The organism is Novosphingobium sp. AAP93 (genome assembly GCF_001296055.1).
GTDB lineage: Bacteria > Pseudomonadota > Alphaproteobacteria > Sphingomonadales > Sphingomonadaceae > Novosphingobium.
The window spans coordinates 1-110,574 of sequence record NZ_LJHZ01000003.1 but is presented as its reverse complement, the minus strand read 5'-3'; the positions used below and the strand labels follow the sequence as shown (position 1 = coordinate 110,574).

Annotated in this window: 116 protein-coding genes and 1 tRNA gene (1 of these 117 only partly in view); 71 read left to right on the top strand and 46 right to left on the bottom strand. The window is 66.1% G+C overall.

Translation table 11 applies throughout. From position 1 onward, the window contains the following. On the top strand, window positions 1–209 hold the final stretch of the coding sequence (locus IP83_RS01155) for an RNA methyltransferase (protein ID WP_054120367.1). 595 nt of this gene lie to the left of the window's left edge; 209 of the gene's 804 nt are visible here — the last part of the coding sequence; its start codon lies beyond the left edge, outside the window; its stop codon occupies window positions 207–209. 39 nt (window positions 210–248) lie between these two features. Here IP83_RS01155 and rmuC read toward each other — a convergent pair whose 3' ends face one another. From rmuC to recR, 3 genes are all read right to left on the bottom strand, one after another. Further along, window positions 249–1,772 (bottom strand): DNA recombination protein RmuC, encoded by a 1,524-nt coding sequence (gene rmuC / locus IP83_RS01150; RefSeq protein WP_054120366.1) that lies wholly within the window; start codon window positions 1,770–1,772, stop codon window positions 249–251. Window positions 1,773–1,840: 68 nt separating this feature from the next. Continuing rightward, the gene (gene def / locus IP83_RS01145; RefSeq protein ID WP_054120365.1) at window positions 1,841–2,407 is read right to left on the bottom strand and encodes a peptide deformylase; all 567 of its coding nucleotides are present in this window, start codon (window positions 2,405–2,407) and stop codon (window positions 1,841–1,843) included. Window positions 2,408–2,446: 39 nt separating this feature from the next. Next, window positions 2,447–3,043 carry a recombination mediator RecR gene (gene recR, locus IP83_RS01140; RefSeq protein WP_054120364.1) on the bottom strand — a complete coding sequence of 199 codons (597 nt, stop codon included), beginning with the start codon at window positions 3,041–3,043 and terminating at the stop codon, window positions 2,447–2,449. A gap of 51 nt (window positions 3,044–3,094) precedes the next feature. Between recR and fmt the strand changes: the two genes are divergently transcribed. From fmt to IP83_RS01120, 4 genes are all read left to right on the top strand, one after another. Continuing rightward, window positions 3,095–4,000: a methionyl-tRNA formyltransferase gene (gene fmt, locus IP83_RS01135; protein ID WP_054120363.1), complete on the top strand. Its 906-nt coding sequence runs from the start codon at window positions 3,095–3,097 to the stop codon at window positions 3,998–4,000. A gap of 102 nt (window positions 4,001–4,102) precedes the next feature. Beyond that, a complete protein-coding gene (truA, locus tag IP83_RS01130) occupies window positions 4,103–4,855 on the top strand; it encodes a tRNA pseudouridine(38-40) synthase TruA (RefSeq protein ID WP_054120362.1) in 753 nt (250 codons plus the stop codon). A gap of 67 nt (window positions 4,856–4,922) precedes the next feature. Further along, window positions 4,923–6,035 carry a zinc-binding dehydrogenase gene (locus tag IP83_RS01125; protein ID WP_054120361.1) on the top strand — a complete coding sequence of 371 codons (1,113 nt, stop codon included), beginning with the start codon at window positions 4,923–4,925 and terminating at the stop codon, window positions 6,033–6,035. Between the two features lie 144 nt (window positions 6,036–6,179). Next, window positions 6,180–8,519, top strand: a complete 2,340-nt coding sequence (locus IP83_RS01120) for a bifunctional diguanylate cyclase/phosphodiesterase (protein WP_054120360.1) — start codon at window positions 6,180–6,182, stop codon at window positions 8,517–8,519. A gap of 8 nt (window positions 8,520–8,527) precedes the next feature. On the opposite strand, the gene IP83_RS01115 is transcribed toward IP83_RS01120, so the two are convergent. Continuing rightward, window positions 8,528–9,520, bottom strand: coding sequence for an AAA family ATPase (locus tag IP83_RS01115; protein ID WP_054120359.1), 993 nt, complete (start codon window positions 9,518–9,520; stop codon window positions 8,528–8,530). A gap of 77 nt (window positions 9,521–9,597) precedes the next feature. Between IP83_RS01115 and IP83_RS01110 the strand changes: the two genes are divergently transcribed. The 4 genes from IP83_RS01110 to IP83_RS01095 are packed head-to-tail and all read left to right on the top strand — an operon-like array spanning window position 9,598 to window position 12,105. Then, window positions 9,598–10,257 (top strand): glutathione S-transferase family protein, encoded by a 660-nt coding sequence (locus IP83_RS01110; RefSeq protein WP_054120358.1) that lies wholly within the window; start codon window positions 9,598–9,600, stop codon window positions 10,255–10,257. Between the two features lie 30 nt (window positions 10,258–10,287). Further along, window positions 10,288–10,659 (top strand): DUF1428 domain-containing protein, encoded by a 372-nt coding sequence (locus IP83_RS01105; protein WP_054120357.1) that lies wholly within the window; start codon window positions 10,288–10,290, stop codon window positions 10,657–10,659. A 23-nt stretch (window positions 10,660–10,682) separates the two neighbouring features. Beyond that, complete coding sequence (locus IP83_RS01100; protein WP_054120356.1) at window positions 10,683–11,474, top strand: VOC family protein; 792 nt, start codon at window positions 10,683–10,685, stop codon at window positions 11,472–11,474. A 4-nt stretch (window positions 11,475–11,478) separates the two neighbouring features. Beyond that, window positions 11,479–12,105: a glutathione S-transferase family protein gene (locus tag IP83_RS01095; protein WP_054120355.1), complete on the top strand. Its 627-nt coding sequence runs from the start codon at window positions 11,479–11,481 to the stop codon at window positions 12,103–12,105. Here the strand turns inward: IP83_RS01095 and IP83_RS01090 are convergent. Beyond that, on the bottom strand, window positions 12,102–13,961 hold the full coding sequence (locus tag IP83_RS01090) for a DUF885 family protein (RefSeq protein ID WP_054120354.1): 1,860 nt from the start codon (window positions 13,959–13,961) through the stop codon (window positions 12,102–12,104). The two genes, IP83_RS01095 and IP83_RS01090, sit on opposite strands and share 4 nt — an antisense overlap. Before the next feature lie 148 nt (window positions 13,962–14,109). Between IP83_RS01090 and IP83_RS01085 the strand changes: the two genes are divergently transcribed. The 8 genes from IP83_RS01085 to IP83_RS01050 all read left to right on the top strand — a co-directional run bounded on the left by IP83_RS01085 (window position 14,110) and on the right by IP83_RS01050 (window position 22,027). Next, window positions 14,110–15,255, top strand: coding sequence for an acyltransferase (locus IP83_RS01085; protein WP_054120353.1), 1,146 nt, complete (start codon window positions 14,110–14,112; stop codon window positions 15,253–15,255). A gap of 228 nt (window positions 15,256–15,483) precedes the next feature. After that, on the top strand, window positions 15,484–16,080 hold the full coding sequence (locus tag IP83_RS01080) for a calcium-binding protein (protein WP_072381154.1): 597 nt from the start codon (window positions 15,484–15,486) through the stop codon (window positions 16,078–16,080). A gap of 167 nt (window positions 16,081–16,247) precedes the next feature. After that, complete coding sequence (locus IP83_RS01075) at window positions 16,248–16,607, top strand: hypothetical protein (RefSeq protein WP_054120351.1); 360 nt, start codon at window positions 16,248–16,250, stop codon at window positions 16,605–16,607. A gap of 13 nt (window positions 16,608–16,620) precedes the next feature. Next, entirely contained in the window at window positions 16,621–16,833 is a 213-nt protein-coding gene (locus tag IP83_RS01070) for a hypothetical protein (protein WP_054120350.1), read from the top strand. After that, window positions 16,830–17,666, top strand: coding sequence for an SDR family oxidoreductase (locus IP83_RS01065; RefSeq protein WP_054120349.1), 837 nt, complete (start codon window positions 16,830–16,832; stop codon window positions 17,664–17,666). Before IP83_RS01070 ends, IP83_RS01065 begins: the two co-directional genes overlap by 4 nt. Before the next feature lie 114 nt (window positions 17,667–17,780). Further along, window positions 17,781–20,126 carry a TonB-dependent receptor gene (locus IP83_RS01060; protein WP_082364394.1) on the top strand — a complete coding sequence of 782 codons (2,346 nt, stop codon included), beginning with the start codon at window positions 17,781–17,783 and terminating at the stop codon, window positions 20,124–20,126. Window positions 20,127–20,478: 352 nt separating this feature from the next. Then, window positions 20,479–21,135 (top strand): hypothetical protein, encoded by a 657-nt coding sequence (locus tag IP83_RS19780; RefSeq protein ID WP_156309521.1) that lies wholly within the window; start codon window positions 20,479–20,481, stop codon window positions 21,133–21,135. Between the two features lie 130 nt (window positions 21,136–21,265). Beyond that, entirely contained in the window at window positions 21,266–22,027 is a 762-nt protein-coding gene (locus IP83_RS01050; protein ID WP_054120346.1) for an SDR family NAD(P)-dependent oxidoreductase, read from the top strand. A gap of 40 nt (window positions 22,028–22,067) precedes the next feature. Here the strand turns inward: IP83_RS01050 and IP83_RS01045 are convergent, their stop codons facing one another. Further along, window positions 22,068–22,724, bottom strand: coding sequence for an alpha/beta hydrolase (locus tag IP83_RS01045; protein WP_054120345.1), 657 nt, complete (start codon window positions 22,722–22,724; stop codon window positions 22,068–22,070). A gap of 154 nt (window positions 22,725–22,878) precedes the next feature. On the opposite strand from IP83_RS01045, the gene IP83_RS01040 reads away from it, so the two are divergent. From IP83_RS01040 to IP83_RS01020, 5 genes are all read left to right on the top strand, one after another. Beyond that, window positions 22,879–23,928: a cysteine desulfurase family protein gene (locus IP83_RS01040; RefSeq protein WP_054120344.1), complete on the top strand. Its 1,050-nt coding sequence runs from the start codon at window positions 22,879–22,881 to the stop codon at window positions 23,926–23,928. Next, window positions 23,925–24,998 carry a cysteine desulfurase family protein gene (locus IP83_RS01035; RefSeq protein ID WP_054120343.1) on the top strand — a complete coding sequence of 358 codons (1,074 nt, stop codon included), beginning with the start codon at window positions 23,925–23,927 and terminating at the stop codon, window positions 24,996–24,998. Before IP83_RS01040 ends, IP83_RS01035 begins: the two co-directional genes overlap by 4 nt. A gap of 2 nt (window positions 24,999–25,000) precedes the next feature. Then, a complete protein-coding gene (locus IP83_RS01030; RefSeq protein ID WP_054120342.1) occupies window positions 25,001–25,333 on the top strand; it encodes a 2Fe-2S iron-sulfur cluster-binding protein in 333 nt (110 codons plus the stop codon). Window positions 25,334–25,846: 513 nt separating this feature from the next. Continuing rightward, window positions 25,847–27,034: a DUF11 domain-containing protein gene (locus IP83_RS01025; RefSeq protein WP_054120341.1), complete on the top strand. Its 1,188-nt coding sequence runs from the start codon at window positions 25,847–25,849 to the stop codon at window positions 27,032–27,034. A gap of 95 nt (window positions 27,035–27,129) precedes the next feature. After that, window positions 27,130–27,933 (top strand): enoyl-CoA hydratase/isomerase family protein, encoded by an 804-nt coding sequence (locus IP83_RS01020; RefSeq protein WP_197274236.1) that lies wholly within the window; start codon window positions 27,130–27,132, stop codon window positions 27,931–27,933. Between the two features lies 1 nt (window position 27,934). On the opposite strand, the gene IP83_RS01015 is transcribed toward IP83_RS01020, so the two are convergent. After that, on the bottom strand, window positions 27,935–29,113 hold the full coding sequence (locus IP83_RS01015; protein WP_054120340.1) for a dipeptidase: 1,179 nt from the start codon (window positions 29,111–29,113) through the stop codon (window positions 27,935–27,937). A gap of 93 nt (window positions 29,114–29,206) precedes the next feature. On the opposite strand from IP83_RS01015, the gene IP83_RS01010 reads away from it, so the two are divergent. The 3 genes from IP83_RS01010 to IP83_RS01000 all read left to right on the top strand — a co-directional run bounded on the left by IP83_RS01010 (window position 29,207) and on the right by IP83_RS01000 (window position 32,950). Beyond that, window positions 29,207–29,818, top strand: coding sequence for a TetR/AcrR family transcriptional regulator (locus IP83_RS01010; protein ID WP_054120339.1), 612 nt, complete (start codon window positions 29,207–29,209; stop codon window positions 29,816–29,818). A 76-nt stretch (window positions 29,819–29,894) separates the two neighbouring features. Continuing rightward, complete coding sequence (gene parC, locus IP83_RS01005; RefSeq protein WP_054120400.1) at window positions 29,895–32,186, top strand: DNA topoisomerase IV subunit A; 2,292 nt, start codon at window positions 29,895–29,897, stop codon at window positions 32,184–32,186. Beyond that, on the top strand, window positions 32,183–32,950 hold the full coding sequence (locus IP83_RS01000; protein ID WP_054120338.1) for an SDR family NAD(P)-dependent oxidoreductase: 768 nt from the start codon (window positions 32,183–32,185) through the stop codon (window positions 32,948–32,950). The genes parC and IP83_RS01000 overlap by 4 nt, the downstream gene beginning before the upstream one ends. A gap of 119 nt (window positions 32,951–33,069) precedes the next feature. On the opposite strand, the gene IP83_RS00995 is transcribed toward IP83_RS01000, so the two are convergent. Beyond that, on the bottom strand, window positions 33,070–35,142 hold the full coding sequence (locus IP83_RS00995) for a protein-disulfide reductase DsbD (RefSeq protein ID WP_054120337.1): 2,073 nt from the start codon (window positions 35,140–35,142) through the stop codon (window positions 33,070–33,072). A 172-nt stretch (window positions 35,143–35,314) separates the two neighbouring features. Here IP83_RS00995 and IP83_RS00990 point away from each other — a divergent pair, with 172 nt between their 5' ends. Together IP83_RS00990 and IP83_RS00985 are read left to right on the top strand one after the other, a co-directional pair. Continuing rightward, window positions 35,315–37,009, top strand: a complete 1,695-nt coding sequence (locus IP83_RS00990) for an alkaline phosphatase family protein (RefSeq protein ID WP_054120336.1) — start codon at window positions 35,315–35,317, stop codon at window positions 37,007–37,009. Beyond that, window positions 37,006–38,229, top strand: a complete 1,224-nt coding sequence (locus tag IP83_RS00985) for a UbiH/UbiF/VisC/COQ6 family ubiquinone biosynthesis hydroxylase (protein ID WP_054120335.1) — start codon at window positions 37,006–37,008, stop codon at window positions 38,227–38,229. The genes IP83_RS00990 and IP83_RS00985 overlap by 4 nt, the downstream gene beginning before the upstream one ends. Here IP83_RS00985 and IP83_RS00980 read toward each other — a convergent pair. Genes IP83_RS00980 through hemC form a run of 3 tightly spaced genes read right to left on the bottom strand, consistent with a single transcriptional unit; the run spans window position 38,226 to window position 40,787 of the window. After that, complete coding sequence (locus IP83_RS00980; RefSeq protein WP_231624854.1) at window positions 38,226–39,113, bottom strand: hypothetical protein; 888 nt, start codon at window positions 39,111–39,113, stop codon at window positions 38,226–38,228. The genes IP83_RS00985 and IP83_RS00980 overlap by 4 nt on opposite strands. A gap of 26 nt (window positions 39,114–39,139) precedes the next feature. Next, window positions 39,140–39,832 (bottom strand): uroporphyrinogen-III synthase, encoded by a 693-nt coding sequence (locus IP83_RS00975; RefSeq protein ID WP_054120333.1) that lies wholly within the window; start codon window positions 39,830–39,832, stop codon window positions 39,140–39,142. A 10-nt stretch (window positions 39,833–39,842) separates the two neighbouring features. Next, window positions 39,843–40,787: a hydroxymethylbilane synthase gene (hemC, locus tag IP83_RS00970; protein ID WP_054120332.1), complete on the bottom strand. Its 945-nt coding sequence runs from the start codon at window positions 40,785–40,787 to the stop codon at window positions 39,843–39,845. A gap of 45 nt (window positions 40,788–40,832) precedes the next feature. On the opposite strand from hemC, the gene tsaD reads away from it, so the two are divergent. The 5 genes from tsaD to IP83_RS00945 all read left to right on the top strand — a co-directional run bounded on the left by tsaD (window position 40,833) and on the right by IP83_RS00945 (window position 46,692). Beyond that, window positions 40,833–41,882, top strand: coding sequence for a tRNA (adenosine(37)-N6)-threonylcarbamoyltransferase complex transferase subunit TsaD (gene tsaD, locus IP83_RS00965; RefSeq protein ID WP_054120331.1), 1,050 nt, complete (start codon window positions 40,833–40,835; stop codon window positions 41,880–41,882). Continuing rightward, complete coding sequence (locus IP83_RS00960) at window positions 41,879–42,886, top strand: NAD(P)H-dependent glycerol-3-phosphate dehydrogenase (protein WP_054120330.1); 1,008 nt, start codon at window positions 41,879–41,881, stop codon at window positions 42,884–42,886. Before tsaD ends, IP83_RS00960 begins: the two co-directional genes overlap by 4 nt. After that, complete coding sequence (locus IP83_RS00955) at window positions 42,879–44,387, top strand: lipopolysaccharide biosynthesis protein (protein ID WP_054120399.1); 1,509 nt, start codon at window positions 42,879–42,881, stop codon at window positions 44,385–44,387. The genes IP83_RS00960 and IP83_RS00955 overlap by 8 nt, the downstream gene beginning before the upstream one ends. Before the next feature lie 102 nt (window positions 44,388–44,489). Then, window positions 44,490–46,142 (top strand): VWA domain-containing protein, encoded by a 1,653-nt coding sequence (locus IP83_RS00950; protein WP_054120329.1) that lies wholly within the window; start codon window positions 44,490–44,492, stop codon window positions 46,140–46,142. 70 nt (window positions 46,143–46,212) lie between these two features. Next, window positions 46,213–46,692, top strand: coding sequence for a hypothetical protein (locus tag IP83_RS00945; protein ID WP_054120328.1), 480 nt, complete (start codon window positions 46,213–46,215; stop codon window positions 46,690–46,692). Here IP83_RS00945 and IP83_RS00940 read toward each other — a convergent pair. The 4 genes from IP83_RS00940 to uvrB are packed head-to-tail and all read right to left on the bottom strand — an operon-like array spanning window position 46,689 to window position 50,119. Further along, complete coding sequence (locus tag IP83_RS00940; RefSeq protein WP_054120327.1) at window positions 46,689–47,213, bottom strand: hypothetical protein; 525 nt, start codon at window positions 47,211–47,213, stop codon at window positions 46,689–46,691. The two genes, IP83_RS00945 and IP83_RS00940, sit on opposite strands and share 4 nt — an antisense overlap. 2 nt (window positions 47,214–47,215) lie before the next feature. Next, complete coding sequence (locus IP83_RS00935) at window positions 47,216–47,635, bottom strand: type II toxin-antitoxin system VapC family toxin (protein WP_054120326.1); 420 nt, start codon at window positions 47,633–47,635, stop codon at window positions 47,216–47,218. After that, window positions 47,632–47,874: a ribbon-helix-helix protein, CopG family gene (locus tag IP83_RS00930; RefSeq protein ID WP_054120325.1), complete on the bottom strand. Its 243-nt coding sequence runs from the start codon at window positions 47,872–47,874 to the stop codon at window positions 47,632–47,634. Before IP83_RS00930 ends, IP83_RS00935 begins: the two co-directional genes overlap by 4 nt. 55 nt (window positions 47,875–47,929) lie before the next feature. Next, on the bottom strand, window positions 47,930–50,119 hold the full coding sequence (gene uvrB / locus IP83_RS00925) for an excinuclease ABC subunit UvrB (RefSeq protein WP_054120324.1): 2,190 nt from the start codon (window positions 50,117–50,119) through the stop codon (window positions 47,930–47,932). 119 nt (window positions 50,120–50,238) lie between these two features. Here uvrB and IP83_RS00920 point away from each other — a divergent pair, with 119 nt between their 5' ends. Together IP83_RS00920 and IP83_RS00915 are read left to right on the top strand one after the other, a co-directional pair. Further along, a complete protein-coding gene (locus tag IP83_RS00920) occupies window positions 50,239–51,231 on the top strand; it encodes a YdiY family protein (RefSeq protein WP_054120323.1) in 993 nt (330 codons plus the stop codon). Between the two features lie 77 nt (window positions 51,232–51,308). Next, entirely contained in the window at window positions 51,309–51,857 is a 549-nt protein-coding gene (locus IP83_RS00915) for a DUF3617 domain-containing protein (protein ID WP_054120322.1), read from the top strand. 158 nt (window positions 51,858–52,015) lie between these two features. Here IP83_RS00915 and IP83_RS00910 read toward each other — a convergent pair whose 3' ends face one another. After that, window positions 52,016–54,091, bottom strand: a complete 2,076-nt coding sequence (locus tag IP83_RS00910; protein WP_054120321.1) for a molybdopterin-dependent oxidoreductase — start codon at window positions 54,089–54,091, stop codon at window positions 52,016–52,018. Window positions 54,092–54,273: 182 nt separating this feature from the next. On the opposite strand from IP83_RS00910, the gene IP83_RS00905 reads away from it, so the two are divergent. The 5 genes from IP83_RS00905 to IP83_RS00885 all read left to right on the top strand — a co-directional run bounded on the left by IP83_RS00905 (window position 54,274) and on the right by IP83_RS00885 (window position 59,270). Next, window positions 54,274–55,707: a circularly permuted type 2 ATP-grasp protein gene (locus IP83_RS00905; RefSeq protein WP_054120320.1), complete on the top strand. Its 1,434-nt coding sequence runs from the start codon at window positions 54,274–54,276 to the stop codon at window positions 55,705–55,707. A 132-nt stretch (window positions 55,708–55,839) separates the two neighbouring features. Next, the gene (locus IP83_RS00900; protein ID WP_054120319.1) at window positions 55,840–56,787 is read left to right on the top strand and encodes an alpha-E domain-containing protein; all 948 of its coding nucleotides are present in this window, start codon (window positions 55,840–55,842) and stop codon (window positions 56,785–56,787) included. A gap of 13 nt (window positions 56,788–56,800) precedes the next feature. Next, on the top strand, window positions 56,801–57,613 hold the full coding sequence (locus tag IP83_RS00895; protein WP_054120318.1) for a transglutaminase family protein: 813 nt from the start codon (window positions 56,801–56,803) through the stop codon (window positions 57,611–57,613). A 35-nt stretch (window positions 57,614–57,648) separates the two neighbouring features. Further along, window positions 57,649–58,410 (top strand): proteasome-type protease, encoded by a 762-nt coding sequence (locus IP83_RS00890; RefSeq protein WP_054120317.1) that lies wholly within the window; start codon window positions 57,649–57,651, stop codon window positions 58,408–58,410. A 239-nt stretch (window positions 58,411–58,649) separates the two neighbouring features. Further along, window positions 58,650–59,270: a response regulator transcription factor gene (locus tag IP83_RS00885; protein ID WP_054120316.1), complete on the top strand. Its 621-nt coding sequence runs from the start codon at window positions 58,650–58,652 to the stop codon at window positions 59,268–59,270. Window positions 59,271–59,295: 25 nt separating this feature from the next. Here the strand turns inward: IP83_RS00885 and IP83_RS00880 are convergent, their stop codons facing one another. The 3 genes from IP83_RS00880 to IP83_RS00870 form a co-directional block, all read right to left on the bottom strand. Then, a complete protein-coding gene (locus tag IP83_RS00880) occupies window positions 59,296–60,111 on the bottom strand; it encodes a phosphate/phosphite/phosphonate ABC transporter substrate-binding protein (protein WP_054120315.1) in 816 nt (271 codons plus the stop codon). A 5-nt stretch (window positions 60,112–60,116) separates the two neighbouring features. Further along, complete coding sequence (locus IP83_RS00875; protein ID WP_054120314.1) at window positions 60,117–61,010, bottom strand: fatty acid desaturase; 894 nt, start codon at window positions 61,008–61,010, stop codon at window positions 60,117–60,119. A gap of 198 nt (window positions 61,011–61,208) precedes the next feature. Further along, entirely contained in the window at window positions 61,209–61,880 is a 672-nt protein-coding gene (locus IP83_RS00870) for an extensin family protein (RefSeq protein ID WP_054120313.1), read from the bottom strand. 159 nt (window positions 61,881–62,039) lie between these two features. Between IP83_RS00870 and IP83_RS00865 the strand changes: the two genes are divergently transcribed. Both IP83_RS00865 and serA read left to right on the top strand, forming a co-directional pair. Next, window positions 62,040–63,176 (top strand): phosphoserine transaminase, encoded by a 1,137-nt coding sequence (locus tag IP83_RS00865; protein ID WP_054120312.1) that lies wholly within the window; start codon window positions 62,040–62,042, stop codon window positions 63,174–63,176. Between the two features lie 68 nt (window positions 63,177–63,244). Beyond that, a complete protein-coding gene (gene serA / locus IP83_RS00860) occupies window positions 63,245–64,831 on the top strand; it encodes a phosphoglycerate dehydrogenase (RefSeq protein ID WP_054120311.1) in 1,587 nt (528 codons plus the stop codon). Between the two features lie 42 nt (window positions 64,832–64,873). On the opposite strand, the gene IP83_RS00855 is transcribed toward serA, so the two are convergent. Next, on the bottom strand, window positions 64,874–65,659 hold the full coding sequence (locus IP83_RS00855; RefSeq protein ID WP_054120310.1) for a hypothetical protein: 786 nt from the start codon (window positions 65,657–65,659) through the stop codon (window positions 64,874–64,876). Between the two features lie 148 nt (window positions 65,660–65,807). Here IP83_RS00855 and IP83_RS00850 point away from each other — a divergent pair, with 148 nt between their 5' ends. Together IP83_RS00850 and IP83_RS00845 are read left to right on the top strand one after the other, a co-directional pair. After that, window positions 65,808–66,224, top strand: a complete 417-nt coding sequence (locus IP83_RS00850; protein WP_054120309.1) for a nuclear transport factor 2 family protein — start codon at window positions 65,808–65,810, stop codon at window positions 66,222–66,224. A gap of 106 nt (window positions 66,225–66,330) precedes the next feature. Continuing rightward, window positions 66,331–67,641, top strand: coding sequence for an FAD-binding oxidoreductase (locus IP83_RS00845; RefSeq protein WP_054120308.1), 1,311 nt, complete (start codon window positions 66,331–66,333; stop codon window positions 67,639–67,641). Between the two features lie 110 nt (window positions 67,642–67,751). Here the strand turns inward: IP83_RS00845 and IP83_RS00840 are convergent, their stop codons facing one another. Beyond that, entirely contained in the window at window positions 67,752–68,531 is a 780-nt protein-coding gene (locus IP83_RS00840; protein WP_054120307.1) for an SDR family NAD(P)-dependent oxidoreductase, read from the bottom strand. 476 nt (window positions 68,532–69,007) lie between these two features. On the opposite strand from IP83_RS00840, the gene IP83_RS00830 reads away from it, so the two are divergent. Beyond that, window positions 69,008–70,138 (top strand): ATP phosphoribosyltransferase regulatory subunit, encoded by a 1,131-nt coding sequence (locus tag IP83_RS00830; protein WP_054120305.1) that lies wholly within the window; start codon window positions 69,008–69,010, stop codon window positions 70,136–70,138. Here IP83_RS00830 and arsC read toward each other — a convergent pair. Next, complete coding sequence (arsC, locus tag IP83_RS00825; RefSeq protein WP_054120304.1) at window positions 70,135–70,545, bottom strand: arsenate reductase (glutaredoxin); 411 nt, start codon at window positions 70,543–70,545, stop codon at window positions 70,135–70,137. The genes IP83_RS00830 and arsC overlap by 4 nt on opposite strands. A gap of 138 nt (window positions 70,546–70,683) precedes the next feature. Here arsC and IP83_RS00820 point away from each other — a divergent pair, with 138 nt between their 5' ends. Beyond that, window positions 70,684–71,973, top strand: a complete 1,290-nt coding sequence (locus IP83_RS00820; protein ID WP_054120303.1) for an adenylosuccinate synthase — start codon at window positions 70,684–70,686, stop codon at window positions 71,971–71,973. Between the two features lie 266 nt (window positions 71,974–72,239). Then, window positions 72,240–73,280, top strand: a complete 1,041-nt coding sequence (locus IP83_RS00815) for a winged helix DNA-binding protein (protein WP_082364390.1) — start codon at window positions 72,240–72,242, stop codon at window positions 73,278–73,280. 74 nt (window positions 73,281–73,354) lie between these two features. Here IP83_RS00815 and IP83_RS00810 read toward each other — a convergent pair whose 3' ends face one another. From IP83_RS00810 to folE, 5 genes are read right to left on the bottom strand one after another with little or no spacing between them, the layout of a single operon-like run. Then, window positions 73,355–73,762 (bottom strand): winged helix-turn-helix domain-containing protein, encoded by a 408-nt coding sequence (locus IP83_RS00810; RefSeq protein WP_054120302.1) that lies wholly within the window; start codon window positions 73,760–73,762, stop codon window positions 73,355–73,357. 32 nt (window positions 73,763–73,794) lie between these two features. Next, complete coding sequence (locus tag IP83_RS00805) at window positions 73,795–74,361, bottom strand: GNAT family N-acetyltransferase (RefSeq protein ID WP_197274233.1); 567 nt, start codon at window positions 74,359–74,361, stop codon at window positions 73,795–73,797. Between the two features lie 15 nt (window positions 74,362–74,376). Further along, window positions 74,377–75,219 carry an APH(3') family aminoglycoside O-phosphotransferase gene (locus IP83_RS00800; protein ID WP_082364389.1) on the bottom strand — a complete coding sequence of 281 codons (843 nt, stop codon included), beginning with the start codon at window positions 75,217–75,219 and terminating at the stop codon, window positions 74,377–74,379. Window positions 75,220–75,225: 6 nt separating this feature from the next. Beyond that, window positions 75,226–76,182 (bottom strand): NAD(P)/FAD-dependent oxidoreductase, encoded by a 957-nt coding sequence (locus tag IP83_RS00795; protein ID WP_054120300.1) that lies wholly within the window; start codon window positions 76,180–76,182, stop codon window positions 75,226–75,228. A gap of 10 nt (window positions 76,183–76,192) precedes the next feature. Beyond that, window positions 76,193–76,807, bottom strand: coding sequence for a GTP cyclohydrolase I FolE (gene folE / locus IP83_RS00790; RefSeq protein ID WP_054120299.1), 615 nt, complete (start codon window positions 76,805–76,807; stop codon window positions 76,193–76,195). A gap of 220 nt (window positions 76,808–77,027) precedes the next feature. Between folE and IP83_RS00785 the strand changes: the two genes are divergently transcribed. Beyond that, entirely contained in the window at window positions 77,028–77,618 is a 591-nt protein-coding gene (locus tag IP83_RS00785) for a LuxR C-terminal-related transcriptional regulator (protein ID WP_054120298.1), read from the top strand. 362 nt (window positions 77,619–77,980) lie between these two features. Here the strand turns inward: IP83_RS00785 and IP83_RS00780 are convergent, their stop codons facing one another. The 4 genes from IP83_RS00780 to IP83_RS00765 form a co-directional block, all read right to left on the bottom strand. Then, window positions 77,981–79,135 carry an outer membrane beta-barrel protein gene (locus IP83_RS00780; RefSeq protein WP_054120297.1) on the bottom strand — a complete coding sequence of 385 codons (1,155 nt, stop codon included), beginning with the start codon at window positions 79,133–79,135 and terminating at the stop codon, window positions 77,981–77,983. A 227-nt stretch (window positions 79,136–79,362) separates the two neighbouring features. Then, entirely contained in the window at window positions 79,363–80,700 is a 1,338-nt protein-coding gene (locus IP83_RS00775) for an ATP-binding protein (RefSeq protein WP_054120396.1), read from the bottom strand. A gap of 14 nt (window positions 80,701–80,714) precedes the next feature. Beyond that, a complete protein-coding gene (locus tag IP83_RS00770) occupies window positions 80,715–81,428 on the bottom strand; it encodes a response regulator transcription factor (protein ID WP_054120296.1) in 714 nt (237 codons plus the stop codon). Between the two features lie 61 nt (window positions 81,429–81,489). Continuing rightward, window positions 81,490–81,759: a hypothetical protein gene (locus IP83_RS00765; protein WP_156309520.1), complete on the bottom strand. Its 270-nt coding sequence runs from the start codon at window positions 81,757–81,759 to the stop codon at window positions 81,490–81,492. 448 nt (window positions 81,760–82,207) lie between these two features. On the opposite strand from IP83_RS00765, the gene IP83_RS19775 reads away from it, so the two are divergent. From IP83_RS19775 to IP83_RS00745, 5 genes are all read left to right on the top strand, one after another. After that, window positions 82,208–82,513 carry a hypothetical protein gene (locus IP83_RS19775; RefSeq protein WP_054120294.1) on the top strand — a complete coding sequence of 102 codons (306 nt, stop codon included), beginning with the start codon at window positions 82,208–82,210 and terminating at the stop codon, window positions 82,511–82,513. Beyond that, complete coding sequence (locus IP83_RS19770) at window positions 82,510–82,686, top strand: Flp family type IVb pilin (RefSeq protein ID WP_231624853.1); 177 nt, start codon at window positions 82,510–82,512, stop codon at window positions 82,684–82,686. The genes IP83_RS19775 and IP83_RS19770 overlap by 4 nt, the downstream gene beginning before the upstream one ends. A gap of 21 nt (window positions 82,687–82,707) precedes the next feature. Beyond that, window positions 82,708–83,091, top strand: coding sequence for a hypothetical protein (locus tag IP83_RS00755; protein WP_156309519.1), 384 nt, complete (start codon window positions 82,708–82,710; stop codon window positions 83,089–83,091). A gap of 43 nt (window positions 83,092–83,134) precedes the next feature. Further along, a complete protein-coding gene (locus tag IP83_RS00750; protein WP_054120292.1) occupies window positions 83,135–83,482 on the top strand; it encodes a PilZ domain-containing protein in 348 nt (115 codons plus the stop codon). Window positions 83,483–83,536: 54 nt separating this feature from the next. Continuing rightward, window positions 83,537–83,612 (top strand) — tRNA-Val (locus tag IP83_RS00745). 15 nt (window positions 83,613–83,627) lie between these two features. Here IP83_RS00745 and IP83_RS00740 read toward each other — a convergent pair. After that, complete coding sequence (locus IP83_RS00740) at window positions 83,628–85,943, bottom strand: tetratricopeptide repeat protein (protein WP_054120291.1); 2,316 nt, start codon at window positions 85,941–85,943, stop codon at window positions 83,628–83,630. Between the two features lie 95 nt (window positions 85,944–86,038). Beyond that, window positions 86,039–86,593 carry a TlpA disulfide reductase family protein gene (locus IP83_RS00735; protein ID WP_082364386.1) on the bottom strand — a complete coding sequence of 185 codons (555 nt, stop codon included), beginning with the start codon at window positions 86,591–86,593 and terminating at the stop codon, window positions 86,039–86,041. Window positions 86,594–86,654: 61 nt separating this feature from the next. Between IP83_RS00735 and argH the strand changes: the two genes are divergently transcribed. From argH to IP83_RS00715, 4 genes are all read left to right on the top strand, one after another. Then, window positions 86,655–88,043 carry an argininosuccinate lyase gene (gene argH, locus IP83_RS00730; protein WP_054120395.1) on the top strand — a complete coding sequence of 463 codons (1,389 nt, stop codon included), beginning with the start codon at window positions 86,655–86,657 and terminating at the stop codon, window positions 88,041–88,043. Then, window positions 88,043–88,285, top strand: coding sequence for a hypothetical protein (locus IP83_RS00725; RefSeq protein ID WP_054120289.1), 243 nt, complete (start codon window positions 88,043–88,045; stop codon window positions 88,283–88,285). The genes argH and IP83_RS00725 overlap by 1 nt, the downstream gene beginning before the upstream one ends. 47 nt (window positions 88,286–88,332) lie before the next feature. Beyond that, window positions 88,333–89,592 (top strand): diaminopimelate decarboxylase, encoded by a 1,260-nt coding sequence (gene lysA / locus IP83_RS00720; protein WP_054120288.1) that lies wholly within the window; start codon window positions 88,333–88,335, stop codon window positions 89,590–89,592. A 112-nt stretch (window positions 89,593–89,704) separates the two neighbouring features. Further along, entirely contained in the window at window positions 89,705–90,478 is a 774-nt protein-coding gene (locus tag IP83_RS00715; protein ID WP_054120287.1) for a bifunctional precorrin-2 dehydrogenase/sirohydrochlorin ferrochelatase, read from the top strand. Here the strand turns inward: IP83_RS00715 and IP83_RS00710 are convergent. From IP83_RS00710 to pyrE, 13 genes are all read right to left on the bottom strand, one after another. Then, window positions 90,475–90,732 (bottom strand): hypothetical protein, encoded by a 258-nt coding sequence (locus tag IP83_RS00710; RefSeq protein ID WP_054120286.1) that lies wholly within the window; start codon window positions 90,730–90,732, stop codon window positions 90,475–90,477. The two genes, IP83_RS00715 and IP83_RS00710, sit on opposite strands and share 4 nt — an antisense overlap. Further along, complete coding sequence (locus tag IP83_RS00705; protein ID WP_054120394.1) at window positions 90,733–90,936, bottom strand: hypothetical protein; 204 nt, start codon at window positions 90,934–90,936, stop codon at window positions 90,733–90,735. 76 nt (window positions 90,937–91,012) lie between these two features. Then, window positions 91,013–91,222 (bottom strand): cold-shock protein, encoded by a 210-nt coding sequence (locus IP83_RS00700; RefSeq protein ID WP_054120285.1) that lies wholly within the window; start codon window positions 91,220–91,222, stop codon window positions 91,013–91,015. A 359-nt stretch (window positions 91,223–91,581) separates the two neighbouring features. Continuing rightward, on the bottom strand, window positions 91,582–91,983 hold the full coding sequence (locus tag IP83_RS00695; protein WP_231624852.1) for a PaaI family thioesterase: 402 nt from the start codon (window positions 91,981–91,983) through the stop codon (window positions 91,582–91,584). After that, window positions 91,980–92,471 carry a PaaI family thioesterase gene (locus IP83_RS00690; RefSeq protein WP_054120283.1) on the bottom strand — a complete coding sequence of 164 codons (492 nt, stop codon included), beginning with the start codon at window positions 92,469–92,471 and terminating at the stop codon, window positions 91,980–91,982. Before IP83_RS00690 ends, IP83_RS00695 begins: the two co-directional genes overlap by 4 nt. Window positions 92,472–92,517: 46 nt before the next feature. Further along, the gene (ruvX, locus tag IP83_RS00685; RefSeq protein ID WP_054120393.1) at window positions 92,518–92,985 is read right to left on the bottom strand and encodes a Holliday junction resolvase RuvX; all 468 of its coding nucleotides are present in this window, start codon (window positions 92,983–92,985) and stop codon (window positions 92,518–92,520) included. Continuing rightward, window positions 92,982–94,121 (bottom strand): DUF3089 domain-containing protein, encoded by a 1,140-nt coding sequence (locus IP83_RS00680; RefSeq protein WP_054120282.1) that lies wholly within the window; start codon window positions 94,119–94,121, stop codon window positions 92,982–92,984. Before IP83_RS00680 ends, ruvX begins: the two co-directional genes overlap by 4 nt. Window positions 94,122–94,123: 2 nt before the next feature. Continuing rightward, on the bottom strand, window positions 94,124–95,194 hold the full coding sequence (locus IP83_RS00675; protein WP_054120281.1) for an AI-2E family transporter: 1,071 nt from the start codon (window positions 95,192–95,194) through the stop codon (window positions 94,124–94,126). After that, window positions 95,191–96,099, bottom strand: a complete 909-nt coding sequence (gene lepB / locus IP83_RS00670) for a signal peptidase I (RefSeq protein ID WP_054120280.1) — start codon at window positions 96,097–96,099, stop codon at window positions 95,191–95,193. The genes IP83_RS00675 and lepB overlap by 4 nt, the downstream gene beginning before the upstream one ends. Beyond that, window positions 96,096–96,512, bottom strand: coding sequence for a holo-ACP synthase (gene acpS / locus IP83_RS00665; RefSeq protein ID WP_054120279.1), 417 nt, complete (start codon window positions 96,510–96,512; stop codon window positions 96,096–96,098). The genes lepB and acpS overlap by 4 nt, the downstream gene beginning before the upstream one ends. Then, window positions 96,509–96,760 carry a hypothetical protein gene (locus IP83_RS00660; RefSeq protein WP_156309517.1) on the bottom strand — a complete coding sequence of 84 codons (252 nt, stop codon included), beginning with the start codon at window positions 96,758–96,760 and terminating at the stop codon, window positions 96,509–96,511. Before IP83_RS00660 ends, acpS begins: the two co-directional genes overlap by 4 nt. After that, window positions 96,757–97,497, bottom strand: coding sequence for a pyridoxine 5'-phosphate synthase (locus tag IP83_RS00655; RefSeq protein ID WP_054120277.1), 741 nt, complete (start codon window positions 97,495–97,497; stop codon window positions 96,757–96,759). Before IP83_RS00655 ends, IP83_RS00660 begins: the two co-directional genes overlap by 4 nt. Next, window positions 97,497–98,078 (bottom strand): orotate phosphoribosyltransferase, encoded by a 582-nt coding sequence (pyrE, locus tag IP83_RS00650; protein ID WP_054120276.1) that lies wholly within the window; start codon window positions 98,076–98,078, stop codon window positions 97,497–97,499. The genes IP83_RS00655 and pyrE overlap by 1 nt, the downstream gene beginning before the upstream one ends. 295 nt (window positions 98,079–98,373) lie before the next feature. Here pyrE and coxB point away from each other — a divergent pair, with 295 nt between their 5' ends. The 15 genes from coxB (at window position 98,374) to IP83_RS00575 (ending at window position 110,490) form a co-directional block, all read left to right on the top strand. Next, window positions 98,374–99,420, top strand: coding sequence for a cytochrome c oxidase subunit II (gene coxB, locus IP83_RS00645; RefSeq protein ID WP_054120275.1), 1,047 nt, complete (start codon window positions 98,374–98,376; stop codon window positions 99,418–99,420). A 27-nt stretch (window positions 99,421–99,447) separates the two neighbouring features. Beyond that, entirely contained in the window at window positions 99,448–101,130 is a 1,683-nt protein-coding gene (gene ctaD, locus IP83_RS00640; protein ID WP_054120274.1) for a cytochrome c oxidase subunit I, read from the top strand. 153 nt (window positions 101,131–101,283) lie between these two features. Then, complete coding sequence (locus tag IP83_RS00635) at window positions 101,284–102,207, top strand: heme o synthase (RefSeq protein ID WP_054120273.1); 924 nt, start codon at window positions 101,284–101,286, stop codon at window positions 102,205–102,207. Further along, on the top strand, window positions 102,204–102,404 hold the full coding sequence (locus IP83_RS00630) for a hypothetical protein (RefSeq protein ID WP_054120272.1): 201 nt from the start codon (window positions 102,204–102,206) through the stop codon (window positions 102,402–102,404). The genes IP83_RS00635 and IP83_RS00630 overlap by 4 nt, the downstream gene beginning before the upstream one ends. Beyond that, on the top strand, window positions 102,404–102,988 hold the full coding sequence (locus IP83_RS00625; RefSeq protein ID WP_054120271.1) for a cytochrome c oxidase assembly protein: 585 nt from the start codon (window positions 102,404–102,406) through the stop codon (window positions 102,986–102,988). The genes IP83_RS00630 and IP83_RS00625 overlap by 1 nt, the downstream gene beginning before the upstream one ends. Window positions 102,989–103,103: 115 nt before the next feature. After that, the gene (locus tag IP83_RS00620; RefSeq protein ID WP_054120270.1) at window positions 103,104–103,925 is read left to right on the top strand and encodes a cytochrome c oxidase subunit 3; all 822 of its coding nucleotides are present in this window, start codon (window positions 103,104–103,106) and stop codon (window positions 103,923–103,925) included. Between the two features lie 10 nt (window positions 103,926–103,935). Then, on the top strand, window positions 103,936–104,310 hold the full coding sequence (locus IP83_RS00615; protein ID WP_054120269.1) for a DUF983 domain-containing protein: 375 nt from the start codon (window positions 103,936–103,938) through the stop codon (window positions 104,308–104,310). Continuing rightward, complete coding sequence (locus tag IP83_RS00610) at window positions 104,307–104,897, top strand: SURF1 family protein (protein ID WP_054120268.1); 591 nt, start codon at window positions 104,307–104,309, stop codon at window positions 104,895–104,897. Before IP83_RS00615 ends, IP83_RS00610 begins: the two co-directional genes overlap by 4 nt. 224 nt (window positions 104,898–105,121) lie before the next feature. Continuing rightward, on the top strand, window positions 105,122–106,528 hold the full coding sequence (gene thrC, locus IP83_RS00605; RefSeq protein ID WP_054120267.1) for a threonine synthase: 1,407 nt from the start codon (window positions 105,122–105,124) through the stop codon (window positions 106,526–106,528). A gap of 30 nt (window positions 106,529–106,558) precedes the next feature. Further along, on the top strand, window positions 106,559–107,422 hold the full coding sequence (locus IP83_RS00600; protein ID WP_156309522.1) for a class I SAM-dependent methyltransferase: 864 nt from the start codon (window positions 106,559–106,561) through the stop codon (window positions 107,420–107,422). A 60-nt stretch (window positions 107,423–107,482) separates the two neighbouring features. After that, window positions 107,483–107,857, top strand: coding sequence for a dihydroneopterin aldolase (locus tag IP83_RS00595; RefSeq protein WP_054120392.1), 375 nt, complete (start codon window positions 107,483–107,485; stop codon window positions 107,855–107,857). Next, window positions 107,857–108,624 (top strand): SDR family oxidoreductase, encoded by a 768-nt coding sequence (locus IP83_RS00590; RefSeq protein WP_054120265.1) that lies wholly within the window; start codon window positions 107,857–107,859, stop codon window positions 108,622–108,624. Before IP83_RS00595 ends, IP83_RS00590 begins: the two co-directional genes overlap by 1 nt. Continuing rightward, a complete protein-coding gene (moaA, locus tag IP83_RS00585) occupies window positions 108,621–109,631 on the top strand; it encodes a GTP 3',8-cyclase MoaA (protein ID WP_054120264.1) in 1,011 nt (336 codons plus the stop codon). Before IP83_RS00590 ends, moaA begins: the two co-directional genes overlap by 4 nt. Before the next feature lies 1 nt (window position 109,632). After that, window positions 109,633–109,872, top strand: a complete 240-nt coding sequence (locus IP83_RS00580) for a MoaD/ThiS family protein (protein ID WP_054120263.1) — start codon at window positions 109,633–109,635, stop codon at window positions 109,870–109,872. A 168-nt stretch (window positions 109,873–110,040) separates the two neighbouring features. After that, window positions 110,041–110,490, top strand: coding sequence for a molybdenum cofactor biosynthesis protein MoaE (locus IP83_RS00575; protein WP_054120262.1), 450 nt, complete (start codon window positions 110,041–110,043; stop codon window positions 110,488–110,490). Window positions 110,491–110,574: the final 84 nt, after the last annotated feature.

Here is a 110,574-nt window from a genome sequence, read left to right as displayed (position 1 = left end):
TGCGTGAAGCTGTCCCTTATCGGGGCGCGCCCTATGCGGCGCCCTGTTTCGTCATGGTCGGCAACGAATCGCGCGGGCTTCCGGAAGCGTACGAAATGGCCTGCGACCTGCGCGTGACGATGCCGATGAAGGGCCGCGCCGATAGCCTCAACGCGGCGGTGGCGGCAGCGGTGCTGGCCTACGAGGTACTGGCGGCATTGGACGGCTGATTCCGACAGACTTTTGTTCCCGAACGGGCGGTGAGAGGGTTATTCCGCCGCCTGCCCGCCGCCTTCCGTTTCCACCAGCGCCAGCTTGGGTCCTTCGCCCTCCCCATGGCGGGGTGCCGACTCGATCAAGGGCACTTCTTCAATCTCGCGCTTGCCGATCTCGATATGCTTGTCGCGCAGGCGACGCCCAGCGGAGAGCACGTTGCGCTCGAAGCTGCCGACGAACTTGTTGTAATTGCCAACCGCGCTCTCGAGGCCCGCGCCGACGCGCTTGAGGTGGTCCGCCGCCACGGCAAGACGGTCGTAAAGCTCGCCGCCCATCTTCCCGATCTCCCGCGCTTCACGCGCGAGGCCATCCTGCCGCCAGACTTGCGCCACCGTGCGCGCGATCGCGACGAGGTTGGTGGGGGAGGCGAGCAGCACGCGGCGTTCGAAGGCGAAGTCCCACAGCGCCGGATCGCGTTCCAGCGCGGCGGCAATGAAGTGCTCGCCCGGCACGAACATCAGCACATAGTCGGGCGCTTCGTCGAACTGGCTCTGGTAGCTCTTGGCGCCCAGCGTCTGGATATGATTGCGCATCGACTGGACATGCGCCGCTAGCGCCACGCCGCGCGCATCGTCGTCCGCCGCCTCGAACGCATCCTGATAGGCGTTCAGGGAGACCTTGGCGTCGATCACGAGGATCTTGTTGCCCGGCACCTTGACGATGGCGTCGGGACGCAGCCGCCCATCCTCGGTATCGACCGAATGCTCGGTGACGAAATCGGTGTGTTCGGCGAGGCCGCATTGCTCCAGCACGTTGCGCAGCTGCAATTCGCCCCAGCGCCCGCGCGTCTTGGGGCCGTTGCGCAGCGAATTGCCCAGCTGCAGCGCGGCAGTGCGCACGGCTTCCTGCCCCTGCCGCATGCCTTCGATCAGGCCGCTCAACTGCCCGAAAGCATCGACGCGCTTGGCTTCCAGTTCCTGTACCTGCTGCTCGTACTTATCCAGCTTCGCGCCGACCGGTTCCAGCACGGCCTTGAGCCGCGCCTCGCTGGTCTTCTCGCTTTCGGCGAAGCGCGCATTGGCGCGGGCGAGGAAGGCTTCCTGCGCGCGTTCGAGCACCTTGTGGCCGGCGTTTTCGAACTCCTTGCGCAGGCTCTCTTGTGCTTCGATCAGCAGGCGCTTCTGCTCGGCGAAGTTCTCCGCATCGGCCTTCATCCGCTCCAGTTCGGCGCGCAGCGCCTCCCGGTCCGTGCGCAGGGTCGCAAGCTCGGCACGCATCCGGTCTGCTTCGGCGGCGCGTTCCTGCACGGTGGCAAACTTCGAGGCGAGAACATCGCGCTCCTCCCGCAGCGCCGCAGCTTCATTGACAGACGAATCGTAGGCCTGCGCCTTCACGCTGACAGCCGCCAGTTCAGTGATCGCGCGGCGAAACTTCTCGTCGAGATCGCGCGCCTCACCATCACGAGCGGTAAAGCGCGCCTGCCAATCGGCAATCGGCCGCGCACCAAGGACCCAGCCGACAGCGAGGCCGGCCAGCAGCGCAATGATAACGAAAACAAGGGCAAAGGTGCTGTCCACGCCGACTCCAAAACTGGAACGAATCGTGAACTTATCCTGCTTCTACTCGCAGCGCAAGCGCGGCCCGATCACGCCGCGCGGCGCATCTTTTCCAGCTTGCGGAGCACCATCTGGCGCTTCAGGCGCGAGAGGTGGTCGATGAACAGGATGCCCTGGAGGTGGTCCATCTCGTGCTGCAGGCAGGTTGCCATCAGCCCGTCCATGTCTTCTTCGTGGACCGTGCCGTCAAGATCCTGCCAGCGCGCGCGGATGCGGGCCGGCCGCTCCACCTCGGCGTACATTTCGGGCACCGAGAGGCAGCCTTCGTTGTAGACGCGCTTGTCCGCCGAAGGATCGAGGATCTCGGGGTTGATGAACACGCGCGGCTCGCGCTTGGTCGGCTGATGGTGATGGTGGTGGCCATCGTGGTTGCACGGCACCGGTTCGGCATCCGGATCGTCGGGCTGCAGGTCGATCACCAGCACGCGCAGCGGCACGCCCACCTGGACGGCGGCGAGGCCGATTCCGGGCGCGTCGTACATCGTCTCGAACATGTCGGCGACGAGCGTCCTGAGCTCCTCGTCGAACACGGTGACGGGCTTCGAGATCTGCTTGAGGCGCGGATCGGGAACTTCGAGGATTTCGCGAATAGCCATGCTGGTCAGATAGGCAAGCCGCGCGCGACTCGCAAGGTGCTACCCTACAGGTCGCCGCGCCCGCAGCGCCTGCGCCAGCGTGCCTTCGTCGAGATAGTCGAGCTCGCCACCCACCGGCAGGCCGTGCGCCAGCTGGGTGACGCGCAAGGGCAGCGTGTCGATCCGCTCGGCGATGTAATGCGCGGTGGTCTGTCCTTCGAGCGTGGCGTTCATAGCGAGCACCACCTCGTCGATCCCGCCCGCTTCCAATCGCGCGAGCAGCTGGCCGATGGAAAGGTCCTCCGGCCCCACGCCGTCGAGCGCGGAAAGCCGCCCGCCCAGAACATGATAGCGCCCGGTGAACAGCCGCGAGCGATCGAGTGCCCACAGGTCCGCCACTTCCTCCACTACGCAGAGCGCGCGGGCATCGCGGCGCGGATCGGTGCAGATGGAGCAGGGATCGGCGGTATCGACATTGCCGCAAGTCTGGCACTCGACCAGTCGCGCGCGCACGCCTTCGAGCGCTTCGGCGAGCTGGACGAGGCTCGTCTCGCGCCGCTTGATCAGCCACAGCACCGCGCGCCGCGCCGAACGCGGGCCCAGCCCCGGCAGCCGCGCCAGCGCGCTCGCCAATGCCTCGATCTCTTGCGATGCCATGGGGTGAGAGATAGGGCCACGCCACGCAAACGAAAGGCCTTTCACGCGGTTATGCGCATTGTCTTCATGGGCACCCCCGATTTCGCGGTGCCGACCCTTCAGGCGCTGGTGGAAGCCGGGCACGAGGTTGTGGCCGCCTACAGCCAGCCGCCGCGTCCGGCGGGGCGGGGCAAGCAGCTGCAACCATCAGCCGTGCACCGCGCGGCGGAGGCGCTGCGCATTCCCGTGCGCACTCCGGTTTCGCTTAAGGGCGCCGAAGAGCAGGCCGCGTTTGCCGCACTGGAGGCCGATGTTGCGGTGGTCGCGGCTTATGGCCTGATTCTGCCACAGGCGGTGCTGGATGCGCCGCGCCATGGCTGCCTCAATGTCCACGGCTCACTGCTGCCGCGCTGGCGCGGGGCGGCACCGGTGCAGCGCGCGATTTTGGCGGGAGACGAGCGGACCGGCGTCACCATCATGCAGATGGAGCGCGGGCTTGATACCGGGCCCATGCTGGCCAAGGTGGAGACGCCGGTCGCGGGCAAGACGGCGGGCGAACTGACGGCGGAACTGGCGGATAAGGGCGCGGCGCTGATGGTGGAAGTGCTGGCCGATCTGGCGGGGCATTCGCCGATCATCCAGCCCGAGGAAGGCGTGACCTACGCACACAAGATCGAGAAGGCCGAGAGCCGGCTCGATTTCAGCCGGAGCGGCGTGGACGTCGAACGTCAGGTCCTCGCCTTTGCGCCCGCGCCCGGCGCGTTTTTCGAGCTGGAGGGCGAGCGGTATCGGGTACTGGCGGCAGAGGCGATTGAAGGTTCGGGCACGCCGGGGGTGACGCTTGATGCCGCTCTCACCATCGCTTGCGGAGAGGGCGCACTGCGCCCCACGCTGATCCAGCGCGCGGGCAAACCGGCGATGGAAACGGCGGCGCTGCTGCGCGGGCGACCGATTGCGGCGGGGACCTGCCTTGCTTGAGGCCCGGCACCACCCCCAACCCCCTCCTCTGAAGAGGAGGGGGCTTCGCGGCTCCCCCTCCTCTTCAGAGGAGGGGGCTGGGGAGTGGTGGAGCACATGTCCATGACCCGCTACGCCCTCACCCTCGAATACGACGGCAGGCCCTACATGGGCTTCCAGCGGCAGGCGCATGGACCTTCCGTGCAGCAGGCGTTCGAGGAAGCGGCGGAGAGCGTGGTCGGCCACCCCGTCACGCTCCATTCCGCCGGGCGTACCGATACCGGCGTCCATGCCCGGGCGATGCGCGCGCATTTCGACAGCGAGAAGGCCCTGCCGCCCTTTCGCATGGGCGAGGCCTTGAATGCGCGGCTCCGGCTGGCGGAGCAGGCGGTCGCGGTGCTGGACTGCGTGGAAGTCAACGAGGATTGGCATGCGCGCTTCACCTGCATCGGGCGCAGCTATGAATATGTGATTGCCAACCGCCGCGCACCGCTGGTGCTGGAGGCGGGACGGGCCTGGCGGATTGCGCACCCCTTGGACGCCGATGCCATGCACGAGGCGGCGCAAGTGCTGATCGGTCGGCACGATTTCACCACGTTCCGCTCGGCGCAGTGTCAGTCCGCCAGCCCGGTGAAAACGCTGCGCCACCTCTCCGTCCGGCGAGAGCGTGACCATGTCATCGTGGCCGCTGAAGCGCGCAGTTTCCTGCATCATCAGGTGCGCTCGATGGTCGGCTGCCTTGCGCTGGTGGGGGAGGGGCGCTGGACGGCGGGCGATATGCGTGCTGCGCTCGAAGCCGCCGACCGGCAGCGGCTTGGCCACAACGCGCCGCCCGATGGCCTCTATTTCATGGGCGCGCTTTACCCCGGCGCATGATTGGTTAGGTTGCGGATCGAAACCCGCGCGGGACCTTCCCTGGCGCGGCAGCAATCGGGAGAGAACCATGGCATTCGAAGGCAAGCAGCTCACCACCAGGCTCGATGCGGACGGCACCTTGACCGTCCAGATCGTGCCCAAGACGTGGGATGCGCCCACCGGCAGCCAGGTCCTCGTCCAGATCGAGGCGACCCCGATCAACCCCTCGGACCTCGGCCTGCTGTTCGCCTCGGCCGATACCGCAAATGCCGAATACACCCCCGGCAAGGTCGTGGCTAAGATGCCGGAGAATGCCACCCGCGCGATGAAGGCGCGCCATGGGCTCGATATGCCGGCGGGCAACGAAGCGGCGGGCATTGTTGTCGCGGCGGGTGACAGCCCTGCCGCACAGGCGCTGATGGGCAAGCGCGTCGCCTGCGTGCCGGGCACGGCCTATGCGAGCTACGCCTATGCCGAGGCGGGCATGTGCCTGCCTGTCGATGATGGTGTCAGCGCGGCGCAGGCTGCGTCCAGCTTCGTCAATCCGATGACCGCGCTGGGCTTTGTCGAGACGATGCGGATGGAAGGCTTCGCCGGCCTCGTCCACGCCGCCGCTGCCTCCAACCTCGGCCAGATGCTCGTGCGCATCTGCCAGGAAGACAATGTTCCCCTCGTCAATATCGTCCGGAGCGAGGAGCAGGTCGCACTGCTCCAGGGCCTCGGCGCGACGCATGTGCTGAACATGACCGACGCCGATTTCAATGCGAAGCTCACCGATGCGATCCACGAGACCGGCGCCATGCTCGGCTTCGATCCCATCGGTGGCGGCACGCTGGCGGGCCAGATCCTCGCCGCGATGGAATCCTCAGCCAGCCGCGGTGCCGCGTTCAGCCGCTACGGCTCGTCGACACCAAAAAAGGTCTACATCTACGGCGCGCTCGATCTCGGGCCAACGATCCTCAACCGCGCCTTCGGGCTCACCTGGGATCTCGGCGGCTGGCTGCTGACGCCGTTCATGGCCAAGGCCGGGATGGAAACAGTGGGCCGCATGCGCGCCCGTGTTGCCCGCGATCTGACGACCACCTTCGCCAGCCATTACAAGGCCGAAGTCAGCCTCGAAGGCATGCTGGAGCAGAGTGCTGTTGCCCAATACAATGCCCGGCGCACCGGCGAGAAGTATCTTGTGCTTCCCGCTGTCTGATGGGCGATTACGCAGCTCTACCTAGCCTCGGCTAGACAGAGCCCCAAGCTGATCCGCGTTAGCCGTTCCGTTGCCTTCGCGGCGCGGAACGGGAGAGCGTGCATGTTCGCCAAGCTGCTCTCAGCTTTGGCCAGACACCCCCTGATGGGGCTCCAACTCATCACCCACAAGGTGCATGAGCGTGATGGCACGTGGTTCGACAACTGCAAGCTGACGCATCTCCAGGCAGTCCCCGGAGCGGCGTTCGAAGTCATCCGCACCGCCCTTCTTGTGCTCTGCACCGGGATCGTCGTACCCTGGTTCCTGGTTGTTGCCGCCGCGCATCTGTCATTCCTGCTGGCAGCGTTGGGCTGGATCGGGAGACACTGGCGCAGCAATCAAGATCCCGCAGCGACTCTCATGATGTGGCGCTGCTATATCGTCATCCGCGCGGTCATCTGCACGGTGGTCAACGGCATCGCGCTAGCTCTTGTCCCACCAGACCGGCTGGTGCCCATGGTCATCCTCATCCTGTCCACCGATGCCATGGCGCTCTTTGCGCATTTCAGCCTGCCGGTGATTGGCCTTGTCGCGTCCTGGATATCGACAATCGGCATGACCATCGTCCTGATCCTGCGGCCAGAAGTGCCAGCGTTGCCCACCCTGCTGCTGGCGCTTCTGATGATGGGCAGCGCCCATCTGCGCATTTTCAACCTGCACTACATGTTTGCCACGCGCCGTCTGCGCACGCGCGAACTCAAGACCGCCAACGAAATGATCGAGTTGCTGCTGCACCAATACAGCGAGCATGGCAGCGATTGCTTGGTGGAAATGGATGCCGCTGGCGTTGTCGTCAATCCATCCGAGCGATTGTGCGAGCTTCTGGGAAGCCATGCCGCCGGGATTGCCGGAAGCAAGCTGATCGCGCTGGTTGATCCCGGACCTGATGCGGAGGCCGTGCGGTCTGCTGCGCACCGACTGCAGGCCTTTCGCGATGCCGTGCTTTCGCGCACCGTTGAGGGGTGCAAGCGCTGGTTTGTCGTTTCGGGCTGCCCTCTGCTGGATGCGCAGGGGCAGCACTACGGCTTTCGTGCCTTCATGCGCGATGTTACCGATAAGCATGCGGCCGAGAGCAAAGTGCAGTTCCTCGCGCATCACGATCCGCTCACCCGGCTCGCCAACCGCACCGAGTTCCGGACCCGGCTGGCGGAGCGTCTGGCCGAAGGGGGGGGCGATCTGGTGGCGGCGCTGTTCGCCGATCTCGACCACTTCAAGCTGGTCAATGATTCGTTCGGGCACGCTGCGGGCGACCGGGTGCTGGAAATTGTCGCGCAGCGGCTGGTCGCGCATGCCGGACCGCATGATGTCGTCGCTCGGCTTGGCGGCGATGAATTCGCGCTGCTGCTTGGAAAGGCGCGATCTGCCAACTCCGCCATGGTCGTGGCGCGCAACATCGTCAAGGACCTTGCTCAACCGATCGATGTGGATGGCAGGGTCATCCAGATGGGGGGCAGCGTGGGTGTCGCTCTGGCGCCCGATCATGCCGACAGTGCGGATGACCTCCTGCGCGCTGCCGATCTGGCGCTCTATGAAGCCAAGTCCGCCGGGCGAGGTGTCGCGTTGCTCTATGATGAGCGCCTCAAGCAGGTGTTTCTGGAAAACCGCGCGCTTGAACTGGACCTGGGTTTGGCGCTCACCAATGGCGAGTTTGAACTGCACTACCAGCCGCTCCACGCGTTATCGACGGACCGGATTGCCGGATTCGAGGCCTTGCTGCGCTGGCGCCATCCGGTGCGCGGCATGATCGCACCGGCAACCTTCATCGGGCTAACGGAGCAGAGCGGCCTGATTGTGCCGCTTGGCGAATGGGTCTTGCGCGAGGCGATGGCCGAAGCCGCGACATGGGAAGGGGATCTCACAGTAGCGGTCAACGTCTCGGCGGTGCAGATGCGCGGCGAAGACTTGTTGCGCCAGGTCGTGTCAGCCCTTTCCGTCACCGGGCTCGATCCGCGGCGATTAGAGCTGGAGATTACCGAGACTGTCCTGATGCAGGATCAGGAGGCAGGCCTTTCCCTGCTGCACCGGCTCCGCGCGCTTGGTGTGCGGATTGCCCTGGATGACTTTGGCACGGGTTATTCCTCGCTCAACTATCTGCGCAGCTTTCCCTTCGACAAGATCAAGATCGACCGCTGCTTCATCGAGGATCTGCGCGAGGGCGGCGAGAGCGGGGCGATCGTGGAATCGGTGCTCGATCTCGCCGCCCGGCTCAACATGCAGACGATTGCCGAAGGGGTGGAGGATGCAAGCCAGCTCGTTGCGCTGCGCCAGCGCGGCTGCCAGCAGGTTCAGGGCTATCTCATCAGCCAGGCGGTGCCTGCCGCCGAACTTCCGGTGCGGCGTATTGCGCCCAAGCGCGAGATGACACGGCGGGAAGTCGAACTGATTGCCCGCGTACCCAAGCCGGCGGAGGCCTTCGAAACACTGCGGCTGGCTGCGCGGGGCTAGCCCCGCGCTCAGACCTTGCCGACGACGCTTTCGGGCAGGTCCTTGCCGAACACGCGCTGGTAGTATTCGGCCACCAGCACCCGCTCGGTCTCGTCGCACTTGTTGAGGAACGAGAGGCGGAAGGCAAAGCCGGTATCGCCGAAGATGCCGGTGTTCTGCGCCCAGCTGATCACCGTGCGCGGGCTCATGACGGTCGAGATATCGCCGGCGATGAAGCCCTTGCGGGTGAGATCGGCCACGCGGACCATGTCCGCCGCGGTCTTGGCATCGAGGCCGGGGACCTTCTTGGTCACCACGTCGATTTCGGTTGCGGCGGGCAGATAGTTCAGCGCCACGACGATGTTCCAGCGGTCCATCTGGCCCTGGTTGATCGCCTGCGTGCCGTGATAGAGCCCGCTTGTGTCACCCAGACCCACCGTGTTCGCCGTGGCGAAGAGGCGGAAGTTGGGGTTCGGGCGGATCACGCGGTTCTGGTCGAGCAGCGTGAGCTTGCCTTCGGTTTCCAGCACGCGCTGGATCACGAACATCACGTCAGGGCGGCCGGCATCGTATTCGTCGAACACCAGCGCGGTCGGCGTCTGCAGCGCCCAGGGCAGCAGGCCTTCGCGGAACTCGGTGACCTGAAGGCCATCGCGCAGCACGATCGCGTCGCGGCCGATGAGGTCGATGCGGCTGATGTGCGCGTCGAGGTTGATGCGGATGCACGGCCACTTGAGGCGCGCGGCCACTTGCTCGATGTGCGTCGACTTGCCGGTGCCATGGTAGCCCTGCACCATCACGCGGCGGTTGTGGGCAAAGCCTGCGAGGATCGCCAGCGTGGTGTCCGGATCGAACACGTAGTTGGGATCGAGGTCGGGCACCCGCTCGTCGGCCACCGAGAAGGCCGGCACGGTCATTTCGACGGGGATGCCGAAGGTCTCCCGCACGCTCAGCGTGGTGTCGGGGGCGGCAAGGACGGTGGTGGCCTTGGTGTCGGCCTGCAGGTTCGGAAGGTCGCTCATCACCGCATCGCCTATACGCGGCGATGAAAGGCTGCAATAAGCTTTAAGGGGGCGCTATTGGAAACGGGAGCAGGCAAATGAAACTCTATGGCGGTCTTCTATCGCCCTTCGTGCGCAAGGTTGCGGTGGTGCTGGGCGAAAAGGGCGTGGATTACACCCCGGCGCGGGGCGGGCCCGGCAGCACGGACCCGGAGTTTCTTTCGGTCAGCCCCTTCGCCAAGATTCCAGCCATCGATGACGAGGGCTTCACGCTCTCCGATTCGTCGGCCATCGTGCACTATCTGGAGGCAAAGTATCCCGAACCGGCGCTGATCCTCACCGACCCCAAGGGCTGCGGCATGGCGGTGTGGTTTGACGAGTTCGGCGATACGATCTTCGCCGCCTCGGGCCTCAAGATCCTGTTCAACCGCGTGGTCGGCCCGCGTCTGCTCGGCAAGCCGGGGAACGAGGCGCTTGCCCTTGAGGGCGAGGCCGAGCTGCCGCGCATCTTCGCTTACATCGAGAGCGTAGTGCCGGAAGACGGCTGGCTGATCGAAGGCGGCTTTTCGATCGCGGACATCACCGTTGCCTCGATGCTCTGCACGCTGAGCTATGTCGGCCATGGCCCCAATGCTGAGGTCTATCCGAAGACGGCGGCTTGGCACGCCCGCGTCACCAGCCGGCCTTCGTGGCAGGGGGTCGCTGTCAAGGAAGCCTCGCTCATGCAGCGCATTCTGCCGGATCTTGCCATCACCTGATCGCACCACGCGCACTTTGGGGGGACCCTCATGAGCTACATCGACGGCTATCTTGTCCCCGTTCGCGCCGCGAACCGCGAGGCCTACTTAAAGGCTGCGCGCAAGTTCGATGCGATGCTGATCGCCGCCGGCGCACTGCGAGTGGTTGAATCGTGGCCGGACGAGGTGGCGCATGGCAAGGTCACCGATTTCTTCCGCGCAGTGGCCGCTGAAAGCGATGAATGCGTCGTGTTCAGTTTCGTGGAATGGCCCGACAAGGCGGTCCGTGATGCCGGAACAGCCCGCGTAGAAGCGGAACTGGCCGCCGCACCGCCCGATGATGAACCCGCTGTTTTCGATGGCACGCGGATCGTGTTCGGGGGTTTCATGCCCTTCATTGAGCTTTCGTCAGGCCAATCCTGATCGACCGCGAGCGGAGACTGCGCATGACCAGCCCGAACGTGCCCTTCATCTGGTATGAACTGATGACCACCGATGCCGATGCGGCCGCCACCTTCTATGGTGCGGTGCTGGGCTGGACGATCCATCCGCCCGAGCCAGGTTCCCCGGTCCATTATCGCCACATCACGCGCAGCGATGGTGGCGGGCAGGGCGGCGTGATCGAGCTGACGCCCGAAATGCAGGCCGAAGGCGCGCACCCAGCGTGGGTGCCCTATCTCCATGTCGCCGATATCGATGCAGCCGTCGCCGCGATCACCGCCGAGGGCGGGCGCCAGCTTATGGCGCGCACCGATATCCCGGAAGGCAGCTTTGCCATGGTGACCGATCCGCAGGGCACGGCGTTCTATCTGATGAAGCCCAATCCCCCGGCAGACCGGCCCGATGCCGGTAGCGACGTGTTTTCGCCGGACAAGCCCGGGCATGTGCGCTGGAACGAACTCCCCAGCGCCGATCCGGAAGCTTCCAAGGCCTTCTACGCCAAGCACTTCGGCATGAGCTTCACGCGCACCATGCCGATGGGTGAGATGGGCAACTACGAGTTCATGGATCACGGCGCGGTGACGCTGGGGGCGATCATGCGCAAGAACCCGCAGCAGCCGGCAATGTGGACGACGTATTTCGGCGTGCCCGATATCGACAAGGCGGCCGCGGCCATCAGCGCCGGCGGCGGCAAGATGCTCTGGGGCCCGCACGAGGTGCCCGGCGGCGAATACAGCGGGATTGCAATGGATGCCCAGGGCGCCCTGTTCGGCGTCGTCGGACCAAAGGGAGATTGATGGAATGGCGGACTACACCTTCTTCACCGTCCCCATGTCGCGCGGCCAGATCGCCCGCTGGGCGCTGCATGAGGCCGGCGCGGATTACGAGCAGGTGCTGGTCGACTGGACCAACCGCCCGCCCGAACTCGCTGCCGCCAACCCGATGAACAAGGTGCCCGTCCTGATCCACCACGCCCCCGAAGGTGACCGCGTGATCACCGAATGTGCCGGCATCTGCGCCTATCTGGCGGACGTCCACCCCGAGGCTGGGCTGCTTCCGGAAGCTGCCGAGAAGGCCGACTACTACCGCTGGCTGTTCTTCGCCGCCGGCCCGCTCGAACAGGCCGTGATCAGCCGCGCGATGGGCTGGGTCGTGCCGGAGGGCAAGTCCGGCATGGCCGGCTTCGGCACCTACGAGCGCACCATCGAGGCCATGGACGGCCTGCTCTCGGGCCGTGACTGGGTCTGCGGCGCGCGGTTCACCATGGCGGACGTCTATGTCGGCAGCCAGATCGACTGGGGCCTCAACTTTGGCTCGATCCCGCCGCTGCCCAGCTTTGCCGCTTATGCCGAACGCATCCGCACCCGTGCCGGCTACCAGTCCGCCAAGGCGATCGACCGCGATCTGATCAAGGCAGCGAAGGGCTAAACACCCTTCTTCGCCGCGATATACTGGTCGATATTGGCCGCCAGCACATCGAGCGGTACATTGCCGCCCTCGACTACTGCATTGTCATAGTCGCGCAGGTCATAGGCCTTGCCGAGCGCTGCCACGGCCCGCGCGCGCTGGCGCAGGATTTCGCTGCGGCCGATGAAATAGCCGCAGGCCTGCCCCGGCCAGCTGCAATAGCGCTCGACTTCGCTGGTCACTTCGTCGCGGCCCGAGCCGTTGGTGTTGGCGAACCAGTCGATCGCCTGCTCGCGGCTCCACTCGCGGGCATGCAGGCCCGTGTCGACCACCAGACGGCAGGCGCGGAACGCGATCGACTGGAGGTAGCCCAACTTGCCCACCGGATCGTCGTCATAGGCGCCAAGTTCGTCGCCCAGCGTCTCCGAATAGAGCGCCCAGCCTTCCGAATAGGCATTGAACGCCAGCATCGCGCGGATCGTCGGCAGCTGGTTCGAATACTCGCCCTGCCAGACGTGGCCGGGGATCGCCTCGTGATGCACCAGCGTCGGCAGACTGTAGGTGCTGTGCAGCCGCGTCGTGCCGAGATTGATCCACATCTTGCCGGGAATCGTCCCGTCGATCGACCCGGGACCGCCATAGGCTCCCGGTGCGCCAGGCTCCTCTGCGGGCGGCAGGCGCCGCACTTCGACATTGCCGCGCACCAGTTTGGAAAACGCGCGCGGCATCTGTGTGCGGATGTAAGTCAGACGCTTCTGGATGAACGCGATGATCTGAGCGCGGCCCTCGTCGTTGTCGGGGAACTGGAAGCGCGGGTCCTTGCCCAAAGCGGTCATGCGCTCGCCCACCGTGCCGCTGGTATAGCCGAGCTTCCTGAGGATCGGGTCCATCTTGCCCTGCAGGTCCGCCAGCGATTCGAGGCCCAGCTTGTGGATCTCGTCCGGCGTCATCCGTGTCGTCGTGCTCGCGCGCAGCGCCCACGCATAGAACGCATCGCCGCCGGGCCGCGTGTGCATGCCCGCATCGCGCACCGCCAGCTTGCGCTGGGCGATCAATTCGGCGAGCTGCGCCTCCAAAACGGGCGCGACCTGCTTCGTCACGATTGCGCGTGCGCGGCCAGCCCAATCGCCCGCAATGCCCTTCTCGCGCGTGCGCCGCTCGATCGATTCGACGAGCCCGCCGCCCGATCCCATCGCGGAAAGGCTCGCCCCCATCTGCCTGATCGCCTTGTCGAGCAGGAACGACGGCGCGATCACGCCTTGCGCCGCGGTCGCCCTAAGCCGCGCTGTCTCGCCCTCCAGCACAGCCGGGAACTGCGCCAGCCGTGCGATATAGGCTTCCGCGTCCGCCGAGGTGTTGATCGGATGGTCGGCGTCAAGGAAGCGGGGCGTGTCGATATAGGCGCCCACGTTCTGGATCACGACATAGGGCGTGTTGCGCCATCCGCCGACCGTCACGTCGCCATAAGGCAGCGAAAAGCCGTCCAAAGCGGTCCGATAGGCGCTCTTCACCACGGCAAGGCTGGTGCGCGTCGCATGATCGAGCCCGGCCTCGGGCATCGCTTCGACCCTCGCCAGGTCCGCGCGCACCAGTGCCGCCACGGCGGTCTGTCCGGCGGCGGAGCGATCGCCCAGCATGCCGCGCAAGTTGGCATGCGCGCCGGTGTCGAGCCCCAGCGAGGTTGCGCTTTCGGGGCTTAGCGCCAGCAGCCGCCACGCCGCATCGTCAAGCAGCGCGGCGGCAGCGGAAGGCGCGGCGGCTGTCTGGGCACGAACCGGCACCGCAGAGGCGGCGATCCCGGCAGCAAGGCCGGCGATCGCTTCGCGGCGGGTGAGGGAAGCGGAAAGGGCGGTGGAGTCATAGGCTTGCTGTGTCATGAGCCGACCCTGCGCCAGCCACCGCGCGCTGTCAAAGCCGGGCTGCGCAAGCGCGCGCCGGATGGAAAGATTCGAAAATGGAGCAACTGCGCGTGGACTTGACGGCGCTTCTCCCGCCTTTCGAGGCAAACGAAGGAGATCGCCGTCGATGGCTGGCCACCAACGCTATCGCTTGCTCGATGAACTGCGCGGTGTCGCGGCTGTGGCGGTGCTCGTCTTTCACATCGGCACGCGCGGCGGCGGCCCGCTGCTCCTGCCCAATGGCTTCCTCGCGGTGGATTTCTTCTTCATGCTCAGCGGCTTCGTCATTGCTGAAGCCTATGAAGCGCGCCTCCAGGCCGGCCTTACGTTCACCGGGTTCGCTGCCCGGCGGCTGGTGCGCATGGCGCCCGTTGCAGTGCTCGGCGCAGCCATCGGGGGTGCCTACCTTGTCGCTCGCGCCTTTGCCGCGCCCGCCCGCTCCGATCCGCTGATCGAGGTCGTCGGTGCCAATCTGCTCAACCTCATGATCCTGCCCAAGTTGTGGCACGGCCGTGCGACGGGATGGGAGCTGTTCCCCGCCAATGGGCCGCTTTGGTCGCTGTTCTTCGAAATCGCGATCAATCTGATCTGGGCCGCCTTCCTTGCCGGGCGGAGCAGCCGGGTCCTGTGCCTCGTTGTCTCCATCAGCGCGGGGTTTCTCGTCGCGCTCGGCCTGCACTTCGGGTCGCTCGACATCGGCTGGGAGGCCATCTCGCTGACAGGCGGCGCAGCGCGGGTTGGTTTCGGATTCGGCACCGGGTTGCTGCTGCACCGCATGCGAGCCGGGATACCGGCCATGGGGCGCCCGAGTGCGATCATGGCATTGACAGCACTCGTTTATTTCCTCGCTCTGCCGCTGCCCCTTCTGGGCTGGCAGCTGCTGATCGTGCTCGTATGCATGCCGGCTGTGCTGCTGGTCGCGGTCGCTGCCGGGAAGGAGCAAGTGCTTCCCGGCGGCACTTTGCTCGGCCGCCTTTCCTACCCGCTTTACGGGATCCACGTGCCGCTGCTGGCGCTCACCGCAGGCGCCTTGAAGTATGTCGGAGGCGGCGCGAGCGGCCATTGGACGGCGCTGCTGCTCGCTCCGCTGCTGCTCGTGGCGGCTTGGGCAGTTTTGGTCCTGATCGACGAACCGGCCCGGCGCTGGCTCGCCCGGCGTATTCCGGCGAGCGCCGATTCGTCCGGCGGTACTCCCCAGCCGCAAACCGCGCACCGGGTCCGCCGTACAGCAGCCGCCAGGCATAGCGCCCGCGGCCAACTGCTTCGGAACTGAACCTTGTTGCGCACGTCGGATGGTCGTTCGATCGCTATGTCCGGCGTGCTCCGGGCGTCCTCCTCTCCGCTTGCTCCAGCCTTGGTCAATACCGACTCGGTTATCACGTATAGTGAAATAACTATGATTCGTGATACAGTAAATACGGAGTTAATAATTCAAAGAATCGGGCGTTAATTCCAGTTATTGGCGTCTTGTACGCAGGCGATACAAGTATTGGAGATTGAAATGGCGACGATCAATGGAACCAAGGGCAACGATCTGATTTCTGGTACGTCGGGGGCGGATGTCATTACAGGTGGCGCAGGCAAGGACGTCATTAAGGGCGGCGCCGGGAATGACGTGCTCTATGGCGGCGCGGGCAAGGACTTCCTCTACGGCGGCGATGGCAACGATGTGCTCAAGGGCGGCGGTGGGCAGGATTCGCTCACCGGCGGCGCCGGGTCGGATCAGTTCGTGTTCCGTTCGGCAGAAGGCTTTGCACCGTTTTCGTTCAGCGGCGGCAATGGCGTGGCTCAAGTCTGGCAGTGGGTGATTGTTACCGACCTGACGTTCTCCGAAGGCGACAATGTCCGCATCACCGGGTTCGATGATATCTTCGGTGCGCTCGGCCTCGGCCGCAAGGGCACCGGTTCCTACTTCATCGACGGGCAGGATGACGTCAACGCCATCGCGAACTTCCTGAAGGCGAACCCGAGCAAGGGCAGCTACTACGAAATCAAGGGCGGCGCCTTCGACGGAACGACGTTCCTGCTGAACGATGCCAACGGCCACGTTCAGGCGCTCACGCTCAACAATATCCATCCGGACGCCATCGTGATCTGATGGGCTGCATGGGGGAGGGGCTGCGGCACGGCTCGCCGTTTGGCGGCCTGTGCCGCGCCCCGGCCCGCCCCTTCGCCAATGCATTCCGTCCACCGCACCATATTGAGGATGGCTTCCGCCCGGGCATCGGCTAATCTGCGTGCTCCACCCCGATGGGAGAGCGGCGCATGAGCATTTTCGATCAGATTCTCGGCCAGATCAGCAGCAATGTCGATGTGAAGAATCTTGCCGCCAAGGTCGGCATCGATCCTTCGATGGTCGAAACCGCGATTGCCGGCCTCGCTGCGGGCCACGCCGCACCGACCGACACGGTCGAGACCGCCGCCGCCAACACCGGCATCGATGCCGGCATCCTGCAGCAGATCGTCGGCCACATCGGCGGCGAGGGTTCGCTCGCCAGCTTTGCGACGTCGCTTGCCCAGCACCCGGATGCTGCCGGCATGATCGGCAATCTGCTCGGCGGCAAGAGTGGTGAAAGTCCGCTCGGCGATCTCGGCGCCCTCGCCTCGGGCCTGTTCAAGTCCTGATCCTTTTTCCGGCATGACGGACGCTGCCCTTTCGCTCGCGATGCTTACCGCGCTCGCGCTCCTCGCGGGCGCGGCGTTTCTCTGGCGCAAGGGCGAGCGCCAGCGCCCGTCGCTGATGGCCATCCTCGCCGCCGTGATGATCACCAATGTCGTGATCTGGTCGCTGCCGACGGCTGGCGGAGAGACCCTGACCACTGCGGCAGCACCTGTTGAAAGCAAACCATGACCGATCACATTGCTGGCAAGTCCATCGTCATCACCGGCGCGGGCGGCGGTTTTGGCCGCCTCGTCGCGCAGAAGGCCGCGACGCTTGGCGCCAAGCTAACCTGCGGCGATATCGACCTTGCCGCCGCGCAGGCCACCGCGGATACGGTCACGGACGCGGGTGGCACCGCCATCGCGGTCGAGACCGACGTGCGCAGCCTCGCAGCGGTCAAGGCGCTTGTCGCCCACGCTGTCGAGGCTCATGGCGGCATCGACGTGATGATCAACAACGCGGGCATCATGCCGCTGGCGTTCTTTTCCGATCACGAAGCGGCCTATGATGCGTGGGAACGCTGCATCGACATCAACATCAAGGGCGTGCTCAACGGCATGGTCGCCGCCTACGATCCGATGATCGCCGCCGGGCGCGGGCAGATCGTCAACTTGTCCTCGATCTACGGCAACTTCCCGGTGATCGGCGCGGCGATCTATGGCGCCTCGAAGTCTGCGGTGAACTTCCTCTCGGAATCGCTGCGGGTCGAGAGCCGGGGCAAGATCAAGGTCACCACGATCAAGCCGACCGGCGTGCCCACCACCGGCCTTTCGGGCACTGTCATCAACCCCGCCGCGGGCGTCGGCATCGTCGCGCACAACATGCCCGAATTCATGGACATGGTGCAGCAGATCGGGGCGGGCACCTTCCCTTCCGAGCGGCTCAGCCCCGACTCCATCGAGTATGCCAGCCTCGCACCTGACCACATTGCCGACGCGATCGTCCACGCGATCAACCAGCCTTGGGGCGTCTCGATTTCCGAAGTGACGGTGCGTGCGGCGGGCGATCACTTCGTGCTGTGAGCCCTAATTAATTCCGCAGTGGTCGTTAAGTCCGAAGCGGTTCAGCCTCTCCCCACGGGCTTTTTGGCCTTTGTGCCGGATCGACCCGATAAAAAGCACTTGGGGAGAGGCAGCATGAAACAATTGGCACGCGCCAATCGGGCGCGCTTTTTCAGGCTCTTGATGATTGGCGGGGCGCTCATGCCCGCAGCCGCGCTGGCGCAGGCCAAGCCGGCCGATGCCGACAACACAAGTGAAGAACAGACCGCCGCCACCGGGGTCGACAACATCGTCGTCACCGCCCGCTTCCGCAACGAGAAGCTGCAGGACACCCCGCTTTCGGTCAGCGCACTAAATGCGAACATCATCCAGAATTCCGTCCTGCTTGATGTGCAGAACATCCAGAAGTTCCTCCCCAACGTGCAACTCGCGCGTATTTCCTTCGCAGGTAATGCGCTCTCCGCCTCGATCCGCGGCGTGAGCTTCGCGGACCTTGAAAAGACCTTCGATCCGGCCATCGGCATTTCGATCGACGGCGTGTTTCTTGGTACCAATACTGGCGCGAACGTTGATTTCTTCGATCTGGAATCGGTCGAAGTGCTGCGCGGTCCACAGGGTACACTCTATGGCCGCAACACCATCGGCGGCACGATCTCGCTGCGCCGCACCCGCCCCACCGGCGAACTCGGCGCGACGCTCCATGGCCGCTACGGCAGCTACAACACCTATGATCTCGATGCTGTGGTGAACCTGCCCAAGATCGGTGACGTGGCCTCGGTCAAGCTGTTCGGCCTACTGCGCAAGAGCGACAGCTTCACCCGCAACCGCTATACCGGAGAGCGCGAGAAGGGCCGCGATTTCTGGAACGTCGGCGGGTCCGTCCTGTTCGATCTGGGCCCGGATTCGACTGCGCAACTCTCGGTCGACTACCAGAAGGACCGCTCGGGCTATCCTTCAACCGTCAACCTCACCACGGCCAGCGGCCTACCTTTTGGTCTGGGAGGAAACATCTGCGATTTCACGCAGACCATATTTGCGGCGGTTCCACCGCTCAAGGACCTCGGCTGTGCGACGCAGGGCTATCTCAAGCAGGCCAATGAAAACTACACGCTGGCCAACACCTCGCTGCCTTTCCGCAGTTATATTGACGGGTGGAATGGCTCCTTCGAGATCAACACCAAGATCGGTGGGTTCAAGCTCACCGCGATCACGGGCTATCGCAACACCAGCGACGCTCTGCTGGAGGAAAACACTGGTGCACCGCCGATCCCTGTCGCACCCGGCGTTTCGCTGCCGTTGTTCGTCGCTGCGCGCGATCAGACCTATAAGCAGTTCAGCCAGGAAGTACGCATCGCGGGTAACCTGACCGACCGGATCGACCTTGTCGCTGGCGGGTACTACTTGCACACTGACTATTTCATCCAGCCCTTTCCCTACAACGGCAGCCGCGCCGCACAGGTCTATGTGCTCAATGGCCCGGCGCAGAGCTTCACCGCCGGGCAAAAGCTCGATTCCTTCGCGATCTTTGCCGAATCGATCTTCAAGTTGGGCAGCAATGTCCGCCTCACTGTTGGCGGCCGCTACACGTGGGAAACCAAGGACTTCAACATCAATTTCACAGTACCCGGCGCGTTCAAGGCTGCTGCCAAAAAGACCTTCAGCGATCCCACAGGCCGCGTGATCCTCGATTGGAAGCCCACGCCAGATGTGATGCTTTATGCCAGCTGGTCGCGAGGGTTCCGTTCCGGTGGCTTCAATGGCCGCGCCACTTCGCCCACCTCGATCGGGCCCTACAATCCCGAGCGCGTTGACAGTTTTGAAGGCGGCGTGAAGAGCGAACTGCTCGGTGGGAAGCTCCGTTTCAACCCCACCGTCTTCTACGTGAAGTACAGCAACAAGCAGGAGGACATCATCCGTGCTGCTGGCGCCGGCACTGAAACTGTGGTCGAAAATGCTGCTTCAGCCCGTATCTGGGGCATCGAACTCGACATGCAGGCGCGGCCCACGCCCGATCTCACCCTACGTGCTTCGGGCGGTTACCTCAACGCCAGATACAACTCGTTCCTCATTCCTGACCTCGCCAACCCCGGCCAATTCCTCGACGTCTCGGCCCAGCGCAACTTCCGCCGCGCGCCAAAATACTCGTTCAATGCCGGGCTTGACTACGGGGTTCAGCTCAGTTCGTCCAACCGTGCGACGCTGACCATCGACTACGCCTTTATCGATGACCTGACCACCTCGCCTCTCGCTGACACGACCGGCCTGCGCCGCGACGTAATCCCGGCCTATGGCACGCTCGATGCCTCGATCGCGCTCGTGCACGAAGGCAGCTCCCTCAAGAACCTGCGCATTTCTGCCTATGCCCGCGATCTGCTGAACAAGGGCGGGAGGCTCTCCAACGTGCTCGATGCGGGCCTGTTCTACTTTGGCGTGGTCGCCCCGCGCCAGCAGTTCGGCGTGGAAGCGACGGTGAAGTTCTGACCAAGTCGGAAGCGTGCTTTCCCGCGGTATGATGGAGAGGGCACGCTTTTGCCGTCATGCATTTGATACCCACGCAGCGGATTCCAAAAGTCCATTAGCGCGTATCTGTAGTATACCCCAGTAGACCCAGAGCCTTGAGGCCCCGTGATGGAGCACTTATCACAGTTGCATCCTAAAAATTGAGTTGGGTCTATCAGATCGCAGAACACGGGCTTTCAGATTGCCTGACACAAGTGCATCTCTTCCCGACGGGCGGACAAATGGTAAACCCGACACTTGCTCCGCCAGCCCTGCGCAGACAGAGCCGACATATCTGTTCATCGCCTCCGAAGTCCGTTCCGGGAGCACATACGTGGCTGAACTCCTGTCCTACACCCTCGATGCATCCGGTGGAGGAGAGGCGTGGGAATTGACGAAAGAGCAATTTCGCCATTTCAATGATCGTTCGACCCCAGCCGACGTAGCTGAAAGCATCTCGGCGCTCTGGCTCAGTCCGCAGGCGATACGCTCGGCGAAAGTCATGTGTTCGGCTCTTTCAGTCCTGATCCGCTGCGCAAGGGCAGATAATGCCCTGCATGACCTAGCATTCGGGTCACGGGCAAAATGGATCGTGGTGCGCCGACGCAACCGGATACGGCAGGCAGTAAGCCTTGCCATGGCGCGCAAGACCAACCAGTATCACGTTTATGCCCCTGTCGAGGACGAAAGGCCTGTCGATGTCTCGCTGCAAGAGATCGAGGCTGCGCTTCGTGCCGTGATCATGGCGGACTGCTTCCTCGAGAGCTTTCTGACTATCCCCAAAGTCTGCTGCGAACTGTTTTATGAGGATGTTCTCGCCGATCCGGCGGGAGCAATCCGGCGTGCGCTTTCGGATCTGGGTCTTGTTACCGATCCAAAGACGTTCTCGTTCAGCGAGGCCAAGCTTGTGCCGGAATGTCAGTTCCGGAAAGCTGAACTGGAGCGATCCTTCCGGCATTGGTTACTGGAGAACAATCACCGGACAGAGTGAGCCGCAGGCTGCGGCGCGTTGGTGAGGGGAGCATGGCATCTCCACAAGAACCTGCCCAAATCAGCAGTGGCCGCATCGGCGCGCAGTTCCCATTATCGCTCATCGCAACGAAGAGAGAAGGAACGAGCGAATGGATCTGGGGCTTAAGGACAAAAAGGCCATTCTGGTCGGCGCCAATGGCGGGATCGGCCGGCAGGTGGCGCTCGCGCTCGCGGCGGAAGGCTGCCACGTGGCGGTCTGCGGTCGCACGCAGGTCAAGGTCGACAAGATCGTCGGCGAACTCGCGCCGAGCGGCGTGACCGTCTACGCAGAGGCGCTCAACGTCACCGATCCCGAGGCTGTACCGGCGTTCGTCGACAAGGCGGCGGCAGCGCTGGGCGGCTGCGACATCTTCATCAGCTTCACTTCGGCCAACCTGGGCGAGGACAGCGATGCCGGCTGGGATGCGGTGATGCAGGCCGATATCCTGCCGATGCGGCGCGGTGTCGCAGCGGCAAAGCCTTTTCTGCTCAAGTCCGATGCCGGCTCGATCATCTGCATGAGCTCGACCGGCGCGGTCGAGGAATTCATGGGCGTGCAGCCCTACAATGCGCTGAAGGCGGCGGTCATGGTCTATGCGTCGGACCTGTCGCAGGCGCTCGCGCCCGAAGGCATCCGCGTCAATTGCATCACCCCCGGCCCGATCATGACCGAGGATGGCCCCTGGGCCTACATCAAGGAAAAGATGACACCGTTCTACGACGCCACGCTCGCCAAGATCCCGATCGGCCGGATGGCGACAGGCGAGGAACTGGCGCGCGCGATCGTGTTCGTCGCGTCACCGGCGTGCCTCGCGATGACGGGCGCGAACATCGTCGTCGACGGCGGCTATACCAAGCGCGTGCAGTTCTGAGCGGCACCCCCCCCTCCTCTGAAGAGGAGGGGGCTGTCGATCAGCGGATCGGGCAATCCGGCGCGAGGCGCATGTCGAGGTAGTTGTCCACCGCGCGCATCATGTCGTCGAGTTCGTTCTCGAAGAAGTGGTTGGCGCGGGGCACTTCATCATGGTGGATGGTGATGTGCTTCTGCGTGCGCAGCTTGTCGACGAGCTTCTGCACCGCGTTCGGCGTCACCACCGTATCCGCCGCGCCCTGCACGATGATGCCGCTGGCGGGGCAGGGGGCGAGGAAGCTGAAATCGTACATGTTGGCGGGCGGCGCGACCGAGATGAAGCCGCGGATTTCCGGGCGGCGCATCAGCAGCTGCATGCCTATCAGCGCGCCGAACGAGTAGCCCGCGATCCAGGTCGTGCTCGCCTCGGGGTGGATCGACTGCACCCAGTCGAGCGCGGCGGCGGCATCCGAAAGCTCGCCGATGCCGTTGTCGAAGCTGCCCTGGCTGCGGCCGACACCGCGGAAGTTGAAGCGCAGCGTGGCGAACCCGCGCGCGACGAATGTCTTGTACATCGCCTGCGTGATGCGGTCGTTCATCGTGCCGCCAGCCTGCGGGTGCGGATGGAGGATCATCGCGACGGGCGCGCGGGGGCGGGTGGCGGGCTGGAAGCGGCCTTCGAGGCGACCATCGGGACCGGGAAAGATGACTGCGGGCATGGACTGTCCTGAACTGCCGGGCCGGGCGTAGCGTTCAAGGCTCGGGCTTTTGGGCCGCACGCCACGCCGGGGCTGGGAAAAGCGAGAGGCCGCTATATAGAAATGGTTGCCTCAAAAGCAATCATTCCCGCCAGCCTACGGATTTCCGCACCCGATGCCCGCCATCTATCTCGATCATGCCGCCACCACGCCGCTGCTCCCCGCAGCGCACGAGGCCATGCTCGAAGGCTTTGCGCACTGGGCGAACCCCTCGAGCCCGCACAAGGCAGGCCGCGCGGCGCGGGCTGCGCTGGAGGAGGCGCGGGCGCGGGTAAAGGCGGCGCTGGGTTGGACGGGCGAGGTCATCTTCACGTCGGGCGCGAGCGAGGCGCTGGGGATCGCGCTGGGCCGGGCGCAGGCAGACCGGCAGATCGTCAGCGCGGTGGAGCACGATGCGGTGTTTCGCGCGGCGCCCGGCGCCGATGTGCTGCCGATCCGCGATGGCGCGCCGGATGGCGAGGCGCTGGCGGCCTTGCTGGCGGCACCCGGCCGCGCAGTGGTGGCGGTGCAGTCGATCAATTCCGAAACCGGCACGGTGCTGATGCCGTCGGTTCAAAATGTATTGGCCGAGCAGGTCCGCGCGGCTGGCGGCTTGCTGCTTGCCGATTGTTCGCAGTCAGCTGGCAAGGGCGCACTGCCCGATGCGGACATGCTGGTCGTCTCCGCGCACAAGCTGGGCGGGCCGATTGGCGTGGGCGCGCTGCTGGTGCGCGATTGGGCGATGCTTCAGCCGAGCGGCGGGCAGGAGCGCGGCTATCGCCACGGCACGGAGAACCTGCCCGGAGCGCTTGGCCTTGCCGCCGCGCTGGAGGCGGGGGGCCTTGAAAGCTGGCAGACCACCGCCAAGCAGCGCCTCGATTTCAGGAATGCCTTGTTCCGCCACGGTGAGGTGCTGACGCCGGGTTTCCAATGCCGCCACATCTTCGCCGTCGCCGCGCCGCGCATGGCGGCGAATGCCATGCTGATCCGGATGGATTCGCTGGGGTTCGCGATTTCTGCCGGGAGCGCCTGTTCGTCCGGCACGCTGAAGCCCAGCCATGTATTGCAGGGTTTCGGCATCGATCCCGAGGTGGCGCGGCGCACGGTCCGGGTAAGCATCGGCTGGAACACCACGCTTGCTGACCTCGATGCCTTTGCCGCGGCGTGGGCCGAGGTCAACGCGTGATCTACCTTGATTATCAGGCGACCACGCCGCTCGCCCCCGAAGCGCGCGAGGCCATGCTGCGCTGGCTGAGTGAAGACGGGTTTGCCAATCCCCACAGCCCGCACCGCCCGGGGCGCGCGGCTGCGGTGGCGGTGGAACTGGCGCGCGAGCAGGTGGCCGCGCTGTTGCCGCCGGGCGGGCGGGTGATCTTCACCTCGGGCGCGACCGAGGCGCTCAATCTGGCCATTCTGGGCTGCGGGGCGAAGCGGCTGGCGGTCTCCGCCATCGAACATGCCGCCGTGCTCGATACGGCGCGCTTCGCTGATCCGGATTGCGCGATCCTGCCGGTCGGTTCGGACGGTCTGGTGCCGGCGGATGTCGCAATCCCCGTAGGCACGGGTCTCGTTGCCGTCATGCAGGTCAACAACGAGATCGGCACGGTCCAGCCGGTCGAGGCGCTGGCCGATGCCGCCCATGCAGCAGGCGCCCTGTTCCTCTGCGACGCGGTGCAAGGCGCAGGCAAGCTCGCGCCCCCGGTGAATGCAGACATGATCGCGATTTCCGCGCACAAGCTCCACGGCCCCAAGGGGATCGGCGCGCTGTGGGTGCGCGATGGCGTCCCGCTTGCCCCGCTGATCCACGGCGGCGGGCAGGAGCAGGGCCTGCGTTCTGGCACGCTTTCCCCGGCGCTCTGTGCCGGTTTCGGCGCGGCGGCAGCGCTGTGCACAAGTCTGCGGGAAAGCGATGGACAGTACGTGGAAAGCCTTTGGGCACAGGCCCGCGCCCTCTTCGCGGACTGGACGCTGAACGGCAGCGCGGAGCAGCGCTGGCATGGCAACCTCAACATTCGCCGCGAAGGCCTCGATGTCGCGCGACTGATGTCGGATTGCCGCACCGTCGCATTTTCTGCAGGATCTGCCTGTGCCAGCGGGTCCGGGCGGCCTTCCCATGTCTTGCGCGCGCTCGGACTTTCGGACAGGGAAGCAAAAACCGCGATCCGCATAGGTTTCGGACGCTATACCAGGGCAGGGGATCTTGAACGGGCCGCCGCCGCAATCCATGCGGCTGTTGGTGCGCAGGGAGCGTTGTAGCCATGGTCAAGGTCACCTTCATCACCGCGCAGGACCAGCGTATCGAGCGCGAGGCCGAAGCGGGCACGCGCCTCCTCGAAGTGGGCCAGAACGCCGGGCTGCCGCTCGAAGGAACCTGCGAAGGGCAGATGGCTTGCTCCACCTGCCATGTGATCGTCACGCCCGAATGGTTCGAGAAGCTCGCCCCCGCCAGCGATGACGAGGAAGACATGCTCGACCTCGCCGCCGGGGTGACGCGCACGAGCCGCCTCTCCTGCCAGATCGTCCTGACCAATGCGCTCGACGGGCTGGAAGTGCGCGTGCCGGAAGAAGCGCGGGATATGCAGGGCCGCTGAGCCGCGCTAGGGGTATCTGCCTAGGCCCGGATCAAGGGTCGCCCCGGGGAGCGAATTTGCGTCAAGCGCTGCAGTATCGGTTCGCGTGCGCGCTGCTGCTGGCGCTGGCGATGGTGGCAGCTGCTCCCGCTCAGGCCCAGCTCCGCGCGCTGCAGAACCCTTCCTTCGAAGCCAACGATCCGGCGGGACCGGGCACACCGAACTTCGAGATCCTGCCGATTGCTTCGGTACAGGGGTGGAGCTCCACCACGGGCGAGATCGAGCTGTGGGACAGCAATTTCAATGGTGTGCCGTCCTATCAGGGCAACGTCTTTGCCGAAATGAACGCCAACACCAATGGCACGCTGTTCCAGAACATCTGCCTGATAAACGGCGAGCCGTTCGGCTGGACTTTTGCGCACCGCGCCCGCGCCGGCGGCCCCGCCACCCAGACCGCGCGGTTTCAGGTGGCGTCGAGCACCGGCACGGTGATCCAGACACTGGCAACGCAGTCGTCCACCACTGCAAAACCAGGTGTGGAACGTCAACACCGGCAGCGCGACGTACAACGGCGCATCGGGCCTCCAGCGGGTGCAGTTCACGACCAACGATACCGGCTCGTTCGGCAATTTTCTCGATGCGATCCAGCTGACCCTCAGGCCCTTCGTGCAGATTTCGGCGGCCAGCAGCACGGGCGCGGAAAGCGTGCCGAACGTCAGCATGGCGACCTTGCTGGTAACCGGCACGGCGCCGAACGCGATCAATGTCATCGTTACCATCACCGGCGGCACCGCCACGCGGGGCAGCGACTATACCACGCCCGGCAATGCCGCGACGTTCACCGTGACGATCCCGGCGGGCACCTATTACAACAGCCCCATCGCGCTTGGCATCAACGTGGTTGACGATACGGCGGTCGAAACGGCGGAAACCATCGCCTTTTCGATCAGCGCGGGCACCGGCTACACCATCGCCAACACCACCACATGCGGCGCTTCGGTGCAGAGCACCGGAACCTATACGATCACCGACAACGACGGCCGGGTCACCCTGCGCAAGCAATGGGCCGATGCGACGGTGAACGACACCGCCACCGTCACAGTGTCGCGCGGGGCCACTGCCATCGGCACGCTGTCTGCTACGGCCACAACGGCAAGCGCTTTGATAACGAGCGCGACGCCGACGCCCGTGGTGCTGGGCGAGACGGTGACGCTGGGCGAGACGCTCGGGAGCGCGAACGTCAGCCGCTATTTCGGCACCGTCGCCTGCACCGGCGCGGCGGATACGAACCTGGCGGACGGCCTCACCATCGGCGCCGCCGAGACGGCGATCACCTGCACCTACACCAACACCCGCGTCCCCGCGCTTGTGGTCGCCAAGACCTCGACCGTGCTGTCCGACCCGGTCAATGCGTCGAATCCCAAGGCCATCCCCGGTGCCGCGCTGCGCTACTGCATCCTCGTCACCAATCCCGGCACGCTCGCAAGCAGCAATGTCGCCGCCACCGATCTGTTGCCCGCCGGGATCACCTACACCGCCGGCTCCGCGCGCAGCGGCGGTACTTGCGCTACGGCCACGACAATCGAAGATGACGATGCGGCGGGGGCGGACGAGAGCGACCCTTACGGCGTCTCGTTCGTCCCCGGCACGCTGACCGCCAGCGCCACGTCGCTCGCGCCGGGCGCAAGCTTCGCGATCACGTTCGACGCCGTACTCAACTAGACTGCCAGTTGCGACATGGCGGTGCCCGCCTATGCTGCCCCAAAACAAGGGGAGAGCACGTGATGGCCTATGATACCTAAAAGCTGCTGCGGGTCGTGCGCGATGGCGCGCTGGTTACCGCCACGGTCGATGCGCCGCCGATCAATGTCATCACGATGGAGCTGTTCCAGGAGCTGGCCGCGCTTGCCATCGAGCTGGAGGCCGACCCGACCGCGCTCGTCTTCGTGCTCAAGAGCGCGGACCCCGATTTCTTCCTCGCCCATTTCGACGTGGCGCTGCTCATCGCCATGTCCAATACACCCGCCGCACCCGGCGGCGAAGTCAACACCTACCACGAGATGTGCGCGCGCTATCAGCGCATGGACAAGGTCACCATCGCACAGATCGAGGGCCGGGTCGGCGGGGGCGGGGCGGAACTGTCGATGAGTTTCGACATGCGCTTCGGCGTGATCGGCAAGACGGTGATCAACCAGATGGAAGTGCCCATCGGCATCCTCCCTGGCGGCACCGGCACGCAGCGTCTGCCGCGCCTCGTCGGCCGGGCGCGGGCCATCGAGATCATCCTCGGCGCGGGCGACCTCGATGCCGAGACGGCCGAGAAGTGGGGCTGGCTCAACCGCGCGCTGCCCGCGGACGCCATTGATGCCCACGTCTCGGCTCTGGCAAAGCGCATCGCCAGCTTCCCGCCCGAGGCCGTGCGGCTCGCCAAGCGCTCGATCGAAACCTCGGCCCTGCCGCTGGACGAAGGCTGCCGGATCGAGGCGGATCTGTTCCAGCAACTGCTGTTCAGCGATACCGCGCGCGCGAAGATGCAGCGCTTCCTCGATCTCGGTGGACAGACCCGCGAAGCCGAACTGCGCGTGGCAGACCTCAGCGCCGAAGTGGCAGGTGGGGGCTGAATCAGGCGGGCAGGGCTGAAAGCAGATAGCGCACGGCATTGCCGCCCATGATCCGCGTCGTCGCAGCCTCGTCATACCCTCGTACAAGCAGGGCCTCGGTGATGAGCGGGAAGTGATTGACCGCAATCGGCAGCGGCAAGGCACAGAAGCCCGAGCCGAGCGCCACGCCTTCGGGGCCGACGACTCGCACGAGATGATCCAGCGCGCGCATCACGGCGTCGGTCTCGGTGCCGCCGACATAGTCCGGCACGAAGCCGAGGCCCACGATACCACCCCTTGCGACCACTTCGCGCAGCAGGCTGTCGGGCAGGCACTTGGGGTCGTCGTGGCAGGACGCACTGCCGGTGTGCGTCACCAGCGGCGGGCGCGCGGCGATGGCGAGGACATCCTCGATGGTGCGCGGCGAGGCGTGGGCAAGGTCCACCACCATGCCCAGTTCGTCCATCATCTTCACCGCGTCCCGCCCCAGCGGCGTGAGGCCGCCAAGCGAATGGCCCGATGAAGAGGCCGCGAAAGGTGTGTCGGTGTAGTGGCACAGTTCGGACATGCGGAAGCCGGCCTCGAACAGGCGCTGGAAATTGCGCGGATCGTAGTTTGTCCCATCGGCGCCTTCTAGACCGAGGTAGACGCCGCGCACGTCCTCTCCGCCCGCGCGGCGGTTCAGCAGTTCGCTGAGATCCCCGCTGCGGCGGATCATCCGGATGCGCCCTTGCGAACGCGCGCAGTGACGCTCCAGTTTGCTGCCCAGATAGAGCGCGCGGTCGACCTGCCGGGTGATGGCGCGCGCCGGCCATTGGTCAAACACGCCAAGCGCAGTGAGCCGGTCGCTCTTGTCGGTGAGCCCGCCGCCGATGACCTCGCGCGGAGCCTCCGTCACCACCAGGAAGCCCTGCAGCGCCACACCGCCGTCCGCCATACGCGGAAAGTCGAAATGCCCGAGCGTGCTGCGCCGCAGGAGATCGCGCCGCCAGATCAAGGTATCGGCGTGGATGTCGGCAACCACAAGGCGCTTGTGCAGTTCCTTTGCCAAACCGGAGACTGCGGGCGGGTCGGGAAGGGCGCGCGTGCCGAAGAGGTGCTCTGCTGTGAGCAGTTGCGTGCGCACCAGTACGGTCCACAAGATCACAAGGCCGGCGAGCGCCAGTGCGATCCAGCCGCCGAACGAGACCAGTGTTTCCATCACCAGATTTCCCTTTCGCTAGAATCGGAATGAGTTTATCTAAACACCTGTTCACATAATTCGGCGAGTTATGCAAACATGTGTTCAGATAAGGTGTCCGTCCGCGTCCCGGTCCGCCGCAACGGGATCGCCACGCGCGAGAGGATCATCGCGGCGGCGCGCGCCTTGATGGCGCGGTCCGATGTGCCGATGACCCTGCGCGGCATTGCCGCCGAGGCGGGGCTCTCACCGGCGGCGATCTACCAGTTTTTCGCCTCGCAAGAGGATGTCGGTCGCGCGGTGGAAGTCGAAAGCGTGGCCGCGCTCGAAGCCTCGCTGGCGCCCGTGCTGATGGCACAACTGGCGGCGGCCGATCCCGTGGTGTTTTTCGTACGCCTGCTCGCCGGGGTGATGACGCACCAGTCCGGGCATCCCGAAGCGCTGTGCATGGCCCGGCTCGATCCTGAGCCGGGCCCGCGCGGCGCACTGGCCGAAGCGCTCCGCACGGCGCTCGCCCGGCAGGTCGGCGCCGCGTTCGCCCGCGCCTGGCCGGAGGTGCCCTCCGCGCGGCTTGAGCAGGTCCTCGTCATCGCGCAGAACGCAATGCTTGGCGCGCTGCGCGGCCTGCCTCCGCGCGGTGTGGAAGGCCGGGATGCCTTTCTGGCGGACGTGGCGCAGCTGGTCGGCAGATATGTCGGGGATGCCCTGGCACAGGCGCGGGCGTAACCCCGAAACATCGGGGTAAACCCGGGCTCTCCCCGGTTCCCATGGGGCGGTCCTGCTTGCTATGGCCGTGGCCACCATGACCAAAACCACCGAAGCCGAGCCCGATCCTTTCGACGCCATCGTCGATGCGCCCTTCGACGCCGCGCTGTCGGAGCGCTATCTCGTCTATGCGCTGTCCACGATCACCGCGCGCTCGCTCCCCGATCTGCGCGACGGGCTGAAGCCGGTCCACCGCCGCCTGCTCTGGGCAATGCAGCAGCTGCGGCTCGATCCTACCGGCGCATTCAAGAAATCTGCGCGCGTGGTCGGCGATGTCATCGGCAAGTATCACCCGCATGGCGACGCCTCGGTCTACGATGCGATGGTCCGCCTCGCGCAGGATTTCGCGCTGCGCTATCCGCTGGTCGAGGGGCAGGGCAACTTCGGGAACATCGATGGCGATAACGCCGCAGCCTACCGCTACACCGAAGCGCGGCTGACGCGCACGGCGATGCGGCTGATGGCGGGGCTGGAAGAGGGCACCGTCACCTTCCACCCCACCTATAACGGCGAGGAGGAAGAGCCCGAGATCTTCCCGGGCCTGTTCCCCAATCTCCTTGCCAACGGTTCGAGCGGCATCGCGGTCGGCATGGCGACCAACATCCCGAGCCACAACGTGGCCGAGATCGTCGATGCCACGCTGCGGCTGATCGACAATCCGGCGGCAACGCATGACGAACTCATGGAAGTGTTCCACGGCCCCGATTTCCCGACCGGCGGCCTTGTGGTCGATAGCCGCGCGGCAATCAGCGCCGCCTATGAAAGCGGCAAAGGCGCAATCCGCGTGCGCGGGCGCTTCTCCACCGGGCGGCAGGAGGACGGTAGCTGGGAAGAAACGGGGATCGAGAAGCTGGGCGGCGGCCAGTGGCAGCTCGTGCTCTCCGAAATCCCTTACCAGGTCCAGAAGGGCAAGCTGATCGAGCAGATCGCCGCGCTCATCGCGGACAAGAAGCTGCCGATCCTCGAAGACGTGCGCGACGAAAGCGACGCGCAGATCCGCATCGTGCTCGTGCCCAAGAGCCGCAATGTCGATCCCGATCTGCTCAAGGAATCGCTGTTCCGCCTGACTGATCTCGAAGTGCGTTTCGGGCTCAATCTCAATGTGCTCGATGCGCGGCGCACCCCCGGCGTGCTGGGCCTCAAGCTGCTGCTGCAGGAATGGGTGATCGCGCAGATCGACATCCTGCTGCGCCGCTCGCGCCACCGGCTCGAAAAGATCGCGAACCGGCTCGAGCTGCTCGACGGCTACATCATTGCCTACCTCAATCTCGACCGCGTGATCGAGATCATCCGCACCGAGGACGAGCCCAAGCCGGTGATGATGGCCGAATTCGGCCTGACCGACCGGCAGGCCGAGGCGATCCTCAACATGCGGCTGCGCAGTTTGCGCAAGCTGGAAGAGATGGAACTGCGCAAGGAGCGCGAGGGACTGCTCGCCGAACAGGCTGATTTGCAAGCGCTGCTCGATGATCCCAAGCTCCAGAAGAAGCGCCTCAAGGCCGATCTCAAGGCGCTACGCAAGGAGTATGCGGAGGATACCCCGCTCGGTCGCCGCCGCACCACGCTCGCCGAAGCCGCGCCGACGCGCGAATTCAGCATGGACGCGATGATCGAGAAGGAACCGGTGACGGTGATCCTTTCGGCGCGCGGCTGGATCCGCGCCGCCAAGGGTCACCTCGCGCTCGATACCGATTTCAAGTTCAAGGAAGGCGATGGCCCCGCCTTCGCGCTCCACTGCCAGACCACCGACAAGCTGCTGTTCGCGGTCGACAACGGGCGGTTCTACACCCTGGGTGCAGACAAGCTGCCCGGCGCGCGCGGCTTTGGCGAGCCGATCCGCACGATGGTCGATATCGATCCCGAGGCGCAGATCGTCGCCGTCATCGTCTACAAACCCAAGGGTCAGCTGCTGCTCGCAGCCAACAGCGGGCGCGGCTTTGCGGCGGAAATGGACGAGCTGCTGGCCGAAACCCGCAAGGGCCGCGGCGTCGTCACTACCAAGCCCGGCGTGAAGCTGGCCGTGGTGCGCGAAATCGCGGCAGAGCACGACCACGTCGCGGTGATCGGCGAGAACCGCAAGCTCGTCATCTTCCCGCTCAGCGAAGTGCCGGTGCTCGCCAAGGGGCAGGGCGTCACGCTCCAGCGCTACAAGGATGGCGGCATGGCAGACGCTACCACGCTCACTTTTGCGGATGGCCTTTCGTGGGCGATGGGCGGAGAAAGCGGCCGGACCCGCACCGAGAAGGACCTTCTCCCCTGGAAGGTTGCGCGCGGCGCGGCCGGGCGCATGCCGCCCACCGGCTTTCCCAAGGAGAACCCTTTCGCATGAGTGGTAACAGGTTGGCAGGACGCATCGCGCTGATCACCGGCGCTTCCTCGGGGCTCGGCGAGCATTTCGCCCGGCTCTATGCGGGCGAGGGCGCTGCGGTCGTGATCGGCGCGCGCCGCGTGGACCGGGTTCAGGCGCTGGCGGATTCCATCAACGCAGCCGGCGGCAAGGCCTTGGCTGTCGCGATGGATGTGACCGACGAAGCCTCGATCATCGCAGCCTTCGATGCGGCAGAGGCTGCCATCGGCGTGCCGGACGTCGTGGTCGCCAATGCGGGCATCGTGGTGCCGGGCCGTGCGGTCGATGTTGCGGCGGAAGGCATCCGATCGGTCGTCGATACCAACTTCACCGGCGTCTACCTCACCGCCCGCGAAGGCGCGCGGCGGATGATCAAGGCTGGCTCCAAGCAGAGCGAGAAGGGCCGCGTCATCCTGATCGGCTCGATCACCTCGCACATGACCGCGCAGGGCGATGCCGCCTATGCCGCCACCAAGCTCGCCGTCCAGCACCTCGGCCGCCAGTTCGCGCAGGAATGGGTGCGGCTGGGGATCAGCGTCAACACGATCCAGCCCGGCTACATCAGCACCGAAATCGCGGGTGACTGGTTCGATACCGAAGGCGGCAAGGCCCAGATCGCCTCATGGCCCCGCCGCCGCCTGACCGACGTGACCGCGCTCGACGAGCCAATGATCTTCTTCGCCAGCGACGCCTCGCGCCAGATCACCGGCGCGCACATCACGGTGGACGACGGGCAGAGCTTGTAAGATCCCCCTTATAACCACCCCAACACCGCTCACCCTGAGCCTGTCGAAGGGTGCTGGCACGACCGTCGCGGCAGATGCTTCGACAAGCTCAGCATGAGCGGTTGGGCGCGATGGAGAAACTAGCCCCCCGGCAGCCCCGCCATGAAATCCGCGCTCAGCACCTGCGGCAGCTTCTGCGGCTCGGCAGCCTTCGCCGGGTACCACAGGTAGAGTGGCACACCCGCCGCGCCTTGCGCCGAAAGGAAGCTGGTGATCTTGGGATCGCGCCGCGTCCAGTCGCCCACCAGCACCACCACGCCTGCCTTCTTGAAAGCATCGCGGGTCGTCTCGCGCTCGATCGCAGCGGCTTCGTTGACCTTGCAGGACAAGCACCAGTCGGCGGTGAAATAGGCGAACACCGGCTTGCCCTGCGCCCGCGCCTCGGCCAGCGCGGCCTCGCTGAACGGCTTGGCATCGAGCAGGCCCGCCTCGACCGTGCCGGGGCCAGCGGCGGCGAGCCTTGGCGTGACGGCGAGAGCCAGCGCAGCGAGCACGATCCCGCCGGGAAGCGCGAACGTCGCCGTTGAAAGCCCCCGCCGCTGCGTCCGCCCGATCATCACCAGCAGCGCGACGACCAGCACCGCCAGCGCAATAGCTCCGCCCGCATAGACCGGTCCGCCCAGCCGCCACGCCAGCCAGCCCAGCGCCAGCACCGTCAGCCCCATCGGCACCGCCATCGCGCGGCGGAAGCGCTCCATCCAGGCGCCGGGCTTCGGCAGCAGGCGGCGTAGCGCGGGCACGAAGCCCAGCAGCAGGAACGGCAGCGCAAGGCCGAAGCCCAATGCGGCAAACACCGCCATCGCCGCCCATGCCGGCAGGATCAGCGCCGCGCCCACGGCAGCCGCCATGAACGGCCCGGTGCAGGGCGTTGCGACGAACGCCGCCAGCAAACCGGTTCCGAATGCGCCCAGCCAGCCGCCCTTCGCCGTGCCCGAACCGCTTTCCAGCGACAGGCCCGGCAGTTCATAAAGCCCCGCAAAGTTTGCCGTGATCGCCACCGCCAGCAGCAGCAACAGCGCCACCACGCCCGGGTCCTGCAGCTGGAATGCCCAGCCCACTTGCGTCCCTGCCGCCCGCAGCGCCAGCATCGCCGCGGCGAGCCCCATGCACGCCAGCATCACGCCCGCAGTATAGGCCACGCCCTCGACATGCGCGTTGTGGCTCCCAGCGCGGGCGAGGGCGAGCGCCTTCAGGCTGAGGATCGGGAACACACAAGGCATCACGTTGAGGATCAGCCCTCCGACCAGCGCGCCCAGGATCGCCAAGATGAGGGTTGTCGCCGAGAACGCTGCAGGCATGCTGCCCTTGCCGATGGGAGTGCCGCCGGTCGGCACGGCGCCGGGCGCGGCCGTGAAAGCAATGCCGCCCAGCGACTCGCCCTTCGCGCTGATGCCAAGCGACAGCACGCCATTGATCGACTGCGGGGCTTCGGGCGACGGGAAGCCGGCCCGGGCGAGTTCGATCACCAGCGTATCGCCGACGCGGCTGAAGCCTTGCGGCTTGGCATAGTCCGCGATGCCCTCGCCCGCGATGAAGAAATGCGGATCGCCGATCGCCGCGCTCGCCGGAAAGGGCACCGCGATGCGCCATCCGCTGGCGGAAGCGGCGAACGTCCCCTGGCGATCAAGCGGCGCGGGAAGCGCAGCACGCCAGCCATCGAAACGCGCGTCCGCCGGGCCTTTGCCCACCGTCACCGTTCCTTGCAGCGTGGCGCTTTCGGGCACGCAGATCGCCTCGGTGCAGGCAAGCCAGTTGGCCTTGGCGCTGACGGGAAGGGTGGTGCCCGGCTCTGCATCCTTGGGCACAGTAAACGGCACGAGCACCGCATAGTCATGCTCGTAGACATGGTTCATCAGGCCCTGCACCAGCAGCGTCTGCGGCACCGGGAACTCGAGCAGCCCGGTGCCTGCGCCCGCAGGCAGCGTCCATTCGAGCGTGACCGGCAGGCCTGCGTCACCCGGATTGCTCCAGTAGCCATGCCAGCCCTTGTCCGGCTGCATCAGCACCGCGAGGCTGATCGTCTCGCCGGGCTTCGCGGGGCGTTCGGCCAGCAGCGAGGCGCGGATATGCGGCCCCTGCGCCCACGCGGTGGAGCCGGTGAGTGCCAGCAAGCAAGCCGCCAGCAGGACAAGGAGATTACGCAGAAATGCCATATGCCCTGTCTATCCCACTGCAGACGCTTTGGCCACCTGCCTGCCCGCATGCCTCTGCGGGCAGGCGGCCATCCAAGGCCCCTTGCGCGCGCACGTCGCCGGGGCCATCACGCAGCGGCCGGGCGTGGCGGAGGCGACTCCGGTTCGGCCAAGTACCGAGAAAGGTTACCCTATGGCGCTTCGCACGTTCCGGTCCGTCACTCTGGGGGCGGCCACGCTCGCTGCCGCATTGGTCCTGCCGCACGCCAGCCTCGCACGCCCTGCTGCCAAGCCCGCACCAGCCCCCGTTGTTCAACCTGCCGCCAATGCCCCCAAGCTGATCGTCGCAATTTCCATCGACCAGTTCTCTGCCGATCTCTTCGCGCAGTACCGGTCGCTTTTCACCGGCGGCCTCGCCCGCCTCGCCACCGGTGCGGTGTTCCCCGCTGGCTACCAGAGCCACGCGGCGACCGAGACCTGCCCCGGCCATTCGACGATCCTGACCGGCGTGCACCCCGCGCGCACCGGGATCATCGCCAACACCTGGATCGACCAGTCCGTCGCTCGCGCCAAGAAGACGGTCTATTGCGCCGAAGACGAGACCAAGGCGGCGGCAGACCCCAAGGACTACGTCGCCTCGGTCGGCCATCTCCTCGTCCCCACGCTGGGCGAACGCGTCAAGGCGCTCTGGCCCACCAGCCGCAACGTCGCCGTCTCGGGCAAGGACCGCGCCGCGCTGATGATGGGCGGGCACGTGATCGACAGCGTCTACTGGTGGAAGGGCGCCGGCTTCACCTCGCTCGATGGCCGGCCGCTGACGCCCGCTGCGCTGAATGAAAACAAGGCGCTGGCCGATGTGCTGGCCCAAGGCGCGCCGGAACTCCCGCTGCCCGACTGGTGCAGCGCCAAGTCCCGCGCGGTGACCGCCGGGACCATGACCGTCGGCACTGGCCGCTTCGCGCTGGCGCCGGGCGACAAGAATGCTTTCCGCGCCTCGCCCCGGCTTGACCGCGCGACAGTCGATCTTGCCACCGAGCTCGTCGACGAGAACAAGCTCGGCAAGGGGCCGACTCCCGATGTGCTGTCGGTCAGCCTCTCGGTCACCGATTATGTCGGCCACGCCTATGGCACCGAAGGCAGCGAGATGTGCATCCAGCTGCAGCAGCTCGATCTCGCGCTCGGCGATTTCTTCATTGCGCTCGACCAGCGAGGGATCGATTATGCCGTGGTGCTGACCGCCGATCACGGCGGGTTCGACTTGCCCGAACGCCTCGGCGAACAGGCGCTCCCCGCCTCGCACCGCGTGTCCAAGTCGCTCCTCCCCGAAGCGCTGAGCGCGGCTGTCGCGGCGAAGACCGGCCTTGATGCCAAGGGCCTCGTCCTCTCCGATGGCGCTTCGGGCGATATCTGGCTGCGGCGTGACCTCTCGCCCGCCGACAAGGCCCGCGCGCTCGAAGCGCTGAAGGCCGAACTCCTCGCCAATCCGGACGTCGCCGCCGCCTTCACCGCCGAGGAGATCGCCGCCTCGCCCGCGCCCAGCGGCTCGCCGGAAACATGGCCGCTGATCGCGCGCGCCAAGGCCTCGTTCTACAAGCCGCTTTCGGGCGATGTCGTGCTGATGCTGAAGCGCGGCGTGGTGCCGATCCCGACCCCGGGCCCCGGCTATGTCGCCACCCACGGCTCGCCTTGGGACTACGACCGCCGCGTCCCGATCCTGTTCTGGCGCAAGGGCATGACCGGGTTCGAGCAGCCGAGCCCCGTCGAAACGGTGGACATCGCCCCCACGCTTGCGGCACTGATCGGTCTCCCCGTGCCCGCAGGGGCATTTGACGGGCGCTGCCTCGATCTCGATGCAGGCACGGGCGATACCTGCGGAGCAAAGCCTTGAGCGCAAACCTGACCTCGGACATCGTGATCATCGGCGGCGGGCTGGTGGGCATGACGCTCGCCATCGGCCTCGCCAAGGCCGGCATCCCCAGCGTGGTGATCGACAGCTCTGACCCGTCCGCGCAGACGGCCGATGGCTTCGACGGCCGCGCCTCGGCGATTTCGACCGCGAGCTGGAATCTCTACAGTCATCTCGGCCTTGCCGATGCGCTCGAACCGCTGGGCTGCCCGATCGACTCGATCGCGGTGACCGACGGAATGAAGCCCGGCCGCATCGATTTCCAGCCGGAACCGGGCGACGGCTCCCTGGGCCGCATGTTTGCCAACCGCGATCTGCGCATCGCGATGTATGACGCGGCGGCCAAGGAGGACCTCATCACGTTCCTCCCCAATGCCCGCGTGGCGGAGCGCGAGCGGGATGCGCATGGCGTCAGCGTCACACTGGCCGATGGCCGCGTGATCAAGGGCCGCCTCATGGTCGGCGCCGAAGGCCGCGCCTCGCCGACGCGCGACGAGGCGGGCTTCACCCCTGCGCGCTGGAGCTATGGCCACCGCGCGATGATCGTGGGCCTCGCGCATTCGAAGCCGCACAACAACGTCGCGTGGGAAATCTTCTACCCCGCCGGCCCCTTCGCGCTGCTGCCGCTGCTCGATGATGCAGACGGCAACCACCGCTCGGCGCTGGTGTGGACCGTCAGCGAGAAGGACGCCCCCGGCGCGATGGCGCTGCCCGACGGCGCCTTCCGCAGCGCGGTGCAGGAGCGGATGGGCGATGTACTCGGCACTGTCCGCCTGATGGGGCCACGTTCGTCCTGGCCCCTGAACTTCCATCACACCGCGAAGATGGTTTCGGACCGGCTCGCGCTGGTGGGCGATGCCGCGCACGGCATGCATCCGATTGCCGGACAGGGCCTCAATCTGGGCCTGCGTGATGTCGCGGCGCTCGTCGAAGTGCTGACCGAGGGCATGCGTCTCGGCCTTGATCCGGGCGATGCGCAAGTCCTCGCGCGCTACGAGCGCTGGCGCGCTACCGATACTTTCATGGTCTCGGCGGCGACCGACGTGCTCACGCGGCTGTTCGGCGTGCCGGGGCGCCTTCCCTCCGCGATCCGGCGGCTCGGCATGGCTGGGGTGCAGCGCCTGCCCGCGCTCAAGCGCTTCTTCATGGATGAGGCGCGCGGCATGAGCGGCACGCTGCCCAGCCTGCTGCAGCCGGCCTAGACGGCGGGATCACTCGGCTCGGGTGCTACTGCCGGTGTAGCAACTGCAGCCGCAGGCTTGGCCACCGGCGGCGTCGGCGGGAACGAGAGCGCGGCTGTTTCCAGCTGATCCAGCGCGCGTTCGGCGGCGACGAAATCGCGGGCGCGGGCGAGCCATTCGGTGGCGGCGTCCTTGCCCGGCATGCGTTCGACTTCGGCGATGGCGACGTCGATGCGGCCCCCGGCCAGCGCTTCCCGCACCCGCGCAGCGCGGCTTTCGGCGGTGGGGGAGGGGGTGTCGGCGTGGCGGATGACGAAAAGCTCGCTCATCTGCCGGGTCATCCATTCCCACGTGCCTTCGCTGGCCGCGCCGCCGATCAGCTGGGGGCTCAATTTCTCGAAGGTCTCATTCAGCAGCGCCAGCGTATTGGGCTTCTGGGCGGCGGCAATCACGCGGTCTACCGCAGCCTGCTGGGTGTTGCCGAAGCGCACGCGCAGCTGGGCCTCGAGGTATCCCAGCGGCTGGCCGCGTTCGATGGCGCGGCGGGCGGCGAAGGCGACGAGCAGCGCTTCGGCCTGGCTCGCCTGCCCGGCGGCAGCTACCGCCTGCTGGTTGAGCTCGGCAAGGCGTTGTTCGAGAGCGGAAACCTTGGCAGCGGCGGCGGTGAGTGCGGCATCAGTCGCGGCAAGATTGGCGGTTGTTTGCGCCGCAGCCTGCGACATCGAGGCGTAGGGCGAGGGAACCGGACTCGCGGGCAGGCCCGAGACGTGCACTTCCAGCCAGCCGGTTTTCCAGCCGTACCACGCGCCGGCCATCAGCACCGCAAGCATGAAAAGGACAACGAGCACCACACGCCCGCGTCCCGAACGGGAGCGCTGCATGGCGAGGGGCGAGCCAAAGGTCATGTCCTGCATAGGATCATTTTTTGTTGTCAGTGTCCTTCTGGTGACACTTTGTCGCACATTTGAACGGCGAGTGCCAGCACTGCTTGATCGCTGCGTGTCTGTGCAATTTCAATATGTTGCCAACCTTCACCCGCCATTAACCCGATTCGCGATGCGAGGCAGGCGAGGCTGACGCCCGCGCGCTCGACGCCAAGCCGCGCCGATTCTGCGGCGAAATGGGCTGCCGCCTCGCCGGAGTGGAGCAGCACGAGCGCTGGTTTCAGGAGCAGTTCAGCGAGGGCGGGCGGCATCGGCAGACCGGCGGCGGCGTAGACCATGATGTCGTCAACCTCGACGCCGTCCGGCATCGCGAGCGGCACGCGCTTTTCGCCCGCAAGGCGCAGGTAGCGCCCCGGTGGCAGCGCCGAGACCATCGGCTGCAGGCCACCTTCGCCAATCCGTTCCACACGAAAACCTGCAGCACCCGCCGCTTCGGCCGTGACCGGGCCGACAGCGTGGACGGGCAAACCCGTCAGCCGCGCCAGCCCTTCACCGCCAAGCCGGAACACATTCGCGCTGCCTGCCAGCAAGGCGCGGTAAGGCGCAGGATCGGGCGCGGTCCACGGCGCTGGGGCCATATCGAACAGCGGGAAGGCGTGTGCTTCAAGGCCCAGCTCGCGTGCAGCGGCAACCGTCGCGGCGTTTCCCGGTTCCGGGCGGATGACGATGACCGGGCGCATCCCGGCGGCCTCAGCTGCCGGTGAAGTGGCGGCGGATCGCCTCGGGCGCGCTGCTCAGGAGTGCGTGTGCCAGCGCGGCGGGGGCTTGGGTATCGCTCGCCGGGAAGGTGGCGCTGGCTTCGACACGCTCCGCGCCATCGGGGCTGAACAGCGCCGCGCGCACGGTCAGCGTGTCGCCCTCCGCCGTGGTCAGCACCGCAATCGGGCTGTGGCAGGTGCCGCCCAGCCCGCGCAGCAGGCCGCGCTCGGCATCGATCGCGGCGTGGCTCGGCTTGTGGTCGATGGCGCTCAGCAGCGCGACAATGTCGGTGCGCGCGGCGAGGCATTCGACGCCGATGGCACCTTGCGCCGGCGCGGGAAGCCAGGTTTCGGGGTCGAGCGGGCTGCCCACACTTGTCTCGCCCAGCCGGTTGAGGCCAGCTGCGGCCAGCAATGTCACATCCGCCTCGCCCGCCTCCAGTTTGCCGAGCCGGGTCGCGACATTGCCGCGGAAGCCGACGACAGTGACATCGGGCCTTGCATGAAGCATCTGCGCCGCGCGGCGCGGGGCGCTGGTGCCGACGCGCGCACCCGCCGGAATGGCCGCGACGCTCTCCGCGCCCACCAGCACGTCGCGCACGTCTTCACGCGGGAGGACAGCGGCAATCATCAGTGTTTCGGGCCGCTCGGTCTCGACATCCTTCATCGAGTGGACCGCGAAATCGATGCTGCCATCCGCGAGCCAGGCATCGAGTTCCTTGGTCCACAGCGCCTTGCCGCCGATTTCCGCCAGCGGCCGGTCGAGCACCTGATCGCCGCTCGCCACCACGGTCACGAGTTCGACGAAACTCGCGTCCCAACCATGCGCGGCGCACAATCTGCGTCGGGTTTCCTCGGCCTGCGCGACCGCGAGAGGGGAGCGGCGCGTGCCCAGCTTGAGCGGGTTGGCGGCGGACGGTGTTACGGGCGTAGTCATGCGTCACTTGCCGTAACCGGGAATGTCTCTAAGGGAAAGTGTCCCATGGCCTTGATCCTCGGCATCGAATCCTCTTGCGACGAAACCGCCGTCGCCGTGATCGACGGGGCGGGCACGACGCTCGCCGCGCGCATCGTCGCGCAGCGCGTTGCCTCGCAGGATGAGGAACACCGCCCCTATGGCGGCGTTGTCCCGGAAATCGCCGCGCGCGCCCATGTCGAAACGCTCGCGCCGATGGTCGGCGCGGTGCTGGAGGAGGCAGGGCTTACGCTGGAGCAGATGGACGCGATTGCCGCCACCGCCGGGCCGGGCCTGATCGGTGGGGTGATGGTCGGCCTTGTCACCGCCAAGGCGCTGGCGATGGCGGCGGACAAGCCTCTGCTCGCGGTCAACCACCTTGAAGGCCACGCGCTGTCCGCCCGGCTGGCAGAGCCGGGGCTGGAATTTCCCTATCTGCTGCTGCTCGCCTCGGGCGGGCATTGCCAGATCCTCGAAGTACGCGGCCTTGGCCGGTATCGCCGCCTCGCGACCACCATCGACGATGCCTTGGGCGAGGCGTTCGACAAGACGGCGAAGATCCTCGGCCTTGGTTTTCCGGGCGGTCCTGCCGTCGAACGACTGGCGCGCGAGGGCGATGCCAAGGCGGTCCCGCTGCCGCGTCCCTTGCTGGGCAGCGCGGAGCCCCATTTCTCGTTCGCTGGTCTCAAGAGCGCGGTGATGCGCGCGCGCGATGCGGGGCTGCACAAGCCGGAAGACATCGTCGCCTCTTTCCAGCAAGCCGCGATCGATTGCGTGATCGACCGGACGCGGCGGGCCATGGCGGCGGCTGGTCCGGTGACGGCGCTGGTGGTCGCGGGCGGAGTCGCGGCTAACGCTAGCCTGCGCGGCGCGCTGACAGCCCTCGCCGAGGAAGCCGGCCTGCCGCTCGTCGCGCCGCCGCCCAAGCTGTGCACCGACAATGCCGCGATGATCGGCTGGGCCGGGGCCGAGCGCTTTGCCGCCGGCCTCACCGATCCGCTCGACACCGTGGCCCGCCCGCGTTGGCCGCTCGATCCCGATGCCGAGCCGGTGCGCGGCGCGGGGGTCAAGGCATGAGCGCGGCGGTTGGAGTCGTTGGCGGCGGCGCGTGGGGCACCGCGCTCGCGCAGATGCTCGCGAGTGATGGCCGCAACGTGCTGCTCTGGGCGCGCGAGGCCGATGTGGTGGAGGCGGTGAACGCCGGGCACCGCAACCCGCGCTTCCTGCCCGGCGCTGCGCTGCATCCCACGATCCGCGCAACGGGCGCGCTGGCCGATCTTGCCGCGCTGCCGGTGCTGCTGATGGTAACGCCGGCCCAGCATCTCGGCGCCGTGCTGGGCCAGCTGGCGCCGCAGGGTTCCGACATCGTGCTTTGTGCCAAAGGGATCGAGCAAGGCTCGGGCCGCCTGATGAGCGACGTGGCGACCGCCGCTGCGCCCGGCGCGGCGCTGGCCGTGCTGTCCGGCCCGACCTTTGCGCATGAAGTGGCGGACGGGCTGCCCACCGCCGTCACCTTGGCCTGTGCAGGCGGCGAGGCGCAGTGGGCGCGGCTGGCGCCGGTGATCGCGCGGCCCGCGTTCCGGCCCTATTACTCGGCGGACGTGATCGGCGCTTCGATCGGCGGCGCGGTCAAGAACGTGCTCGCGATTGCCTGCGGCGTGGTCGAGGGCCTTGGCCTCGGCGCCAATGCCCGCGCGGCCCTCATCAGCCGGGGCTTTGCCGAAATGCAGCGCCTCGGCCTTGCGATGGGTGCCGAGGCCGAGACGCTAAGCGGGCTATCCGGCCTCGGCGATCTCGTTCTGACCTGCTCCTCATCCGAAAGCCGCAACTTCGCGCTCGGCATGGCGCTCGGCCAGCAGGGCGATCGGACCGGCGGCGCGGCAGCCTTGCTGGCCGAACGCAGCACGGTAGCCGAAGGCGCTTTCACCGCGCCGGTGCTGGTGCGCGTGGCGGATGAACACGGCATCGCGATGCCGATTGCCGCAGGTGTCGCCGCGCTGCTCGACGGCACGATCTCGCCGCGAGCCTTGGTGGCGCAGCTGCTCGCCCGCCCGCTCCGTGCGGAGGCGCCGCTTGGCTGAAGCGACCGCCCCCCTGTCCGCCGAACAGCAGGATATCGCCGCGCTGGCCAAGGGCGGACGCACCAATTTCCTCGGCTTCCTGCTGCGGCTTGCCGCGCGCATCCCGTTCCTGTTCATCGCCGGGCGGCTCTATGGTGCGGAGGATCTGGGGCGATTTGCTTCGGCAACCATCGCGGTTGAACTCGCTGCACAGCTTGCCACCTTGGGTCAGAAGCGCGGTCTTGCCCAGCAACTCGCCAGCGATGACCGGGATGCGGCAGAAGTGGTGGCCGATGCGCTGCTCCTCTCGGGCTTCGTCTCCGCCGTGCTCGCCGCGCTGCTCTACATCTTCCCCGCGCCTATGTTCCCGAGCGGGCACTTCACCCCGCTGCAGCGTCTGCTGCCGCTGACCGTCCTGCCCATCGCGCTCGGCGATATCGCGCTGGCCGCGCTCGCCTATCGCTTCGATGTCGGCGCCACCGTTCGGGCACGCTCGGTGGTGGAGCCGTGGACGCTGTCCATCGTCGCCGGCCTTGTCTGGCTCGTCGGCATGTGGGTCATCGGTCTGCGCGAAAGCGGGCTGATCCTCGCCTATGTCGCCTCGATCTTCGCCGCGACCTTGACCGCCTTCGTGCCGCTGCTCAGGAGCTATGGTGTGCCGCGCCAATGGTCGCCGCGTCCGATCGACCTCCTGCGCCTCGCGGCGAGCAATCTGCCGCTCGCGGGGGCGGACGCAGTCGAATGGGGCACGCGCAAGCTCGATCTGTTCCTCCTCGGCGTGTTCCAGGCGCCTCCGGCAGTCGTGGGCATCTATTACGTCGCGCAGCAGGTCGCGACTTTGCCGCAGAAGCTCAAGACCAGTTTCGAGCCGATCCTCGGCCCCGTCATCACGCGCAATCTGCAGAGCGGAAACTTTCCGGCGGTGGCGCGGCAGGTGTGCCAGGTGGGCTTCTGGATCATCGCGGCGCAGGCCGGGGTGGCGCTGGCGCTGGGCATTCCCGGCGCGGCGGTGATGGGGCTGGTCGGGCCGAACTTCGTCGCCGGAACCGCCGCGCTCGCCCTGCTCCTCGCCGCCGAAGTCGCCGCCGCGACAGCCGTGGTGAGCGAGGCGGCGCTGATCTACGTCGCGCGCGTCCGCAACCTCTGGATCAGCCTCGGCACCATCGCGCTGCAAGGCGCGCTCACGGTGGGCTTCATGCTGGCGGCGCGGCGGGCGGGGCTTGATCCGCTGATGCAGGCGGCCGGCGCGGCGGCGGCGCTGGCGATTGCGCTGGCCTGTGCGTCGCTGGTCAAGGCCTGGCTGCTCGGCAGTATCCTGCACGAACGAATCAGCAACTGGCGCTGGCCGCTGATCTGGGCCGCCGCGCCCGCTGTCGTCGTAGGATTTGCGGCCAAACTGACCCCCGAATGGGTCGAGCTGGCGTTCGGTATTCCCGCCATTCTCGGGGTTTACGGCGTGGTGATCTGGCGGCGCGGGTTCGGCCCGGAAGACCGCATCCTGTTCCGCAAGCAGACACTCTGACTTTCGCTTCGCCGCGCGCGAGGCACGTTCAGTCGCCATTCACGGGTAAAGCCGTGTCCTGCCACCGGGGGCGCCAACGCTTCGATGGGAAGGACCGACCCGATGGCAAAGAGGATGCTTGTGGCCGCGCTGATGAGCGGCACGTTGCTGGCAGGCTGCGCGGCAAAACGGGAGGCCGCACCGGAAGCGGCCACCGACATCATCGTCACCGCGACTCGGCAACAGCCGTCCGACGGCATCGTCTACAACGCGCCGCCTGCGCCACCGCCTCCACCCGCCGCCGCGCCGATGCTGGCGAACAAGGCGGTGAGCGACGGGCGCTATATCCAGGTGCCCTCCGTCATCGTGCCCACCGATCCCGGCCGCGAACGCTATGACGGCAAGGACGTCAGCCCCGTCCATCTCACCCGCGCCGAGCCGGTCTCCACTTTCTCCATCGACGTCGATACCGGCGCCTATGCCAATGCGCGGCGTTTCCTCACGCAGGGCCAGTTGCCACCCAAGGACGCTGTGCGCACCGAAGAGCTCATCAACTACTTCCGTTACGACTATCCGCTGCCCGAGAAGCGCGAGGCGCCGTTCAGCGTGACCACCGACATGGCGGTGACACCTTGGAACGCCGAGACCCGCCTGCTGCGCGTCGGCCTGCGCGGCTATGATCTGCCGCGCGCCAGCCGCCCGCCTGCGAACTTGGTTTTCCTCGTCGACGTCTCGGGGTCGATGCAGGACCCGGACAAGCTGCCCCTCGTCAAGACCGCGCTGATGGGCCTTGCCGAGGAACTTAAGGCCCAGGACCGCGTCTCGATTGTCGTCTACGCGGGCGCAGCAGGGCTGGTCCTGCCGCCCACCAACGACAAGGGCCTGATCCGCGCGGCGCTCGATCAGCTGCAGGCGGGCGGCTCGACCGCAGGCGGGGCCGGGCTCCAGCTGGCTTACGAAGTCGCGCGGCAGAGCTTCATCAAGGACGGGGTGAACCGCATCCTGCTGGCCACCGACGGCGATTTCAACGTGGGCGTCTCGGATACCAAGGCGCTGCTCGAAATGGTCGAAAAGCAGCGCGACAGCGGCATCACGCTGACCACGCTGGGCTTCGGCGAAGGCAACTACAACGAAGCGATGATGGAGCAGATCGCCGACCACGGGAACGGCAACTACGCCTATATCGATAGCGCGCTGGAAGCCCGCAAGGTGCTGGCCGAGCAGATGTCCTCCACCCTCTTCACCATCGCGGGCGATGTGAAGATCCAGGTCGAATTCAACCCCGCCGCCGTCTCGCAGTACCGCCTCGTCGGCTACGAGAACCGTGCGCTGCGCGAGGAGGACTTCAACAACGACAAGGTCGATGCGGGCGAGATCGGCGCAGGTCACCAGGTCACCGCGATCTACGAGATCGTGCCTGCAGGCGCCAAGGGCTGGATCGGCCCGCGCCGCTACGAGGAAGCGCCCGTCGCGCCCGGGCCTGCAGGCAGCGAACTCGCTTTCGTGAAACTGCGTTACAAGCTCCCGGGGGAGAAGACCTCGCGCCTGATCGAGCGACCTGTGCCGAAAGGCCTGATTGCCAACGCCGCTTCGCCAAGGGGTGACATGGCCTTTGCAGTCGCGGTCGCCGCCTATGGCCAGAAGCTGCGCGGCGATCCGATGCTGGCGAACTACAGCTGGCAGCAGGTCAGCGCGCTGGCCGGTGATCCGCGCGATTTCTCGCGGGCGGAGTTCGTGAAGCTGGTGTCGCTGGCGGGATCGCTCTCCCGCCCCTGATGTGCGCCCCCTTGGCATTTGTCGGCGCGCGTGGGAAAGGCGCGTGTCCGGCGGATGCTGAGGGTTGACGATGATGGAATGGATTCAGGCAAACGCGGTGCTGGTCGGCGCGATTGCACTCGTGCTCGTGCTGGCGCTGGTGTTCCTGCTCCGGCGCGGCAAGGCGCTGCCGCAAAAGCGCGAATACCGCGATGTGCTGTCGGAAGGCGCCGCCCCCGCCGCGCGCAACTCGGCGCTGATCGATGCACCGCCCGCCGCCGCGATTGACCCGCCGCCGGTCTTGGCCGAAGCGCCGCCGCCATCATCTGATGAAGGCGATGACCTGACCCGCATCAAGGGCCTCGGCCCCAAGATCAGCACAGCGCTGCGGGCGCTCGGCGTGACCCGCTATGCGCAAATCGCCGCGTGGACCGAGGAGGATGTCGCCCGCATCGACGCGCAGCTCGGCGCCTTCGCGGGCCGGGCGACGCGCGACAACTGGATCGAACAGGCCAAGCTGCTCGCGGGCGGGGACACGGCAGCCTACGAGGCCAGGTTCGGCAAACTTTAGCCGCTTGCGCACCGCTTGATCAGCGCGCCGGGGACGTCGCTGGCGGGCACCTCGATATGCCCGCCGCCCGGCAGCGTTCCGGCAAATGTCGCCTTGAACAGCTTGAGCCGCATATCGTCGGCGGCAATGGCGCCGCGCCAGACGTAGCCGCTCTGGCCGGGCAGCGCGGTCGCATCGACCGGCAGGCGCAGGATATAACCGCTCCCCTGCAAGGCGAAGAGCGCCGAGGCCCCCACCGGCGCGGCGACATTGCGCGTCACCACCAGCGCGCCGTTCCGGCACTCGAGGGCGAGCAGCGCGGCCTCCCCCGGATAGCCGAATTTCGCGCTGCCATCAGGCGCCGAGACCCACGCGCCTTTGGCATCCTTGGGCCGTATCGGCATCGGCGCGACGCTGTCCGCCGGCATCGCGACACGCACGGCATCGATCGGGCCATCCCCGCCAGTCGGAGTTGCGGCGGATTGCGAGCAGGCGGCAAGGGCAAGCAGCAGACACAAGGGCGCGGCGCGCGTCTTTGACATTGTTATCCTTCAAGCACCCGAATCTTCGTCCATGTCCCCCGCGCCTTGGTGGCAAAACGCAGATCGCAGGTCAAAAGCTCGCAGCCCATTTTCATCGCGAGCGCAAGATAGATGCAATCCTTGAGGGGATGCCCGAGATCGAGCGCGAGCCGGGATGCGGCCATCATGTCTGGTATCCTCGTGGCTTCGATCCGTACCACGTCGTGGGCGAGCATTTCTCCGAAACTGGCGAGCCCCGCCTCACTCGCACTGCGATTGGACTTGTCCATGTTTGCCTTGCGGACCAACGCCGCAGCCACTTCGATCACGAAGAGATCGGGCGCGAAGAGGGGCTCCGCGCTGCCGAGCAATCGGTCGGCTTCGTCTGAACTGATTTCGCGGATGAACCATTTGACCGCGACGCTGGCATCGAGAATGATCATTCCTCGTCCCGGATTGCGCGGATCAGCGACACGGCGTCCTCCCCAGGGGCAAGCCGGAGAGGATTCCGTTCGCGAACCTCGCGTATCTTGGCCATCAATTCCTCCAGCCGCCGCTTCCGCGCCGCCTCGGCGATCAGAGCGCGCAGTTCCTCGGAAATCGAACGCCCGTTCGCCGCCGCCATCTCGGCCAGCGCGGCGTAGTCCTTGTCATCGACATTGCGGGCGGTTGCGGTGGCCATCTGCTGATCCTTTTGCGATCAGACTGCTAGCAGATTTGGGCGAATTCTGCAAGCATTACCGCCCCCACTTGCGCTGCGTCTTCCCGAACCGCGTCTTCCTTGTCCCCGGCTTGCCCTCGTTGCTCCGCCCCACCAGCGGTGCCTTTTTCTCCGCGTCCGGCAGGCCGAGCTCGTCCGCTTCCAGCCGCCGGATCTCGTCGCGCAGTCGGCCGGCTTCCTCGAACTCGAGGTCGGCGGCGGCGGCGCGCATCTTCTTTTCGAGCTCTTCGATATAGGCGCGCAGGTTGTGGCCGACGAGGTTGTTGGCCCCGCCTTCCGCCTCGATTTCCACCAGCACGCCGTCGCGGCTCGCCGTGTCAGCCACGATGTCGTGGATGTCGCGCTTGATCGATTCGGGCGTGATACCGTGGAGTTCGTTGTAGGCGCGCTGCTTCTCGCGGCGGCGGTCGGTTTCGGCAATCGCGCGCTCCATGCTGCCGGTCATGCGGTCGGCATAGAGGATCACCCGGCCATCGACATTGCGCGCCGCGCGGCCGATCGTCTGGATCAGCGAGGTCTCGCTGCGCAGGAACCCTTCCTTGTCGGCGTCCAGAATGCACACCAGTCCGCACTCGGGAATATCGAGCCCCTCGCGCAGCAGGTTGATGCCCACCAGCACGTCATAGACACCCAGCCTGAGGTCGCGGATCAGCTCGATGCGCTCCAACGTCTCGACGTCGGAGTGCATGTAGCGCACCTTGAGCCCCGCCTCGTGCATGAACTCGGTGAGGTCCTCGGCCATGCGCTTGGTCAGCGTCGTCACCAGCGTGCGGTAGCCGTTCTGCGCGGTCTTGCGGCATTCGTTGATGCAGTCCTGCACCTGGTCCTCGACCGGGCGGATATCGACCGGCGGATCGATCAGACCCGTGGGGCGGATCACCTGCTCGGCAAACACGCCGCCGGACTGCTCCATTTCCCACGTGCCGGGCGTCGCCGAGACTGCAATGGTCTGCGGCCGCATCGCGTCCCACTCGTTGAAGCGCAAGGGCCGGTTGTCGATGCAGCTCGGCAGGCGGAAGCCGTATTCGGCCAGCGTGATCTTTCGGCGGTGGTCGCCTTTGCTCATCGCACCGATCTGCGGCACGGTCTGGTGGCTCTCGTCGACGAACAGCAGCGCGTTGTCCGGCAGGTATTCGAACAGCGTCGGCGGCGGCTCGCCCGGCAGGCGCCCGGTCAGGAAGCGCGAATAGTTCTCGATCCCGGCGCAGCTGCCCGTCGCATGGATCATCTCGAGATCAAAATTGGTGCGCTGCTCCAGCCGCTGCGCCTCCAGCAGCTTGCCCTCCGCCTCCAGCTCCTTGAGCCTCTCGGTCAGCTCGAAGCGGATCGCGTCCGCCGCCTGCTTCATCGTCGGCCCCGGCGTCACGTAGTGCGAATTGGCATAGACGCGCACTTTGCTCAGCTTCGTCCCCGCCTTGCCCGTCAGCGGATCGAACTCGCTGATGGCCTCGATCTCGTCGCCGAAGAACGAGACACGCCAGGCCATGTCTTCATAGTGCGAGGGGTAGATCTCGAGGTTGTCCCCGCGCACGCGGAAATTGCCGCGCTGGAAGGCGGCGTCGTTGCGCTTGTACTGCAGCGCCACCAGCTTGCGGATGATCTCGCGGTTGTCGACGCTCTCGCCCACCTTCAGGTCGAACACCATCGCCGAATAGGTCTCGACCGAGCCGATGCCGTAGAGGCACGAGACCGAGGCGACGATGATCACGTCGTCGCGCTCCAGCAGCGCGCGCGTCGCCGAATGGCGCATCCGGTCGATCGCCTCGTTCACCGAGCTTTCCTTCTCGATGTAGGTGTCCGACCGCGGCACATAGGCCTCGGGCTGGTAGTAGTCGTAATAGGAGACGAAGTACTCGACCGCGTTTTCCGGGAAGAAGCTCTTCATCTCGCCATAGAGCTGCGCGGCGAGGATCTTGTTCGGCGCGAGGATCAGCGCGGGGCGCTGCAGTTCCTCGATCACCTTGGCCATCGTGAAAGTCTTGCCCGAACCGGTGACGCCCAGCAGCACCTGCGTTGCCTCGCCGTCCCGTGCCGAGGCGACGAGATCGGCGATCGCGGTGGGCTGGTCGCCTGCCGGCTGGTAATCCGAGATCACCTTGAAGGGCTTGCCGCCTTCCGACTTCTCCGGCCGCGCGGGCTTGTGCGGCACAAAGTTTGCGGAGGTATCGGGCTCTTCCAGCCCTCTGCGGATCACGAGTTCGGCCATGGCGCAGATATGGGGAACAAACCGCGCACAAGCAAGCCGGAGGCGTTGGATAGGCACGAAGGTGCGTTTCCTGTATCGCCGCGCTGCGATAGCGTGAACGTCCACCGCCCGCGCGCGGCTTGCGAAGGATCGGGACCCTGAAAGTCTATCAACGCACCGCCGCGACCGCTGTCCTGCTGGGCCTGTTATCGGCGGCGCCCACCAGAGCGCAAGATACCGCGCCGCTGCCGCCCGCGATGGTGGAGGTGCTGACCGCCGTCGAAGCCTCGCACGATCCGCGCGCGCTTGCTTCGCTCGTCCAGTATCTGCAGCAGACCCATCCCGAAGCGCAGGCGGCCATCGCGGAGTGGGTCGCCCGGCGCAATCGGGCGGTGTGGCTGGCCGAACCGGTCCCGCTCGCGCAAGTCGGGGTCAAGCTGGACCCGCTGGTGCAGGACGCCGCTGCGTTCCAGACCGCCGCGTTCGAAATGCCCGTCAAGTGGAGCGGCGAGGGTGAACTGGGCGCGTTCCTCAGCACCGGCAGCGCGCCGGGCTCGGGCTTTGTCGGCCGGCTGACGGTGATCGCCGAACGCGGGCGCTGGCGCGTGGCGACCACGGGGCGGATCGACTACCAGAAGACGTTCAACGAAGTCACGCGCAACCAGATCCGCGTGACGGTCGAGCCCAACTACAAGTTCGACGAGCATGGCTATGTCTTCGGCCTCGGCCAGTATGAGCGCGACCGGTTCCAGGGCTTCACCGATCGCTACAGCCTCTCCGCCGGGCTCGGCTACAATCTGCTCGATGGCGATGGGCGCAAGCTGAGCATCAAGGCGGGGCCAGCCATGCGCCTGACGCAGCCGGTCGATGGCCCGCAGGAGCAGACGCTGTCCGCCGCCGCGCTCGCCGACCTCAAGCTGCGGCTCACGCCGACGCTGAGCTACAGCCAGGAAGTCAGCACCTATTTCGATGCGGTGCGCCGGACGTACTACACGCTTGCCGCACTGGATTCACGCCTCAGCAGCAAGCTCAAGGCGCGCCTGTCCTATATGCTCCAGCACGAAGCCGGCTCCGGTGTCGCGCGGACGCTGACGGATACGACCAGCCGCCTGACGCTGATCTACGGTTTCTGAGCTTGTGATGCGCGTCATTGGAATGCGCCGCGCGCAGTGTTAGCCTTCCTCCAATACAAGCGAGAGGAACCTGCCCGATGCGCCTGCCGATCCTGCCCCTGATCGCCCTCTCGACTGCACTGGCGCTGGCCGGATGCGGCAGCGAGAAATCGGTGACTGCCAAGAATGAAAGCGTTTCCGATGTTGCCAAAAAGGTTTCCGACGCGGGGCTGAAGTTCAATCCCGGGCGGTGGGATTCGACGATGAAGTTCGTCAAGATGGAGATGGAAGGCCTGCCGCCGGAAGCAAAAGCGATGATGTCGAAGATCCTCGGGAAGGACCGTACCTTCGCCAGCTGCCTGACCAAGGAAGAGGCCGAGAAACCCGACGGCAAGTTCTTCGGCCAGGCCGACAAGCGCTGCAAGTATGACACCTTCAGCATGGGCGGCGGCAAGATCGACGCGAAGATGACCTGCAACGCCGAGCAGGGCACGCAGACGATGACGATGCAGGGCAGCTACACGCCCGATACCTACCAGATGACAATGTCGATCAACGGCGCCGGGCCGGAAGGCAAGGCGATGTCGATGGAAATGCAGCTCAGCGCCAAGCACAATGGCGAATGCACCGGCAAGGAAGACGGCTAAGGGGCTAAGCCTCGCCAAAAACCGCTCATGCTGAGCTTGTCGAAGCATCTTGCCCGGCGGTCGCGCCAGCACCCCCTTCGGCTGGCTGCTTGCAGCAGCCGCTCAGGACATGCTTCGACAAGCTCAGGGTGAGCGGGGTCTGGGTTCGATAGGGCGGCCTATTCCGCCGCTTCCAGCACCGCCTTCGCCACCTCCACCTGCACGCCAGACAGCGCGGCGTTGCCGGAAAGCGGATCGAGCGCACCCGATTCCGTCAGCGCATTGGCACTCACCCCTGCGCGGCTTTTCGCCACTTGCATCGCCATGCCGGGCAGATCATGCCCCCAGCCATGCGGAATCGAGACGGTGCCGGGCATCATGTCGTCCGTCACTTCGGCAGGGATGCTGATCTCCCCGGAGGACGAGCGCACGGTGGCCATCTCGCCGTCCGCAAGGCCTGCCGCCGCCGCATCGTCCGGATGGATCATCAAGGTGCAGCGGTTTGGGCCCTTGGTCAGGCGGTGGCTATTGGCGAGCCACGAATTGTTCGTCCGCAAATGGCGGCGGCCGATCAAGGTCAGCTTGCCACTGCCCGCCTCAGGCATTTCGAGCGCGGCAAGGGCCTCCATCAACGCGGGTACCGCGCAGTTGATCATCTGATCATCGCTGCGCAGCCGCTCCGGCAGCACGCCTGTCATGGGCGGCCCGAAATCGCGGCCCGAGGGCGCCGCTTCCACTTCCGCCAAGGATACCTTGTAGGGGCCGCCCCGCAGCATTCCGTCAAGCGCCTCGCGCGGGGTCGGCTCCTGCACTGGCTGGCCGCTGATTGCGCTCGCCAGCCCGCGCAGGATTTCCCAGTCGTGGAGGGCCAGCGGGTCTTCGCGCTCCAGCGTGGGCTGCGAATAGACCGCCACGTTGCGCACTGCCATCGGCAGCAGGAACAGGCCGTAGTGGTCGCGCTCCAGAGGCCCGGTCGGCGGCAGGATGTAGTGCGCGCGGCGGCTGGTGGCATTGCGATACATGTCGACCGAGACCATCAGCTCGAGGCTCGCCAGCGCCTTGTCGAGCCGGGGTCCATTGGGCGTCGAAAGCACGGGATTGCCGGCGATCACGAACAGCGCCTTGATCTGGCCCGGCCCCTCGGTTTCGATCTCCTCGGCAAGCGCGGCGGCGGGAAACTCGCCGAGCACGGACTTGTGCTGCGAAACGCGCGAGGTGAACTTGCCGAGCGACCCGCGCGGCAGCATCGAGAGCGTATCGAGCGCGGGTATGGGAAACACCGTCCCGCCCTCGCGGTCGAGCTGCCCCGCCGAAATGTTGATCAGCGCGATCAGCCATGCGTTGAGCGTGCCGTGCTGCTGCGTCGCGATACCAAGTCGGCCATAGAGCGCCGCAGGCCCGGATGTCAGCCGGTCAGCCAGCCATGCGACATCTTCGGCGGACACGCCCGAAGCCGCACAGCAGGCCGCATCGTCGAACCGCGCAAGCAACGCCGCCACATCATCGAGCCCTGTCACAAACTCCTGCACCGGCTGATGCGGCCTGCGCGCCATGACCGCCTTGAGCAGCGCCACCAGCAGGAACACGTCGCTCGCCGGCTTCACGAACAGATGCCTGTCGGCGATCTTGGCCGTTTCCGTCCGGCGCGGATCGATCACCACCAGATGGCCCCCGCGCGCTTTCAAGGCGCGCACTCGATTGCGGAAATCGGGCACGGTCCACACCGACCCGTTGGAGGCCATCGGATTGCCGCCGATGATGATGAGCGTTTCCGTGCGGTCGATATCCGGAATGCCGAACATGCTGGCATGGCCATAAAGCAGCAGGTTCGCCACCTGATGCGGCATCTGGTCCACCGTGCTCGCGGAAAACTGGTTCTTCGTTCCCAGCGCCTTGGTCAGGTGATGCGCGTTCAGCGCATTGCCGTATGAATGCGCATTGGGATTGCCGACATAAGTCGCGGTGCTTGCCGGATCGCGGGCGAGGATGGCGCGGGTCTTCTCGCCGATCTCGGCAAAGGCCTGCTCCCAGCTGATCTCGTGCCACGCCTCGCCCACGCGCTTGATCGGGCGGCGCAGGCGGTCGGGATCGTTCTGCAGGTCTTCCAGCGCGGTCGCCTTGGGGCAGATGTGCCCGCGCGAAAGCGGGTTGTCGGGATCGCCCTTGATCGAGAGTATTTGCCGCCCCTCCACTTCCACCAGCACGCCGCAATTGGCCTCGCAGATGTGGCAGGTGCGGTGATGGATCGTGGCCATCGCGGTCTCTCCGGCTGATTTAGTTGTGCAGTTAAAGGTGTCACCATGCCTCGACCATGGCAAGCGGGAAGAGGCGAAACACTTTGGGCCTGCAATTCGGTTACAATTTTGTCTCGCACTTGCAGCATTGTGCTTGGCAAAGGCTTTGCGCTGTGCAAGCTTCCCTCTCACGGGATGATCGCATGAAAGCAGCCTCGCCCTCATCGTATGATGAGATGTTCACCGCCGATGGTGCGGTGCGCCCCGCCTATCGCGGGTACAGCGAGTGGTATCAGGAACAGCCGGCAGACCTGCTCCGCCGCAAGGGGACGGAGGCGGAAGCCTTCTTCCGCCGCACCGGCATCACCTTCAATGTCTATGGCAACGAGGACGCCGAAGAGCGGCTGATCCCGTTCGACATGGTGCCGCGCATAATCACCGCGCATCAGTGGCGGCGGCTCTCGCGCGGGATCGAGCAGCGGGTGCGCGCGCTCAATGCGTTCCTCCATGATCTTTACCATCGGCAGGAAATCGTCCGCTCGGGCCGACTGCCCGCGCGCCTGCTGGAAAAGAACCCCGCGTTCCTTCCGCAGATGGTCGGCTTCACGCCGCCGGGCGGGGTCTATACCCATATCGTCGGCATCGATCTCGTCCGCACCGGCGAGGACGAGTTCATGGTGCTGGAAGACAACGCGCGCACGCCCAGCGGCGTCTCCTACATGCTGGAGAACCGCGAGACGATGATGGCGATGTTCCCGGAACTGTTCACGCGCGTCCGCGTGCGCGAGGTTTCGGACTATCCCCGCCGCCTTGCCCGCAGCCTCGCCGCCTGCCTGCCGCCCGCCGCAAAAGGCCACCAGCCGGTCGTCGCGGTGCTCACGCCGGGCATCTACAATTCCGCCTATTTCGAGCATGCCTTCCTCGCCGACCAGATGGGGGCGGAGCTCGTCGAAGGCAGCGATCTGCGCGTCGAGAACGGCCGCATCGCCATGCGCACCACGCGCGGATACCAGCCGATCGACGTGCTCTATCGCCGGGTGGACGACGACTACCTCGATCCCCTGACCTTCAAGCCCGAAAGCCAGCTCGGCGTCTCGGGCATCATGGATGTCTACCGCGCCGGCGGGATCACCATCGCCAATGCGCCGGGCACCGGCATCGCCGATGACAAGGCGATCTATTCGTTCATGCCCGAAATCGTGGAATTCTACACCGGCGAAAAGCCCATCCTGCAGAACGTGCCGACCTGGCGCTGCTCCGAGCCGGACGCGCTGAAATACGTGCTCGAACACCTTTCGGAACTGGTCGTGAAGGAAGTCCACGGCTCGGGCGGCTATGGCATGCTGATCGGGCCGACTTCGTCGAAGAAGGAAATCGCCGCTTTCGCCGCCAAGCTCGCTGCGCGTCCGCACAACTATATCGCGCAGCCGACGCTTTCGCTGTCCACCGTGCCGATCCTCAGCCGCGCCGGGCTAACCCCGCGCCACGTGGACCTCAGGCCCTTCGTGCTCGTCTCGCCCGCCGGGATCGATATCACCCCCGGCGGCCTCACCCGCGTCGCGCTCAAGAAGGGTTCGCTGGTGGTGAACTCGTCGCAGGGCGGGGGCACCAAGGACAGCTGGGTGCTGGATGACTGACACCGCGGCTCCCCTCCACCCCGTTCGCCCCGAGCGAAGTCGAGGGGCCGGTTCGAGCGTAGCCGAGAACGTCCAAGCGCATGGCCTCGGCTTAACTCGTGGCGAACAGGGCGAATTGGCTGGGGCCATCCCATGCTAGGACGCAGCGCAAACGGCATCTTCTGGCTGTTCCGCAATCTTGAGCGGGCGGAAAACACCGCGCGTCTGATCGAGGCGGGCTTCCGCATGGCGCTCACCCGCGATGCGCGCGATGCCAGCGACGAGTGGCGCTCGGTCATCGTCACCCTCGGCCTGCGCGGGCTCTATGAAGCCAAGTTCGGCACCGACTATGCCGGCCCCAACGTGATCAACTTCATCCTGCGCGACAAGGACAACCCCGGCAACGTCCTCACCATGTGCGAGCTCGCGCGCACCAACGCGCGCATGGTCCGCGCCGGGATCACGCGCGAGGTGTGGGAATCAGTCAACGACAGCTGGCTCAAGATGCGCGAGCTGCTCGCCCGCCCGGTCACTGAGACGCGCCTCGGCGATGTGCTCGATACCATCCGCCGCCAGTCGACGCAGGTGCGCGGCGCGATGGAAGGCACCATGCTGCGCAACGAGATATACAATTTCGCGCGCATCGGCAGCTTCATCGAGCGGGCGGACAACACCGCGCGCATCCTCGATGTGAAGTACTACGTCCTGCTGCCCTCGATTTCCTACGTCGGCTCCAGCCTCGACAACGTGCAATGGGAAAACGTGCTGCGCTCGCTGGCCGGCGAACGCGCCTATCGCTGGCTCAACGCAGGCCGCATGGAAGCGCGCGGAATCGCGGAGTTCCTCATCCTCGACAGCCGCTTCCCGCGCAGCCTCGCCTTCTGCTACGGCAAGCTGCGCTCGAACCTTGCCCATCTCGCCCGCGAATACGGCGGGGAAAGCGAAGCGCACGCGATCCTGCGCGAGGCAGATTGCGACCTGCACCAGACGACGATCGACGCGATTTTCGAGCAGGGCCTGCACGAATACATCGCGCAGTTCATCAGCCGGAACACGCGGCTCGCCAACCAGATCCAGTACGACTATCGTTTTATCGATTAGGGGAATCGGGCGCTTGCGGCTCTGGGTCGATCATACCACGCACTACACGTTCTCTGCCCCTGCAGCGCGCGGGCTGCAGCGCCTGCGCCTGACGCCCAAGACGAGCGCGGGGCAGTCGATCGTCTCTTGGACCATCGGCCTCGAAGGCGCGCGCAAGGAAGTCGAGTACGACGACGAGAACGCCAACCACGTCACCCTGATCGCCTTCGAGCCGGGCGTCACCGAAGTCACCATCCGCTGCGAGGGCGTGGTCGATACCAACGACAATTCGGGCATCGTCGGCCATCACGCCGGGTACCTCCCGCTCTGGCACTTCCGGCAGCCGACCGAACTCACCACCACCGGCCCGCGCCTGCGCGCGCTGCTCTCCGGCCTCGCGGGCAAGCAGGATACGCTGGAGAAGCTCCACGCTCTCTCCACCCTCATTCGCGGGGCGGTCGAATACGCCTCGGGCCACACCGATACCGCGAGCAATGCCGAAGCCGTGCTCGCGGCCGGGCACGGCGTATGCCAGGATCATGCCCACGTGTTCATCGCCGCTGCCCGCGCGCTCGGCGTTCCGGCGCGCTATGTCAGCGGCTACCTGATGATGAACGACCGCGTCGAGCAGGACGCCGGCCACGCCTGGGCGGAGGCCATGGTCGAAGGGCTCGGCTGGGTCGGGTTCGACGTCTCCAACGGCATTTCCCCCGATCCGCACTATGTCCGCGTTGCCACAGGTCGGGATTATCGAGATGCGGCACCGATTACCGGTATCCGATACGGCTCTCACGACGAAACACTGCATGTGAAGCTTGCGGTTGCGCAGCAGCGTGTGGAACAGTGAGCGGCCAGGCGAAAGCGTACGGAGAGGCTGGAGCGATGACGTATTGCGTGGGGATGGTGCTCGACAAGGGCCTGGTGCTGATGAGCGACACCCGCACGAATTCGGGCGTCGACAACATCTCCACCTTTCGCAAGATGTTCACCTGGTCGGTGCCGGGCGAGCGGATCATCACGATCATGACCGCCGGCAATCTCGCCACCACGCAATCGGTGATCAGCCAGCTCGAGGAGCGCACCAAAGCCCCCGGCGAGCGGCGACCGTCGATCCTCGATGCCCCCACCATGTTCCAGATCGCGACGATCGTCGGCCATCTGCTGCGCGACGTGATCGAGGGGCGGCAGGATTCCGGGCTGCAAGGCGCCGGCGGGCAGGACGGCCCGCGCTTCACCGCCTCGCTGATTGTCGCAGGCCAGATCAAGGACATGGAGCCGCGCCTTTTCCTGATCTACCCTGAAGGCAATTTCATCGAAGCCTCGTTCGATACGCCCTTCTTCCAGATCGGTGAGACCAAGTACGGCCGCCCGATCCTCGTTCGCGGCTACGACAAGGGCATGAGCTTCGAGGATGCGGTCAAGCTCCTCATGGTCTCGTTCGACTCGACACTCGCGGCCAATCTCTCGGTCGGCCTGCCGTTCGACCTGATGGTGATCGAGCGCGACAATTTCGAGCCGCTGCACCAGAAGCGCATCACCGCGGAGGATCCCTTCTTCAAGCTGATCTCCTCAAGCTGGGGCGAGGCGCTGCGCTCGGCGTTCCATTCGCTGCCGCACTACAGCTTCGACGAAACGGTGACGTGAGCTCCGCCCAGTATCGTTAACGCGGCTCTCGCTAAGGGAAATTCCTTAAATCTATTGGTTCCTGCTGCGGGCTTGGCCCAAGGAGCGCTACTTAGCGCCATTGCGGGGCTATCGCGTCCATTCCGGAGGGTAATTCCCTTTGGAATTCACAGAACTAGCAGCCTGCAGGCACTGTTGTGGGTTCAGAACGAAGCTAACCTCGTTGGCGCGAGGGGCGGGGATCATGGTTTGGTTAACCCATGATCGAACGCGTCACCCTCCATGTCCTCGATAGCGACTCAGCCCGCCGGGCCCAGCTCGCTCGTCTCGCATTTGCCGCAGGGCATCATGCGGAAATCTACGCCCACGCGGATGAGCTTTTGAGTCATGCGCCGACGGGTGGCCTGGTCCTGGCGCAGGATGAGCCGGTGGGGGAGGGGATATCCAGCCTCGTCGCCGCCATGATGCGCGCCGGGCAGTGGCTGCCGATCATCGCGATTGCGGAGGCACCGACGATCGACGCGGTGGTCTCGGCGATCAAGGCCGGCGCGCTGGACTACCTCACGGTGCCCGAACAGATCGCCTCGCTCAACGCAGCCGTGGCCCGCAGCGCGCGTGAGGCCGATGCCCAGCGCCAGCAGCGCGCCCGCGCCGCGGAAGCGCGCCAGCGCATCAGCCGCCTCTCGATGCGCGAACGCGAAGTGCTTGATCGGCTGGCCGAAGGCTGCAGCAACAAGGCCATCGCCCGCGAACTCGAGATCAGCCCGCGCACGGTCGAAATCCACCGCATGAAGATGATGGGCAAACTCGGCGCGCGCCATGCCGCCGAAGCGGTGCGCCTGCGGATCGAAGCCAGCGGGCTGGGGGACCTGGCGGCCTGAGAACAGGCTTCGGGCCGCTCGGGCGTCATGGCTCCGGGCGCAGAATGCCTGCGAGGTCCGCGAACCGCTCCAGCTCCAGCACTCCGTCATAAACAGCGGCGTCGACGGGTTCGGCGCCGCGCAGGAACAGCGCTTTGCGCGCCTCGGCCAGCGCAGGTTCCGCCATCGCGGCAAGCAGCGCCTCCCGCAGCAGCACGGCAATTGCATCCGGTGTCGCCAGCGCGGTCACGAAGGGCAGGGCGGGGACCTTGCGCGAGACCGCGATAACTTTGAGCGACTCCGGCAGGCCGGGATAGCTGGCGTCAGCCGCCGCAAACGTCAACGCGTCGATGGCCGCGAGGTCTGCCTCCCCTGCAGCAACCGCGCGCATGCTGCCAATGTGGCTGCCGGTGCGGACCATGCCGGTGAAGAAAGGGCCGGGCGCGCATTGCTCGGCAATGGTATGGCGCAGCAGGTTGGTGCCGGTGTTGGAGGCGGGCTCATTGATCGCCGCTACCGCGCCGCGAAAGGCCTCCAGCCTCTCCCGCACATCTCCCGCACGCGCCACGATCACGCTGCAATGCCGCGCCCCCTCGCAATGCGGCGCTCCGTAGCGCGGCACCGCGAGCACGCGCAGGTGATCCTTGTGGAACCGCGCGAAGGGATAGCCGCAGGCCTGTCCGAACAGCAGCTGCGGATCGGGCCACAGTTCGTGCGGCGCCCGGTCCCGCTCAAGTCCTGACGGAACATCGGGCACACCCGCCGCCCCAAGCCGCGCTGCGATCCAGTCCCACAGCGCATCGTTGGCTTCGCGCTGGGCCGGATGATCGTACATGCCCAGCGAGGCCAGCCAGTTGTTCATCTCCGCTATTTGGCCCGGTATTCGGGATGAATCAGCGCATCGTGCGGGCGCAGCGCGAAGCGGCGAAACAGGTCGAAATAGGAAGCATAGACCGGCCCCGCCGGCACTTTGCCGCGCCGCTCCGCATGGAAGCGCGGCAGGCGATACCACGCAAGATCAGGCTTCGCGTGGTGCGCGGCATGGAGGTTGTTGTTGAGATAGAGAAGCGCGAAAATCCCGCCGCGCTCGACCGTCGCGGCGCGGCGCGCCGGATCGGGATCGGAGCGGTGCTCGGCATGGCTGCGCAGCAGCGAAAGCGACGTGCCCGGATAAACGAAGCACAATAGGTAGCTGAAGAGATCAAGTCCGCACCAGTTCAGCCACAGCACGATCGCCGCGACGCCTGCCAGATGGGGCATCCAATCGCGCAGGAATTGCACCGGTTCCTTGGGCAGCCGCGCCAGCTCCTCCACCAGCGTCCGCGCGACCACGATCACCGGGCCGAGCACGAGCCGCCCGAGCAGCGTCTGCTGCACGCGCTCGCTCCACCACAGCACGGTGCCTTCGCTCGCGACGTACTTCGATTCCGGATCGTCGAAGGGATCGGTCGTCTTGCGCGTCGAATGGTGCGCGACATGGCTGCGGAAGTAGACTTCATAGGGCAGCCAGAGATTGATCGGCGGCCAGCCGACCAGCGTATTGACCAGCGGGCTGCGCGTCGGGTGGCCGTGGATCGTCTCGTGCTGCAGCGAATTGTGCCAGGCGCTGATCCAGCCGCCCGCCAGAAACAGCACCGCGCCCGGAATGACGGCATGCCAGTATGTCAGCGCCAGCCACCCACCATAGATCGCGGTTGCCAGCAGCACGGTCGGCCATTCGACCCATCCCTGCGGACGACGCGGCGAATTGCGCATGCGCATCAGGCGGTGCCTCCACGGCCCGAGTCAAACGACAAACAGATAGCAGCATCCGCCATCGCGAATGCGAACGCACAACGAATCATGGCAGTCCCACCTAGCCCTGCACGCTACTCAACAAATCCGCTTGAGAAGGGCAAGTGAGGATATGTTAATTGGGTGTGCAGTGCAGCTATATGCGGCATTCTGCGGGCCTGCGCATCATTGGCAGAACGGCCGCCCGCCCCCTACCTCGAGATGGAAATGATCGCGGTGCGCGGCGTTGTACTGAGGGCTCAGCACCGTGCCGAAACGCTTGCAGGCGCTGTCGCGGATCGTCGCCAGAAACGCGCGAATCTGCGGGCTTTCGCTGTCCCAATCGCGCAGCACGGTGATGCGCCGTCCGTCCGCCAGCACGAACCCGCTGACATCGACCGCATTGGCGCTGGCATGCGCGGAAAGGCGGCTGGTGCCCGCCACGTTGCGGCAGGAATAGCTCCCCAAGGTCTCGATCCGCACCAAAGGGCTACCGAGGATGGCCTTGGCTGCGCGGTCCACGCCGAAGCGCGCCCAGCCGGACAGGGTGCTCGCCAGCGGGCAGGTGACGGGTCCAAGGTTAGCGATCTGCAGCGTGCCATTGTCGCTGCGCAGCGAGGTCAGCCGCACCGCACCCAAAGCCGTGCATCCGGCCCCGTAATACTGATCCGGCAGCGGCGTGAACGTCGCGTATTTCTGGCTCAGATTGGCAAGGCACAGGCGGTTTTCCGGCGCGACCGGCGGGTTCCAAGTGGTCGCCGTGCGGACGGGGCGCGGCGCGGGCTCCGATGTCCCGACGCAGCCGGACAGCAGCACCGGCAGGGTGAGCGCGAGTGTCAGGGCAAGCGAGCGGACCACGCTGCCACTGTGCCGCGCCGATGGTTAATTTGCGATTAGGATCAAGCTTAAGGGAGACCCCGGTGCGATGATCGGTTGACACATCCCCCCCGGCCACTATGCACGGCGCCGGGCCACGCGGTCCCAACGCCGCGCGTGCTCTCTGCAAGGAGAGACTACATGACTGCTTCGCTTCCCGCGCGCAAACCCGCGCGGCCTCACTTCTCGTCCGGCCCCTGCGCCAAGCCGCCCGGATACGATCCCGCAAAACTCGCCACCGAAGTGCTCGGGCGTTCGCATCGCTCGAAGATCGGCAAGACGCGCCTCCAGCTCTGCATCGATCTGATGCGCGAGGTGCTGCAGCTGCCCGATACGCACCGCATCGGCGTCGTCCCGGGCTCGGACACCGGCGCCTTCGAAATGGCGATGTGGACGATGCTGGGCGCCCGCGGCGTGACCACGCTGGCGTGGGAAAGCTTCGGTGAGGGCTGGGTGACGGACGCCGCCAAGCAGCTCAAGCTCGATCCCACCGTGATCCGCGCCGATTACGGCCAGCTGCCCGACCTCTCCGCCATCGACTTTTCGACCGACGTGCTGTTCACCTGGAACGGGACCACCTCGGGCGTGCGCGTGCCGAACGGCGACTGGATCCCCGACGACCGCGAAGGCCTGACTTTCGCCGACGCCACCAGCGCGGTCTTCGCCTACGACATTCCGTGGGACAAGATCGACGTTGCCACCTTCTCCTGGCAGAAGGTGCTGGGCGGTGAAGGCGGCCACGGCGTCCTCATCCTCGGCCCCCGCGCCGTCGAGCGCCTTGAAAACTACACCCCGGCCTGGCCGCTGCCGAAGGTGTTCCGCCTCGTCTCCAAGGGCAAGCTCGCCGAGGGCGTGTTCAAGGGCGAGACGATCAACACCCCCTCGATGCTCGCGGTGGAAGACGCGATCTTCGCGCTCGAATGGGCCAAGTCCGTCGGAGGTCTCGAGGGGCTGAAGGCCCGCTGCGCCGCCAATGCCGCCGCGCTCGACAAGCTGGTGCAGGAGCGCGATTGGCTAGGCCACCTCGCGGCTGATCCTGCCTCGCGCTCGATGACCTCGGTGTGCCTCACCGTCGAAGGCGCTGACGAGGCGCTCATCAAGGCCTTCGCCGGCCTCCTCGAAAAGGCAGGCGCAGCCTACGACATCGCCGGATACCGCGACGCGCCTCCGGGCCTGCGCATCTGGTGCGGCGCCACGGTCGATGCGGCCGATATCGCAGCGCTCGGCCCCTGGCTCGATTGGGCCTGGGCCGAAGTCAAGGCCACCGCCTCCGCCTGATCTCCCGGCTCCCCCCGCTGCGGCGGGGGGCATGGCCGCCTGCACCCCGATTCCCAAGGACATTCTCCATGACCAAGCCACGCGTACTCATTTCCGACAAGATGGACCCCAACGCCGCCCGCATTTTCGAAGAAAAGGGCTGCCAGGTCGATGTCATCACCGGCGAAACCCCCGAACAGCTGATCGCCCGCATCGGCGAGTATGATGGCCTCGCCATCCGCTCCTCGACCAAGGTGACCAAGGCGATCCTCGATGCCGCCCCCCGCCTCAAGGTCATCGGCCGCGCCGGCATCGGTGTCGACAACGTCGATATCCCCTATGCCTCCACCAAGGGCGTAGTGGTGATGAACACCCCGTTCGGCAACTCGATCACCACCGCCGAACACGCCATCGCCCTGATGTTCGCGCTCGCCCGCCAGATCCCCGAAGCCAATGCGCAGACGCAGCAAGGCCTCTGGCCGAAGAACGGCTTCATGGGCGTCGAACTCACCGGCAAGACCTTGGGCCTCATCGGCGCGGGCAACATCGGCTCGATCGTCGCCAGCCGTGCCCTCGGCCTCAAGATGAAGGTCGTCGCCTACGACCCCTTCCTCACCCCCGAACGCGCGATCGAGATGGGCGTCGAGAAGGCGGACCTCGAGACGCTCCTCGCCAAGGCGGATTTCATCACGCTGCACACGCCCCTCACCAGCGAGACGAAGAACATCCTCAGCCGCGAAAACCTCGGCAAGACCAGGAAGGGCGTGCGCATCATCAACTGCGCGCGCGGCGGCCTGGTCGATGAAGCCGCGCTCAAGGATCTGATGGATGCCGGCCACATCGCCGGCGCCGCACTCGACGTGTTCGAGACCGAGCCCGCCAAGGAATCGCCGCTGTTCGGCACGCCCAACTTCATCTGCACCCCGCACCTCGGCGCCAGCACGACCGAAGCGCAGGTCAACGTCGCGCTGCAAGTCGCCGAGCAGATGGGCGAATTCCTCACCACCGGCGGCGTCACCAACGCGCTCAACATGCCCTCGCTCTCGGCCGAGGAAGCGCCCAAGCTCAAGCCCTACATGGCGCTCGCCGAGCGTCTGGGCTCGCTGGTCGGCCAGCTCGCGCACGACAACTTGACCAAGATCGCCATCGAGGTCGAAGGCGCCGCCGCGCAGCTCAACCAGAAGCCGATCACCGGTGCGGTGCTGGCGGGCCTGATGAAGCAATATTCGCAGACCGTGAACATGGTCAACGCGCCGTTCCTCGCCAAGGAGCGCGGGCTGGACGTGCGCGAAGTCCGGCACGACCGCGAAGGCATCTACCACACCCTCGTGCGCGTCACCGTCGGCACCGCGCAGGGCGACCGCTCGGTCGCGGGCACGCTGTTCGGCAACGGTGAGCCGCGTCTCGTCGAGATCTTCGGCATCGGCATCGAGGCCGACCTTGCGGGCGACATGCTCTACATCGTCAACACTGACGCGCCGGGCTTCATCGGCTCGATCGGGACGCTGCTCGGCAAGTCGAGCATCAACATCGGCACCTTTCACCTCGGCCGCCGCGAGGCCGGTGGCGAGGCCGTGCTGCTGCTCTCGGTCGACAGCCCGGTCAGCGAGGCGGTGCTCGCCGAAGCCCGCACCGTTCCCGGCGTACGCACTGTCCGCGCACTGAAGTTCAGCTGATCGGATAGGGCGGTGGCCTTCGCGCTCCCGCCCGTTTCCCCCTCAATTGCGGGGGATCTGCCAGTTGAGCGTGAAGGTCAGCGATTTGCCGCGAATGTCCTCGCCGCGCTTGTCCTGCGGCGCCAGATCGAACGTCGAGGCGATCTGGTACGAGGCCAGCCGGAACTCGTTGACGCTTCCGGCGTCGGCAGGGCCTGACGTGGTAATCTCGCCTGGATCGCGGCACAGCAGCTTGCGCGTTGGCTGCACCAGACACGTCAGCTTCACTTTCGCCTTAACTTCCCCTCGCAAGGCGCGCGTCGGATAGTGCGCGGTCATCAGCGCGCCGTTGATCGGAGTCGCAAACGTGAAGTCCGCGCTCGTCAGCGCCGGACCGGGCACATAGGCAGGCATCGCATCCTGCGGGGACACCACCACACGGAACAGGCGCACTTCGAAATGCGGCTTGCGGTCGGTTGGCGGCTTCAGGCGCAGCGTGGTCACGCGCGTTTGCGCAAGGGCCAGCAGCGCAGACGGCGCTCCGGCCAGCGCGCGGTCTGCCATCTCGGCCAGCGTCCGCCAATCGACCTGCCGTTTGCGCGGATCGAGCAAGGCGGCATCGACGCAGCGTCCCGGCGCACCGAACGGCTGGAAGACGATGCAGGCCAGCCGGAACTCGACTGGCCCCCTCGGCGGCTCACGCAGCGCATCCCACGTGGCGGCCTTCACCGAATCGCTCAGCGGCACCAGCACGTCCTTGTCCGTCACCGGCTTCGCGATCACCGGCACCGCATCGAACTTCGCGAAGGACGCACCGGCGGCCAGAACAAGCAGAGTGGGCGTAAGCATACAGGTGCGATCCTATCGGCGCGGGCGCTCCAGCGTCTCTGGCGGATCGGCAGCGGCGGGGCAAGCCACGCGCTGCACGGCGTTTGACGCGCGGCGCAAAGCCCCATAGCCTTCACCCCGAGGGACCATTTCTTCGGGGGCTTTTCCCATGCGCAAACTGCTTCTGGCTGCGGCCATGTTCGGACTTTCGGCGACGCCCGCGTTCGCCAACGACAACGCGATGATCCAGGCGGCGGACGATGCGCTCGCCGCCGCGTTCAACAAGGGCGATACCGCTGCCGTCGGCGCGATGTACGCCGCCGACGCCACGATGCTCCCCAGCGACAACAAGCTCTATAAAGGCGCGGCCATCACCGCATGGTGGGCCGGCGCCGCGACTGCCATCACCAACCTCAAGCTCACCGTCCTCGAGACCGAGCGGCTTTCCCCCACTTACATCCGCGAAATCTCCCGCGTGGAGTACGACACCAAGGGCGACAAGCCGGTCCACGCCAATGTCACCGCCGTCGTCGTCTACAAGCTGGTCGATGGCAAGTGGATGCTCTGGACCGACATTTTCCATTGAACTGCATAAGCCCCCTCCTCCGCTCATCCTGAGCTTGTCGAAGGGCAGAGGTGGGGGTCGGGAGTGGTGCCCCCAACAAGCGCAAGACAAGGGACTCAGCAGGTAAATGCCCGAAACCAACACCTACGACGCCGTCATCATCGGCGCCGGCGTCATCGGTTGCGCCATCGCGCTCGATCTCGCCCGGCGCGGCTTCAAGACCCTGAATGTCGATCGCGGTCCCGCGCCGGGCCACGGCTCCACCTCGTGGTCCGCCGCGATCATCCGGCCCTATTACTCGACCATCGACGGCACCGCGCTCGCCTATGAAGCGCACTTCGCCTGGCGGAACTGGCTGGACTACCTCGGCTACCGCCCCGAATCCGCGCTGCACTACCACGAGATCGGCTGCCTCGTCCTCGAAGCGGCGGACAACCGCCAGCTCACCGGCACCCGCGCCGTGCTGCGCGAAGTCGGCGTCCCCTTCACTGACGTCGCCGCCAGCGAACTTGCCGAATGGCTCCCCGGCGCGGACCTGCGCCAGTTCAGCCCTGCCCGCCGCATCGACGATCCGCAATTCGGCGAAACCGCAGGCGAGGTCATCACCGGCGCAATATTCTGTCCCACCGGCGGCTATATCAGCGATCCCCAGCTCGCGACTGCCCAGCTTGCCCATGCGGTGGAGCAAGCCGGCGGCCATTTCCGCTTCCATGACACGGTTCTCGCCATCCACCAGTCCGCCGGCAAGATCACCGGCCTGACCACCGACAAGAGCGGCCTGATTCACGCGCCCGTGGTCATCAACGCCGCCGGGCCAGCCTCGCGCTGGGTGAATGGCCTGATCCCCGAAGCGCACCGGCCGGAGCATATCAGCACCCGCCCGCTGCGGCAGGAAGTCGCCACCATCCCGATGCCGCAGACCCCGCAAGGGCCCAGCCTGCGCTTCGTCATGACCGACGCGGACGCCGGCATCTACATGCGCCCCGAGCAATCCGGCACCCTGCTGATCGGCTCGCTCGAACCGGCCTGCGACGTCCTCGAGTACCTGGACAGCGAGGACTACGAGACCAGCCTCACCGACCAATGGACCAACCAGGTCTGGCGCGCTGCCCTGCGCTTTCCCGAGCTCGGCATCCCCAACACCGCCCAAGGCTTCGCCGCGCTCTACGATGTCAGCGAGGACTGGATTCCCATCTACGACCGCAGCGACGTGGACGGCTATTTCACCGCCGTCGGCACCAGCGGCAACCAGTTCAAAAACGCGCCCTTGGTGGGCCAGTTGATGGGCCACCTGATCGAAAGCGTGCTGAACGGCGCGGACCATGACGGGGCGCCGCTGCAGTTCCGCTTGCCGGTGTCGGGGCGTGACGTGGGTTTGGCGGCGTTCTCGCGGCGGCGGCCGATCAACCGGGCGAGCAGTTTTTCCGTGCTGGGGTGATACCCCGATCCTCCCCATTTTTGCGGCACGCACAAATGGGGAGGGGGACCGCCGCCGCAGGCGGTGGTGGTGGGGTCATGGCGATGCGCCCGCAAAGAATTCGCCCCCGATCAGTCTATCGTCGAAGCCCCGTCCACCACCAGACTGCTGCCGACGGCAAATGACGAGCGATCCGAAAGCAACCACATCACGGCCTCGGCCACCTCGCCGGGCTGGCCCAGGCGGCCGATCGGATGATTGGCGACCGCCGCATCGTGGACGCCGGGCGTCTTGAACATCTCTGCCGTCAGGTCGGTATAGATGAAGGCCGGGCAGACAGCGTTGATCCGGATGCCCTGACCCGCATATTCGAGCGCGGCGGTCTTCGTCAGGCCGACCACGGCGTGCTTGCTGGCGACATAGGCGCTCTGCCCCGCCCATCCGATGATCGCGGCAGCAGACGCAATATTGACGATGGCCCCGCGCCCTTGCGACTTCATCACCTTGAGCTCGGCCTGCATGCAATGCAGCACGCCCATCACATTGACATCCAGCACGCGGCTGAAGACATCTGCCGGATAGTCCAGCACTTCGGCTGACGCGCCCACGATCCCGGCATTGTTGACCGCTCCATCAAGGCCTTGATGCAACTGCGCCGCCTGCTCGATCGCGGCATGGACATCGGTCGCAGCCGTGACGTCACCGGTGTGGCAGCTCACGCGCAGCCCGTGTTTCAGCAAAGGCGCGGCCACCGCTTCGATTGCTGCTGCGTTGAGGTCGAACAAGGCAAGGTTGGCGCCGGCTGCACCCAGTGCCTCGGCGACCGCGCGGCCGATGCCGGCCCCGGCACCGCTGACAAACACGGTTCGGCCCGTCAGGCCGCGATCATTCTCCGGTGCAACATTTGTCATGGTGATCCTCTCCAGTTTGGCCGCCAGTGGCCGGGTGCACCTGGAAGACTCCTGCATTCTGCTCGTTCTGGCGGCCTGTTCTCGCAGGATGAGCGGAACCGGGCGGATTATCTATGACACCATCCGCCAGTTTCTTGCCGCCCAACGCCACGGGATCCTGCCGCCGTCCACGCACCCATAGGCCCAGAATAAATAACAGACGCGTCTGTTATTTATAAACCGCTGTCCTACAGCCACCGCCCTGCGGCATAATCCCCTCCTATGTCTCGCGAATCCAAAGCAGTTCCGCCATTTTTCGCGCCTCGCCGGGGCGCCGGGAGCCTTTCCGCCGGGGCTGACAATTTACCCCATGGACTGTGTCAACCCTGTCAACCTCCCGCCCTCCGCGCCCCTCCGCAGGCCGCTGCCACCCGGCACACCCACCCCGCGCAATTGGGGTTCGATTCTCGCGCGCCATGGTCTAGGGCGCGGCTGACATGAGCGAACCGAACTCCGATCTGCTGCCCGAGGGCCTCGAAGACCGCCTGCCGCGCGAAGCCGCCGCGACGACGCGGGTGATGCGCGCGATCCAGGATGTGATGCACGGCCACGGCTACGACCGCGTCCTGCCGCCGATGATCGAGTTCGAGCGCAGCCTTGCCGCGCGGATGGACGGGATCAACCCCCCTGATTCTCGGCGCCGGATGTTCCGCTTCGTCGATCCGGCGTCCTTGCGGATGATGGGCCTGCGCAGCGACCACACGCCGCAGATCGGCCGCATCGCCGGTACCCGGCTGGCGGCGGCGGCGCGGCCCCTTCGGCTCTGCTATGCGGGGCAGGTCCTCACCATCAAGGGCGATGCGCTCGATCCGGCGCGCGAGCGGCTGCAGTGCGGCGCGGAGCTGATCGGCACGGACAATGTGGTGGCGGCCTGCGAAGTCGTCGCGGTTGCCATCGAGGCGCTGCAGGCGGCGGGCGCGCAAGGCGTCAGTGTCGATTTCACGCTGCCCGATCTCGTCGATACGCTGGCCGAAAAGGCCTTCCCGCTCGAGCCGCAGCAGATCGAGGCGGTGCGGCGCGAGCTCGATACCAAGGATGCCGGCGGCCTCGTCGATGCGGGCGGAGAGGCCTATGTGCCGCTGCTCTACGCCACCGGCGATTTCGAGACGGCGATCGAAAAGCTGGCGGCGATCGATGCTGGCGGTGTCCTTGCGGGCCGCATCGCCGCACTGCGCGAGATTGCCGCAGCGCTCGGCGGCGCGGCGCGGCTCACGCTCGATCCTTCGGAGCGGCACGGTTTCGAATACCAGTCATGGCTGGGTTTCACGCTTTACGCCGATGGCGTGCGCGGCACACTGGGGCGCGGCGGCACCTATCGGATCGCGGGCTCCGGAAAGGGCGAAGTCGCGACCGGTTTCTCGCTCTATCCCGATGGCCTGATCGCCCAGGTTGCCGATGCCGAACGCGGCGCGGACAGCGTGTTCCTCCCCCTCGGCCATGACCGCGACGTGGCCGCACGCCTGCGCAGCATCGGCTGGCGCACGGTGGCTGCGCTGAGCGAGGCTGATAGCGCGGAGGCCCTCGGCTGCACCCACCTGCTGGCGGGCAGCGAGCCGAAGAAGCTCTAGAGCTTGACGACCTCGCCGTCTTCCTTGGTGAAGCTTTCGGGCCGGTTGCCAAGCAGATCGAGTACCAGTTCCGATGGACGGCACAGCTTCGTGCCCTTGGGGGTTATGACGATGGGCCGGTTCACCAGGATCGGGTGCTCCACCATCGCGGCGAGGATAGCCTCGTCGCTCGCGGCAGGATCGGTGAGGCCGAGTTCCTCCGCCGGGGTGCCCTTGGTGCGCATGATGTCCCGCACCGAGCCGCCCGTCGCCGCGACGATGGTCTCCAGCTGCGGCCGCGTCCACCCGGCCTTGACGTACTCGACAACTTCGGGCGCGTATCCGGCTGCCTCGATCATCGCGAGCGTGTTGCGCGATGTGCCGCACTTGGGATTGTGGTAGATCGTGATCGGGAAGCCTTCGGTCATGGCGCCAGACATGGCAGATGCGGCCCGTAGCAGGCAAGTACGATAAGCGGTTTCTCCCGCCTCGCGCCTTGCCCTTGCCGCCGCACTCCCCTAGGGCGCCAGCCGACTTTGAACTGCAACAGAAGGTGTGCCTAAGCCGTGGCCAACGTGACCGTGATCGGTGCCCAGTGGGGCGATGAAGGCAAGGGCAAGATCGTCGACTGGCTGGCCAGCCGCGCCGATGCCGTGGTGCGCTTCCAGGGCGGGCACAACGCCGGGCACACACTGGTGGTGGACGGGTCGGTCTACAAGCTCTCGCTGCTCCCCTCGGGCATTGTCACGGGCACACTGTCGATCATCGGCAATGGCGTGGTACTCGATCCGTGGGCGCTCAAGGCCGAAATCGAGAAGCTGACCGGGCAGGGCGTGACCATCCATGCCGACAACTTCGCGATCGCCGACAATTGCCCGCTGATCCTGCCGCTCCACCGCGATCTCGATGGCCTGCGCGAAGCGGCCGCGGGTTCGGGCAAGATCGGCACAACCGGACGCGGCATCGGCCCTGCCTATGAAGACAAGGTCGGCCGCCGCGCCATCCGCGTCTGCGATCTGGCGCACCTCGATGCGATGGATGCGCAGCTTGATCGGCTTTGCGCGCACCACGATGCGCTGCGGGCCGGGTTCGGCCAGCCGCCGGTGGACCGCGCCGCGCTGCTGGAAGAGCTCAAGGACATCGCGCCCTTCGTGCTGCAATATGCCCAGCCGGTGTGGAAGCGCCTGAAGAAGGTGCGCAAGGCGGGCGCGCGGATCCTGTTCGAAGGCGCCCAGGGCGTGCTGCTTGATGTCGATCACGGCACTTATCCGTTCGTCACATCGTCGAACACGGTCTCGGGCACGGCAGCCTCCGGCTCGGGCCTTGGCCCCAATTCCACCGGCTTCGTCCTCGGCATCGTCAAGGCTTACACCACCCGCGTCGGCTCGGGTCCGTTCCCGACTGAACTGGAAGACGCCGTCGGCCAGCGGCTGGGCGAACGCGGCCATGAGTTCGGCACCGTCACCGGGCGCAAGCGCCGCTGCGGCTGGTTCGATGCGGTGCTGGTGCGCCAGTCCTGCGCGATTTCGGGCGTCACCGGCATTGCCCTCACCAAGCTCGACGTGCTCGACGGGTTCGACAAGGTGAAGATCTGCACCGGCTACCGCTTGCGCGGGAAAGTACTCGATTATTTCCCCAGCCATGCCGCCGATCAGGCCGCGGTCGAGCCGATCTACGAGGAAATGGACGGCTGGCAGGGCACCACCGCCGGCGCGCGTTCATGGGCAGACCTGCCGGCGCAGGCGATCAAGTATATCCAGCGCGTGCAGGAACTGATCGAAACGCCGGTCGCACTTGTCTCGACGAGCCCGGAACGCGAGGACACGATCCTCGTGCGCGATCCCTTCGACGACTGATCCTGGCTTCGTCGACTCGGAGTTCAAGCGTTTCCGGCTGGTCTGGCCAGAATGGAAATGCGGCCATGCGCTGTCGATGAGCACTCTGCCGCAATGCGGAATGCATCCGCGTGGCGCTGAGCAAACTGTTGGATTCGCGGGGATCGAAGCTAGCTTTGCAGCGCCGCGCAACACGCGTTCATCCAGTTTGGAGCAATACGATCTTGACCTGATCCTATTTTGTTCCACTGTTGTTCGCATACGGACATTTACGGAGTGCGGTTTCGATGGGACAGGCTGCCAGGCAGTTCGACTATGGCAATGGCGACGGGCAGGCACCGCGCGTGGTGGAACTGCGCGATCGCGGCTTGGGGCGCGTGCAGGATCGCGGCACCTCGGCGCTTGCTGTCTCCATTTTCGCGGATCGCAGCTATCTGCGGGCGGAGATGGAGGAGGATGCGATCGCGGCCGGCCTGCGCATCGCGCAAACCGCGGATCTCGGCAATCTGCTCGGGGCCGATCCCGGCCCGGCGCTCGGCGATCTCGTGCTCGTCGATTGCCCGGTGATCGACGGCGCGGAGCTGGCTGCGCTGGCCCGCCTCGATCTGCGCGCGGCGAAAAGCGGCTCGCAGCTTGTCGTCTCCACCAGCATCGGCTCGCTCGACGACGTGTTTGGCTGCCTTGACCAGAGCGAGGCGCAGATCCTCGTGACGCCGAGCCGGGCGGACCGTGTCATTGCGCTGGGCCGCACGCTGGCCCGCGCCGGGAACCGCGTGCGCGAACTGTCCGAGGAAGACCGCCTCGCGCTGCTGCGCCTGACCGAGCAGGTCGGCCAGATCGCCCAGAAGCTGGAGGCGCTTTCGTCCGGCTCGGGTGCTCCGGCGGCAGGGCAGGGTTCCGCATTCCGTTTTGACGCCCAGGACGACGATGCGCGGCTTGACGACGGGACGGACCGGCTGGTGCGTGCTGCCCGCCCACCGCTTCCCGACCCGAGGCTCGTGCGCAAGATCATCCGCCAGCGCCAGCTGCGCGCGCGCTTCTTCGAAGGCGATCTCTTCGCCGATCCCGCGTGGGACATGCTGCTCGATCTGACAGCGGCGCGAGCGGAACATGTCCGCGTCTCGGTCACTTCGCTGTGCATCGCCTCGGGCGTGCCCCCGACGACTGCGCTGCGCTGGATCGGGCAGATGACCGATGCCGGCCTGCTCCAGCGCGTGGACGACGAGACCGACCGCCGCCGCGCCTTCATCACGCTGACCGAAAAGGCCGCGGATGCGATGGCGCGGTACTTCGCGGAACTCGGTACGTCGGCCGCGACGCTGCTCTGATTCCGGGAGCGCTGAGCCGGACTTCGGTCGATGCGAGCGGGCAAGGCTGAACTCGGCGCCTTCTGCCGTGACCCTTACTCCTCTCCTGCCTCGCCCAGCCGCTCGGCCTGGCTGCGCAGCGCGCGCGGGCGGAGTTTGGTTTGCAGCATTGCCAGCTCCGGCCCTCCCGCCCGCGTCTCGAGCGCGTCCTGCAAGGTGCGGTAGGTGGTCAGTACGTCCTTTCCGTCCGCCGTCAGCCAGGCACCACTGCCGCGCGCGCTGCCGGGAGATGTCTCCACCAGAGGTGCGCTCCAGCAACGGTTCATCAGATCGACCAGCTGCCACGCCCGGCGATAGCTCATGCCGAGCTTGCGTCCCGCGCCCGAGATCGATCCTTCTGCGGCAATCGCTTCGAGCAGGTCAGCCTTGCCCGGCCCCATGGCTATCGCATCACCGCACAGAATCTGCAGTTTGAGCTTCAGACGGGATCTGGAACCGGTCATGTCCCATGCTCTAGCGATGCGGCCAAGCGGGCTCAATCCCGCGAGGGCAGGTCCGCTGCGCGCTGCCATACCATCCGCAGGATCGGTGCCCCGCGCGCGGCGGGCAGGTCGTCCGGCGCGCGCCCGGCGACGCATCCGCCAAGGCGCTGATAGAAGCGGACGCCTCCCGCATTGGCCTCGAAAACCCATAGGTGGAATGCCTCGTCTGCACCCAGCGGCGCCACGGCTGCCCGCAGGAGCTGCTCGCCAATCGACCGACCCCGCAGCGCCGGCCGCACGTGGAGATTGTCGACGAGGCTGCCCCAGCGCGGGTCGTGATCGCGGAACAGGCAGACGAAGCCCGCCGCATCGCCGCTGACGGTTTCGGCCAGCAGGGCGGTCTGTGTGGGAGACGGATTCGAGAAGCGATCAGCCCACACCGCACGGCGGTCCGCCTCGACCGGGCCAGCGAGATAGGCCGGATCGAGCAGGCCCGCATAGGCATCGCGCCAGCTCTCGCAGTGGATCGCGGCAATCGTGATGGCATCCGCCGGCACCGCGGGACGGATGATGATCTGTGGCGATGGCATGCCGGTCGCGATGCCGGAGCGCTGTGGCACGATTGCGGCAGCGGCTCAGAACAGTTCGTCGAGCAGCAAGTGGAAGTCGATCCGCGCCCGGTCTCCGCTGCCTTCGCCAAGTGCCGCCAGCATGCGGGCCTGCAGGTGCGGCCCGAACTCGCCAAGGCAGTTCCACAGGATCGCGATATCCTGATAGCGATCGGCAAGGCCTGCGCGGCCCACATCGATGCAGCCGGTCACCACGCCTTCGGCGATCAGGATGTTGTCGAGCGAGAAATCGCCATGGGTCACGACCGGCGGTGCCGACGGCAGTGGCAGGGCCGCCAGCGCATCCCACACCTGGTCGGCGCTCCACCCGGCCCGCTCGGGATCGAAGTCGTCCACATCGACTAGCCCAGCATCGATGCGGGCACGCGCTGCGGAAAGGCGCTGCGTGGCACTGGCGTCGAACGGACAGTCCTGCGGCGCAAGGGCATGCCATTCGTGCAGGCAAGCCGCGATGGCATCAACCACTGCTCCTGCATCTACGTCGCCCGCGTCCAACACCTCCCAGGCCGTCCTGCCCGGTAGTGCTGCGGTCAACAGCCAAGCGGAATCCGCCTCCTCCGCGAAGGCGATCAGTTCCGCCACGGCCACGCGGCCAGCCAGCCAGCGCAGGCGTGCAGCCTCCTCGCGAACAGCTGCGGCCACATCGCCGGCCCCATGCTTGAGATAGTGGTCAGGCCCGCCACGCGGATCCCGCACGCGCCAGACGGCGGCGCCGGATTGGCCAACGCTGCTCAGCGTCCATGCAAGTGCATCACGCGCAGCCCACAGCGCCTCCGCGACGCAAGGCGGAACATGGGGCGGACTGCAGGGACTTTCTCGGGAGCCATCCACCGTAGCACCCCGCGTCATCAAAGCTCAGGCCGCTGCGCGCGCTGCGCCGAGTATGCGCTTGCCGAGCTTCTGTCCTGACATCCACGCGCATTCAACGCGCGGGCCGAGGAGCCAGTCGCCACAGGCGCCGATCAGCAGCTTCTCGTTCCACAAGCAGCCGAGCCCGGTACCCGCAGACAGGGCGTAGCGCCAGCGGTGCACCGAGTGCGCGACCGGCGCATGGACATGCGAGCCGGTCGCATCCTGCAGCGCAGCGAGCAGCAGCGGCGCAATCTCCTCCGGCGCGCGCTCCAGATGTGCGGTCGACCACTGCGGCGTGGTCTGGACGACCCAACTTTCCGGCCCATTGCGCCCGGGCTTGGCGCTGTCACGCGCGGCCCACGCGAGAATGCCGTGGTTGCGCAAGATGTCTGCCCGGTGCGGCAGCGGCGCTTCAAAGGCGAACATGCCGGACCAGCACGGCTGCGAACGGGCAAAGAGCGCCGTGCGGGCCAGCTCGAAATCATGCAGCGTGAGAATCGGGGCGGCCTGTTCCGCGGGCAAGGCGAGCACGGCGGCGTCGAACTGCTCGCCGGGCATGCCTTCGCCCAGCAGTCGCCATTGCGTGCCCTCTCGGGCAAGGCCGCTGACATGGTGCGTGAAGCGGACCTCGTGGCGCGCGGCCATCTCGCGCACGACGGCATTCATGGCCGGAATGCCGATCCAGGCGTCGGAGCCGGCATCGGGCCAGCGGACCGCGAGACCGGCATCGGCCCAGCGGGAGACTTGCCCGGCAAAGCCATCATCGCGGACCGTGAAGTACTGCGCGCCGAAATCGAAGCTTGCCTCGCCAAGTGCCGTTTCAATCCGGCGTGAGGCCATGCGGCCACCGGCCTTGCGGCCCTTGTCGAAGAGCGTGACTTTCCAGCCTTCAGCGGTAAGGACATCGGCGCAGGAGAGCCCGGCAATCCCGGCTCCGATGATGGCGACGCTCCGTTTCATACAGGGCGCCCTACTTGCGACCCATCAGCGACAGGACTTCCTTGCGGCTGCTGTCATCCTCGAGGAAGCAGCCGAGCATGCGGCTCGTCACCATGCCGACGCCCGGTGTGCGCACACCGCGCCCGGTCATGCAGCCATGCTGCGCTTCGATCACCACCGCGACGCCATGCGGCTGGAGGTTTTCCCAGATGCAGTTGGCAACTTCGCTGGTGAGGCGTTCCTGGATCTGCAGGCGGCGGGCAAACCCGTGCAGCACGCGGGCGAGCTTCGAGATGCCGACCACGCGGTTGCGCGGAAGATAGGCGATCGAGGCGGTTCCGGTGATCGGCGCGAGATGGTGTTCGCAGTGCGACTGGAAGGGAATATCGCGCAGCAGAACGACTTCGTCATAGCCTGCGACTTCGCTGAACGTGCGGCGCAGGTGGATGCCCGGATCTTCCTCGTATCCCGCGCAATATTCTTTCCACGCGCGGCCGACGCGGGCCGGCGTATCGGTCAGGCCTTCACGCTCCGGATCATCGCCAGCCCAGCGCAGCAGGGTGCGGATGGCTTCCTGAACGGGTTCAGGAACAATGAGTTTGCCGTCTTCGTCGCGCGCCTCGAACTCGTGATTGACGTAATTCATGCGCGCGCTCCATTGGCGAGAGGATCGTTGCGCGCCTGCCCCGGCTACGCATCTGCTGCAGAAAAAGGGCGCAAATCCGGGCGGCGCATATTGCAGCGCCGTCGCAAATGGGGTTACCCATGCAGCTAACTTGTCTCTAAGGATCGGGATCAGGCCGGTTTTTGGGAACATGGACCTAAGGGCAATTGCGCAAGGCGCGCTGGAGCCGAAGGGAAGACATATGGCAATTGGCGCAATGATCGAGAACAGCTTGGTGGCAGCGGTGGTGAGCAACCCCCGTCTGCCCGACAATCCCATCGTGGATTGCAACGCCGCGTTCATGGAGCTGACCGGCTATGGGCGCGACGAAATCATCGGCCGCAATTGCCGTTTCCTGCGCGGCCCGGGAACCGAGCCCGAACTGACGGCGCAACTGCGTGACGGTATTGCTGCGCGTGTGCCCGTGATGGTCGAACTGCTCAATTACAAGCGCGATGGAACGCCGTTCCGCAACGCGGTGATGATCGCGCCGATCTTCGATGCAGCGGGCGAGCTTGAATGGTTCCTCGGCAGCCAGGTGGAGATCGCCGGTGCCGCTGATGCGGTTCCCAGCGCGCGGGCCGCCGAGGCGCGCGAGAAGGTCGCCTCGCTGTCGCGCCGCCAACGCGAAATTCTGGAATGCATCGCGGCTGGGCGGCTCAACAAGCAGATCGCCTATGAGCTCGGACTCAGCGAGCGGACGGTGAAGCTTCATCGCGCTGCCGTGCTGCGGGCGCTCGGCGTGCGGACAAGCGCCGATGCCATTCGCATGGCGATCGAAGCGGGGCTCTAGAAAACCCCACCAATCCGGTGGCTATTGCCCTCCGGGACAGGTTGAGGGCGCCGGGGCCGAAGCCCACCTCTTGCCTATCGGGTCGATGGGGCAAAGCTCCTCTTCGCGGTCGCAAATGGGTGCGAGCCTCTTGGTCCCCCCCGCTTCACCGGGAGGTTCGCACCTTCTTCCCTTCATCATCGAGTTACAACTGGTTCACCCCGGATTGCCGTGGGCGATGGTCGTCCGCGTCCGGTGCATGACGTTCCAGATGGGGCGAATCAATGCTGGAATCCTGCAAGCGCTGCGGCGCGTGAGCCGCAAAAAAAAAGTCCCCCCGATCGCACAATCGGGGGGACAGGCTGCGTACCTCGTGAATGCGATCAGAACATCACGCCGAATTCCATCCGCCCGCGCACCTGTTCCTTGTTCAGGCCCGCAGCGCCAAATGCAGCGCCCGGGGTGATATCGTCCGCGCGGACATAGGAGAATTCCGGCCGGATGAAGAACCGGTTCCACGTATAGGTGGGGGTGACGGTGAACGAGTAGGCCTTGGAACCCGGACCATAGAGGAAGCTTGCTGCCGTGGCGCTCGGGCGGTTGCTGTCGATATATTCGAAGCGCACCGGCAGGCTCCAGTGATCATCGACCTTGTACTTGGCGAGGAGGCCGACCGCGAAGTTCTGAGCCTTGGTGGTGCCCGCCCCCGGCAGGTCGGGCGCCCAGGCATACTGGAAGTAGGGCTGCACCAGCCACTTGCTGCCGGAATAGCTGTAGATCACGTTGAGGATGGTGCTGTTGTTCTGCACCAGCGGCGTGTTGAAGGTGGAGCGATAGTTCTTGCTGAGCGCGCCGCCCAGCACCACCGAGAGGGTGTGCGGTCCGTCAACATAGCTGACGATGCCCGACAGCCAGTTGAACTTGCCCGAGAAAAAGCCGTCGGTGTAGGCAAGGCTGAAGCTCAGTTTGCCGGCCGTGAGATTGGCCTGCACACCGCGGGTCATCACGTTTTCCTGCCCCCACAGGATGCCGCGTTCGATGTTGATGTTCTGGAAGGTGAAGGGCGCTTCCAGCCCGATCAGCGTGGGCAGGATACCGGCCTGTATGTTGAAGGTGGACGAAGGCGCGAACTTCACCCAGGCCTGCGGCACCACACCATAGCTGTTGCTGGTGTAGTCGGTCGACTTCACGAAGGCAGCGCCGAGCGTTTCCTGGTTGTAGAGGCCGGCCTGCACAAGGAACTGGAACGTGCCTTCCGGCTTTTGCACGATGACCTGCGCGTTCGACAGATCGGCAAAGCTGTCGGCCACACCCGCCGTGCTGTTTGACTGCGTGCCGACATAACCGCTGCCGATGGCGGTGACATAGACCTTGGACCCAGCCACATCGAGGCTGATCGGCTCGGGGTTGTAGCTCAGCGGGCCGGAGAGGGCCGGGAGAAGCGCCGGGGGAGGTGCGGCTTCTTCGGCGTGCGCGGCCGTGGCGGCGAACGCGGAACCGGCGGACACAAGTGCCATGGTGGCGAGACGGAACTTCATGTGGAACGACCTCCCTGGGGACCAAGCCCGAGATTAAGGATACCGTTCCTGCCTGCGGCCACACGCCGCGTGGCCTCTCACCGTCTGGTGCCACGTCCTGTGCAGTGCTGTGATACTTACCGTAAATACTTTTCTGTTTGATTGCTAAATGGTGTCGAAATGTTGCTACGCGTGCTGCAACGCAAAAAAGTCGGGCTGCGGTACTTTTGCAACAGCGAGAAGTTTGACTATGTCGTCGCCACTTTGTCCGGCACGGGCAGGCGGATCACGGCGGCCAGTCCGGTCCCTTCGCCGTCCAGCTGACGCTTGTTGATCAGCGCAAGCGTGCCGCCCTCAAGCCGGACCGCTGCCTGCACGATCGAGAGACCAAGGCCCATCCCCGGCGTATCGCGGCTGCGGGCGGTGTCGAGCCGGAAGAACGGCTGGAACACGTCCTCCATGCGGTCTTCGGGTATTCCCGGTCCATCGTCCTCGACGCGGATGATGACCGAACCGGGTTCGCAGGCAAGCGAGACGCGCACGTTGCCGGCATAGTGCAGCGCGTTGTCGATCAGGTTGGCGAGTGCCCGCCGGATCGATACCGCGCGCGCCATGATCTCGCAGCTTTCGGGCCCATCGTAGTGCGCGTCGAGACCCTGATCGGCGGCGCTGTCGACCAGGGTGGCCGCCATGATCGCTACATCGATCCGCTGCGGCGGGATCTGCGTTCCGCCAGCCTCGACAAATGCCTGGAGCGATTCGAGCAACTGGCGCATCTCGCCGATATCGTGCTCCAGTCCGGCGCGGGTCTCCTCCTCCACTTGCGCGCCGTCGAGCCGCAGCTGGAGCCGAGCGAGCGGCGTGCGCAGGTCGTGCCCGATTGCGAGCATGGAGCGGGTGCGCTCGGCCTGCTGGCGCTGGATGCGGCGCTGCATCTGGTTGAACGCGCGGATCAGCCGGCGCACTTCATCCGGGCCTTGCTCGGACAGGCCGCCAGGATTGGGCGTCTCGATATGGCGCAGCGCGCTCACCAGCCGCTGCAGCGAGCGCGTGGTCGCACGGAACATGAACCACGCCAGGGCGCCCAGGATCAGTGTGGGCAGCAGCATCGGCAGGATCTGCCAGCGCGAGAGCTGCAAGCTGACCTCGCCGGCGTAAGTATGGAAGCGCAGCGCGCTGCCATCGCCGAGTACCAGTGTTCCAGCCAGCTCGCGGCTGCTGTGGGTATGGAGCACGATGAGGCGCTGGCCATCCACTTCGAGTTCCGGACCTGCTGCCAGTACTCGCTTGACCATCGCCGGATCGGACGAACGCAGATCCTCCGCCGACGCTTTGGGATGCCAGGCGAGCCGGAACCGCTCCGTCGACAGCGCGCGGGCCGCATCGGGGCGGTCTTGCGGCGGCTCGCGCGAAATTGCGCGCGCCGCCAGCGAGAGATGCTCGCCGATGCGTGCGGCATCGTCACGCTGGACGGCAGTTGTGGTCGCTGAGTCGAAGAGGAAGGTATTGGCGAGGAAATCGACCGCCGCGACCAGCAGGAGGATCGCCAGCAGGCGCTCGGTCAGGCCAAGCCGGCGAAAGCCCATGCGTCGCTGGCCCATCAGCCCCGGCGGACTTCCGCCTTGAACATGTAGCCCACCCCGCGCACAGTCACGATCGGCGGTTCGCTGCCGCTGGCGGAAAGCTTGCGGCGCAGGCGGCTGACCAGCACGTCGATGCTGCGGTCGGAGCTGTCACCCAGCCGCGTGCGCGAAAGCTCGATCAGCCGTTCGCGGCCGAGCACGCGCTGGCGGTGGCTGACGAACGTGGCGAGGAGATCGAACTCCGCACCGGTCAGGTCGACCATCGCGCCGCTGGGCGAGCGCAGTTCGCGGCGCGAGAGCGAGAGCGTCCAGCCTTCGAAATGGACTTCGCTGGTGCGCTCGTCGCCCTTGCTGAGGCCCTCGCCGCCGCCGCGTCGCAGCACGGCACCGATGCGCGCGATCAACTCGCGCGCGCTGTAGGGCTTGGCGATATAATCATCCGCGCCGAGTTCGAGCCCGAGCACGCGGTCCTCCTCGCTCCCGCGCGCGGAGGCGAAGATGATCGGCACGTCGCTCTGGCGGCGCAGCTTGCGGAACAGCTCGATCCCGTTCGCGCCGGGGAGCATGATGTCGAGCACCACAAGCTCGGCCGGCTCGGCCTCGAGCATGACCCACATTTCGGCACCCGTCGCGGCGGTACGCACGGCATAGCCGTTCTCGCGCAGTGCCCGCGCGGTGAGCATGCGCAGCGAAACGTCGTCTTCAACCAGCAGAATGGAAGGTGCAGTCATGGCCTTGATCCAAGCCTAGAGGGGAGGAGGGGAGGCGACAAGCCCCCAACACGGGTGGCAATCAATCCGCTGCGGCAAGCTGGTCCCCGCGTGCTGCAATGCAGCGCGCCTCGGCGCGGGCCTGCTCGGCACCGGCGTGGCAGGCTGTGCTCTTGAGCGGACCGGGGTTGCAGTGGATCGGCGCTGCTGCGACCCGGCGCGGCGAAGGCGTATGGCGCCGCGCGTTGCAGGCGATGCTCTTCAGCGCATCGGGATTGCAGGGCACGGGCGCTGCATGAACCGTCACAGTCGCAGGCTGGGAGGCGAGTAGGGCCAGCGGGGCAAACAGCATGGATTGTTCCATTGCAAAAGAGACGCCCCTGCGATGGTGTCTTTTGATTGCCTTGCCTCGTCCGAATCATGATGAATTGTGTCCAGCAACCAATCGCCATCATTGGGGCACAGTGAGCCGAAGTGCATGCCAGTAATCCGGGGCGCGGCGGCCAGGCGCTATCCCGCTAAGTATTCTCGCTGATATCTTAAAGGTTTGGACACCGCGATCAGCTTGGGAAGCGGCTTTCCAGCGGGAGCCGGGCTGGTTGCCGACAACAAGGCTGGCATTCGGCCATTCCATCAAGTATCTGATATTGCAAAACATAATGCCCGTCAGGCAAGGTTTCCCAGAGCGCTATCGGTCGATTGGTCAATATGTCCAGAGTCAGCCTTTCTTGTGATCAGTCTTAAAGCAAGCAGTTAACTCGTCCACTCTTACAACGTCCCCAACGATAAGGGGCGCTGGCATGGAAGAAGTGCACGAGAGCTACGGAGCAGTCTACCGGGTTATCAGGGAAGCCAATCTGTCCGGCTATGTCACGCCGGGCCTGCGCGGACGTATGTACCAGGCGATCGACGACCTGAAGTCGCTCAGGGCCCCTGCCGATCACATCAGCATCGCGGAGCGGATCTCGGTGAAACTGCATGCGCTGGAATGGGCGGCGCTGCGGCGCGACGACAAACGCCGCATCGCAGACTGGCAGTCGCTGGGGGCGCTCGAGGAGCAGTGGATGTCAGCGCCTGTACCGCGATCAAGTGTGCCGCGTTCATGATCATGAAGCTGCTGCGCCGTCTCATCGCGGAAGACCGCAGCGGCGCGACCGCGATCGAGATGGGCTTTCTGGTCGCGCTGATCTCGGTGGCAATGATCGCCTCGCTGCACACGTTCAGCAACCAGCTCAACAATACGTTCCTGATCTCGGCCAAAAATCTGCTTGTGCCATAACTGCAATCAACGAGGTTTTTGATGAGAATCGTCGGAGACATGCTTCAGTACCGCATGAAGCATCACCTTGATCGCTATGAGGGCGTTCTCGCTATGCTGGAGGTTGCCTTTGGCGACTACGAGACGGGGAAGGTCTCGATCAACGGCTATCTCGATGCCGTCATCGCGATCGACCAGCGCGTCCGCCGCGAGCGGCCCCTGTGGCTGCACCTGTGCGATTGGTCCTTTGCGCTGCGCTGGCTCAACAGCGGCGAGCGGCGGGCCTTCCGCGAGACGTGCGATGCGCTCGACTGGTGCCGCAACTGGGCGATCCGCCAGCGCGGTGTCGACGTGACATCCTGCCTCGAACGCGCCGGTACCAGCGCCGACCATGGCCTCGACCAGACCTTGGGCCTCGCGGCATGAACCCGCCGATTGCCATTCGCTGCCCGTGCGAGGATCACGCCCGATGAGCGAACCGCGCAACCGCTCGGACCGCTTCGGCAACCGCCGCCGCTACCGCCGGATCGAGGCGGGCCAGCGCCTGCTCCTGATCTCGGTGGCCAGCCGCATGGACGGCGAACTGCGGGACCTCTCGCAGACGGGCGCACGCGTCAGTCTGCGCATGGCCCCCCCGCGCCGGGGCCGTGATGTCTTGCTGCGCTGGGGCTCGCAGGAGTTTTTCGGCCAGGTGGTCTGGAGCAAGGGCAACGAGGCCGGGGTTGCCTTCCACAAGCCGATCTCGCCGGAAGAACTGGTCGAGACCGTGGGCGGCGAAGTGCCTGCGGCACTGCCCACCGGACGCCGGGTGCTCTAGCGCCGATTGACGAACGCCCCAAAACCCAGCATGAGCGCCGCTTCCGGCATGCCGGGGCGGTTAGCTCAGTTGGTAGAGCATCTCGTTTACACCGAGAGGGTCGGCGGTTCGAGCCCGTCACCGCCCACCATGGCAGGGTCAGCTATCAGTCAGCGCCAAGCGGCCCGCCATCGGGCACTGCAAAGCCTTCCGGAGGCAATCCCCTGCGGCTGCGCTGCACGGCCATCGTGTAGGCCGTTTCGAGATCGCGGGTGAAGCGGCGGGTGTCGAACAGCGGTGCGGTGCCGCGACCGGCCGCCAGCTTTGCGCGCAACGCCGCGAGCCGTGCCGGATCGCGGGCGAGGGCAAGCGCAAGGGCTTCGTAGTCCTGCGGCGTCGCAGTGACGAGTTCGGGCAGCCCGCACGCCTGCAGCAGGCTGGCGGCCACGCGTGCCGGAAATGTTTCGCCCAGCAGTGTCAGCAGCGGCAGACCGGCCCAGAGCGCATCGCTGGCGGTGGTGTGGGCGTTGCAGGGAAAGGTATCGAGAAACAGGTCCGCCATGGCCATGCGCGCAAGGTGGCGCGGATTGGGCTCATGCGCGGCGAAGATGAGCCGGGCGGCATCGAGCCCGGCTGCCTCGGCGGCAGCGCGCAGATTGGCCTCGGCTTCGGCATTGGAGTGGAGCAGCCACAGCACCGCACCCGGCACGTCGCGGAGCAGGCGAAGCCAGATCGCGAAGATATCCGGGGTGATCTTGTACAAGTTGTTGAAACAGCAGAATACGAAGCCGTGCTCCGGCAATCCCAGATCGGCCCGCGTGGGCGACCAGTCGGCGATGGGGCGCCGATCATCGTTGCACTGGTAGCTGAACGGCATGCGGATCAGCTGTTCGCTGTAATGCGGCTGCGCCTCGGGCGGAGTGAGCGCGCTGTCGCCCAGCAGGTAATCATGAAACTCGGTCCCGCAGGTGCCCGGGAAGCCGAGCCAGTTCACTTGGACCGGAGCAAGGCGATAGGCGAACAGTTCGGCGCGGTTGTGACGCGTATAGCCCTTCAGATCGACCGCGATGTCGAGCCCGTCCGCGCGCGCCATCGCCACGACCGCCGCGTTGTCGAAGCCGCGCACATCGACGAACCGCTCCACATCGCCAAGCAGGGCCTGGCGCACCGGGTCGTCCGCATCGGGGCCGAAGCTATAGGCGGTCACGCTGAACCGCGTGCGGTCGTGTTGCCGCAGAACGCCGGCAAGCAGCAGCATGGTCGCATGCTGGCGATAGTCGGCAGAGAAATAGCCGATCCGAATCCGTCCGTCGGCAGCGGGCGGCACCACGAGCGGGGCAGGCCGGATCGCCGCAAACTTGCGGGCATAGCAGCGCGTACGTTGCAGCTGGCGCGCCGGATCGGTCTCTGCGGTGATCATCGCGAAGGGCGAGACGGCCATCTCTCCGGTACCGAGCGCGGCGATCCGGGATGCACTTCCGGCAAGATCCGTCCAGTCGCAGATCTGCATGCGGGTGCCATAGAGCCGGGCGGCGATGAAATCGTCGTCCGGGTCGAGCATGCTCGCCCGCTCGAGGGCGGCAATCGCGTCGCGGCGCCGCCCTGCTTCTTCGAGCACGATGCCGTAATCGGTGAGAAGCGGGGCGTTGTCCGGCGCCAGCGCAACGGCGCGCGCGAGATGGGCCTCCGCTTTCGCCATGTCGCCAAGCCCGTGCCAGGCCTTGCCGATCTCGGCATGGAGATCGGCCTGCATCGGAGCGAGGGCAAGCGCCCGCTCGTACGCCGCGATCGCCTCGCCCGGTCTGCCGCCGCGGGCCAGCACATCGCCCAGCTTGGCATGGAGATCGGGATCACTCGGGCGGTGCTGGAGGAAATGCTCCATCAACGCGCGGCTCCGCGCCATCTCGCCTTGGGCGATCCAGACATCGACGAGATTGAGCGCAGCATCGCGGTAGTCCGGGACCAGTCCGAGCGCCTGCTGCAGCGCCTCGGCGGCTTCATCATGGCGGTGCAGCGCCATCAGGCACGCGCCGAGATTGTTGAGCGCCCGGGGATTGGCGGGATCGTGGGTCAGCGCGGTCTCGAATGCAGTGCAGGCCGCCTCGAATCGCCCGAGCCCTTCGAGTGCCAGCCCGAGATAGGTTTCGGCATCGGGATTTCCGGCGAGTCTGGCAAGCAGCGTCGAGGCCTCCGCATGCCGCCCCAGCTCGTAGAGCGTGACACCGAGCATGAACTGCGTGCCGGTGTCGGAGGGATCGAGGGCGAGGGCCGTGCGGAAGGCGCCCTCGGCCAGATCGAACAGGCCGAGGCTGGCATGGAGCGCGCCAAGCGCAGTCTGTGCGCCGAAATCCTGATCATACGTGGCAGCAAATTGAGCGGCCTGCGCCAGAAAGACCTCGCGCGGGCGCGTTCGGGCGGCATCGGCCAGGGCGGCGATCTCTTGGGGATCGGGTGCGGATTCGGACGGTGAGCGCAACGCCATGAGGCCTCGGGGCAGGATCGCCGATGATCAGGCCTATGACGCCGGCGTTGCAGAAATGTTGCGCCCAAGGCGGTGGCAAGCGACCGGTCCGGCGATCAACGCAACGTATCGGCCAGCATGGCGTCGGTGCGGGGGCCGGCCCAGTCATGCGAGCCGATCATGCGCCAGACTTCCTTGCCCTGCGCGTCATAGAGCACGGTCGTGGGCAGCACGCCGTTGCCGTAGTGCTGGCTGAGCGCGTTCTCGGGGTCGAGCCACGGCGCGAGATTGGTGAGCTTGCGCTCCTTGAAGAACGCGTCGACCGCGGCGGCCTGATCCAGGTCCTGCGAGACGGTGAGGACCGTCAGCTTGCCGGCCTTGGCAGCGGCGAGGGCATTGAGCGTGGGCATTTCGAGCACGCAAGGCCCGCACCAGGTCGCCCAGAGGTTGATCAGCAGCGGTTTGCCCTTGAGATCGAGCGTGCGGATTTTCTTGCCCGATGGATCGCTGAAGGTGAAATCGGGCAGCGCCGCGCCGCGATTGCTGATGTCCAGCGTGCCGTTGAACGGGCCTTCACCTTCCGCTGCAGCGGCCGGAGCGGAAGCGGTGGTCTGCGGTTGCGTGTCCGCCGGGGTTTGCTTATCGCACCCGGCGAGAAGGCCCGCAGCCATGAGCGGGACCAAGAAGGCAGGCGGACGCGGCGACATGAGCGGCAATTCAGGCTCCAATCAGATGTGGGGCGGGCGCTTCGCGGCGGGCCCTTCGGCCGTGATGCGCGAAATCAACGCCTCGATTCCCTTCGACAAGGCCTTGTGGCGGCAGGACATCGCCGCGTCAAAGGCCCATGTGGCCATGCTCGGCCAGCAGGGGATCGTGACGGCGGAGGATGCCGCGCTGATCGCTGGCGGGCTCGATCAGGTCGCCGCCGAATATGAGGCGAACGGGGTGCCCGAGGACTGGGACCTCGAAGACATCCACATGACGACCGAGAGCCGCCTCGCCGAGCTGATCGGTCCGGCAGCCGGCCGTCTGCATACCGCGCGCAGCCGCAACGATCAGGTGGCGACCGATTTCCGCCTCTGGGTGCGCGATCAGATGGACCAGACCGAAGCGGCGCTCCACGCGCTGCAAGTCGCGCTGGTGACGCGTGCGGGCGAGCATGCGGCGAGCATCATGCCCGGCTTCACCCACTTGCAGACCGCGCAGCCCGTCACGCTCGGCCATCACCTGATGGCGTATTACGAGATGATCCAGCGCGACGTTTCGCGCTTTGAGGATGGGCGCCGCCGCATGAACCGCTGCCCGCTGGGCGCGGCGGCGCTGGCGGGGACGGGCTTCCCGATCGATCGCCATATGACGGCAGCCGCGCTCGGCTTCGACGGTCCCACCGCGAACAGCCTCGATTCGGTCTCCGACCGCGATTTCGCGCTCGATTTCCTGATGGCGGCGGCGCAGTGCTCGCTGCATCTCTCGCGCCTTGCCGAGGAATTCGTGATCTGGGCGAGCCAGCCCTTCGGTTTCGTCACCCTGCCGGACAGCCTTTCGACCGGCAGCTCGATCATGCCGCAGAAGAAGAACCCCGATGCGGCGGAGCTGGTGCGGGGCCATTCGGGGCGGATTGTCGGCTGCCTCACCGCGCTGATGATCACGATGAAGGGCCTGCCGCTCGCCTATTCGAAGGACATGCAGGACGACAAACCGCCGGTGTTCGAGGCCGCTGCGCTGCTGGCGCTTTCCATCGCGGCTATGACCGGCATGGTCGCCGAAGCCGCTTTTCGCACCGAGCGGATGCGCGGCGCGGCGGAACTGGGCTATGCCACCGCGACCGATCTGGCCGACTGGCTGGTGCGGCAGGCGGGCATCCCCTTCCGCGAGGCGCACCATATCACCGGCTCGGCGGTGAAGCTCGCGGAAAGCCGCGGCGTGGCGCTCGATCAGCTGGCCTTGGCGGACCTCAAGGCGATCGACAGCCGGGTGGATGAACGCGTTTTTGCCGCGCTTTCGGTGGAGGCAAGCGTGGCGGCGCGCGCCAGCCATGGCGGAACCGCGCCGGACGAGGTAAGGAAGCGCGTCGCCGAGGCGCGTGAGGCGCTGGGTATGCCAAGGGATATGGACTCCTGATGCGCAAGGTGCTGCCTGTTCTGCTGCTGGCTCTAACGCTCGCCGGATGCGGCGCACGGCGTGAGCTCATGCCGCTGAAAGGCCACGCTCTGCCGCCGGCGCCCTATGGCCGCGAGGACAAACCGGGGCCCGACGTGCTGCTGACCCCGCCGGTCCAGGCGAAACCGCAGCGCAATATCGAGCTGCGCAGCCGCTCGGAGGACCGGCAGGACGATCCCTTCGATCTTCCCCCCGAGGAATAATCTTTCTCTCCGGCTGAGCTGCCGGAAACCAGTTTCAGGAATTCCCGATGGATCATTTCGAATATCGCGGCGGCGTGCTTCATGCCGAGGACGTGCCGCTGCCCCTGATCGCGGCCGAAGTCGGCACGCCGGTCTATGTCTATTCGCGCGCCACGCTGACCCGGCATGCCCGCGTGTTCCGCGATGCGCTGGCGGTGCTGCCGCGCGTCCACCTGGCCTTCGCGGTGAAGTCCAACCCCAATCTTGCCGTGCTCAAGGTGCTGGCGGCGGAAGGCTACGGCGCGGATGTCGTCTCGGCGGGCGAGATGGACCGTGCGCTCGCGGCGGGCATTCCCGCGGCGGACGTGGTGTTCTCGGGCGTCGGCAAGACGGCGGCGGAAATGCGCCGCGCGCTGCAGGCCGGGTGCGGCCAGTTCAACCTCGAAAGCGAGGAAGAGGGCGAGGAGCTGGCCGAGATCGCGGAGGAACTGGGCCTCGTCGCCACCGCCACGCTGCGTATCAACCCTGATGTCGATGCGGGCACGCATGCCAAGATCTCGACCGGCAAGGCCGAGAACAAGTTCGGCGTTCCCTACGACCGGGCGGCAGGCATCTACGCGCGGCTCTCCGCGCTGCCGGGCCTCAACCTGCGCGGCCTTGCGCTCCATATCGGCAGCCAGCTCTCGAAGCTCGATCCGCTCGAAGCCGCCTTCACCAAGGCCGGCGCGCTGATGCAGGCGATCCGCGCCGACGGCTTTGCGGTGACGCACATGGACCTCGGCGGCGGCGTCGGCGTGCCCTACAAGGCGGGCGAAGTCTTCCCGCAGCCCGCCGAATACGCCGCGATGATCGCGCGCGTGACGCAGGACTGGGATGCGACCTTGATGTTCGAGCCGGGGCGGCTCATCACCGGCAATACCGGCGTGCTGCTTACCGAGGTCGTCCGCGTGAAGCAGGGCGCGCTGCATCCGTGGGTGGTGGTCGATGCGGCGATGAACGATCTCGCCCGCCCCGCGATGTACGATGCCTGGCACGATTTCAGCGCGGTCGCGCCCAAGGGCGGGACGATGACCGCCAACATCGTCGGCCCGATCTGCGAATCGAGCGATACTTTCGCCATGGCGCGCGAGATCGACGTGGTGGCGCGCGGCCATCTGGCGGTATTCCGCACCGCGGGTGCCTATGGCGCTACGATGGCCAACACCTACAACTCGCGGCCGATGGTGCCCGAGGTCATGGTCGACGGCGCAAAGTGGGCCGTCGTGGCCGACCGGATCGAGCCCGCCACCATCCTCTCCGCCGAGCGCGTGCCGGATTGGTTGGCGTAGCGCTGTCCCAGCACCCTTCGACAAGCTCAGGGTGAGCGGGCCCTTGGTCATTGCACCTTCGTCCGCTCATGCTGAGCTTGTCGAAGCATCTCGCACGACATAGGCCACAAGCATGACTCTCCCCAGCCTCCCGCTGTTCCACCGCCTCGCCGGGCAACCGGTGGTCGTGCTGGGCCATGGCGAGGCAGCGGAGGCCAAGCGGCGGCTGGTGCTCCGCGCGGGCGGCAAGGTGATCGAGGACCTTGCCGAGGGCATCGACATGGGCGCGCGGCTGGCCTTCATTGCGCACGAGGACGAGGCGGCCTGTCAGGCAGATGCCATTCGCGCGCGGGGGGCTGGGCTGCTCGTCAACGTCGTCGACAAGCCCGCGCTGTGCGATTTCACCACGCCTTCGATCATCGACCGCGCGCCGGTGATCGTCGCGGTCGGAACGGGCGGCGCCTCGGCAGGCCTCGCCAAAGCGCTGCGCCTCCGGCTGGAGCGGCTCCTGCCGCAAGGCTTGGGTGCACTGGCCGATGCACTCTACGCGGCGCGGGGCGCGATGCGTTCGCGCTGGCCGACAGGGCCGGAGCGCCGCCGCGCGCTCGATGCGGCGCTGGAGGAAGGCGGTGCGCTCGATCCTTTGCGCGAGGACGGCGATGTCGCGGCGTGGGTGGCAGGCGCCGCTCATGGCGCCTCAGGCCGCTTCGTGATCCGGTTGCGGTCCAGTGATCCCGATGACCTGACGCTGCGCGAGGCACGACTGCTGGGTCAGGCTGATGCGGTGATCGCTGGCCCTGACGCACCCGCCGCGGTCCTGGCGCGGGTGCGGGCCGATGCCGCGCGGATCAAGCCGGGTGAGGCAGAGCCGGACGGCGGGATCGTGGTGGTGATCGAGGCGACCTAATCCGGCGCTATGATATGCGCGAAGAGGTCGTCGAGATGCGCCTGCAGTTCCTGCACCGCCAGATTGTCGGCATGGCGCGGGAGGCCGAGCGGCAGGCTCATGCTCTGGTGCAGCGCGGAGGCTTCGGTCACGCTGAGCAGCCCGCGCAGGCGCAGGATGTTGGCAAGGCTGGCAATGCCGTTGATCGCCGCGATGTCCGAGACTTCGAGCGCTGCGAAAAGCTGGGGCAGATCGAGACCGGGATTCTTTTTCATTCAGGTTGGCATGGCTGACACGGCGAGGCGTTCGAGCCGCGCCAGTTCGCGGCCTTCCGTCACTTGGCGGAGTTGCTCGGCCATGGCGCGCCACGCCTTTTCCGAACGCAGTGCGCGGTCGCGCACGTTGTCGAGCAAGGCGCCCGCCGCTTCGGAGGCGGCCTGTTCGGCGCGTTCGATGAGGAATTCGTAGGACAGTGCCATCAACATCGACTCCGGGAGGGGACGGGAAAGGGTATCCCCGGCGATCCGCAAAGGGACCCGCCGGGGATGGAGCGGGTCAGTTCGCGCTGGCGAGATTGACGGCCGATTCCTTGCCGTTGCGGCCGGTCTCGACTTCGTAGGAAACGCGCTGATCCTTGTTCAGCGTGGCCATGCCAGCCGCCTGCACGGCGGAGATGTGGACGAAGCTGTCCTTGCCGCCATCATCCGGCTGGATGAAGCCATAGCCCTTGTCTTCGTTGAAGAATTTCACGGTTCCGATAGTCATGTTCGCTTCCTTTCAAGAAACGTTGGTCCGCCGGCGGGGTGCCGACGGGGTCGTGCGTCAGGTCGTCACTTGAAAGGAAATCGAGGGTCGTTCGAGGTGAGGGAAACGCGTTCCCGAACCAGAATTAAGTCGTCGATGCCCGTCTCACTTCAACGAGAGCAGCATGGGTAGACCGGCGCATACCGGTCAAAAGAGCCAGGCATCATGAAATGGAAAAAATGCGGGCCAAAGCCGCGCGCAAATTCCGTCGCAATCGACGAGAGGCACGATTGAAATAGTGCTTCAAGAAAAAATTACAAGTAAATTCCCCGGCTAGGCGAACATGCATAGCCAGACCGGTTCCGAAATTTGAGAACGCCTCAGGTTTTCGGCGGCGCCAGCAGAAAATTCATCCAGCTGCTGGCGACCAGCCTGCTTCGGTCCCCCTGCCACGCTTCCACCCGAACGTTGGCGACGCGCCGCCCGGCCCGGATCACTTCGCCGCGCGCAAAGGTGCGTTCCTGCACGCCGCCGCGCAGGTACTCGATGCTGATATTGACCGGCTTGATGCGGGAATCGCTGCCCTGCCGCTCCAGTTCGGCGCGCAAGGCAGCGTGGGCGGCCATTTCGAGCAGGCCGCCGATCGCGCCGCCGTGGAGAAAGCCGGGGCGGCCCATCACGCGCGTCGCAAAGTCCATCGCGATGACGGGCGCGCCGTCTTCTACGTGGTCGACTTCCATGCCCATGCTGCGGGCGTAGGGGGGCAAATGGTATTCGCTCACGGCTTGGCCCACCCTTCGCTGCTCACCAGCATGAAAATGCCGGCGGTGTGTGCGATCGGATCGGTGACATCGCCTTCATGGGCGATGCCGCGCACGAAGGCCATCGAGCGGCGCACCTGATAACATTCGGCGCGCGCGATCACCGTCTTGCCCGGCGTCGCGGCGCGCACGTAGTCGATGCGCAGATCGAGCGTGACTTGCGGGTTGAACGTGCCCTGCCGCGTCCAGACCGACATCGATGTCGCGTTGTCGAGCAGGCTGATGATAGGGCCGGATGCCAGCACACCGGTTTCCTCGACGCCGACGAGATCCTCGCGCCAAGGGAGGGCGAGCTCGATCCAGTCCTCGCCGTGGTCATGGTATTCCATGCCGAGGAAGCCGGTGTGGCCATGCCGCGTGAACCAGCGCGCACCGCGTTCGGGATCGAACACGAAGCCTTCGGGCAGGCTGGTGTTGGGCACGCCCGCGACTTTTTCATCCTTGCTCATGACAAGCGCTGTGCCGGGGTGCTGCGACGCTGGCAACCGCCAAAAATCAGAAAGCAGCACCCGCCATCGCGTCTATCGCCCCTTGCAGGATCAGCGCAGCGGCGTGCGAATCGATGCGCTCGGCTCGCTTGGCGCGGCTGAAATCCTGCTCGATCATGGCGCGTTCGGCGGCTTGCGTGGTCCAGCGTTCGTCCCATAGCAGGATCGGGAGTCCGAGGTCCTCGAGGTTGCGCGCCATCGCGCGGGCGGCCTGGCTGCGCGGGCTTTCGCTGCCGTCCATATGCAGCGGCAGGCCGATGACGAGGCCCTTGACGTTGCGGGAGGTGACAAGGGCGGCAAGCTCGGCCTTGTCCTGCGTGAATTTGCGGCGGCGGATCGTCTGCCCGGCCGTGGCGAAGCGCCAGCCCGCATCGCACAGCGCCACGCCGATGGTCTTGGTGCCGGGATCGAGGCCCATCAAGGCGCCACCCTCCGGCAAGGCCCCGCGCAGTTCGGCGGCGCTGGTGGTGATCATCGGGCGGGTCCCGGCCGGGCGTTCCGGTGCTGCGCCAGCCACGCCTCCGAACGGCGCGCGACGTCAGCTCGGACGTTGGCCCAGAACAGCGGCACGTCATAGACATGGTAGTTGTTGCCCGGCAGCACGTAGGGGCCAAGATCGGGCGGTTCGCCGATCATCAGGAGACCGGATCGTTCGTCGCAGCGCGCCGGAATGCCGCGCTTCTCCAGCTTGCCCGAGGCCAGATCTTGCGAAGGGACCATGGTGCCCAGATTGGCACTTCCGGGTGCGGAAGGGGCGCTCCCGCCCGTGAGCGGATTGGTGCAGAGGATCGGCTCCGGACCCTTTGCCATGCCGTCGAGCCCGGGCTCGGCGCGGTAGGTATCGAGCATCAGCCGCGCATCGGGCGGATCGGCAAAGCTCAGCCAGCTCATCGCGCAGCCGGTCTGTTCGGGCGCGGTGCAGGGGCGCAGGCCGGTCTGCGGCAAGTCCGCCAGCGGCGAGATCGGCCAGCCGACCATGTAGGCCGCGACAATGCGAGCCGCCAGCGGTGTGCCTTTCACATCGTCCTTCAGAAGGTGCATCACGTGCAAGGCGCCCTGGCTGTGGCCAGCCAGCACGATCGGCGCATCGGCGGGAATGGCGGCGACGAAGGCGCGGAAAGCCGCGCGGACATCGCCATAGGCAACCGCCCGCGCCTTCAGGGTTTCCGGCCGGTTGACCAGGAAACTGCCAAAGGCGGCCTGCCGGTAATAGGGCACGAAGACCGCCGCCTCGCCGTTGAAGGCGCTGGCCATGCCGCGCACGAACAGCGCGGTGCGGTTGCGCGTATCCTTGTCGTCGATCGGGCCGTTCCAGTGCTCGCGGGCAAGATAGCTGGTCGGGTGGATGAAGAAGACATAGGCCTTGCCCTGTGGCGCGGCTGGCATGCCCTCGGGGCGGTACTGGGCGGGGTCATCGACCGTGCCGGGGCGGGAGACCCACATGGCCGGATCTTCATAGACGCCTGCACGCAGGGCTGGTTGCGTCTCGAACGCGCCGCGCGGCACGAAGGCGAAGCGGGTCAGCTCCGCCGACCAGATACGCAGCGCGAAGAGCGCGGCGATGGCCATCACAATCAGCAGTGCGACGAAATAGAGAAACTTCCGAGCCATGGTTATCCTGTGGCTTCGTCGCGGCGGGTGTTGTGTTCAGCCTGCCGCTCGAGCGCGATCTTGAGCATGACCACCAGCGGATCGGCGAGCGCTAGGCCGAGGATGCCGAACAGCACACCGAAGATCAGCTGCGCGCCGAGCACGAGCGCGGGGGCAAGGTCTGCCGTGCGCTTGGCTACCATGGGCACGATGACGTTGCCGTCCACCGTCTGCACCACGACATAGACGATGATGCAGTAGATCCCCATCGCGGTCCCGCCCGAAAAGCCGACAAGGATCATCAGGATGCCCGAAATCGGCGCGCCGATATTGGGCAGGAACACGAGGAGCCCGGTGAGCAGGCCGAGCAGCGCCGCCATCGGCACCCCGTAGACCGCGAGCGCGATCCACGTGCACACGCCTTCGATCACCATGCCGAGCATGCGCCCCGCCAGCAGCATGCGCAAAGTGCGGCCCATGCGGTGGGTGGTGCCGTGGAAATACTCGCGGCTTTCGGCGGGCAGCATCCACGCAAGGCCGCGCTGGTACATGTCGGGTTCGAGCACGAAGTAGATGCCGAGGATCACGATGATCAGCAGCGTGGTAACCCCGCCGAACAGTCCGCCGAGCGCCTGCGTGACCTGACTGACGCTGCCGAGCAGCTCCTTCACGAGTCCGCTGACGTCGGCGCGGCCCATGGTGAGGCCGTGCGCGCTCGCCCAATCGAGCGCGCGCTGCGCCTGTGCCGTCACCAGCGGCGGCATTTCTGCGGCCTGCGTCATGATCTGGCTGCCGGCGAATTCCACCACCCAGACAAGAAATGCCACGGTGGCGAGCAGGACGACCGCGATCCGCCACGTCCGCCGGATGGGCAGCACGCGGCCGAGCAGGCGCTGGCCGCCGTCGATCAGCATGGCGAACACGAAGCCGCCGAAAATCACCAGCAGCGGATGCGCGAGATAGACGGCCAGCGCGGCAAGGCCGGCCATGCCGATCCACACGGCGGCGCGCTTGATTTCCTGCCGGACGAGATCGTCGCGGATATCGGTGGGGCCGGCGCTGTGCTTCGGGGCGGAATTCGGCTCGTCGCTCATGGTCTTGCGGCGGTTCCCTTCAGGATCATCGGCCGCAGTCTGAGCGAAGCGCGGTTTCCTCGCAAGGCGCCATACCACGTCAGCGGGTTCCACGTTTCGGTGCCGTTGAGCGAGTAGGTGATGAACTCCGCACGCCCGCCGATATCCGCGAGCGGCACCGGCCCGCCAAGGCCCTTTTCGATGATCGGCGCGCGGCTGTCGGCAGAGTGGTCGCGGTTGTCGCCCATCAGGAACGCGTAGCCCTGCGGCACCTTCGTCTCGGGATAGTTGTCGAGCGGCTGCTGCTTGTGGTCGATGATCCGGTAGGTCGCGCCGTTGGGCAGGGTCTCGCGGAAGATCGGCAGCTCGCAGACCTGCTTGCCGTCTGCCGTGCGATATCGGAGGCCCGGAAAGTCATCGGGATCGCAGGGCTGGTTCGGATCGACCGGCAGTTCCAGCGGCGCTTCGGCGACTTGCGGCACGGGCTTGCCATTGAGGATGATCTGGCCGTTGACCACCGCGATGCGGTCACCCGGCAGCGCGACGACGCGCTTGATATAGTCCTCGTCGCGGTCCGGCGGCACGACGATCACGATATCGCCATAGGCCGGAGTCGCGGGCAGGATGCGCGTCTTCGAACGCGGCAGGAAATGCATCGAGGCCGAGACCCATGACCAGCCGTAGGGGTACTTCGAAACCACCAGCTGATCGCCCACCAGCAGGTTGGGCATCATCGAGATCGACGGGATGTAGAAAGGCTTGGCCACGAAGCTGTGAAACCCGATCACCGCGAGCAGCATCAAGAGCAGCCCGCGCATCTCGGCGAGCCAGTTGGTGCCTTCGTGTTCGCTGGCTTCGCTTTCGGGAGTCTGGGGTTCGGCCGTCGGGATATCCGGTGTGGATGCGGTCTCGGGAACGTCGGTCAAGCAGCACCTGCAGATAGGGGGCGCGCCTCGATCACGACGAAGGCCTGCGCCCATGGGTGGTCGTCGGTGAGCGTCAGGTGAACCACGGCCTCGTGCCCCGCCGGGGTGATTGCGGCCAGACGCGCAGCAGCGCCGCCGGTCAGTGCAAGCGTCGGCGCACCGGACGGCGCGTTGACCACGCCGATGTCCTTCATGAATACGCCCGCCTTGAAGCCCGTCCCGACGGCCTTGGAAAAGGCTTCCTTGGCGGCAAAGCGCTTCGCCAGTGTGCCCGCCTTGGTATAGGGCCGCCGCGCGGCTTTGGCCTGTTCGATGGGCGTGAAAACCCGCTGCACAAAGCGCTCGCCAAAGCGGTCGAGCGAGGCCTGGATGCGCTCGATATTGCAGAGATCGGAGCCCATGCCGATGATCATGGTCTGTCCTTGTGGGGCTTGCGTGGTGTGAGCACGCGGTAGCCGACCCAGCAGCCGATCTGGGCAAATGCTGTGCTACAAATAGCTATGAGTAAGACAGCCGGGATGCCTGCCTTCCGGCCTGCGGCGAGATCGAGGCCCAGCATTGCCAGGGCAACCACCACCAGCCCGAGCAGCAGGAGCTTAAGCGCGAAGGCAATAAAGCCCAGCCTCTCAGCTGGTGTTCCGCGAGTCTGGTTCACGTTCACCGCGCCGCATCCATCAGTTCGCGCATCTTCAGAACCGCCGGGGCAAGGCCGGTAAAGATCGCCTCACCGATCAGGTAGTGCCCGATGTTGAGCTCGGCCAGCTGCGGGATCGCGGCAATGGCGGTCACGTTCTCATAGGTCAGTCCGTGCCCTGCATGCGGCTCGATCCCGTTTTTCGCGGCGAGCGCGGCCATGTCGGCGATTCGCTTCAGTTCCACCGCGCGCGCCTCGCCTTGCGCATGGGCATATTCGCCGGTGTGAAGCTCCACCACTGGTGCGCCGAGCTTCATCGCGGCTTCGATCTGGCGCGGTTCCGGCGCGATGAACAGGCTGACGCGGATGCCTGCATCAGCAAGACGGCTGACGATGGGGGCGAGGCGGTTGTGCTGGCCTGCCGCATCGAGCCCGCCCTCGGTCGTGCGCTCCTCGCGCCGTTCGGGCACGATGCAGGCGGCATGCGGCTTATGGCGCAGCGCGATCGCCAGCATTTCCTCGGTCGCCGCCATCTCGAGATTGAGCGGCAGGTTCGTCGCGGCCTGAATGCGTGCAAGGTCCTCGTCGCGGATGTGGCGGCGATCCTCGCGCAAGTGCGCGGTGATGCCGTCGCCGCCGACTTCAGCCACGATCTGAGCCGCGCGCACCGGATCGGGGTGATCGCCCCCGCGCGCGTTGCGGATCGTCGCGACGTGATCGATGTTGACGCCGAGACGCAGGCGCTGGACCGAGTGAAGACTCATCAGGCCGCGCGGCTCCCGGGCTTGATCGCCGGAGTCGCGGCGAGTTCGGGCGGCAGCTCGTCTGGCGCGTAGGTCGGGAAGTTGAGGCTGACCAGCGGGTAGAACGGCACGCCGAGGTCGACCGTACCGGCCGAGCGGTCGACCAGCGCGGCGCCGGCCACCACGACTCCGCCCGCCGCCTCGATCGCGGCAATGGCCTCGCGGCTGGACAGGCCGGTGGTCACGACGTCCTCGACCATCAACACCTTTTCGCCCGCCTTGAGCGAAAAGCCCCGGCGCAGCTCGAACGTCCCGGTCGGGCGCTCGACGAACATCGCCTCCACACCCAGCGCGCGGCCCATTTCGTGCCCGATGATCACCCCGCCCATCGCAGGGGAGATCACCTTGCCAATCTGCTGGCGAAGATCGCGCGGCAGAGTCGCGGCAAGGGCCGAAGCCAGCCGCGAGGCGCGCATCGGATCCATCAGTACGCGCGCGCACTGCAGGTAATGTGCGCTGTGGCGGCCGGAGGAGAGCAGGAAATGGCCTTCGAGCAAGGCTTCGCTGGCGCGGAATTCGGAAAGGATCTCGTCTTCGAGCATGTTTGTTCCATGATGGGCGGGTCGCGATGTCCCGCAGCCGGTGTATCAGGGCAGGGTCCATAGCGAAGCCGGGAGCGCCGCGCTATGTCGGACTGCAGGCAGACTCGCCTGATTCCCCTTATTCGCATTGCGCCTTAGAGCTTTAGGGCAAGCGCTATTGCCCCAAAAATATACGCCTGGGCGCTTGAGGCTTGCGGCGAGCGCGCGTATAGGCCCCCTTGAATTTAGGGAATTGGGGTGTGGAGTGTCGGGGCAAATGCCCGGCACAGAAGCAAAAAATCGAGAGCGGTTGATCATGAGTCTTACCCATGTTGCCCGCGCCGTGACGGGCGCGTTTCGGACACTGAGCCTTGCGGCCGCGCTTGCATTTGCGCCTCAGGCCATGGCGGCGGCTGCCGCTCCGGCTCCTGCAGCACCTGCTGCTGCCGCACCGGCACCTGAAGCACCGGTCGCCGCTGCGCCGGCTCCGGCCGCGAGCGCCGCTGCTGCGGACGCGGCTGCTCCTGCCGCCGCTGCCCCGGTCGACAAGGGTTCCTACACCCCGATGAAGCCGACCGAAGGCAAGGGCCAGCCGGTCGCCAAGGGCTGGACCTTCCAGGATCAGTATTCGCCGATCGGTGATGAGGCCCTGCGCATGCACGATTACCTGCTGATGCCGGTGATCACCGTGATCACGCTGTTCGTGCTTCTGCTGCTTCTGCTCGTGATGGTGCGCTTCAACCGCCGCGCCAACCCGGTCGCTTCCAAGACCAGCCACAACACCACGATCGAGATCATCTGGACGGTTGTCCCGGTGCTCATCCTTGTTGTGGTCGCGGTCCCCTCGATCCGCCTCCTCGCGCACCAGTATGCCCCGGCGCCGAAGGGTGCGCTGACGGTCAAGGCGACCGGCTACCAGTGGTACTGGGGCTATACCTATCCGGACAACGGCGGCTTCGAAGTGATTTCGAACATCCTGCCGGACGCCGAAGCCATCAAGCGCGGCGAGCAGCCGCAGCTGGCCGCTGACAACCGCATGGTCGTCCCCGCCGGTGAGCCGATCCGCCTGCAGACCACCGGTTCAGATGTGATCCACGCCTTTGCCGTGCCCTCGCTGTGGTTCAAGCTCGATGCCGTCCCCGGCAAGATCAACGAGAAGGTGCTCTTCATCAAGGAGCCGGGCGTTTACTACGGCCAGTGCTCCGAGCTGTGCGGCGCCCGCCACGGCTACATGCCGATCGTGGTCGAGGCTCTGCCCCGCGCCAAGTTCGAAGAGTGGGTGAAAACGCAGGGCGGCACCGTTGGTGCGCCGGCTGCGGCAACGGCTGCGGCCGCCCCCGCCAAGCCGACCCCGGCAGCGTAAAAGATTTCGAAGGACAAGGTTAGAACCATGGCCAGCATTCCAGCCCACGAAGGCTTCGACGCCCACCACGAGGCGCACGACCACGACCACAAGCCCGCGTTTTTCCAGCGCTGGTTCATGTCGACCAACCACAAGGACATCGGCACGCTTTACCTGATCTTCGCGATCATCGCGGGCATCATCGGTGGCGGCGTCTCGGGCATCATGCGCGCCGAACTCGCGCACCCGGGCATCCAGTATCTCGGCTGGTGGACGCATTTCCTGGGCGGCAACGACCAGGATTTCAACGCCACGCTCCACATGTGGAACGTGCTGATCACGGCCCACGGCCTGATCATGGTGTTCTTCATGGTCATGCCCGCCCTGATCGGCGGTTTCGGCAACTGGTTCGTGCCGCTGATGATCGGCGCGCCGGACATGGCCTTCCCGCGCATGAACAACATCTCGTTCTGGTTGACCGTCTCGGGCTTCTGCTCGCTGATGATCTCGGCCTTCATGCCCGGTGGCACCGGCATGGGCGCAGGCACCGGCTGGACGGTCTACGCGCCGCTCTCGACCTCCGGGTCGGTCGGCCCTGCGGTCGACTTCGCGATCTTCTCGCTGCACCTTGCGGGCGCGGGTTCGATCCTCGGTGCGATCAACTTCATCACCACCATCTTCAACATGCGCGCGCCGGGCATGACCCTGCACAAGATGCCGCTGTTCGTGTGGTCGATGCTCGTCACCGCGTTCCTGCTGCTGCTCTCGCTGCCGGTTCTCGCCGCCGCGATCACCATGCTGCTGACCGACCGCAACTTCGGCACGACGTTCTTCAACCCGGCCGGCGGTGGTGATCCGGTGCTCTACCAGCACCTGTTCTGGTTCTTCGGCCACCCCGAAGTCTACATCATGATCCTGCCGGGCTTCGGCATCATCAGCCAGATCATCTCGACCTTCTCGAAGAAGCCGGTGTTCGGCTACCTCGGCATGGCCTACGCGATGGTCGCGATCGGCGCGGTCGGCTTCATCGTGTGGGCGCACCACATGTACACCACCGGTCTCGACGTGAACACGAAGATGTACTTCACCGCCGCCACGATGGTTATCGCGGTGCCCACCGGCATCAAGATCTTCTCGTGGATCGCGACGATGTGGGGCGGCAGCCTTGAATTCAAGTCGCCGCTCGTCTGGGCCATCGGCTTTATCTTCCTCTTCACCGTCGGCGGCGTGACCGGCGTCGTGCTTGCCAACGGCGGCATCGACGACAACCTCCAGGACACCTACTACGTCGTGGCGCACTTCCACTACGTGCTGTCGCTGGGCGCGGTCACCTCGCTCTTCGCCGGGTTCTACTACTGGTTCCCGAAGATGAGCGGCCGCATGCACAGCGAGTTCCTCAGCCACCTGCATTTCTGGGTCTTCTTCGTCGGCGTGAACCTGATCTTCTTCCCGATGCACTTCCTCGGGGTCCAGGGTATGCCGCGCCGTTACCCGGACTATGCCCCGGCGTTCGAGTACTGGAACACGATCGCCAGCTACGGCTACACCGTGATGGCAGCGTCGATGGTGATCTTCTTCGTGAACATCATCTACTCGCTGGCTGCCGGCAAGAAGGCGGAAGGCAACTACTGGGGCGAAGGCGCGACCACGCTCGAATGGACGCTGTCGAGCCCGCCGCCGTTCCACCAGTTCGAGACGCTCCCCGTGATCGAGGAAGCGCACGCGCACTGATCGGACTGCCGTGCGACCAAGCAGAGGGGCTCCGGAGCGATCCGGGGCCCTTTTGTTTGGGCAGCCCAAAGCGCAACGCTCCACCGCATAGCCCCAAAGCCCGGCACCCTTTCGCTTTCCCTTCGCGTCAACCGCGCCTATAGGCCGCGCATCATGTCCACCGCGAACCCCACGGCCCTGATCATGCCCGCCGACTGGCGCGATTTCTTCGCGCTGACCAAGCCGGGCGTCATGCGGCTCGTCATCTTCACCGCCGTCTGCGGCATGCTGGCAGCGCCCGGCTCCATCCATCCCGTGCTCGCGTTCACCGCGATCCTGTGTATCGCGGTCGGCGCGGGCGGCGCTGCGGCGCTCAACCAGTGGTGGGAAGCCGATATCGACGCGGTGATGAAGCGCACCGCGCAGCGCCCGATCCCCGGCGGCCGGATGGACCGCACCTCGGCGCGCGACTTCGGGTTCGCGCTGTCGGGCATTTCGGTGATGACGATGGGCCTCGCGATCAGCTGGCTCGCGGCAGGCATCCTCGCCTTCTCGATCTTCTACTACGCCTATCTCTACACCGTGTGGCTCAAGCCGCGCACGCCGCAGAACATCGTGATCGGCGGCGGGGCGGGGGCCTTTCCGCCGCTGATCGGGTGGATCGCGGTGACCGGCCACATCACCCTGATGCCGGTCCTCCTCTTTCTCATCATCTTCATGTGGACCCCGCCGCACTTCTGGGCACTCGCCCTGTTCGTGCAGATCGACTACTCCAAGGCGGGCATTCCGATGATGCCGGTCGTGGCGGGCGAACGCTCGACCCGGCGGCAAATTCTGGCTTACGCGCTCGTGCTTCTGCCGCTCTCGATGACGCCCTGGTTCATCGGCGGTACCGGTCTGGTGTACGGCGCTTCCGCGTTCCTGCTCAGCGGAATGTTCCTGTGGCTGTCGATCAAGGTGGGTCTGCGGACGGCCGAACCCGGCGACGGCATGAAGCCGGAGAAGCGCCTGTTCGCCTATTCGATCTTCTATCTGTTCATCCTGTTCGCGATGCTGGTCGCCGACCGCTTCGCGACCATCTATGGCCTGCAAGCATGACCCAGCCCTTCGACAACCGCCCGCTCACCGCCGCCGAGACGGACGCACTGCGCGCCCGCCAGCGTGAGCGCAACAAGGTGATGGGACTGATCCTCGGCTTCCTCGTGATCCTGTTCTTCGCGATCTCGATCGTGAAGATCACCGCCAAGCCCGAACACGCTCCGGCCGAAGGCGCCGAGCAGATGGAGCACTCCTGATGGCCATGGCGCTCGAAGGTGCTACGCGGCGCAACCGCAAGGTTGCCGCTATTGCGGCCAGCGGCGCGCTCGCCATGCTCGGCCTCGGCTATGCCTCGGTGCCGCTCTACCGCATGTTCTGCCAGGCCACCGGCTTCAACGGCACGACCCAGCGCGCGACGGCGGCGCAGGCCGCCGGCGTGAAGGTCACCGCGCGCCCGATCACGATCCGCTTCGATGGCAACGTCACCAAGGGCATGCCGTGGGAGTTCAGGCCCGAGCAGGTGACGCAGGACGGGCATATCGGCGAGCGCAAGATGGCATTCTTCATCGCGAAGAACACGTCGGGTCGCCCCATCGTCGGACGCGCGATCTACAACGTGACGCCCGAGCAGACCGGGGCCTACTTCCACAAGATCCAGTGCTTCTGCTTCAACGAGCAGCGGCTCGAGCCGGGCGAGCAGGTGCGCATGCCGGTCATCTACTACGTCGATCCCGATATGCTGACCGATCCCAACGCCAAGGACGTGGGCGAGATCACGCTGTCCTACACCTTCACGGAAGCCGCCGACAGCACCGCTCCAGTGCCTCCCAAAAACAAGTAGGAAAGCCTCTGGACCGCGCCGCGCGGCCTCGATAAAGGCGTTTGCAAACAAGCTGAATCGTGCCTGCGCGGTGCGTTTCGCCAAGTCCCAAGCTGATGGGGGTTAGAAGAAGAACATGGCCGGCACCAAGAACCACGATTACCACATCCTGCCGCCTGATATCTGGCCGATCGTCGGCGCCTTCTCGGCGCTCACGATGACGAGCGGCGGGGTGTTTGCCATGCACGGCATGGCCGGCGGCAAGATCGCGCTGTGGCTCGGCGTCTTCGGCGTCGCGCTCACCATGTTCTCGTGGTGGGGCAACGTGATCAAGGAAGCGCATGCGGGCGATCACACGCCGGTCGTGCAGCTTCACCAGCGCTATGGCATGATCCTGTTCATCGCTTCGGAAGTGATGTTCTTCGTCGGCTGGTTCTGGGCCTTCTTCGATTTCTCGCTGTTCCCCAACGAGCTGGCTGAAGTGGTCGGCGGCAAGTGGCCGCCCAAGGGCATCGAAGCGGTGATGAACCCGTTCGACCTGCCGCTGCTCAACACGCTGATCCTGCTCTGCTCGGGCACCACCCTCACCTGGGCGCACCACGCGCTGATCCACGGCAACCGCGAAGGCCTCAAGACCGGCCTCTGGGCTACCATCGCGCTTGGCCTGCTGTTCAGTTCGATCCAGGCCTACGAATACATGCACGCGCCGTTCCCCTTCGGCGAGAACACCTACGGCTCGGCATTCTACATGGCGACCGGCTTCCACGGCTTCCACGTCATCGTCGGCACGATCTTCCTGATCGTCTGCCAGTGGCGCGCCTATGCCGGCCACTTTACCCCGCGCCAGCACTTCGGTTTCGAAGCGGCCGCGTGGTACTGGCACTTCGTCGACGTCGTGTGGCTGTTCCTCTTCGTCGCCATCTACGTCTGGGGCGGCTGGGGCGCGCCGATCGAGTGATCGGTCCCCGGTGACAGACAGCACCGACCAGAACACGAAAGGGCAGGGCGGTCTTACCCGCGCTGCCCTTTTCGGTTTGTGCCCTCGCTGCGGCGCGCGCACGCTGTGGGATGCGCCAGCGGGCTTTGCCCCGGCATGTCGAGGCTGTGGGTTGCCGTTTGCCGAATATGAACCGCGCGGGCGGGGTCTCTATTTCGTGCTGCTACCACTGATAGCTCTCATGATCGCAGCGGCTCTGAGGCTCGATGATCTGCTGCATCCGCCTTTGTGGCTTATCCTGGGTCTGATCGTTGCGGTCGTACCTGCGGTGATCATCGGCGCGATCCGGTTGATGAAGGCAGTGTTCTTGTTGGCACGCCTGCGCGCGGCGGGAGTTGTGGCGTGAAGCGTATTCCGATCGTGTCGACGCTGATTGTGCTGATCGCGGTCGGGGTGATGCTCCGGCTCGGCTTCTGGCAGCTTGAGCGGCTGGGCGAGAAGGAAGCGATGCTGGCGCGCTATGAGGCGGCACAGGCAACGGGTGGCGAAGTGCGCTGGCCTGAAGCGCCTTCCACCATGCAGCGCGCGCTCTATCATCGCAGCCGTCTCGATTGTCGCGCCGCCGACACGCCGACGACGCTTTCGGGCCGCTCTGCCAAGGGCGAGGCCGGGCTTGCCCATGTGGTGACCTGCATTGATGCAGAAGGGGCGAGGCGGCAGGTCGTGCTCGGCTGGTCGCGCGATCCTGCCGCGCCTGCGTGGAGCGGCGGCGTTGTCACCGGCTGGATCGCGCCGGGGCCGCGCCTCGTGGCTGATCCGCCTCAGGCGGGGCTCGATGCCAACGCGCGACCCGATCCCAAGGACATCCCCAACAACCACCTCGCCTATGCCGTGCAGTGGTTCTTCTTCGCGGGGGTGGCGCTGGTGATCTATGCGCTGGCGCTGCGCAAGCGGCTGCACGAGCGGACACCTCGGCAGGATGGTCTTCAATGAAACTGTCTTCGGCCCGGACTTGATCCGGGCCTTGGCTTTCTTCCGTTGAGCGCCGCGCCGGAGGAACAGCCCAGCCCCGTGTCAAGCACGGGGCGACGATGGTTGGGCGAGGGGCGCATCGAGGTTGGAATGCGGACCTCTGCGCAATGCCAAATCCGCATCCGCCTCCCCCGCATTCCCCAAATCCTTGCGCCCCGCGCCCCCTGCGGCTAACCGGCAGCGCCATGAAGTACGTCAGCACCCGGGGCAGCGCGCCCTCGCTCGATTTCGAGGGCGTGACCCTCGCCGGCCTCGCATCGGACGGCGGGCTCTATGTGCCCGAGCGCTGGCCGACCTTTACGCAAGCCGAAATCGCCGCGATGGCGGGTCTGCCCTACGCCGAGCTTGCGGCGAAGGTCATGCAGCCCTTCGTGGGCGACTGCATCACGCCCGAGCGCCTTCTGGAGTTGACGCGCGAAGCCTATGGCCGCTTCTCCCATGCCGCTGTCACGCCGCTGGTGCAGCTCGATGAGCGGCAGTGGCTGCTCGAGCTGTTCCACGGCCCCACGCTGGCGTTCAAGGACGTGGCGCTCCAGCTGCTCGGCCTGCTGTTCGAGGAATTCCTCGGCCGCCGCGACGATCACTTGACGATCTTCGGCGCAACCTCCGGCGATACCGGCTCGGCGGCGATCGATGCCGTGGCGGGCCGCGCCAAGGTCGATATCTTCATGCTCCACCCGCATGGCCGCGTGTCCGATGTGCAGCGCCGCCAGATGACCACGGTGCTCGCGCCCAACGTCCACAACATTGCCATCGACGGCAGCTTCGACGATGCGCAGGCGATGGTGAAGCGCATGTTCAACGACCATGCGATGACCAGCCGCTTCGGCATCGCTGCGGTCAATTCGATCAACTGGGCACGGCTCATGGCGCAGGTGGTCTACTACTTCGCCGCCGCGCTGCAGCTCGGCGCGCCCGAGCGCCGCGTGGCCTTCAGCGTGCCGACCGGCAACTTCGGCGATGTCTTCGCGGGCTACGTCGCCGCGCAGATGGGCCTTCCCATCGAGCGCCTGATCGTTGCGACGAACATCAACGACATCCTCCACCGCGCGCTCTCCACCGGCGACTACTCGGCGGGCACGGTGACGCCGACTGCCGCGCCTTCGATGGACATCCAGGTCTCCTCCAACTTCGAGCGGCTGCTCTACGATGCAGGCGGGCGCGATGGCGCAGCGATGGCAGCGCAAATGCGCGAGTTCGAAGCGACCCGGGCGATGCAGCTCACCAATGCGCAGCGCGAGAATACGGCGAAGCTGTTCACCAGCACCCGCGCCGATGCCGCACAAATGGCGCAGGCCATGCGCTGGGCCTACGAGGCCTGCGGCGAAGTGCTCGATCCGCATACCGCGATCGGCCTCCATGCGGCGCGCGTGGCCGAGGGGCTGGGCCCCGATGTGCTGGTGGTGACGCTCGCCACGGCGCACCCTGCCAAGTTCAGCGATGCAGTCGAACGCGCGACCGGCGTGCGCCCCGGCCTGCCCGCACGCGTCGGCGATCTCTTCGTGCGCGAGGAAGCCTATACGCGCCTGCCCGGCGACTACGACACCGTCGCAGCGTGGATCGCCGAGCGCGCGACACCTCGGGCGGGATAAGTGGCCGCGCTCGATCTTCAGGCGAAGCTGATGGTCGGGCCGGGCTGGGACCAGTTCGGCCTCATCGACAGCGGCGACGGGCGCAAACTCGAGCGCTACGGCCCCTACCGCTTCATCCGCCCCGAACCGCAGGCGATGTGGGCGCCCCGGCAGGCCGTTTGGGATGCCCACGGCGAATTCGTCCCCGGCTCCGACGAGGACGGCGGCGGGCGCTGGACTTATGTGAGGCCCGTCCCGCGCGAAGGCTGGCCGCTGGCATGGCGCGGGATCGGCTTTACCGCGCAGTGCACGCCCTTTCGCCACCTCGGCTTCTTCCCTGACATGGCGCCGGTGTGGGACTGGATGGGGGAACGGCTGGAAGGAAAAGCGGACGCGAGCACGCTCAATATGTTCGGCTATACCGGCGTCGGCACGATGGCGCTCTCGCGCTTCGGCCCGGTGACGCATGTCGATGCCTCGAAGAAGGCCGTCGCCCAGGCGCGCGCCAATGCGGCCGTTGCGGGCCTCGAGGATCGTCCGGTGCGCTGGATCGTCGACGATGCCGCCAAGTTCGCCGCGCGCGAGGTGCGACGCGGGCGGCGCTATGACGGGATCATCCTCGATCCGCCGAAGTTCGGGCGCGGGCCGGAAGGCGAGGTCTGGCGGCTGGAGGAAAACCTCCCCGCCCTCATCGCCGATTGCGCGCGGCTGCTCGATGCGGACAGCCGCTTCCTCTTCCTCACCGTCTACGCCGTGCGCATGTCTTCGCTCGCAATCGGCGGGCTGCTGGCAGAGGCGCTGGCGGGGCTGCCGGGCACGGTCGAACATGGCGATCTTGCCATCAGGGAAGACGGCGAGAATGGACGCATCTTGCCCACCGCGATCTTCGCGCGCTGGTCCAACCGTGAAACATAAGCAAAACTGAAGCCCCGCCGCACTGGACACGGGCGCTGCGGGGTGTCAGAGGCGCGCCCCGTGAACGATAGCCTCATCCTCGAAGTCGCCAATATCGAAACCGATGTCCTCACCGGGATCTATTCGGAGGAGACCGGGCGTCCGCAGCCGCTGCGCATCTCGATCTCGGCGGCGCTTGCCCCGCAGGACCACTACACCCCCGATTGTCCGCTCACCGCGAGCAAGAACTATATGGACCTCAAGCACGCGGCGACCGAAGGCCTGCCCAAGGGTGTCCATTTCCAGCTGATCGAATCGGTGGCAGATCACATCTGCGAAACGCTCTTCCTGCAGGACAAGCGTGTGCAGCGCGTCACGGTGAAGATCGTCAAGCTGGCGATCAGCGAGCGGGGTGAGGAAATCGGCATGACGCTTACCCGGCACCGGCGCGATTGATGACGGAAACTGCGGCACGCCCGCTTGCCCTTGTCACCGGCGGCTGGCGGCGGATCGGCGCAGCCATCGCAAGCGCGCTGGCCCATGCGGGCTATGATCTCGCGCTCCATGCGCATAGCTTCGCAACGCACGATGCAGCCTTCACAGCCGAATTGACGGATCTCGGCGCTGCGGTCTTCCCTCTGGCGGCGGATCTTTCAGACGCCGAGGCGGCTAGCCGACTGCCGGGCGAGGCGAAGGTGCTGGCCGGGCGCGCGCCGACACTGCTGGTAAACTGCGCAGCCCTGTTCCGCGAGGATTCCGCGGCGACCGTGACGGCTGCAATGCTCGACGAACACCTTGCAGTGAACCTGACCGCGCCGGTGCTCCTCACCCGCGCGCTCGCCGAAATCGCCGGCGACGACGCTGCGGTCGTCCACATCCTCGACCAGCGCGTGATCAATCCGGTGCCGGATCAGCTGAGCTACACGCTCTCCAAGCAGGCGCTCCATGCCGCCGTGCGCACCCTCGCGCGCAGCCTTGCACCACGCATGCGGGTCAACGCCGTCGCGCCGGGGCTCACCCTGCCGACGCCGGACTATACCGAAGAGCAGTGGCTCCGCCTCACCGCGCTGATGCCGCTGGAGCGACTGGCCAGCCCCGATGACATCGCCGATGCCGTGGTGTTTCTAGCACATGCCCGCACCGTAACGGGCCAGACTATTTTTGTTGATGGTGGCGCGCACCTTGAATCTTTCGCGCGAGACTTCGTATACCTCGAGGCATGAGTTGCACGCCGTCGCCCCTGATTGATCGCTTCGCGCGCCGCATCACCTATCTGCGGCTCTCGCTCACCGACCGGTGCGATCTGCGCTGCGCCTATTGCATGCCCGAGCGCATGACCTTCCTTCCTCGCGCCGAAGTGCTCACGCTGGAAGAGCTGCACGAAGTCGCGCTCGCCTTCATCGCGCGCGGCGTGCGCAAGATCCGGCTGACCGGCGGAGAGCCCCTGGTGCGCCGCGACATGATGCAGCTGGTCCGCGCACTGGGCCGCAAGCTGGATGATGGCAGCCTCGACGAACTGACCCTCACCACCAACGGCACGCGCCTTGCTGAATTTGCCGACGATCTCGCGGCGGCGGGCGTCAAGCGCATCAACGTCTCGCTCGATACGATGGACCGCGCCAAGTTTGCCGAGCTCACCCGGCGCGACAGTCTGCCGCAGGTGCTCGAAGGCATCGCCGCGGCCAAGGCGGCGGGGATCAGGATCAAGCTCAATGCGGTGGCGCTCAAGGGCATCAACGAGCATGAGCTGCCCGACCTGATCGCCTGGGCGCACGGCGAGGGCCATTCGGTTACGCTGATCGAAGTCATGCCATTGGGCGAAGTCGAGGGCGACCGCTTCGATCACTATCTGCCGCTCGATGCCGTGCGCCGCGATCTGGAAGCGCGCTGGACGCTGACCGCCAGTGAAGCCCGCACCGGCGGTCCCGCGCGCTATGTCGATGTGGCCGAGACCGGCGGGCGGCTCGGCTTCATCACCCCGCTGACGGGCAACTTCTGCGAGGGCTGCAACCGCGTGCGCGTCACTGCCACCGGCCAGCTCTTCATGTGCCTCGGCGGCGAGGGCAAGGTCGATCTGCGCGCCGCGCTGCGGTCCGAAAATCCCGAAGCGGCCATGGCCGATGCCTTCGCCCGCGCGATGGGCGAGAAGCCCGAACGCCACGCCTTCGTGATTGACAAGCCCGGCGCCGCCCCCGCGCTCGCGCGCCACATGTCGATGACGGGCGGCTGAGATGCCCGCGAAACTGGTGTTCCTCGGCCGGCTGGAAGACATCGCCGGCATGGGCGAACTTGCGGTGACGCCCGGACCGCTGGAGCAAGTGCTCACCACGCTCGATCCGGCGCTGGCCGTCGAACTCCTCGGCGAACGCGTGCGCATGGCGCTCAACGGCGCACTGCTGGGCGATAGCGACGCGGTCGTGCTGGCGGAGGGGGACGAACTCGCCTTCCTCCCGCCCGTCAGCGGGGGCTGAACAATATGCTTCGCACTCCTCCCCCGTTCGTGTCGAGCGAAGTCGAGACACCAGACGCCGCATTTGGTGTCTCGACTTCGGGTCTTCGACCCGAAGTTTATCCCGAGCGTGTCGAGGGGCTCGACACGAACGGACGTTGGGTGAGCCGGAGCGAACACGGCGCATGGCATGTCTGACGTCCGCCTGCTCGACGAAGCCTTCTCCCCGCCCGAGGAAATGGCCGCCTTCACTTCCGCGCATCCGCAAGCCGGCGGCCTCGTCAGCTTCCTCGGCCAAGTGCGCGCCGAACCCGGGCCCCATGCGGTCGAGGCGCTGGAACTCAAGCACTACGCCGCGATGACGCTGCCCGGCATGGAAGCGCTCGCCGCCGCGACCCGCGCCCGCTGGGCGCTCGATGGCCTGCTGATCATCCACCGCTACGGCGTGATGCATCCCGGCGACCCCATCGTCCTCGTCGCCGCCGCCGCGCGCCACCGCCGCGATGCCTTTGCCGCGGCGGACTTCGCGATGGACCACCTGAAAAGCCAGAGCTGGTTCTGGAAGCGCGAGAAAACCGCCGCCGGCTGGCGCTGGATCGAGCCCCGGCCCGACGACCACCGCGACCTCGCGCGCTGGTAGGTGCCTAGAGCACTTTCCGACCAATCTTGCTCACCGTGACGGAGCCGATTTTGGCCCAGCGCGAGGCGCGAGGAGGGAGCTATG

Excerpts from the sequence above, each read along its gene's own strand:
- def (WP_054120365.1), bottom strand. The coding sequence starts at position 2,407 with ATGGCTATTCGCGAAATCCTCGAAGTTCCCGATCCGCGCCTCAAGCAG.
- recR (WP_054120364.1), bottom strand. The coding sequence starts at position 3,043 with ATGGCATCGCAAGAGATCGAGGCATTGGCGAGCGCGCTGGCGCGGCTG.
- fmt (WP_054120363.1), top strand. The coding sequence starts at position 3,095 with ATGCGCATTGTCTTCATGGGCACCCCCGATTTCGCGGTGCCGACCCTT.
- truA (WP_054120362.1), top strand. The coding sequence starts at position 4,103 with ATGACCCGCTACGCCCTCACCCTCGAATACGACGGCAGGCCCTACATG.
- IP83_RS01125 (WP_054120361.1), top strand. The coding sequence starts at position 4,923 with ATGGCATTCGAAGGCAAGCAGCTCACCACCAGGCTCGATGCGGACGGC.
- IP83_RS01120 (WP_054120360.1), top strand. The coding sequence starts at position 6,180 with ATGGGGCTCCAACTCATCACCCACAAGGTGCATGAGCGTGATGGCACG.
- IP83_RS01115 (WP_054120359.1), bottom strand. The coding sequence starts at position 9,520 with ATGAGCGACCTTCCGAACCTGCAGGCCGACACCAAGGCCACCACCGTC.
- IP83_RS01110 (WP_054120358.1), top strand. The coding sequence starts at position 9,598 with ATGAAACTCTATGGCGGTCTTCTATCGCCCTTCGTGCGCAAGGTTGCG.
- IP83_RS01105 (WP_054120357.1), top strand. The coding sequence starts at position 10,288 with ATGAGCTACATCGACGGCTATCTTGTCCCCGTTCGCGCCGCGAACCGC.
- IP83_RS01100 (WP_054120356.1), top strand. The coding sequence starts at position 10,683 with ATGACCAGCCCGAACGTGCCCTTCATCTGGTATGAACTGATGACCACC.
- IP83_RS01095 (WP_054120355.1), top strand. The coding sequence starts at position 11,479 with ATGGCGGACTACACCTTCTTCACCGTCCCCATGTCGCGCGGCCAGATC.
- IP83_RS01090 (WP_054120354.1), bottom strand. The coding sequence starts at position 13,961 with ATGACACAGCAAGCCTATGACTCCACCGCCCTTTCCGCTTCCCTCACC.
- IP83_RS01085 (WP_054120353.1), top strand. The coding sequence starts at position 14,110 with ATGGCTGGCCACCAACGCTATCGCTTGCTCGATGAACTGCGCGGTGTC.
- IP83_RS01080 (WP_072381154.1), top strand. The coding sequence starts at position 15,484 with ATGGCGACGATCAATGGAACCAAGGGCAACGATCTGATTTCTGGTACG.
- IP83_RS01075 (WP_054120351.1), top strand. The coding sequence starts at position 16,248 with ATGAGCATTTTCGATCAGATTCTCGGCCAGATCAGCAGCAATGTCGAT.
- IP83_RS01070 (WP_054120350.1), top strand. The coding sequence starts at position 16,621 with ATGACGGACGCTGCCCTTTCGCTCGCGATGCTTACCGCGCTCGCGCTC.
- IP83_RS01065 (WP_054120349.1), top strand. The coding sequence starts at position 16,830 with ATGACCGATCACATTGCTGGCAAGTCCATCGTCATCACCGGCGCGGGC.
- IP83_RS01060 (WP_082364394.1), top strand. The coding sequence starts at position 17,781 with ATGAAACAATTGGCACGCGCCAATCGGGCGCGCTTTTTCAGGCTCTTG.
- IP83_RS01050 (WP_054120346.1), top strand. The coding sequence starts at position 21,266 with ATGGATCTGGGGCTTAAGGACAAAAAGGCCATTCTGGTCGGCGCCAAT.
- IP83_RS01045 (WP_054120345.1), bottom strand. The coding sequence starts at position 22,724 with ATGCCCGCAGTCATCTTTCCCGGTCCCGATGGTCGCCTCGAAGGCCGC.
- IP83_RS01040 (WP_054120344.1), top strand. The coding sequence starts at position 22,879 with ATGCCCGCCATCTATCTCGATCATGCCGCCACCACGCCGCTGCTCCCC.
- IP83_RS01030 (WP_054120342.1), top strand. The coding sequence starts at position 25,001 with ATGGTCAAGGTCACCTTCATCACCGCGCAGGACCAGCGTATCGAGCGC.
- IP83_RS01015 (WP_054120340.1), bottom strand. The coding sequence starts at position 29,113 with ATGGAAACACTGGTCTCGTTCGGCGGCTGGATCGCACTGGCGCTCGCC.
- parC (WP_054120400.1), top strand. The coding sequence starts at position 29,895 with ATGACCAAAACCACCGAAGCCGAGCCCGATCCTTTCGACGCCATCGTC.
- IP83_RS01000 (WP_054120338.1), top strand. The coding sequence starts at position 32,183 with ATGAGTGGTAACAGGTTGGCAGGACGCATCGCGCTGATCACCGGCGCT.
- IP83_RS00995 (WP_054120337.1), bottom strand. The coding sequence starts at position 35,142 with ATGGCATTTCTGCGTAATCTCCTTGTCCTGCTGGCGGCTTGCTTGCTG.
- IP83_RS00990 (WP_054120336.1), top strand. The coding sequence starts at position 35,315 with ATGGCGCTTCGCACGTTCCGGTCCGTCACTCTGGGGGCGGCCACGCTC.
- IP83_RS00980 (WP_231624854.1), bottom strand. The coding sequence starts at position 39,113 with ATGACCTTTGGCTCGCCCCTCGCCATGCAGCGCTCCCGTTCGGGACGC.
- IP83_RS00975 (WP_054120333.1), bottom strand. The coding sequence starts at position 39,832 with ATGCGCCCGGTCATCGTCATCCGCCCGGAACCGGGAAACGCCGCGACG.
- hemC (WP_054120332.1), bottom strand. The coding sequence starts at position 40,787 with ATGACTACGCCCGTAACACCGTCCGCCGCCAACCCGCTCAAGCTGGGC.
- tsaD (WP_054120331.1), top strand. The coding sequence starts at position 40,833 with ATGGCCTTGATCCTCGGCATCGAATCCTCTTGCGACGAAACCGCCGTC.
- IP83_RS00960 (WP_054120330.1), top strand. The coding sequence starts at position 41,879 with ATGAGCGCGGCGGTTGGAGTCGTTGGCGGCGGCGCGTGGGGCACCGCG.
- IP83_RS00950 (WP_054120329.1), top strand. The coding sequence starts at position 44,490 with ATGGCAAAGAGGATGCTTGTGGCCGCGCTGATGAGCGGCACGTTGCTG.
- IP83_RS00945 (WP_054120328.1), top strand. The coding sequence starts at position 46,213 with ATGATGGAATGGATTCAGGCAAACGCGGTGCTGGTCGGCGCGATTGCA.
- IP83_RS00940 (WP_054120327.1), bottom strand. The coding sequence starts at position 47,213 with ATGTCAAAGACGCGCGCCGCGCCCTTGTGTCTGCTGCTTGCCCTTGCC.
- IP83_RS00935 (WP_054120326.1), bottom strand. The coding sequence starts at position 47,635 with ATGATCATTCTCGATGCCAGCGTCGCGGTCAAATGGTTCATCCGCGAA.
- IP83_RS00930 (WP_054120325.1), bottom strand. The coding sequence starts at position 47,874 with ATGGCCACCGCAACCGCCCGCAATGTCGATGACAAGGACTACGCCGCG.
- uvrB (WP_054120324.1), bottom strand. The coding sequence starts at position 50,119 with ATGGCCGAACTCGTGATCCGCAGAGGGCTGGAAGAGCCCGATACCTCC.
- IP83_RS00915 (WP_054120322.1), top strand. The coding sequence starts at position 51,309 with ATGCGCCTGCCGATCCTGCCCCTGATCGCCCTCTCGACTGCACTGGCG.
- IP83_RS00910 (WP_054120321.1), bottom strand. The coding sequence starts at position 54,091 with ATGGCCACGATCCATCACCGCACCTGCCACATCTGCGAGGCCAATTGC.
- IP83_RS00905 (WP_054120320.1), top strand. The coding sequence starts at position 54,274 with ATGAAAGCAGCCTCGCCCTCATCGTATGATGAGATGTTCACCGCCGAT.
- IP83_RS00900 (WP_054120319.1), top strand. The coding sequence starts at position 55,840 with ATGCTAGGACGCAGCGCAAACGGCATCTTCTGGCTGTTCCGCAATCTT.
- IP83_RS00890 (WP_054120317.1), top strand. The coding sequence starts at position 57,649 with ATGACGTATTGCGTGGGGATGGTGCTCGACAAGGGCCTGGTGCTGATG.
- IP83_RS00885 (WP_054120316.1), top strand. The coding sequence starts at position 58,650 with ATGATCGAACGCGTCACCCTCCATGTCCTCGATAGCGACTCAGCCCGC.
- IP83_RS00880 (WP_054120315.1), bottom strand. The coding sequence starts at position 60,111 with ATGAACAACTGGCTGGCCTCGCTGGGCATGTACGATCATCCGGCCCAG.
- IP83_RS00875 (WP_054120314.1), bottom strand. The coding sequence starts at position 61,010 with ATGCGCATGCGCAATTCGCCGCGTCGTCCGCAGGGATGGGTCGAATGG.
- IP83_RS00865 (WP_054120312.1), top strand. The coding sequence starts at position 62,040 with ATGACTGCTTCGCTTCCCGCGCGCAAACCCGCGCGGCCTCACTTCTCG.
- serA (WP_054120311.1), top strand. The coding sequence starts at position 63,245 with ATGACCAAGCCACGCGTACTCATTTCCGACAAGATGGACCCCAACGCC.
- IP83_RS00855 (WP_054120310.1), bottom strand. The coding sequence starts at position 65,659 with ATGCTTACGCCCACTCTGCTTGTTCTGGCCGCCGGTGCGTCCTTCGCG.
- IP83_RS00850 (WP_054120309.1), top strand. The coding sequence starts at position 65,808 with ATGCGCAAACTGCTTCTGGCTGCGGCCATGTTCGGACTTTCGGCGACG.
- IP83_RS00845 (WP_054120308.1), top strand. The coding sequence starts at position 66,331 with ATGCCCGAAACCAACACCTACGACGCCGTCATCATCGGCGCCGGCGTC.
- IP83_RS00840 (WP_054120307.1), bottom strand. The coding sequence starts at position 68,531 with ATGACAAATGTTGCACCGGAGAATGATCGCGGCCTGACGGGCCGAACC.
- IP83_RS00830 (WP_054120305.1), top strand. The coding sequence starts at position 69,008 with ATGAGCGAACCGAACTCCGATCTGCTGCCCGAGGGCCTCGAAGACCGC.
- arsC (WP_054120304.1), bottom strand. The coding sequence starts at position 70,545 with ATGACCGAAGGCTTCCCGATCACGATCTACCACAATCCCAAGTGCGGC.
- IP83_RS00815 (WP_082364390.1), top strand. The coding sequence starts at position 72,240 with ATGGGACAGGCTGCCAGGCAGTTCGACTATGGCAATGGCGACGGGCAG.
- IP83_RS00810 (WP_054120302.1), bottom strand. The coding sequence starts at position 73,762 with ATGACCGGTTCCAGATCCCGTCTGAAGCTCAAACTGCAGATTCTGTGC.
- IP83_RS00800 (WP_082364389.1), bottom strand. The coding sequence starts at position 75,219 with ATGACGCGGGGTGCTACGGTGGATGGCTCCCGAGAAAGTCCCTGCAGT.
- IP83_RS00795 (WP_054120300.1), bottom strand. The coding sequence starts at position 76,182 with ATGAAACGGAGCGTCGCCATCATCGGAGCCGGGATTGCCGGGCTCTCC.
- folE (WP_054120299.1), bottom strand. The coding sequence starts at position 76,807 with ATGAATTACGTCAATCACGAGTTCGAGGCGCGCGACGAAGACGGCAAA.
- IP83_RS00785 (WP_054120298.1), top strand. The coding sequence starts at position 77,028 with ATGGCAATTGGCGCAATGATCGAGAACAGCTTGGTGGCAGCGGTGGTG.
- IP83_RS00780 (WP_054120297.1), bottom strand. The coding sequence starts at position 79,135 with ATGAAGTTCCGTCTCGCCACCATGGCACTTGTGTCCGCCGGTTCCGCG.
- IP83_RS00775 (WP_054120396.1), bottom strand. The coding sequence starts at position 80,700 with ATGGGCTTTCGCCGGCTTGGCCTGACCGAGCGCCTGCTGGCGATCCTC.
- IP83_RS00770 (WP_054120296.1), bottom strand. The coding sequence starts at position 81,428 with ATGACTGCACCTTCCATTCTGCTGGTTGAAGACGACGTTTCGCTGCGC.
- IP83_RS00765 (WP_156309520.1), bottom strand. The coding sequence starts at position 81,759 with ATGCTGTTTGCCCCGCTGGCCCTACTCGCCTCCCAGCCTGCGACTGTG.
- IP83_RS19775 (WP_054120294.1), top strand. The coding sequence starts at position 82,208 with ATGGAAGAAGTGCACGAGAGCTACGGAGCAGTCTACCGGGTTATCAGG.
- IP83_RS19770 (WP_231624853.1), top strand. The coding sequence starts at position 82,510 with ATGATCATGAAGCTGCTGCGCCGTCTCATCGCGGAAGACCGCAGCGGC.
- IP83_RS00755 (WP_156309519.1), top strand. The coding sequence starts at position 82,708 with ATGAGAATCGTCGGAGACATGCTTCAGTACCGCATGAAGCATCACCTT.
- IP83_RS00750 (WP_054120292.1), top strand. The coding sequence starts at position 83,135 with ATGAGCGAACCGCGCAACCGCTCGGACCGCTTCGGCAACCGCCGCCGC.
- IP83_RS00740 (WP_054120291.1), bottom strand. The coding sequence starts at position 85,943 with ATGGCGTTGCGCTCACCGTCCGAATCCGCACCCGATCCCCAAGAGATC.
- IP83_RS00735 (WP_082364386.1), bottom strand. The coding sequence starts at position 86,593 with ATGGCTGCGGGCCTTCTCGCCGGGTGCGATAAGCAAACCCCGGCGGAC.
- argH (WP_054120395.1), top strand. The coding sequence starts at position 86,655 with ATGTGGGGCGGGCGCTTCGCGGCGGGCCCTTCGGCCGTGATGCGCGAA.
- IP83_RS00725 (WP_054120289.1), top strand. The coding sequence starts at position 88,043 with ATGCGCAAGGTGCTGCCTGTTCTGCTGCTGGCTCTAACGCTCGCCGGA.
- lysA (WP_054120288.1), top strand. The coding sequence starts at position 88,333 with ATGGATCATTTCGAATATCGCGGCGGCGTGCTTCATGCCGAGGACGTG.
- IP83_RS00715 (WP_054120287.1), top strand. The coding sequence starts at position 89,705 with ATGACTCTCCCCAGCCTCCCGCTGTTCCACCGCCTCGCCGGGCAACCG.
- IP83_RS00710 (WP_054120286.1), bottom strand. The coding sequence starts at position 90,732 with ATGAAAAAGAATCCCGGTCTCGATCTGCCCCAGCTTTTCGCAGCGCTC.
- IP83_RS00705 (WP_054120394.1), bottom strand. The coding sequence starts at position 90,936 with ATGGCACTGTCCTACGAATTCCTCATCGAACGCGCCGAACAGGCCGCC.
- IP83_RS00700 (WP_054120285.1), bottom strand. The coding sequence starts at position 91,222 with ATGACTATCGGAACCGTGAAATTCTTCAACGAAGACAAGGGCTATGGC.
- IP83_RS00690 (WP_054120283.1), bottom strand. The coding sequence starts at position 92,471 with ATGAGCAAGGATGAAAAAGTCGCGGGCGTGCCCAACACCAGCCTGCCC.
- ruvX (WP_054120393.1), bottom strand. The coding sequence starts at position 92,985 with ATGATCACCACCAGCGCCGCCGAACTGCGCGGGGCCTTGCCGGAGGGT.
- IP83_RS00680 (WP_054120282.1), bottom strand. The coding sequence starts at position 94,121 with ATGGCTCGGAAGTTTCTCTATTTCGTCGCACTGCTGATTGTGATGGCC.
- IP83_RS00675 (WP_054120281.1), bottom strand. The coding sequence starts at position 95,194 with ATGAGCGACGAGCCGAATTCCGCCCCGAAGCACAGCGCCGGCCCCACC.
- acpS (WP_054120279.1), bottom strand. The coding sequence starts at position 96,512 with ATGATCATCGGCATGGGCTCCGATCTCTGCAATATCGAGCGCATCCAG.
- IP83_RS00655 (WP_054120277.1), bottom strand. The coding sequence starts at position 97,497 with ATGAGTCTTCACTCGGTCCAGCGCCTGCGTCTCGGCGTCAACATCGAT.
- pyrE (WP_054120276.1), bottom strand. The coding sequence starts at position 98,078 with ATGCTCGAAGACGAGATCCTTTCCGAATTCCGCGCCAGCGAAGCCTTG.
- coxB (WP_054120275.1), top strand. The coding sequence starts at position 98,374 with ATGAGTCTTACCCATGTTGCCCGCGCCGTGACGGGCGCGTTTCGGACA.
- ctaD (WP_054120274.1), top strand. The coding sequence starts at position 99,448 with ATGGCCAGCATTCCAGCCCACGAAGGCTTCGACGCCCACCACGAGGCG.
- IP83_RS00635 (WP_054120273.1), top strand. The coding sequence starts at position 101,284 with ATGTCCACCGCGAACCCCACGGCCCTGATCATGCCCGCCGACTGGCGC.
- IP83_RS00630 (WP_054120272.1), top strand. The coding sequence starts at position 102,204 with ATGACCCAGCCCTTCGACAACCGCCCGCTCACCGCCGCCGAGACGGAC.
- IP83_RS00625 (WP_054120271.1), top strand. The coding sequence starts at position 102,404 with ATGGCCATGGCGCTCGAAGGTGCTACGCGGCGCAACCGCAAGGTTGCC.
- IP83_RS00620 (WP_054120270.1), top strand. The coding sequence starts at position 103,104 with ATGGCCGGCACCAAGAACCACGATTACCACATCCTGCCGCCTGATATC.
- thrC (WP_054120267.1), top strand. The coding sequence starts at position 105,122 with ATGAAGTACGTCAGCACCCGGGGCAGCGCGCCCTCGCTCGATTTCGAG.
- IP83_RS00600 (WP_156309522.1), top strand. The coding sequence starts at position 106,559 with ATGGTCGGGCCGGGCTGGGACCAGTTCGGCCTCATCGACAGCGGCGAC.
- IP83_RS00590 (WP_054120265.1), top strand. The coding sequence starts at position 107,857 with ATGACGGAAACTGCGGCACGCCCGCTTGCCCTTGTCACCGGCGGCTGG.
- moaA (WP_054120264.1), top strand. The coding sequence starts at position 108,621 with ATGAGTTGCACGCCGTCGCCCCTGATTGATCGCTTCGCGCGCCGCATC.
- IP83_RS00580 (WP_054120263.1), top strand. The coding sequence starts at position 109,633 with ATGCCCGCGAAACTGGTGTTCCTCGGCCGGCTGGAAGACATCGCCGGC.
- IP83_RS00575 (WP_054120262.1), top strand. The coding sequence starts at position 110,041 with ATGTCTGACGTCCGCCTGCTCGACGAAGCCTTCTCCCCGCCCGAGGAA.